The 115,343-nt window shown below is 73.2% G+C and carries 95 protein-coding genes, 1 pseudogene and 1 riboswitch (2 of these 97 only partly in view); of the genes and pseudogenes, 62 read left to right on the top strand and 34 right to left on the bottom strand.

Going from position 1 to position 115,343, the window contains the following annotated elements; genetic code table 11:
* The 20 genes from rho to OG335_RS14720 form a co-directional block, all read left to right on the top strand.
* Window positions 1–836, top strand: the 3' end of a protein-coding gene (gene rho, locus OG335_RS14815) for a transcription termination factor Rho (protein WP_405011572.1). It extends 1,333 nt beyond the left edge of the window; the window shows 836 of its 2,169 coding nt (coding positions 1,334–2,169); its start codon lies off the left edge, out of view; the stop codon is at window positions 834–836.
* A gap of 150 nt (window positions 837–986) precedes the next feature.
* Window positions 987–2,099 carry an LCP family protein gene (locus tag OG335_RS14810; protein WP_405011571.1) on the top strand — a complete coding sequence of 371 codons (1,113 nt, stop codon included), beginning with the start codon at window positions 987–989 and terminating at the stop codon, window positions 2,097–2,099.
* Window positions 2,100–2,220: 121 nt separating this feature from the next.
* Complete coding sequence (gene rpmE / locus OG335_RS14805) at window positions 2,221–2,445, top strand: 50S ribosomal protein L31 (protein WP_405011570.1); 225 nt, start codon at window positions 2,221–2,223, stop codon at window positions 2,443–2,445.
* A gap of 107 nt (window positions 2,446–2,552) precedes the next feature.
* The gene (gene prfA / locus OG335_RS14800) at window positions 2,553–3,629 is read left to right on the top strand and encodes a peptide chain release factor 1 (RefSeq protein WP_405011569.1); all 1,077 of its coding nucleotides are present in this window, start codon (window positions 2,553–2,555) and stop codon (window positions 3,627–3,629) included.
* Window positions 3,630–3,647: 18 nt separating this feature from the next.
* On the top strand, window positions 3,648–4,514 hold the full coding sequence (gene prmC, locus OG335_RS14795) for a peptide chain release factor N(5)-glutamine methyltransferase (protein ID WP_405011568.1): 867 nt from the start codon (window positions 3,648–3,650) through the stop codon (window positions 4,512–4,514).
* 92 nt (window positions 4,515–4,606) lie between these two features.
* Window positions 4,607–5,254, top strand: a complete 648-nt coding sequence (locus OG335_RS14790; RefSeq protein WP_405011567.1) for an L-threonylcarbamoyladenylate synthase — start codon at window positions 4,607–4,609, stop codon at window positions 5,252–5,254.
* 47 nt (window positions 5,255–5,301) lie between these two features.
* Window positions 5,302–5,925, top strand: coding sequence for a protein-tyrosine-phosphatase (locus OG335_RS14785; protein ID WP_405011566.1), 624 nt, complete (start codon window positions 5,302–5,304; stop codon window positions 5,923–5,925).
* Between the two features lie 308 nt (window positions 5,926–6,233).
* Entirely contained in the window at window positions 6,234–7,526 is a 1,293-nt protein-coding gene (gene glyA, locus OG335_RS14780; protein WP_405011565.1) for a serine hydroxymethyltransferase, read from the top strand.
* Window positions 7,527–7,853: 327 nt separating this feature from the next.
* Window positions 7,854–9,194 (top strand): MraY family glycosyltransferase, encoded by a 1,341-nt coding sequence (locus tag OG335_RS14775; protein ID WP_405011564.1) that lies wholly within the window; start codon window positions 7,854–7,856, stop codon window positions 9,192–9,194.
* A 287-nt stretch (window positions 9,195–9,481) separates the two neighbouring features.
* Window positions 9,482–9,913: a hypothetical protein gene (locus tag OG335_RS14770; RefSeq protein ID WP_405011563.1), complete on the top strand. Its 432-nt coding sequence runs from the start codon at window positions 9,482–9,484 to the stop codon at window positions 9,911–9,913.
* A 264-nt stretch (window positions 9,914–10,177) separates the two neighbouring features.
* A complete protein-coding gene (gene atpB, locus OG335_RS14765; RefSeq protein WP_405011562.1) occupies window positions 10,178–11,005 on the top strand; it encodes a F0F1 ATP synthase subunit A in 828 nt (275 codons plus the stop codon).
* 81 nt (window positions 11,006–11,086) lie between these two features.
* On the top strand, window positions 11,087–11,314 hold the full coding sequence (gene atpE, locus OG335_RS14760; RefSeq protein WP_355650837.1) for an ATP synthase F0 subunit C: 228 nt from the start codon (window positions 11,087–11,089) through the stop codon (window positions 11,312–11,314).
* A gap of 41 nt (window positions 11,315–11,355) precedes the next feature.
* On the top strand, window positions 11,356–11,910 hold the full coding sequence (locus OG335_RS14755; protein ID WP_405011561.1) for a F0F1 ATP synthase subunit B: 555 nt from the start codon (window positions 11,356–11,358) through the stop codon (window positions 11,908–11,910).
* Window positions 11,907–12,722 (top strand): F0F1 ATP synthase subunit delta, encoded by an 816-nt coding sequence (locus OG335_RS14750; protein WP_405011560.1) that lies wholly within the window; start codon window positions 11,907–11,909, stop codon window positions 12,720–12,722. The genes OG335_RS14755 and OG335_RS14750 overlap by 4 nt, the downstream gene beginning before the upstream one ends.
* Before the next feature lie 163 nt (window positions 12,723–12,885).
* Window positions 12,886–14,460 (top strand): F0F1 ATP synthase subunit alpha, encoded by a 1,575-nt coding sequence (atpA, locus tag OG335_RS14745; protein ID WP_405011559.1) that lies wholly within the window; start codon window positions 12,886–12,888, stop codon window positions 14,458–14,460.
* A gap of 32 nt (window positions 14,461–14,492) precedes the next feature.
* On the top strand, window positions 14,493–15,407 hold the full coding sequence (locus OG335_RS14740; protein ID WP_405011558.1) for a F0F1 ATP synthase subunit gamma: 915 nt from the start codon (window positions 14,493–14,495) through the stop codon (window positions 15,405–15,407).
* 2 nt (window positions 15,408–15,409) lie between these two features.
* A complete protein-coding gene (atpD, locus tag OG335_RS14735) occupies window positions 15,410–16,855 on the top strand; it encodes a F0F1 ATP synthase subunit beta (RefSeq protein ID WP_405011557.1) in 1,446 nt (481 codons plus the stop codon).
* 185 nt (window positions 16,856–17,040) lie between these two features.
* On the top strand, window positions 17,041–17,424 hold the full coding sequence (locus OG335_RS14730; protein ID WP_405011556.1) for a F0F1 ATP synthase subunit epsilon: 384 nt from the start codon (window positions 17,041–17,043) through the stop codon (window positions 17,422–17,424).
* Between the two features lie 142 nt (window positions 17,425–17,566).
* On the top strand, window positions 17,567–18,067 hold the full coding sequence (locus OG335_RS14725) for a DUF2550 domain-containing protein (protein WP_405011555.1): 501 nt from the start codon (window positions 17,567–17,569) through the stop codon (window positions 18,065–18,067).
* A 21-nt stretch (window positions 18,068–18,088) separates the two neighbouring features.
* Complete coding sequence (locus OG335_RS14720; RefSeq protein WP_405011554.1) at window positions 18,089–18,661, top strand: cob(I)yrinic acid a,c-diamide adenosyltransferase; 573 nt, start codon at window positions 18,089–18,091, stop codon at window positions 18,659–18,661.
* A 63-nt stretch (window positions 18,662–18,724) separates the two neighbouring features.
* On the opposite strand, the gene OG335_RS14715 is transcribed toward OG335_RS14720, so the two are convergent.
* Window positions 18,725–19,039 carry a hypothetical protein gene (locus OG335_RS14715; protein WP_405011553.1) on the bottom strand — a complete coding sequence of 105 codons (315 nt, stop codon included), beginning with the start codon at window positions 19,037–19,039 and terminating at the stop codon, window positions 18,725–18,727.
* Window positions 19,040–19,227: 188 nt separating this feature from the next.
* Here OG335_RS14715 and OG335_RS14710 point away from each other — a divergent pair, with 188 nt between their 5' ends.
* The 3 genes from OG335_RS14710 to OG335_RS14700 all read left to right on the top strand — a co-directional run bounded on the left by OG335_RS14710 (window position 19,228) and on the right by OG335_RS14700 (window position 23,194).
* Complete coding sequence (locus OG335_RS14710; RefSeq protein WP_405011552.1) at window positions 19,228–20,094, top strand: 3-hydroxyacyl-CoA dehydrogenase family protein; 867 nt, start codon at window positions 19,228–19,230, stop codon at window positions 20,092–20,094.
* A gap of 325 nt (window positions 20,095–20,419) precedes the next feature.
* Window positions 20,420–20,791: an STAS domain-containing protein gene (locus OG335_RS14705; protein WP_405011551.1), complete on the top strand. Its 372-nt coding sequence runs from the start codon at window positions 20,420–20,422 to the stop codon at window positions 20,789–20,791.
* A gap of 183 nt (window positions 20,792–20,974) precedes the next feature.
* The gene (locus OG335_RS14700; RefSeq protein WP_405011550.1) at window positions 20,975–23,194 is read left to right on the top strand and encodes an ATP-binding protein; all 2,220 of its coding nucleotides are present in this window, start codon (window positions 20,975–20,977) and stop codon (window positions 23,192–23,194) included.
* A gap of 66 nt (window positions 23,195–23,260) precedes the next feature.
* On the opposite strand, the gene nucS is transcribed toward OG335_RS14700, so the two are convergent.
* Window positions 23,261–23,920 (bottom strand): endonuclease NucS, encoded by a 660-nt coding sequence (gene nucS / locus OG335_RS14695; protein WP_405011549.1) that lies wholly within the window; start codon window positions 23,918–23,920, stop codon window positions 23,261–23,263.
* Window positions 23,921–24,475: 555 nt separating this feature from the next.
* Between nucS and OG335_RS14690 the strand changes: the two genes are divergently transcribed.
* The gene (locus tag OG335_RS14690; protein WP_405011548.1) at window positions 24,476–24,868 is read left to right on the top strand and encodes an SCO5389 family protein; all 393 of its coding nucleotides are present in this window, start codon (window positions 24,476–24,478) and stop codon (window positions 24,866–24,868) included.
* A gap of 58 nt (window positions 24,869–24,926) precedes the next feature.
* On the opposite strand, the gene OG335_RS14685 is transcribed toward OG335_RS14690, so the two are convergent.
* The gene (locus OG335_RS14685; RefSeq protein ID WP_405015404.1) at window positions 24,927–26,060 is read right to left on the bottom strand and encodes an LLM class flavin-dependent oxidoreductase; all 1,134 of its coding nucleotides are present in this window, start codon (window positions 26,058–26,060) and stop codon (window positions 24,927–24,929) included.
* A gap of 331 nt (window positions 26,061–26,391) precedes the next feature.
* Between OG335_RS14685 and OG335_RS14680 the strand changes: the two genes are divergently transcribed.
* Window positions 26,392–26,712 (top strand): ATP/GTP-binding protein, encoded by a 321-nt coding sequence (locus OG335_RS14680; RefSeq protein WP_405011547.1) that lies wholly within the window; start codon window positions 26,392–26,394, stop codon window positions 26,710–26,712.
* A gap of 50 nt (window positions 26,713–26,762) precedes the next feature.
* Here OG335_RS14680 and OG335_RS14675 read toward each other — a convergent pair whose 3' ends face one another.
* Both OG335_RS14675 and OG335_RS14670 read right to left on the bottom strand, forming a co-directional pair.
* Complete coding sequence (locus tag OG335_RS14675) at window positions 26,763–27,527, bottom strand: ABC transporter permease (protein WP_405011546.1); 765 nt, start codon at window positions 27,525–27,527, stop codon at window positions 26,763–26,765.
* Between the two features lie 2 nt (window positions 27,528–27,529).
* Window positions 27,530–28,543, bottom strand: a complete 1,014-nt coding sequence (locus OG335_RS14670) for an ATP-binding cassette domain-containing protein (RefSeq protein ID WP_405011545.1) — start codon at window positions 28,541–28,543, stop codon at window positions 27,530–27,532.
* Between the two features lie 91 nt (window positions 28,544–28,634).
* Between OG335_RS14670 and OG335_RS14665 the strand changes: the two genes are divergently transcribed.
* Window positions 28,635–29,429, top strand: coding sequence for an alpha/beta fold hydrolase (locus OG335_RS14665; RefSeq protein ID WP_405011544.1), 795 nt, complete (start codon window positions 28,635–28,637; stop codon window positions 29,427–29,429).
* Window positions 29,430–29,489: 60 nt separating this feature from the next.
* On the opposite strand, the gene OG335_RS14660 is transcribed toward OG335_RS14665, so the two are convergent.
* From OG335_RS14660 to mce, 4 genes are all read right to left on the bottom strand, one after another.
* Complete coding sequence (locus tag OG335_RS14660) at window positions 29,490–30,800, bottom strand: esterase-like activity of phytase family protein (protein ID WP_405011543.1); 1,311 nt, start codon at window positions 30,798–30,800, stop codon at window positions 29,490–29,492.
* Between the two features lie 131 nt (window positions 30,801–30,931).
* Window positions 30,932–31,861, bottom strand: coding sequence for a cellulose-binding protein (locus tag OG335_RS14655; protein WP_405011542.1), 930 nt, complete (start codon window positions 31,859–31,861; stop codon window positions 30,932–30,934).
* A 107-nt stretch (window positions 31,862–31,968) separates the two neighbouring features.
* On the bottom strand, window positions 31,969–36,330 hold the full coding sequence (locus OG335_RS14650; RefSeq protein WP_405015403.1) for a hypothetical protein: 4,362 nt from the start codon (window positions 36,328–36,330) through the stop codon (window positions 31,969–31,971).
* 539 nt (window positions 36,331–36,869) lie between these two features.
* Window positions 36,870–37,301: a methylmalonyl-CoA epimerase gene (gene mce, locus OG335_RS14645; RefSeq protein ID WP_405011541.1), complete on the bottom strand. Its 432-nt coding sequence runs from the start codon at window positions 37,299–37,301 to the stop codon at window positions 36,870–36,872.
* 303 nt (window positions 37,302–37,604) lie between these two features.
* Here mce and OG335_RS14640 point away from each other — a divergent pair, with 303 nt between their 5' ends.
* Together OG335_RS14640 and meaB are read left to right on the top strand one after the other, a co-directional pair.
* Window positions 37,605–38,795, top strand: coding sequence for an acetyl-CoA C-acetyltransferase (locus OG335_RS14640; protein ID WP_405011540.1), 1,191 nt, complete (start codon window positions 37,605–37,607; stop codon window positions 38,793–38,795).
* Between the two features lie 71 nt (window positions 38,796–38,866).
* Window positions 38,867–39,823, top strand: coding sequence for a methylmalonyl Co-A mutase-associated GTPase MeaB (meaB, locus tag OG335_RS14635; RefSeq protein WP_405011539.1), 957 nt, complete (start codon window positions 38,867–38,869; stop codon window positions 39,821–39,823).
* Window positions 39,824–39,881: 58 nt separating this feature from the next.
* On the opposite strand, the gene OG335_RS14630 is transcribed toward meaB, so the two are convergent.
* The 5 genes from OG335_RS14630 to OG335_RS14610 form a co-directional block, all read right to left on the bottom strand.
* Window positions 39,882–40,397: a MarR family winged helix-turn-helix transcriptional regulator gene (locus OG335_RS14630; RefSeq protein WP_405011538.1), complete on the bottom strand. Its 516-nt coding sequence runs from the start codon at window positions 40,395–40,397 to the stop codon at window positions 39,882–39,884.
* 87 nt (window positions 40,398–40,484) lie between these two features.
* A complete protein-coding gene (locus OG335_RS14625) occupies window positions 40,485–41,303 on the bottom strand; it encodes an AIM24 family protein (protein WP_405015402.1) in 819 nt (272 codons plus the stop codon).
* A 218-nt stretch (window positions 41,304–41,521) separates the two neighbouring features.
* A complete protein-coding gene (locus OG335_RS14620; protein WP_405011537.1) occupies window positions 41,522–42,172 on the bottom strand; it encodes an AIM24 family protein in 651 nt (216 codons plus the stop codon).
* Entirely contained in the window at window positions 42,172–42,810 is a 639-nt protein-coding gene (locus tag OG335_RS14615) for an AIM24 family protein (RefSeq protein ID WP_405011536.1), read from the bottom strand. Before OG335_RS14615 ends, OG335_RS14620 begins: the two co-directional genes overlap by 1 nt.
* A 105-nt stretch (window positions 42,811–42,915) precedes the next feature.
* Complete coding sequence (locus tag OG335_RS14610) at window positions 42,916–43,704, bottom strand: DUF2127 domain-containing protein (RefSeq protein ID WP_405011535.1); 789 nt, start codon at window positions 43,702–43,704, stop codon at window positions 42,916–42,918.
* Between the two features lie 116 nt (window positions 43,705–43,820).
* Here OG335_RS14610 and OG335_RS14605 point away from each other — a divergent pair, with 116 nt between their 5' ends.
* Window positions 43,821–44,204 carry a DUF3817 domain-containing protein gene (locus tag OG335_RS14605; RefSeq protein WP_405011534.1) on the top strand — a complete coding sequence of 128 codons (384 nt, stop codon included), beginning with the start codon at window positions 43,821–43,823 and terminating at the stop codon, window positions 44,202–44,204.
* Between the two features lie 74 nt (window positions 44,205–44,278).
* On the opposite strand, the gene OG335_RS14600 is transcribed toward OG335_RS14605, so the two are convergent.
* Window positions 44,279–45,919, bottom strand: a complete 1,641-nt coding sequence (locus tag OG335_RS14600) for a M4 family metallopeptidase (protein WP_405011533.1) — start codon at window positions 45,917–45,919, stop codon at window positions 44,279–44,281.
* A 482-nt stretch (window positions 45,920–46,401) separates the two neighbouring features.
* Here OG335_RS14600 and OG335_RS14595 point away from each other — a divergent pair, with 482 nt between their 5' ends.
* Entirely contained in the window at window positions 46,402–46,932 is a 531-nt protein-coding gene (locus OG335_RS14595; RefSeq protein ID WP_405011532.1) for a MarR family transcriptional regulator, read from the top strand.
* 83 nt (window positions 46,933–47,015) lie between these two features.
* Window positions 47,016–47,348: a DUF3817 domain-containing protein gene (locus OG335_RS14590; protein ID WP_405011531.1), complete on the top strand. Its 333-nt coding sequence runs from the start codon at window positions 47,016–47,018 to the stop codon at window positions 47,346–47,348.
* Between the two features lie 160 nt (window positions 47,349–47,508).
* On the opposite strand, the gene OG335_RS14585 is transcribed toward OG335_RS14590, so the two are convergent.
* Entirely contained in the window at window positions 47,509–48,102 is a 594-nt protein-coding gene (locus OG335_RS14585) for a TetR/AcrR family transcriptional regulator (protein ID WP_405011530.1), read from the bottom strand.
* A 212-nt stretch (window positions 48,103–48,314) separates the two neighbouring features.
* Here OG335_RS14585 and OG335_RS14580 point away from each other — a divergent pair, with 212 nt between their 5' ends.
* Window positions 48,315–50,252 carry a protein kinase domain-containing protein gene (locus tag OG335_RS14580; protein ID WP_405011529.1) on the top strand — a complete coding sequence of 646 codons (1,938 nt, stop codon included), beginning with the start codon at window positions 48,315–48,317 and terminating at the stop codon, window positions 50,250–50,252.
* Between the two features lie 167 nt (window positions 50,253–50,419).
* Complete coding sequence (locus tag OG335_RS14575) at window positions 50,420–52,105, top strand: methylmalonyl-CoA mutase (protein ID WP_405011528.1); 1,686 nt, start codon at window positions 50,420–50,422, stop codon at window positions 52,103–52,105.
* A gap of 128 nt (window positions 52,106–52,233) precedes the next feature.
* On the opposite strand, the gene OG335_RS14570 is transcribed toward OG335_RS14575, so the two are convergent.
* Window positions 52,234–52,905 carry a TetR/AcrR family transcriptional regulator gene (locus tag OG335_RS14570; protein ID WP_405011527.1) on the bottom strand — a complete coding sequence of 224 codons (672 nt, stop codon included), beginning with the start codon at window positions 52,903–52,905 and terminating at the stop codon, window positions 52,234–52,236.
* 364 nt (window positions 52,906–53,269) lie between these two features.
* On the opposite strand from OG335_RS14570, the gene trxA reads away from it, so the two are divergent.
* The 4 genes from trxA (at window position 53,270) to OG335_RS14550 (ending at window position 57,474) form a co-directional block, all read left to right on the top strand.
* Window positions 53,270–54,262, top strand: a complete 993-nt coding sequence (trxA, locus tag OG335_RS14565; protein ID WP_405011526.1) for a thioredoxin — start codon at window positions 53,270–53,272, stop codon at window positions 54,260–54,262.
* A gap of 576 nt (window positions 54,263–54,838) precedes the next feature.
* On the top strand, window positions 54,839–55,504 hold the full coding sequence (locus tag OG335_RS14560) for a DUF6230 family protein (RefSeq protein WP_405011525.1): 666 nt from the start codon (window positions 54,839–54,841) through the stop codon (window positions 55,502–55,504).
* 135 nt (window positions 55,505–55,639) lie between these two features.
* On the top strand, window positions 55,640–56,218 hold the full coding sequence (locus OG335_RS14555; RefSeq protein WP_405011524.1) for a DUF6114 domain-containing protein: 579 nt from the start codon (window positions 55,640–55,642) through the stop codon (window positions 56,216–56,218).
* Complete coding sequence (locus tag OG335_RS14550) at window positions 56,215–57,474, top strand: hypothetical protein (RefSeq protein WP_405011523.1); 1,260 nt, start codon at window positions 56,215–56,217, stop codon at window positions 57,472–57,474. Before OG335_RS14555 ends, OG335_RS14550 begins: the two co-directional genes overlap by 4 nt.
* Window positions 57,475–57,639: 165 nt before the next feature.
* Here OG335_RS14550 and pyk read toward each other — a convergent pair whose 3' ends face one another.
* The 7 genes from pyk to OG335_RS14515 form a co-directional block, all read right to left on the bottom strand.
* The gene (gene pyk / locus OG335_RS14545; protein WP_405011522.1) at window positions 57,640–59,070 is read right to left on the bottom strand and encodes a pyruvate kinase; all 1,431 of its coding nucleotides are present in this window, start codon (window positions 59,068–59,070) and stop codon (window positions 57,640–57,642) included.
* 102 nt (window positions 59,071–59,172) lie between these two features.
* Complete coding sequence (locus OG335_RS14540; protein WP_405011521.1) at window positions 59,173–60,381, bottom strand: acetate kinase; 1,209 nt, start codon at window positions 60,379–60,381, stop codon at window positions 59,173–59,175.
* Entirely contained in the window at window positions 60,378–62,510 is a 2,133-nt protein-coding gene (gene pta / locus OG335_RS14535; RefSeq protein WP_405011520.1) for a phosphate acetyltransferase, read from the bottom strand. The genes OG335_RS14540 and pta overlap by 4 nt, the downstream gene beginning before the upstream one ends.
* Window positions 62,511–62,673: 163 nt before the next feature.
* Complete coding sequence (gene glgB, locus OG335_RS14530; RefSeq protein WP_405015401.1) at window positions 62,674–65,061, bottom strand: 1,4-alpha-glucan branching enzyme; 2,388 nt, start codon at window positions 65,059–65,061, stop codon at window positions 62,674–62,676.
* The gene (locus tag OG335_RS14525) at window positions 65,058–66,548 is read right to left on the bottom strand and encodes a maltokinase N-terminal cap-like domain-containing protein (protein ID WP_405011519.1); all 1,491 of its coding nucleotides are present in this window, start codon (window positions 66,546–66,548) and stop codon (window positions 65,058–65,060) included. The genes glgB and OG335_RS14525 overlap by 4 nt, the downstream gene beginning before the upstream one ends.
* Before the next feature lie 260 nt (window positions 66,549–66,808).
* Window positions 66,809–68,512 carry a maltose alpha-D-glucosyltransferase gene (gene treS, locus OG335_RS14520; RefSeq protein ID WP_405011518.1) on the bottom strand — a complete coding sequence of 568 codons (1,704 nt, stop codon included), beginning with the start codon at window positions 68,510–68,512 and terminating at the stop codon, window positions 66,809–66,811.
* 160 nt (window positions 68,513–68,672) lie between these two features.
* Window positions 68,673–70,625 carry an alpha-1,4-glucan--maltose-1-phosphate maltosyltransferase gene (locus tag OG335_RS14515; protein ID WP_405015400.1) on the bottom strand — a complete coding sequence of 651 codons (1,953 nt, stop codon included), beginning with the start codon at window positions 70,623–70,625 and terminating at the stop codon, window positions 68,673–68,675.
* A 967-nt stretch (window positions 70,626–71,592) separates the two neighbouring features.
* Here OG335_RS14515 and glgP point away from each other — a divergent pair.
* Complete coding sequence (glgP, locus tag OG335_RS14510; protein WP_405011517.1) at window positions 71,593–74,277, top strand: alpha-glucan family phosphorylase; 2,685 nt, start codon at window positions 71,593–71,595, stop codon at window positions 74,275–74,277.
* 67 nt (window positions 74,278–74,344) lie between these two features.
* Here the strand turns inward: glgP and OG335_RS14505 are convergent, their stop codons facing one another.
* A complete protein-coding gene (locus OG335_RS14505; RefSeq protein WP_405015399.1) occupies window positions 74,345–75,454 on the bottom strand; it encodes a lactate 2-monooxygenase in 1,110 nt (369 codons plus the stop codon).
* Window positions 75,455–75,513: 59 nt separating this feature from the next.
* Complete coding sequence (locus OG335_RS14500; RefSeq protein WP_405011516.1) at window positions 75,514–76,521, bottom strand: NADP-dependent oxidoreductase; 1,008 nt, start codon at window positions 76,519–76,521, stop codon at window positions 75,514–75,516.
* Between the two features lie 149 nt (window positions 76,522–76,670).
* On the opposite strand from OG335_RS14500, the gene OG335_RS14495 reads away from it, so the two are divergent.
* Window positions 76,671–77,198 carry a hypothetical protein gene (locus OG335_RS14495; RefSeq protein ID WP_405011515.1) on the top strand — a complete coding sequence of 176 codons (528 nt, stop codon included), beginning with the start codon at window positions 76,671–76,673 and terminating at the stop codon, window positions 77,196–77,198.
* A 78-nt stretch (window positions 77,199–77,276) separates the two neighbouring features.
* Here OG335_RS14495 and OG335_RS14490 read toward each other — a convergent pair whose 3' ends face one another.
* The 3 genes from OG335_RS14490 to glgX are packed head-to-tail and all read right to left on the bottom strand — an operon-like array spanning window position 77,277 to window position 83,291.
* A complete protein-coding gene (locus tag OG335_RS14490; protein ID WP_405011514.1) occupies window positions 77,277–79,136 on the bottom strand; it encodes an ABC transporter ATP-binding protein in 1,860 nt (619 codons plus the stop codon).
* Window positions 79,133–80,929 carry an ABC transporter ATP-binding protein gene (locus OG335_RS14485; protein WP_405011513.1) on the bottom strand — a complete coding sequence of 599 codons (1,797 nt, stop codon included), beginning with the start codon at window positions 80,927–80,929 and terminating at the stop codon, window positions 79,133–79,135. The genes OG335_RS14490 and OG335_RS14485 overlap by 4 nt, the downstream gene beginning before the upstream one ends.
* A 43-nt stretch (window positions 80,930–80,972) precedes the next feature.
* Window positions 80,973–83,291: a glycogen debranching protein GlgX gene (gene glgX / locus OG335_RS14480; RefSeq protein WP_405011512.1), complete on the bottom strand. Its 2,319-nt coding sequence runs from the start codon at window positions 83,289–83,291 to the stop codon at window positions 80,973–80,975.
* 225 nt (window positions 83,292–83,516) lie between these two features.
* On the opposite strand from glgX, the gene OG335_RS14475 reads away from it, so the two are divergent.
* The 4 genes from OG335_RS14475 to OG335_RS14460 all read left to right on the top strand — a co-directional run bounded on the left by OG335_RS14475 (window position 83,517) and on the right by OG335_RS14460 (window position 88,296).
* On the top strand, window positions 83,517–84,734 hold the full coding sequence (locus OG335_RS14475) for an Ig-like domain-containing protein (RefSeq protein ID WP_405011511.1): 1,218 nt from the start codon (window positions 83,517–83,519) through the stop codon (window positions 84,732–84,734).
* A gap of 226 nt (window positions 84,735–84,960) precedes the next feature.
* Window positions 84,961–86,259 carry an Ig-like domain-containing protein gene (locus OG335_RS14470; protein ID WP_405011510.1) on the top strand — a complete coding sequence of 433 codons (1,299 nt, stop codon included), beginning with the start codon at window positions 84,961–84,963 and terminating at the stop codon, window positions 86,257–86,259.
* 177 nt (window positions 86,260–86,436) lie between these two features.
* Window positions 86,437–87,645: an Ig-like domain-containing protein gene (locus OG335_RS14465; protein WP_405011509.1), complete on the top strand. Its 1,209-nt coding sequence runs from the start codon at window positions 86,437–86,439 to the stop codon at window positions 87,643–87,645.
* A gap of 102 nt (window positions 87,646–87,747) precedes the next feature.
* The gene (locus OG335_RS14460; RefSeq protein ID WP_405011508.1) at window positions 87,748–88,296 is read left to right on the top strand and encodes an ATP-binding protein; all 549 of its coding nucleotides are present in this window, start codon (window positions 87,748–87,750) and stop codon (window positions 88,294–88,296) included.
* 311 nt (window positions 88,297–88,607) lie between these two features.
* Here OG335_RS14460 and OG335_RS14455 read toward each other — a convergent pair whose 3' ends face one another.
* From OG335_RS14455 to gcvT, 4 genes are all read right to left on the bottom strand, one after another.
* Window positions 88,608–89,975, bottom strand: coding sequence for an L-serine ammonia-lyase (locus OG335_RS14455; RefSeq protein ID WP_405011507.1), 1,368 nt, complete (start codon window positions 89,973–89,975; stop codon window positions 88,608–88,610).
* A gap of 141 nt (window positions 89,976–90,116) precedes the next feature.
* On the bottom strand, window positions 90,117–91,385 hold the full coding sequence (gene glyA, locus OG335_RS14450; RefSeq protein WP_405011506.1) for a serine hydroxymethyltransferase: 1,269 nt from the start codon (window positions 91,383–91,385) through the stop codon (window positions 90,117–90,119).
* Between the two features lie 87 nt (window positions 91,386–91,472).
* A complete protein-coding gene (gcvH, locus tag OG335_RS14445) occupies window positions 91,473–91,850 on the bottom strand; it encodes a glycine cleavage system protein GcvH (RefSeq protein ID WP_405011505.1) in 378 nt (125 codons plus the stop codon).
* 79 nt (window positions 91,851–91,929) lie between these two features.
* A complete protein-coding gene (gcvT, locus tag OG335_RS14440; protein ID WP_405011504.1) occupies window positions 91,930–93,048 on the bottom strand; it encodes a glycine cleavage system aminomethyltransferase GcvT in 1,119 nt (372 codons plus the stop codon).
* A 153-nt stretch (window positions 93,049–93,201) separates the two neighbouring features.
* Window positions 93,202–93,303, bottom strand: a riboswitch (glycine riboswitch).
* A gap of 118 nt (window positions 93,304–93,421) precedes the next feature.
* On the opposite strand from gcvT, the gene OG335_RS14435 reads away from it, so the two are divergent.
* The 11 genes from OG335_RS14435 to OG335_RS14385 all read left to right on the top strand — a co-directional run bounded on the left by OG335_RS14435 (window position 93,422) and on the right by OG335_RS14385 (window position 104,990).
* Window positions 93,422–94,216, top strand: coding sequence for an enhanced serine sensitivity protein SseB C-terminal domain-containing protein (locus OG335_RS14435; RefSeq protein ID WP_405011503.1), 795 nt, complete (start codon window positions 93,422–93,424; stop codon window positions 94,214–94,216).
* 148 nt (window positions 94,217–94,364) lie between these two features.
* The gene (locus OG335_RS14430) at window positions 94,365–95,252 is read left to right on the top strand and encodes an enhanced serine sensitivity protein SseB C-terminal domain-containing protein (protein ID WP_405011502.1); all 888 of its coding nucleotides are present in this window, start codon (window positions 94,365–94,367) and stop codon (window positions 95,250–95,252) included.
* A 590-nt stretch (window positions 95,253–95,842) separates the two neighbouring features.
* Window positions 95,843–96,826, top strand: coding sequence for an ABC transporter permease (locus OG335_RS14425; protein ID WP_405011501.1), 984 nt, complete (start codon window positions 95,843–95,845; stop codon window positions 96,824–96,826).
* 58 nt (window positions 96,827–96,884) lie between these two features.
* Complete coding sequence (locus OG335_RS14420; RefSeq protein ID WP_405011500.1) at window positions 96,885–98,654, top strand: ABC transporter substrate-binding protein; 1,770 nt, start codon at window positions 96,885–96,887, stop codon at window positions 98,652–98,654.
* A 96-nt stretch (window positions 98,655–98,750) separates the two neighbouring features.
* Entirely contained in the window at window positions 98,751–99,761 is a 1,011-nt protein-coding gene (locus OG335_RS14415) for an ABC transporter permease (protein ID WP_405011499.1), read from the top strand.
* Entirely contained in the window at window positions 99,758–100,804 is a 1,047-nt protein-coding gene (locus OG335_RS14410; protein ID WP_405011498.1) for an ABC transporter ATP-binding protein, read from the top strand. Before OG335_RS14415 ends, OG335_RS14410 begins: the two co-directional genes overlap by 4 nt.
* A gap of 34 nt (window positions 100,805–100,838) precedes the next feature.
* On the top strand, window positions 100,839–101,903 hold the full coding sequence (locus OG335_RS14405; RefSeq protein ID WP_405011497.1) for an ABC transporter ATP-binding protein: 1,065 nt from the start codon (window positions 100,839–100,841) through the stop codon (window positions 101,901–101,903).
* Between the two features lie 135 nt (window positions 101,904–102,038).
* On the top strand, window positions 102,039–102,488 hold the full coding sequence (locus OG335_RS14400) for a VOC family protein (RefSeq protein WP_405011496.1): 450 nt from the start codon (window positions 102,039–102,041) through the stop codon (window positions 102,486–102,488).
* 12 nt (window positions 102,489–102,500) lie between these two features.
* Window positions 102,501–103,292 carry a class I SAM-dependent methyltransferase gene (locus OG335_RS14395; protein ID WP_405011495.1) on the top strand — a complete coding sequence of 264 codons (792 nt, stop codon included), beginning with the start codon at window positions 102,501–102,503 and terminating at the stop codon, window positions 103,290–103,292.
* A 127-nt stretch (window positions 103,293–103,419) separates the two neighbouring features.
* On the top strand, window positions 103,420–104,199 hold the full coding sequence (locus OG335_RS14390) for a ferritin-like domain-containing protein (RefSeq protein ID WP_405011494.1): 780 nt from the start codon (window positions 103,420–103,422) through the stop codon (window positions 104,197–104,199).
* A gap of 131 nt (window positions 104,200–104,330) precedes the next feature.
* On the top strand, window positions 104,331–104,990 hold the full coding sequence (locus OG335_RS14385; protein WP_405011493.1) for a trimeric intracellular cation channel family protein: 660 nt from the start codon (window positions 104,331–104,333) through the stop codon (window positions 104,988–104,990).
* Here the strand turns inward: OG335_RS14385 and OG335_RS14380 are convergent.
* Window positions 104,926–105,756: an IclR family transcriptional regulator gene (locus tag OG335_RS14380; RefSeq protein ID WP_405011492.1), complete on the bottom strand. Its 831-nt coding sequence runs from the start codon at window positions 105,754–105,756 to the stop codon at window positions 104,926–104,928. The genes OG335_RS14385 and OG335_RS14380 overlap by 65 nt on opposite strands.
* A 134-nt stretch (window positions 105,757–105,890) precedes the next feature.
* Here OG335_RS14380 and OG335_RS14375 point away from each other — a divergent pair, with 134 nt between their 5' ends.
* From OG335_RS14375 to OG335_RS14340, 8 genes and pseudogenes are all read left to right on the top strand, one after another.
* Window positions 105,891–107,075 (top strand): cysteine desulfurase family protein, encoded by a 1,185-nt coding sequence (locus OG335_RS14375; protein WP_405011491.1) that lies wholly within the window; start codon window positions 105,891–105,893, stop codon window positions 107,073–107,075.
* Window positions 107,076–107,106: 31 nt separating this feature from the next.
* The gene (gene mnmA, locus OG335_RS14370) at window positions 107,107–108,246 is read left to right on the top strand and encodes a tRNA 2-thiouridine(34) synthase MnmA (RefSeq protein WP_405011490.1); all 1,140 of its coding nucleotides are present in this window, start codon (window positions 107,107–107,109) and stop codon (window positions 108,244–108,246) included.
* Between the two features lie 59 nt (window positions 108,247–108,305).
* Window positions 108,306–108,836 (top strand): TIGR00730 family Rossman fold protein, encoded by a 531-nt coding sequence (locus tag OG335_RS14365; protein WP_405011489.1) that lies wholly within the window; start codon window positions 108,306–108,308, stop codon window positions 108,834–108,836.
* 14 nt (window positions 108,837–108,850) lie between these two features.
* Window positions 108,851–109,540 carry an SDR family oxidoreductase gene (locus tag OG335_RS14360; RefSeq protein ID WP_405011488.1) on the top strand — a complete coding sequence of 230 codons (690 nt, stop codon included), beginning with the start codon at window positions 108,851–108,853 and terminating at the stop codon, window positions 109,538–109,540.
* Window positions 109,541–109,590: 50 nt separating this feature from the next.
* Window positions 109,591–110,601: a methionine synthase gene (locus OG335_RS14355; RefSeq protein ID WP_405011487.1), complete on the top strand. Its 1,011-nt coding sequence runs from the start codon at window positions 109,591–109,593 to the stop codon at window positions 110,599–110,601.
* Between the two features lie 18 nt (window positions 110,602–110,619).
* Entirely contained in the window at window positions 110,620–112,986 is a 2,367-nt protein-coding gene (gene ligA / locus OG335_RS14350) for an NAD-dependent DNA ligase LigA (RefSeq protein ID WP_405011486.1), read from the top strand.
* Window positions 112,987–113,347: 361 nt separating this feature from the next.
* Window positions 113,348–114,997, top strand: a pseudogene (locus OG335_RS14345) (EAL domain-containing protein); the annotation flags it as partial.
* 85 nt (window positions 114,998–115,082) lie between these two features.
* Window positions 115,083–115,343, top strand: partial view of a hypothetical protein gene (locus OG335_RS14340; protein WP_405011485.1) — the 5' portion only. The gene runs 702 nt beyond the window's last position; 261 of the gene's 963 nt are visible here — the first part of the coding sequence; the start codon lies at window positions 115,083–115,085; its stop codon lies beyond the right edge, outside the window.

Here is a 115,343-nt window from a genome sequence, read left to right as displayed (position 1 = left end):
TGCGCCTGGAGACGGACCCGGGCGTGCTGACGACCCGGATCATCGACCTGGTGTCGCCGATCGGCAAGGGCCAGCGCGGTCTGATCGTCGCCCCGCCGAAGACCGGCAAGACGATGATCATGCAGGCGATCGCCAACGCGATCACCCACAACAACCCCGAGTGCCACCTGATGGTCGTCCTGGTCGACGAGCGTCCGGAAGAGGTCACCGACATGCAGCGGTCGGTGAAGGGCGAGGTCATCTCCTCGACCTTCGACCGCCCGGCCGAGGACCACACCGTCGTCGCCGAGCTCGCCATCGAGCGTGCCAAGCGCCTCGTGGAGCTGGGCCACGACGTGGTGATCCTGCTCGACTCGATCACCCGCCTGGGCCGCGCCTACAACCTGGCCGCGCCCGCCTCCGGCCGCATCCTGTCCGGTGGTGTCGACTCGACCGCGCTCTACCCGCCGAAGAAGTTCTTCGGCGCCGCGCGCAACATCGAGAACGGCGGCTCGCTGACGATCCTCGCCACCGCCCTGGTGGAGACCGGCTCCCGCGCCGACGAGGTCGTCTTCGAGGAGTTCAAGGGCACCGGCAACATGGAGCTCAAGCTCGACCGCAAGCTCTCCGACAAGCGGATCTTCCCCGCGGTGGACGTCGACGCGTCGTCCACCCGCAAGGAGGAGATCCTGCTCGGCAAGGAGGAGCTGGCGGTCACCTGGAAGCTCCGCCGGGTGCTGCACGCGCTGGACTCGCAGCAGGCCATCGAGCTGCTCCTCGACAAGATGAAGCAGACCAAGAGCAACGCCGAGTTCCTGATGCAGATCGCCAAGACCACTCCCGGTTCCGGCGACTGACGGGCCTCGTCCCCGGGTGGGCCCCGGACCGCTTCGGCGGTCCGGGGCCCACCCGTTTTCCGGTGCCGCGGCGGGCGCCGGCCGTCCACCGGTCGGCGGACGGGGGATTCCCTTATGCTCGAATGACCCGTTCGAGAGAAATGGGATGAAATGACCGATGAGCCGAAGCCCCGCAGCAGGCGTCGCCGCGTCCTGCGGATCGCGGTGTTCTCGGCGGTCGGACTGCTGCTGATCGGCGCCGGCGCGGCCGGCTACGCCTACTGGAAGCTCAACGGCAACATCCGCAGCGTCGACATCGACAACCAGCTCGGCACCGGACGCCCGCCCGCCTCCGTCGGCGGCGCCTTCAACCTGCTGGTGCTCGGCTCGGACTCCCGGGCCGGCGCGAACGGCTCGCTGGCCGGCGGCGCGGTCGGCGACGGCGCCCGCTCGGACACCGCCATGGTCGTGCACGTCAACCGCGAGCACAGCGCCGCGTCGGTGGTCAGCATCCCGCGGGACACCCTGGTCGCCCGGCCGGCCTGCACGTCCCCCGAGGGGGACCCCGTGGCGGCCGCGCGCAGCGCGATGTTCAACTCGGCGTACGAGGTCGGCGGGCCCGCGTGCGCGGTGAAGACCGCCGAGAAGCTGACCGGCCTGCGGATGGACCACTTCGTCGAGATCGACTTCGCGGGGTTCGCCAAGCTGGTCGACGCGATCGGCGGGGTGGACGTCACCACCACCGTCGCCATCTCCGACCAGGACAGCGGCCTGCACCTGGCGCCCGGCCACCACCACCTGGCCGGGGCCGAGGCGCTGGCCTTCGTCCGCACCCGGCACGGCGTGGGCAACGGCAGCGACCTCGGCCGGATCGAGCTCCAGCAGCAGATGGTGCGGTCGATCATGGAGCAGGTGGGCACGGTCGGGGTCACCTCCAACCCGGCCCGGATGTGGTCGCTGGCCGACAAGCTCACCAGCGCGATGACGACCGACTCCGACCTCGCCTCGGTCAGTGCCCTGGTGGGCCTCGCGAACACGCTCAAGGGCATCGGCCCCGCCCAGCTGACGATGGTCACCCTGCCGGTCGTCACCGCCCCCGTGGACCCCAACCGGGTGGTTCCGCGCACGCCCCAGGCCGGGCTGCTGTGGGCCTCCCTGCAGGCCGACACGGGGGTGCCGGAGGCGGTCGTCAGCGTCCAGCCGTCCAACCCGGCCGACACCACCCCGAGCGCCCCGGCCGCGTCGGGCGTCCGGGCCCCGGCCGGGGGCGGCCCGCGGGAATAGCCGCACCCGTCTCCCGGTTTGGGAAGATGCGGCCGGTGCTGGCACACTGGTCCGTCGGTCCCGGTTCACGTGCGGCTGCCTGCTGCCGACCCGGGTCCCTCCCGATCACTAGGAGATTCCCTTGAAGGCCAACGTTCACCCCGAGTACGTCGTGACCAACGTGACCTGCACCTGCGGCAACCAGTTCACGACCCGCTCGACCGAGACCAGCGGCGAGATCCGCGCCGAGGTCTGCTCCGCCTGCCACCCGTTCTACACCGGCAAGCAGAAGATCATGGACACCGGCGGTCGCGTGGCCCGCTTCGAGGCCCGCTTCGGCAAGAAGCTCAGCGGCGGCAAGGCCTAGCGCTTCCACGGCGCCGGTCTCGGCGCTCCCGCATCACCGCGGGGGCGCCGGGCCGGCGCCGTTCGCATCTCCGTCCCAACCGCACCCCCGGGAAGTAGGCCCATCCGATGTTCGAGGCAGTCGAAGAGCTCCTCGTCGAGCACGCCGCCCTCGAGATGCGGCTCGCCGACCCGGCGGTCCACGCCGACCAGGCCAACGCCCGCAAGGCCGCGAAGCGCTACGCCGAGCTGACCCCGATCGTCACGGTCTACCGCGCCTGGCGCCTGGCGGGCGAGGACATCGAGACCGCCCGCGAGTTCGCCACCGAGGACCCGGACTTCTACGCCGAGGCGAAGACCGCCGAGGCGCGCCGTGACGAGCTCACGGAGGAGCTCCGGCTGCTGCTCGTGCCGCGCGACCCCAACGACGACAAGGACGTCATCCTGGAGGTCAAGGCGGGCGAGGGCGGCGAGGAGTCCGCGCTGTTCGCCGGCGACCTCCTGCGGATGTACCTGCGGTTCGCCGAGCGGGTGGGCTGGAAGACCGAGCTCATCGACGCCAACGAGTCCGACCTCGGCGGCTACAAGGACGTCTCCGTCGCCGTGAAGACCCGCGGCGGGGCCGAGCCCGGCCAGGGCGTCTGGGCCCGCCTCAAGTACGAGGGCGGCGTGCACCGCGTGCAGCGCGTGCCGGCCACCGAGTCGCAGGGCCGCATCCACACCTCCGCCGCGGGCGTGCTCGTCACCCCGGAGGCCGAGGAGGTCGAGGTCGAGGTCCACGCGAACGACCTGCGGATCGACGTCTACCGCTCGTCGGGCCCCGGCGGTCAGTCCGTGAACACCACAGACTCCGCCGTCCGGATCACCCATCTGCCGACCGGTATCGTGGCTTCCTGCCAGAACGAGAAGAGCCAGCTCCAGAACAAGGAGTCGGCCATGCGCATCCTGCGGTCGCGGCTGCTCGCCGCCGCCCAGGAGGAGGCCGAGCGGGAGGCCTCGGACGCGCGCCGCAGCCAGGTCCGCACCGTCGACCGCTCCGAGCGCATCCGCACGTACAACTACCCGGAGAACCGCATCTCCGACCACCGCACCGGCTTCAAGTCGTACAACCTGGACCAGGTCCTGGACGGCGACCTGACCCCGGTGATCCAGTCCTGCGTGGACGCCGACGCAGCGGCCAAGCTGGCCGCCGCCCAGGAGAACTGAGTACGAGGGGTCGGTCGGATGAACCTGCTGCTCGCCGAGGTGGCCCAGGCCACCCAGCGGCTGGCCGCCGCCGGGGTGCCGTCACCGCGCTTCGACGCGGAGGAACTCGCGGCGTACATCCACGACGTCAAGCGCAGCCAGCTGCACACCGTCGCGGACGCCGACTTCGACGCCCGGTACTGGGCGGCCGTCTCGCGGCGCGAGGCCCGTGAGCCGCTCCAGCACATCACCGGGCGGGCGTTCTTCCGCTACCTGGAGCTCGAGGTCGGCCCCGGCGTCTTCGTGCCCCGGCCCGAGACCGAGAGCGTCGTCGAGTGGGCCATAAACGCGGTCCGCGACATGGACGTCGCCGAGCCGCTCGTGGCCGACCTGTGCACCGGCTCCGGCGCGATCGCGCTCGCCCTCGCCCAGGAACTGCCGCGCTCCACCGTGCACGCCTTCGAGCTCGACGAGGGCGCGCTGGCCTACACCCGGCGCAACGTCGCGGCCAGCCCCGACCGGGCCCGCGTCTCCCTGCACGAGGGCGACGCCACCCGCGCGTTCGAGGGCGAGCCCGGCTGGGACGGCCGCTTCGACCTCGTGATCAGCAACCCGCCGTACATCCCGCTCACCGAGTGGGAGTACGTGGCGCCCGAGGCCCGCGACCACGACCCGCAGATGTCGCTGTTCTCCGGCGAGGACGGCCTCGACACCATCCGCGGCATCGAGCGCGTCGCCGCCCGGCTGCTGCGCCCGGGCGGTGCGGTGGTCATCGAGCACGCCGACACCCAGGGCGGCCAGGTGCCGTGGATCTTCAACGAGGAAGCCGGCTGGACGGACGCCGCCGACCACCGCGACCTCAACAACCGCCCGCGCTTCACCACCGCCCGGAAGGCGACGCTGTGAGGCCCCGGCCGGAGCCGGCGGTGCGCAGCACCGCCCCGTGGATTTCGTGAGTTCACCGTGTTCGCTGTGATGTTCGGAAGGGGACCGCACCGATGAGCCGCCGCTACGACTGTGCCGATACCGGGGACCGCGCCACCGGACTGCGCGAGGCCGCCTCGGCGATCCGCCGCGGCGAGCTCGTCGTGATGCCGACCGACACGCTGTACGGCGTCGGTGCCGACGCGTTCTCCCCGGAGGCCGTCGCCGCCCTGCTGGACGCCAAGGGCCGCGGCCGGTCCATGCCGTCCCCGGTGCTCGTCGGCTCGCCGACCACCCTGCACGGCCTGGTCACCGACTTCTCCGAGCAGGCCTGGGAGCTCGTCGACGCCTTCTGGCCCGGCGGCCTGACCCTCGTCGCCCGGCACCAGCCCTCGCTGCGCTGGGACCTCGGCGAGACCCGCGGCACCGTCGCGGTGCGGATGCCGCTGCACCCCGTCGCCCTGGAACTGCTCAACACCACCGGCCCGCTCGCCGTCTCCAGCGCGAACAAGACCGGCGGCCCGTCGCCGGCCACCTGCGACGAGGCCCAGGAACAGCTCGGCGACACCATCTCGGTGTACCTCGACGGCGGCCGGGCCGACCACGCGACGGCCTCCACCATCGTCGACGTCACCGGCAAGATCCCCGTCGTGCTGCGGGCCGGCGCGATCAGCGTCGAGCAGCTGAGGGAGGTCGTCCCGGACCTGGAGGCCGGCAGTTGACCGCTGCGTCGCTGTACGCCGCGGGTCCCGGAATATCCCCGTACGCGGTGGTTTCCCCCCGCCCGGTGGACGGCTTCCGGATCCTCTTCGTCTGCACCGGCAACGTGTGCCGCTCGCCCATCGCGGAACGGCTCACCCGCCACGAGCTCGACGCCCGGCTCGGCGACGCCTCCGGGCGGTTCGTGGTGGAGAGCGCCGGCACCTGGGGCCACGAGGGCGCACCGATGGAGGTGCACGCCGCCACCGTGCTCGGCGAGTACGGGGTGGACAGCGCCGGCTTCGCCGGCCGTGAGCTGCTCGACGAGCACGTCATCGACGCCGACCTGGTGCTCACCGCGACGCTCGACCACCGGGCGCAGGTCATCTCCATGGGCCACTCGGCCGGGCTGCGGACCTTCACGCTGAAGGAGTTCACCCGGCTCGTCCGCCGGATCGACCCCAGCACGCTGCCCGACCCGCGCGGCGGCGCGCAGCTGCCCGAGCGCGCCCGCGCCCTCGTGCGGGCCGCCGCCGCGCTCCGCGGCTGGCTGCTCGCGGCCTCGCCCGAGTCGGACGAGGTGGACGACCCGTACGGTGCGCCGATCGGCATGTTCCGCAACTGCGGCGAGGAGATATTCGGCGCGCTCGACCCGGTGGTCACCGCGCTCACGGGCGTGCACGGGCGCGTCTGAACCCCCGCGGCCGTCCCGCGGCCGCCCGGGCGTCCCGCCGGCCCCCGCCCGGGGTGCGGCGGGCGGTGCTGCCGGGGCGTGCGCGTACCCGGCGGGCGCGCGGGACGGCCGCAGGCCCCGATCGAGGTCCGGTACGCGTGGGGGAGTACAGGGGATCGCGTGAAGGAAGCGTGATCGAACAGTGCCTTTCCCGCGAGGCCCGACCCGCCCGACCCTGACGGCGGTACGCCGTGCCGCGTGGGCGGGCCCGCCCGGAGGCCCCGACCTACGCTGGAAGGATCCACCCGCCGCTGCCCGGGAGCTGCGCCATGTCCGTCATCCACGCCGAGCAGGGCCCCACCGACACCCGCGCCGCCGGCGGAGCGCCCTGGCAGCCCTCCGAGGCCCTCCGGACGGCGGACCCGCTCCTCGCCGACCTGCTCTCCGCCGAGGCCGAGCGGCGCACCGAGAGCCTGCAACTGCTCGCCGGCGAGAACGTCACCAGCCCCGCCGTGCTCGCCGCCCTCGGCGGACCGCTGATCGACAAGTACGCCGAGGGCTACCCGGGCCACCGCCACCACACCGGATGCGCGCTCGCCGACACCGCGGAACTGCTCGCCGTCGACCGGGCCCGCGAGCTGTTCGCCGCCCCGCACGCCAACGTCCAGCCCCGGTCAGCGACTTCGGCGATGCTGGCGGCCTACGCGGCACTGCTGCGGCCCGGCGACGTCGTCCTCGCGATGTCCCTGGAGCACGGCGGCCACCTCAGCTGCGGCTCCCGCGCCAACTTCTCCGGCCGCTGGTTCGACTTCGTCGGCTACGGCGTCCGCGAGCACGACGGCCTCGTCGACCTCGACCAGGTGCGCGAGCTCGCCCACCGCCACCGCCCCAAGGCGATCATCGCCGGCGGCATCTCCTACCCCCGGCACATCGACTGGGCCGGCTTCCGCGCCGTCGCCGACGAGGTCGACGCCTACCTCGTCGCCTCGGCCGCCCAGACCACCGGCCTCGTCGCCGCCGGCCTCGCCCCCTCCCCGGTGCCCTACGCCGACGTCACCGTGGCCGCCACCCACAAGCTGCTCCGCGGCCCCCGCGGCGGGATGCTGCTCTGCACCGCCGAACTGGCCGACCGGGTCGACCGCGCCGTCTTCCCGTTCACCCAGGGCGGCGCGGCCATGAACGAGGTGGCCGGCAAGGCCGTCGCCCTCGCCGAGGCGGGCACGCAGGAGTTCGCCGCCTACCTCCGGCGGGCCGTCGACGGCGCGCGGGCCCTCGCCGCGGCCCTCGCCGGGCACGGTGTGCCGCCGACGACCGGCGGCACCGACACCCACCTGGTCACGGCGGACGTCAGCCCGCTCGGGCTCAGCGGCGTCGAGGCGGAGCGCCGCTGCGCCGCGGCCGGGCTCATGCTCGGCAAGTGCGCCCTCCCGTACGACCCGGCGCCGGCCGCCGAGGCCTCCGGCATCCGGCTCGGCACCGGCGCCGCGGCCGCCCAGGGCATGGGGCCCGTCGAGCTCGCCGAGGTCGGCGCCCTGATCGGGGAGCTGCTGAGCGGCGGACCGCAGCCCCGGATCACGGACCGGGTGCGCGCGCTCGCCCGGTCGTTCGCGGTCCGGTACTGACACCGGCCGGGGTCGGCCGGCCGACGCGGCCGGGCCAGTCCGCTGGGCCAACCCGCTGGGCCAACCCGCTGGGCCAACCCGGCCGGCCCGGCCCGGGCGGGCCCCGGACGGAAGCCCGGCGGAGGGCCCGGGGAGGGCCGGCGGCCGCGGTCGGGACCCCCGCCGGGGGTGGCGTCCGCCACTGTTCGGGCCGCAGGGAGAACCGCGGTGCACATCCCGCCCGTCCCACTCAATAAGGTGTGAGGGTGGCGACGCACCTCGAACCCCGAACTCTCCCGGGAGTACCCTGCGTACTCATCCGTCGGACCGCGCTGCAGGAGGCCAGTGGTGCGTGAGTATCTCCTGGTGCTGTTCGTCACCGCAGCCGTGACGTACCTGCTGGTCAGCCCGGTGCGGAAGTTCGCCATCGTCGCCGGGGCCATGCCGCCGGTGCGCGCGCGCGACGTGCACCGCGAGCCCACCCCGCGGCTCGGCGGCATCGCGATGTTCGGCGGCCTGTGCGCGGGCCTGCTGGTCGCCTCGCAGCTCACCACCATCGGCCGGCTGTTCATCCAGAGCGCGGACGTCCGTGCGCTGCTGTCGGGCGCCGGGATCATGTGGATCCTCGGCGTGCTGGACGACAAGTGGGGCGTCGACGCCCTGGTGAAGCTGGGCGGTCAGATGATCGCCGCGGGCGTCATGGTCTGGCAGGGCGTGACGGTCATCTCGATCCCCGTGCCCGGCGTCGGCCCGGTCGCCGTCACCCCCACCCAGGGCATGATCATCTCGGTGGCGCTGGTCGTCGTCATGGTCAACGCGGTCAACTTCATCGACGGCCTCGACGGCCTCGCCGCCGGCATGGTCTGCATCGCCGCGATCGCGTTCTTCCTCTACTCCTACCGGCTGTGGATCGGCTACGGCGTCAACGACGCCGCGCCCGCGGTGCTCTTCAGCGCCGTGCTGATCGGCATGTGCCTCGGCTTCCTGCCGCACAACCTGCACCCCGCCCGGATCTTCATGGGCGACTCCGGCTCGATGATGCTCGGCCTGATGCTGGCCGTCGCCGCCATCTCGATCACCGGCCGCGTCGACCCCGACCTGGTCACCGCCGTCACCGGATCGCAGACCGCCACCGTGCACGCCCTCGTGCCGATCTACATCCCGCTGCTGCTGCCGCTGACCGTCATCGCGCTGCCGCTCGCCGACCTGCTGCTCGCCGTGGTCCGCCGCACCTGGGCCGGGAAGTCGCCGTTCGCGGCCGACAAGCAGCACCTGCACCACCGCCTGCTGCAGGTCGGGCACTCGCACAGCCGCGCCGTCCTGATCATGTACTTCTGGGCCGCGCTCATCGCCTTCGGCACCGTCGCGTTCTCCATCGCCAACACCGGCCGCACGGTCGTCCTCGCGTTCGCCGGACTCTGCCTGATCGGCCTCGTGGTGCTGCTGATGCCGCGCTTCCGGCCGCACGCGCCACGGGCCGTGCAGGCGATCGTCCCGCCGCGCTACCGCAAGGCCCGGCGGTCCGCCGAGGACGACGCGGTGGAGACCGCCGGGGAGGCGCCCGAAGCCGGCGAGGAGCCCGCCGGCGCCCCGGCGATGGCCGAGCTCTCGGCCAAGGACAAGGCCCTGCTGAGCAGGGTCGGCAGCGGCGCCACCGCGGTCGGCGCCCGGGGCCGCACGAAGAGCTGACGGCCGCTCAACAAGGCTCACCCGCACGGCGGCACCCTTGGACCAACGGTGTGACAGGTACCACACGTTCATGGTAAAGCTCTCATCAAATAGTTTGTGATACCGTTCACGAGTACCGAGAACACGCCGAAAAGAACCGACAGGTGGAGTGCTTCCGCCCCCGGTCGGTCTTCCTCGTCCGGCTCGCTGTCGAGCGGCCGGCCTGCGGCTGTGGACCTCGGTGCGGTGTCACCACCGCACACATGCGCCCGTCCCCCCGTCACCGACATGCCGCCGGAGCTGCCGACATGCCGTCCCCCGACGCCCGGATCATCCGCGGCGCCGCAATCCCCACTGCGGTCGCCGGCGTGATCGCCGCTGCGATCTCCACCGCCGTCGTGGGGACGAAGGGGTTGATCGGCGCCGTCTTCGCCACACTCCTGGTGATGGCGTTCTTCACCTTCGGCCAGGTCGCACTCGACCGGCTGACCCGGAACAATCCGCAGATCCTCATGGCAGCGGCGCTGTTGGTGTACACCACGCAGATCCTGCTGATCGCGATCGTTCTCGCCGTGTTCAAACACACGACACTCTTCGACACCAAGGTCTTCGGCTTCACGCTGCTGGGCTGCGCCCTGGTCTGGACGGCTTTCCAGGTGCGCGCCGCCATGAAGGCGAAGATCTACTACGTCGACCCCGAATCCCGCGACGACAAACCGAAATCGGGGCGTCAACCGTGAAGGGGGCAGGCTGTCCCCCTCGCACGGGGGGCGGTGTTTATGCCCTCCTGACGGACTGCTATCGTCCGTCCCAACAACGGAGTACGGGATGCGGCCAGGTCCCTCCGATCATCGGACGGATCGCCCCCCGACTCCACGAAGTCTTCGAAGATCCCGCGGCAGGGATACGCGCCGTGCAGGGTCCGCGAGACATCCATCAAGTTCCAGTGCCGCTCCGTGGCCCAAGGCCGCGCCGACACACCGAGGTTGCCGTAACCATGCGTCATGACGAAGGAGTCTGTGGTGGGTGCTGACGTACAGCTCGCCTCTGAGGCCGGGTGCCACCTGTTCTCCGGTTGCGGCTTCCCGGCACCGGGCCTGAACGAGTTCGACTTCGAGCCGATCTTCACGGTCGGAGGCATCGAGTTCAACAAGCCGATGCTGCTCTCGATCATCGTCGCGATGCTCGTGGTCGTGTTCTTCTGGGCCTCCTTCGCGAAGCCGAAGCTCGTCCCCGGCAAGCTCCAGCTCGTCGGTGAGATCGGCTACGACTTCGTGAAGCGAAGCATCGTGCTGGAGACGATCGGCAAGAAGGGCGAGAAGTACGTCCCGATGCTCGTCTCGATGTTCTTCTTCATCTGGCTGATGAACATCATGTCGATCATCCCGTTCGCCCAGTTCCCGGTGACGGCCGCGATCGCCTTCCCCGCCGGCCTCGCAGCCGTCGTGTGGGTCACCTACATGAGCCTGACCTTCAAGAAGCACGGCTTCGTGGGCGGCCTGAAGAACCTCTGCTGGCCGTCGGGCATCCCCGGCTGGGTCATGTTCATCCTGGTGCCGATCGAGTTCTTCTCGAACATCTTCGTGCGCCCCTTCACGCTCGCGGTCCGAGCCTTCGCGAACATGTTCGCCGGCCACCTGCTGATCGTGATGTTCTCCATCGCCTCCTGGTACCTGCTCAGCCCGAGCCTCGGCGCGCTCTACGGCACGGCGTCCTTCGTGGTCACCATCGGCCTCACCGCCTTCGAGCTGCTGGTCCAGTTCCTGCAGGCCTACATCTTCGTGATGCTGGCCAGCAGCTACATCGCCGGTGCCCTCGAAGAGGCGCACTGAGCACCGCAGCCCCGAGGCTGCGTCCCGAACTCCCGGTGGCCAACACCCACCGGTACCCCATCCCGCAAAGGATTAGCTGAGATGTCCGCTCTCGCTGAGGTTTCCGGTTCCGTCGCGTCCATCGGCTACGGTCTCGCCGCGATCGGCCCCGGCATCGGTGTCGGCCTGATCTTCGGCAACGGTGTCCAGGCGATGGCCCGTCAGCCCGAGGCTGCCGGCCTGATCCGCTCCAACATGTTCATCGGCTTCGCGCTGACCGAGGCGCTGGCGCTCATCGGCATCGTCATGCCGTTCGTGTTCGGTGTCTGATTCCGGCACACCGGTAGCCCTTTTCGACGAAAGGTTCTGATATGAACCCCGTGGTCTTCCTCGCGGAAGAGGAGAAGATGAACCCTCTTCTCCCCGCGTGGCCCGAGGTCATCATCGGCCTGATCTGCTTCTTCATCGTCTTCGGCATCCTCGGCAAGAAGCTCCTCCCCAGCATCGAGAAGGTGCTGTCGGAGCGTCGGGACGCCATCGAGGGCGGCATGGAGCGTGCGGAGGCCGCTCAGGCCGAGGCTCAGGCCCTGCTGGAGCAGTACCGTGCCGAGCTCGCCGAGGCACGTCACGAGGCCGCTCGGATCACCGAGCACGCCCGTGAGCAGGGTGCTGCCCTGGTCGCCGAGATGCGCGAGGAGGGCCAGCGTCAGCGCGAGGCCATCGTCGCCGCCGGCCATGCCCAGATCGACGCGGACAAGAAGCAGGCGACCGCCGCCCTGCGCCAGGACGTGGGCTCGCTGGCCTCCCAGCTGGCCTCCCGCATCGTGGGTGAGTCCCTTGAGGACCACGCCCGCCAGAGCGGCGTCATCGACCGGTTCCTCGGCGAGCTCGAGGCCAAGGCCGCTGCATCGGCGGGCGCCAAGTGATCGGCGCCAGCCGCGAGGCGCTGGCCGCCGGCCGCGAGAACCTCGAGAGCCTGACCGACAACACTTCGGTGGACGCGGCCAAGCTCGCCGAGGACCTCACCGCCGTCACCACCCTGCTGGACCGCGAGGTCTCGCTGCGCCGCGTGCTGACCGACCCCTCGCGGTCGGGCCAGGACAAGGCCGGCTTCGTCACCACGCTGCTGTCCGGCCAGGTCTCCGGCGAGACGGTCGACCTGGTCTCCGGACTGGTGCGTTCGCGCTGGTCCGGCGGCCGCGACCTGGTCGACGCGGTGGAGGAGCTCTCGGCGTACGCCGAGATCATCGCCGCCGACCGCGCCGGCACGCTGGACGACGTCGAGGACGAGCTGTTCCGCTTCGGGCGGATCGCCTCGGGCTCGCACGACCTGCGGTCCGCACTCACCGAGCCCAAGGCAGGCAAGGCCGCCAAGGCCGCGCTGGTCGCCAAGCTGCTCGGTGGCCGGGCCAACGCGGGCACCGTCCGCCTGGTCGTCTCCCTCGTGGCGGCCCCCCGTGGCCGTAGCCTGGAGCAGGGCCTGGAGTCCTACGCCAAGCTCGCCGCGGCCCGCCGCGGCCGTGTGGTGGCCCTGGTCACCACGGCCGTCCCGCTGTCGGACGCCCAGAAGGAGCGGCTCGCCGCCGCCCTGGCCGGGCTGTACGGCAAGCAGGTCCACCTGAACATCGACGTCGACCCCCAGGTCGTCGGCGGCATCCGGGTCGAGATCGGCGACGAGGTCATCGACGGCACGGTGTCGAGCCGCCTTGAAGGCGCTCGTCAGGGCCTCGAGGGCTGACCAACCCCCCCCAGAGCATCATCCGACCCTCGGTCGGGCGTCGGTTCACACCAGGTGAGCCGGCAAATCGTACGGCCGGTTCACCCGACCCGGCCGAGAGTCGAGTACTTGCGGCCCTCAATGGCGGGCCGAGGATCGCAAACTAGGAGAGCAGGGAAGCCTGATGGCGGAGCTTACGATCCGTCCGGAGGAGATCCGGGACGCGCTGGCCGACTTTGTCCAGTCGTACCAGCCGGACGCGGCCTCGCGTGAAGAGGTCGGCACGGTCACCGAGGCCATGGACGGCATCGCCAAGGTCGAGGGCCTGCCCTCGGTCATGGCCAACGAGCTGCTGAAGTTCGAGGACGGCACCCTCGGCCTCGCACTGAACCTCGACACCCGTGAGATCGGTGTCGTCGTCCTCGGTGAGTTCTCGGGCATCGAGGAGGGCCAGCGGGTGCAGCGCACCGGCGAGGTCCTCTCCGTCCCGGTCGGCGAGGGCTACCTCGGCCGCGTCGTGGACCCGCTGGGCAACCCGATCGACGGCCTGGGCGACATCGCCTCGACCGGTCGTCGTGCCCTGGAGCTGCAGGCCCCCGGCGTCATGGTCCGCAAGTCGGTCCACGAGCCGATGCAGACCGGCATCAAGGCCATCGACGCGATGACCCCGATCGGCCGCGGCCAGCGCCAGCTGATCATCGGCGACCGCCAGACCGGCAAGACCGCGGTGGCGATCGACACGATCATCAACCAGCGCGACAACTGGCGCTCCGGCGACCCGAAGAAGCAGGTCCGCTGCATCTACGTCGCCATCGGCCAGAAGGGCTCGACCATCGCGTCGGTCCGTGGCGCCCTGGAGGAGGCCGGCGCGCTGGAGTACACCACGATCGTGGCTGCTCCCGCCTCCGACCCGGCCGGCTTCAAGTACCTCGCCCCGTACACCGGCTCGGCCATCGGCCAGGAGTGGATGTACGACGGCAAGCACGTCCTCATCATCTTCGACGACCTGTCGAAGCAGGCCGAGGCCTACCGCTCCGTCTCCCTGCTGCTCCGCCGCCCGCCGGGCCGCGAGGCGTACCCGGGTGACGTCTTCTACCTGCACTCCCGCCTGCTGGAGCGCTGCGCGAAGCTCTCCGACGCGCTGGGCGCGGGCTCGATGACCGGTCTGCCGATCATCGAGACCAAGGCCAACGACGTGTCGGCGTACATCCCGACCAACGTCATCTCCATCACCGACGGCCAGTGCTTCCTGGAGTCCGACCTGTTCAACGCCGGCGTCCGCCCGGCCGTGAACGTCGGCATCTCGGTCTCCCGCGTCGGTGGCTCCGCCCAGATCAAGGCCATGAAGTCGGTCGCCGGCCGTCTGCGCCTGGACCTGGCCCAGTACCGCGAGCTGGAGGCGTTCGCCGCCTTCGGTTCCGACCTGGACCCGGCCTCCAAGGCCCAGCTGGAGCGCGGCGCGCGCATGGTCGAGCTGCTCAAGCAGGGCCAGTACCAGCCGTTCCCCGTCGAGGAGCAGGTCGTCTCCATCTGGGCCGGTACCACCGGCAAGCTGGACGACGTCCCGGTCGCCGAGATCCGCCGCTTCGAGCGCGAGTTCCTCGACCACCTGCGCCTGGAGCACAAGGGCATCCTCGCCGGCATCGTCGAGACCCAGAAGCTGGAGGACGGCGCCATCGAGGCGCTGACCACCGCGATCCAGGGCTTCAAGCAGGGCTTCACGACGGCCGACGGCAAGCTCCTGTCCGAGCAGGCCTGAGTCCGGTAACGAGGGAAAGGACGTAACGACCCATGGGAGCACAGCTTCGGGTCTACAAGCGCCGGATCCGCTCTGTCACCGCGACGAAGAAGATCACCAAGGCGATGGAGATGATCTCCGCGTCGCGCATCGTCAAGGCGCAGCGCGCGGTGGCCGCCTCCACTCCGTACGCCGACGAGCTCACCCGGGCGGTGACGGCGGTGGCCACCCGGTCCAACGCCAAGCACCCGCTCACCACGGAGAACCCGCAGGCCACCACGGCCGCAGTCCTGCTGATCACGGCGGACCGCGGCCTGGCCGGCGGCTACTCGACCAACGCCATCAAGCAGGCGATCGCGCTCACCGCGCGGCTGCGTGCCGAGGGCAAGGACGTGGTGACGTACGTCGTCGGCCGCAAGGGTGTCTCGTACTACAACTTCCGCAACCTGACCGTTGCGGGGTCGTGGACGGGCTTCTCCGACAAGCCGTCGTACGGTGACGCCAAGATCGTGGCGAGCGACCTCATCGAGGCGGTCACCGCGGAGACCGGCGGCGTGGACGAGCTGCACCTGGTCTCCACCAAGTTCGAGTCGATGCTGACGCAGACGGCGGTCGACGCCAGACTGCTGCCGCTCCGGCTGGACGAGGTCGAGCTCAGCGACGCGTCGAAGGCCACGAGCCAGATCTTCCCGCTGTACGACTTCGAGCCGTCGGCGGAGGGCGTCCTCGACGCCCTGCTGCCGCGGTACGTCGAGAGCCGGATCTACAACGCGCTGCTGCAGTCGGCCGCCTCGGAGCACGCCGCTCGCCGGCGCGCGATGAAGAGCGCGACCGACAACGCGGGAGAGCTCATCAAGTCGCTCACGCGGCTTGCCAACTCGGCCCGTCAGGCCGAGATCACCCAGGAAATCAGCGAGATCGTCGGTGGCGCCAACGCGCTTGCCGACGCTAGCCGCGGGAGCGAATGAGTATGACCACCACAGTTGAGCCGACCACGGCGACGGGCCGCGTCGCGCGGGTCATCGGCCCGGTCGTCGACGTGGAGTTCCCCGTCGACGCGATTCCGAACATGTTCAACGCCCTGCACGTCGAGGTGGACAGCCCCGACGGCACGGGCAAGAAGGTCCTCACCCTGGAGGTCGCGCAGCACCTCGGCGACGGCATGGTCCGCGGCATCTCGATGCAGCCGACCGACGGCCTCGTCCGTGGCGCGCAGGTCTCCGACACCGGTTCGGCCATCTCCGTGCCGGTCGGCCAGATCACCAAGGGCAAGGTCTTCAACGCCCTCGGTGAGGTGCTGAACGTCGACAAGGACGAGTTCGAGTCCCAGGTCGAGGTCCGCTGGCCGATCCACCGCAAGGCTCCGGAGTTCAAGGACCTCGAGTCCAAGACGGAGATGTTCGAGACCGGCATCAAGGTCATCGACCTTCTCACCCCGTACGTCCAGGGTGGCAAGATCGGTCTGTTCGGTGGTGCCGGTGTCGGCAAGACCGTTCTGATCCAGGAGATGATCTACCGCGTCGCCGAGAACTTCGGTGGTGTGTCGGTGTTCGCCGGTGTCGGCGAGCGCACCCGTGAGGGCAACGACCTCATCCACGAGATGGTCGACTCGGGCGTTCTGGACAAGACCGCGCTGGTCTTCGGCCAGATGGACGAGCCGCCGGGCACCCGCCTGCGCGTCGCGCTCTCCGCGCTGACCATGGCGGAGTACTTCCGTGACGTGGAGCAGCAGGACGTCCTGCTCTTCATCGACAACATCTTCCGGTTCACCCAGGCCGGTTCCGAGGTGTCGACCCTGCTCGGCCGCATGCCCTCCGCGGTGGGCTACCAGCCGAACCTGGCCGACGAGATGGGCCTCCTCCAGGAGCGCATCACCTCGACCCGCGGTCACTCGATCACCTCGATGCAGGCGATCTACGTCCCCGCGGACGACCTGACCGACCCGGCGCCGGCCACCACCTTCGCCCACCTCGACGCGACGACGGTTCTCTCCCGTCCGATCTCCGAGAAGGGCATCTACCCGGCCGTCGACCCGCTGGACTCCACGTCCCGCATCCTGGACCCGCGGTACATCGCGCTGGACCACTACGACACGGCCATCCGTATCAAGGGGATCCTGCAGAAGTACAAGGACCTCCAGGACATCATCGCGATCCTCGGCATCGACGAGCTGTCCGAGGAAGACAAGATCACGGTGCAGCGTGCCCGCCGCATCGAGCGCTTCCTCTCGCAGAACACCTACGTGGCGAAGCAGTTCACCGGTGTCGAGGGCTCGACCGTGCCGCTGTCGGAGACCATCGAGGCCTTCAACGCGATCGCGGACGGCAAGTACGACCACGTCCCGGAGCAGGCGTTCTTCATGTGCGGTGGCATCGATGACCTCGAGCGCAACGCTGCCGAGCTGCTGAAGAAGTGATCGGACCGGCCGACGGCTGAGTGACGTGAGGGGTGGACCCCGGCTTTCGGGGGCCACCCCTCACGGCGCAACCGGCTGTGATCCCGGTCATCTCCGTGTCCCTGGTTTCATGTCGGGGGTGCGGGCCCGTTATTCTTACCGAAACCGCCGAGTAATCGACGGTTTCAAGAGCTTAGGAGCCCACGTTGGCTGAGCTGCACGTCGAGCTGGTCGCAGCCGACCGCAAGGTGTGGTCCGGTGCGGCCACCATCGTCGTCGCCCGCACGGCTTCCGGTGACACCGGCATCATGCCCGGTCACACCCCGGTGCTGAGCGTGCTGGAGACCGGTCCGGTCACCATCCGCACCACCGACGGCGGCACCGTCGTCGCCGCGGTCCACGGCGGTTTCATCTCCTTCGCCGACAACAAGCTGTCGATCCTCGCGGAGATCGCCGAGCTGGCGGACGAGATCGACGTCGCCCGGGCCGAGCGCGCGCTGGAGTCGGCACGGTCCGAGATCGACGCGCACGCCGAGCGCCGCGCGGAGGTCCGCCTGGCGGCGACGCGCGGTCTCAAGGCGCACGTCTGAGCACCGGACCCTGACTACGGGGTCGACCGACGGTCCCGGGGACGCGGAAGCGTGACCCCGGGACTGTCGTATCAGTTGGTAGGACAGGGCGGCCGGTGACACGGCCGTCACGGGGACGCGGGTAGCGAGGAGGTCGGTGAGCATGGTCCTCGCCCTTGTGGTGTGCGCGGCCGTCGTGGCCGTCGCGGTGGTGGGCCTGGTGGCGTTCGCAGTACGCCGCCGCGTCATCCAGCGCGTCGGAGGGACGTTCGACTGCAGTTACCGGCTCAAAATGCCCGCCGACGCCTCGACGAAGCCCGACCTCGACGAGAACGGCCAACCCACCTCGGCCCCGGTCCCCACGACCGACGGCAAGGGGTGGGTTTTCGGTATCGGCCGGTACAGCGGCGACTCCATCGAGTGGTTCCGGGTGTTCTCGTACGCGCCCCGCCCGCGCCGGACGCTGCCGCGCACCGAGATCGAGGTGCTCGGCCGGCGCTACCCCGAGGGCCAGGAGGAGCTCGCCCTGCTCTCCGGCTCCGTGGTGCTGCGCTGTCTGCACAACGGCTCCCCGCTGGAGCTGGCGATGAGCGACGACGCGCTCACCGGCTTCCTCGCCTGGCTGGAGGCGGCCCCTCCGGGGCAGCGCGTTAACGTCGCCTAACCGGCAGGCTAGGCTGCGGCCATGGTGAACCTGACGCGCATCTACACCCGCACCGGCGACGACGGCACGACGGCCCTCGGCGACATGAGCCGCACCACCAAGACCGACCCGCGGCTGATCGCGTACGCCGACACCAACGAGGCCAACGCCGCGATCGGCGTGGCCGTCGCGGCCGGTGCCCTGCCGGACGACGTGTCGGCGGTGCTGACCCGGGTCCAGAACGACCTCTTCGACGTCGGCGCCGACCTCGCCACGCCGGTGGCCGAGAACCCCGAGTACCCGCCGCTGCGGGTCGAGCAGGGGTACATCGACCGGCTGGAGGCCGACTGCGACCACTACCTGGAGTCGCTGGAGAAGCTGCGGAGCTTCATCCTCCCCGGCGGCACCCCCGGCGCCGCCCACCTCCACCTGGCCTGCACGGTCGTGCGGCGCGCGGAGCGTTCCACCTGGGCGGCGATCGACCTGCACGGCGACACCGTCAACCCGCTGACCGCGAAGTACCTCAACCGGCTCTCCGACCTCCTGTTCATCCTGGCCCGGACGGCCAACAAGGAGGTCGGCGACGTGCTGTGGGTGCCCGGCGAGAACCGCTGATCCGCCGGCCGCGGGGGTGGCCGGGTGCACCTTCCGGCGGACCGGGTGCGCGCAGGCGGGCCGTCAGCGGCGGTCCAGCACCCGGCGGGCCCTGGCCGAGTCGTCCGGCCACACCATCAGCCGCGGCCCCGCGCTGGTGTCGACCAGGGTGTTCCGCACGCCCTCGACGGTCAGCAGGGCGGACATCCGGGAGGCCTCGGCGGCGTCCGGCGGGGCGGCGACGCTGACCAGCAGACCGTACTCGTCCGGGTTGCCCGCGCTGGGCCGTCCGGGCACCGGCGACCGGCCGCGCCCGTACGTCCGGCGCAGCAGCAGCACGAGCACGCCGACGAGCGCCAGGCCCACCACCAGGCCCACCAGCGGATGCACCCCGGTCATCGCCCGCAACCCCTCAGCTCGGGTACAGATCACACATCCCATTCTCACCACGGAGCGCCCGCGGGCATTAGAGTCCGGGCCGTGAGCGGCGCGGCTCCGGCGGGTGACCCCTGCCCGTGGCCGCCCCCAGCGAGCGCCCCGAGCCCCAGGCCGGCGGAGGGCCAGGACCAGGACTCGGGAGACCAGCCATGAGCAACGCACCCACCCAGCGGATCGCCGTGATCGGCGCGGGCCTGATGGGCGCCGGCATCGCCCAGGTGTCCGCGCAGGCCGGGTACCCGGTGGTGCTGCGGGACGTCACCGAGGCCGCGCTGCAGCGCGGCCTGGACGGCATCCGGGCGTCGTACGCGAAGTTCGTCGGCAAGGGCCGGATGACCGCGGACGAGGCCGAGGCGGCCCTCGGGCTGATCACCACCACCACCGACCTCGGGGCGGTCGCCGACGCCGACATCGTCGTCGAGGCGGTCTTCGAGCAGCTCGACGTCAAGGAAGGCGTCTTCCGCGAGCTCGACAAGGTCGCGAAGGAGGGCGCGGTGCTGGCGTCCAACACCTCCGCCATCCCGATCACCCGGATCGCGGCCGCCACCGGGCGCCCCGAGAGCGTCGTCGGCGTGCACTTCTTCTCCCCGGTGCCGCTGATGCGCCTCGTCGAGCTCGTGCGCGGCTACAAGACCTCCGACGCGACGCTGGCCGCGGCCCGCGCCTTCGCCGAGGGCGTCGGCAAGGAGGTCGTCGTCGTCAACCGGGACGTCGCCGGCTTCATCACGACCCGCCTGATCACGGCGCTCGTCGTCGAGGCCGCGAAGCTCTACGAGTCGGGCGTGGCCAGCGCGGAGGACATCGACACCGCCTGCCGCCTCGGCTTCGGCCACCCGATGGGCCCGCTGCAGACCGCCGACCTCACGGGCGTCGACATCCTGCTGCACGCCGCGCGGAACATCTACACCGAGACCCAGGACGAGAAGTTCGCCCCGCCGGAGATCATGGCGCGCATGGTCACCGCGGGCGATCTCGGCCGCAAGAGCGGCCGCGGCTTCTACCCGTACGAGGCCTGACGGACCCGCTGCGGGCTGTGCGCCGACCGGCGTACGGCCCGCCGTGTGACCCGCCCCTCACAGGGGCGCACCCGTGCGGGTGAGTTTGCTCACGATGCTGCCGCGGACGGGTGATTTGGGCGGTAATCGAGCGTAGGTATGGGGAGTTCCTGCGTATATTCCCTCGGACGGGTGAAGTTCCGGAGACTCCGCCGAAGGGGAGAAACCTGCGGAGTTGGTTGACCGTCAGATGAGGGGGACACCGGCACGGCACCGGCGCGCGGAGCACCACGCCCCGGCCGGCCAGGGCCCCGGACCACCCGAACGGCGAGCGGAGGAGGAGAGCGTGCGCATCACCGGCGACCACACCGGTCTGGCCATCGAGGGCCGGCTCGACGTCCGCAGCGCCGCCGACGCCCGGGCCCTCCTGCACTCGGCCGTCGACGGCGGTCAGGGCGACCTCGTGCTCGACCTCGGCCGGCTGGAGTTCTGGGACGCCACCGGTCTCGGCGTCATCATGGGCACCCACCGCCGCGCCGGCCGCATCGGCCGCAGGCTCGTCCTGCGCAACGTGCCCGCCCAGCTTCAGCGCCTGCTGGTCGCCACCCGGCTGCACCGCATCCTCGCCGTCGAGGGCACCGTCCCCGACGCGTACGGCACCACCCTCCCCGCCCTGGGGGCCCTGCCGACCGGCCCGCTGGCCTTGCCCACCCTCTGACGGCACCGCCGTCCCCGCCCCCCCGCGGCGTCACTTCGGGGTACCGGTCTGTGCTCCGGCTCACGAGTGTGGAAAAGTCTGCGCTCAGAAGCACGGCTGCGCGGGCCCGACGGCCCCGGTGCGCGGCCATTCCACAGCGCCGCCGGCTCTCGCCGGGCGGCCGGACCCTGGGTGGAGCACAACGTGGGACAGCCGACCGGTGACTTCGCGCAGGAAGGCGTGCGCCCCCGCACCGGCGAGGTCGTCTCCGGCGACCTCCTGCTGGCCATCGGAGGCCCGGACGGCTCGGAGGCGCGCCCCTGCCCGGACGGCTGGCGCCCCGAACCGCGCCGCATCCGGGGCCGCCGCCAGGACCGCCCCGAACTCGGCCCCAGCCCGGCCGTCGGCCCGCTCGCCCTCGGCGGCGCCCCCGAGGACCTCCCGCTGCTCGACCGGGCGGAGGACGTCTCCCAGGTCCTCGCCCTGCTCGCCGAGGGCCGGTCCGTCCGCCTCGTCGGCCAGGCCGGATCCGGCCGCAGCACGCTGCTGGCGGCGGTCGCCGACGCCGCCGACGGCATCGCCCCGGACGGCGTGGTCCGCCTCAGCGGGCACCACCGCACCGGCCCGGACCTCCAGCAGGACCTCTTCGCCGCCACCCACCACGCGCCCGGCTTCCGGCCGGACCCGCGGACCCTCGCCGGCCTGCTCGCCCGGGTCGGTGCCGTCGTCGTCATCGACGACCTCGACGTCGACGACCGCGAACTCGACGAACTTCTCGCCGCCGCACCGGAATGCGCCTTCCTGGTCAGCGCCCCGCCCGGCAGCCCCGCCATGCCGCCCGGCGCCCGGCTGGAGGACCACCTCGTCGCCGGCCTCTCCCGCAGCGCCTGCCTCTCCCTCGTCGGCCGCCTGGCGGGTCGTCAGCTCGACGACTCCGAACGGGCCTGGGCCGTCGACCTCTGGTTCGAGTCCGAGGGGCTGCCGCTGCGCTTCGTCCAGGCCGCCGCGCTGCTGCGCCAGCGCGACCTCGCGGTCGACACGCTCGTCGCCGCACAGGAGGACCGGCACCACGTGTTCGGCCTCGTCAAGGAGATAGCGGAGCCGGACGACCCGGCGGTGCTGGAGGGCGAACTCCGCCGGACCGTGCCGCTGCCGACCGTGGCGGAGAGCGCCGCACCCGCCGTCCGGCTGGCGGAGGGGCTCAGCGAGCCGGCCCAGGCCGTCCTGCGGCTGTCCCTCGCCTTCGGCGGCGAGTGCCCCACCGCCCCGCACCTCCCGGCGCTCATCGACGTCGGCCTCGGCGAGAGCGCGCTGCGCGAACTCGTCGACGTCGGGCTGGCGGTGTCCATCGGCGGCCACCACCGGCTCACCACCGGCGCCACCGAGATGCTCGCCCCCCGCTTCGACCTCGGCACGGTCGCGTACGGCGCCGCCGAGCACTTCTCCTGGTGGGTCGGGCACGCGTCCGTGACGACCGAGCAGATCGCCGCCGAGGCCGAGGTCGTCGTCGGCGCGCTCGTCGCCGACCGCGAGGCGGGCCGCCCGGAGGCCGTCCTGCGGCTCGCCAGGGCGGCCGCCCCGGCGCTGGCGCTGTCCCTGCGCTGGGGCGCCTGGGAGCGGGTCCTCAAGCTCGGCCTGGAGGCCGCGAGGGTCCTGCGGGCGGCCGTCGAGGAGGCGTGGTTCCACCACGAGCTCGGCGTGCTGGCGCTGTGCACCGGGGCCGACCAGCGGGCGCTGGCCGAGCTGGAGTCGGCGGTCGCGCTGCGGGCCGCGTTCGGCGACCCGCGGACCGGCGCCGCCGGGCGCCGGATGCTCGACCTCCTCCAGGCCGGCACGCGGCAGCTGACCGCGGGCGAGCAGGAGCTGCCCCCGGTCGGCCGACGGCCCGTCATCCGGGTCATCGCGCGGGTTCCGCAGCGGTTCCGCAGCATCCGCAGGAGCGGCGACACCCGGCGCACGGTGATCGCCGCGGCGGCGGCCGTGGTCGCCCTCGGCGTGCTCGGCACCGCGGTGGGCCTCACCGTGGGCGGCGGGGATCCGGCCGGCCCCGGCACCATCGGGCCCGGCAGCAGCTCGGCCGACTCCGGGTCGACCACCGGCGGCGACGGTGCCGGCACCCTTCCCGTGGCCACCACGTCCGCCGACCCGTCCGCGCCGTCCGACAGCCCGGCCGCGAGCCCGACCGGCACGGCGACCGGTACGGCCACCGGCGAGGCCCCGCCCGAGCCGGGCGCCACGGGGACGAAGAAGCCCACCCCGACGAAGCCGGGCAGCACGGCGACGACGCGGACCACCCCGCCGACCGGCACGACGTCCAGTTCGACCAAGCCCGGTTCGTCTTCGGCGCCGCCGTCGAGCAGCAGCCCGACCCCCACGGAAAGCTCTTCGGCGAGCCCGAGCCCCAGCGACTCGGTCTCGCCGTAGGCAGGCGGTCCGGGCGGGCACCGCCCCGCCCGGGTCACCGCCGTGGTGCCCGGGCCGGAGCAGGGGTCAGAAGAGCTTCAGCTTGTCGCCGTCGATGCCGCGCAGCTCGTCGTAGTCGAGCACGACGCAGCCGATGCCGCGGTCGGTGGCGAGGACGCGGGCCTGGGGCTTGATCTCCTGGGCCGCGAACACGCCCCTGACCGGGGCCAGCAGCGGGTCGCGGTTGAGGAGTTCGAGGTAGCGGGTGAGCTGCTCGACGCCGTCGATCTCGCCGCGTCGCTTGATCTCGACGGCGATCGTCGTGCCGTCGGAGTCGCGGCACAGGATGTCGACGGGGCCGATCGCCGTCGGGTACTCGCGGCGGATCAGCGACCAGCCGCTGCCGAGCACCTCCATGCGGTCGGCGAGCAGTTCCTGGAGGTGGGCCTCCACGCCGTCCTTCACGAGACCGGGATCGACCCCGAGCTCGTGCGAGGAGTCGTGCAGCACCTCCTCCAGGGAGATGATCAGCTTCTCACCGGCCTTGTTGACGACCGTCCAGGTGTCGCCCGCCTCCTTGAGCGTGCAGGGCGGCGACATCCAGTTGAGCGGCTTGTAGGCGCGGTCGTCGGCATGGATGCTGACGCTCCCGTCGGCCTTCACCAGGATGAGCCGGGTGGCGGACGGGAGATGGGCGGAGAGCCGACCGGCATAGTCGACCGAGCAGCGGGCAATTACGAGACGCACGGTCGACCACGCTAGCCCACCGGGGCCAGTTGATGCGATTCCGCGACGACGGGGTGAAGAATCCGCGCGAACGGCGAACCATGGTGTTCGCGCGGTCACACGCCGTGCACGCGAACTCCGCCTGCCCACGGCGGCCGGTAGCCGCCCGACGGGGGCGAGGACGCGGGACGAACACTCCGACACGATCCGGCCAATCTGGGTCGGTCGGGGCCGAACCTGATGATATTCGACGGATTCTGCCGTCGCACTGAGCAATCGCCTGTCACTCTGGTGTGAGCGTCCGTCGCCCTGCGCGACCACGTGTTCCGGCGTCGACGCCTGCCCGGGTGCCGGTCGTGCGCCCGAGCGCCACCCGCCCATGCTGTCGACGCACCCGCGGAGTCCAGGACAGGGCGCCCCGGGTGCGCCCCGGTCCACTGCCGAGCCGACCGGCCGTCAGGTCGGTCGCCCGCGCCAGGAGTCCGCGGACGCGTCCTGTCCGCACCACGCACCACCGGCACCAACGCACGACCACCCCGGCGGGCCGCGCCGTGGTGGACCGCGAGAGGAGAACCCATGTCGCTCGACGTCTCACCGGCCCTGCTCGAGATGGCCGAGAGAGGCGAGGTCGACGAGAGGGAGTTCGTCGACTGCGTCCGCACCTCCCTCCCGTACGCCTGGGAGCTGATCAGCTCGCTGGTTGCCCAGACCAAGGTCGACGGCACCGACTTCGCCGACAACCACGTCCCGCCGCCGAGTGAGCAGGCCCGCGGTCAGCTCCTCCGCGCGATGGCCAGCGACGCGATCCGGGGGGCCCTGCAGCGGCACTTCGGGGTGCAGCTGGCGTTCCAGAACTGCCACCGGGTGGCGGTGTTCGCACCGTCCGAGAAGAACGGGGAGCGGTACAGGCGCTTCACGTCCGTCCGCGCGCAGCTGCTCAACCAGTCTCCCGAGCTGCGGGACTGCTGAGGCCGTCCGCGGGGCCGTCCGGCACTCCGGTGCCGGGCGGCCCCGCGGCGTGCGGGCGTCAGCCCAGCCGGGGGAGGACCTCCCGGCCGAGCCGGGCGATGTTGTCCAGGGTCGCCGCCCGGTCGCCGGAGCCCTCCGCGAGCAGGGCGAACCGGCGGATGCCGGTCCGCTCGGCGGTGGCGAGCAGCCGGTCCGCGCACTGCTGCGGCGTGCCCACCGCGTGCAGGTCGCAGAGGAGTTCGGTGTACGCGTGCGGGTCGCGCATCCGGCGCTCGCGGCCGTCGACGGTGCGGTGCGCGCCGAGCCCGTACTCGAACCAGCCGGGCATCGCCCGGAGCAGACTGGCGCGGGCCGCGGACGTCCGGTCGTCGACCTGGGCCACGCCCGCCGCGACGTGCTCCCGCTCGACCGCGGCCAGCTGCTCCTCGCCGCGCCCGCAGGCCCGCCAGGCGTCCCGGTAGGCGGCGAGCATCTGCTGCTTGTCGTCGTCGCCGGAGTGCATGCCGAGGAGCATCGGCAGACCGCGCTCGGCGGCCGTGCGGACGCCGCCCGGCGAGGTGCACGCGACGACCACCGGCGGGCCGGCCGCGGGGAGGGCGCCGACCTCCTGCCGCTGCCGCGGGAAGTGCCGCAGCGGCCCGCCCTCGCGGTCCTCGACCCCCAGCCCCAGCCAGTCGGCGAGGTCCGGCAGCCGGGCCGGCTCGCTCGCGCGGGGCACCACCGCGACCTCCGGGAAGCTGAACTGCGGGCCGTCCGCGCCCACTCTGGAGCCGCGCAGCCACCGCAGCAGCAGGTCGAGCCGCTCCGGGAAGCCCGACTCGAACGCGGCCACGCCGGTGCCGAAGACGTCCAGGTCGATCCACGGCCCGCCACGGCCCACCCCGAGGGTGAACCGCCCGCCCGAGGTGAGGTGCAGCAGCGCCGCCCGCTCGCCGAGCGCCACCGGGTGCACCGTCGACAGCACGCTGACCGCGGTGCCGATCCCGATCCGCCGGGTGCGCCCGAGGAGCATCGCGGCGAGGGTCGCCGCGTCCGGGCAGACGCCGTACGGCACGAAGTGGTGCTCGGCGAGCCAGACCGCGTCCAGTCCGGCCCGCTCCGCGGCGACCGCCGCGTCGACCGTGCGCTGCAGCACCTCGCCGTGGCCCTGCCCGGGGAACTGCGCCGAGAGCAGGAACGCCCCGACCCGGATCCGGTCGGTGTCCGCGGGATGGCCGCCGCCGGCCGCGGGTACGGTTTCGGGCGCGGCGGCGGTGCCGGCCGGTCCGTCGGCGGGGCGCTGGGTGGTCTGGGTCATCGGGGGCCTCCTCGGGAGTGCGCAGTGGCTGCGAACTCCGCTGTCTCACCTTGTGAGTAGCCGATGTCATGTGCCAACGGCACGTCGTTTCACCAATTTCCCAGGAGATCGGGTGGATCTCGGGAGAAACACCGGAGTGCCCTTCGATGTCGTGATAGTGGCACCCCGGCGGCCGCCCGGGCCCGTACCCTGGAGGTGTTCCGTGCCCGGCCGAGAGGTGGTTGTCGTGTCGCCCCGTCGCAATCGAGTCAGCAGTGCCGACGACGGCGGGCAGCCGCCCGCGGCCCCGTTCGGCGGCTCGCTGCGCCGTACCGAGAGCTACCGGGGCGAGGAGTGGGTCGTGCAGACCGTGGCCGGGTCGCCGGGACGGTTCTACCGCTGCCCGGGCTGCGACCAGGAGATCCCGCCGGGCGTCGGCCACGTCGTCGCCTGGCCGGACCTCGGTGCGGGGGTCGAGGACCGGCGGCACTGGCACCGGGCCTGCTGGGGGGCCAGGGAGCGCCGCGGGGCGGGCCTGCTGCGCGGCCGCGGGGCGCCGAAGTACTGATCCGCCGCCGGGCACCGCCCGGGGCGGCGCCGACGGCGCGGACGGCCCGCTCAGGCGTCGCGGCCGCGGAGCACCAGCGCGCCGCCGGCGAGTGCGGCGAGCGTCCAGGCCAGGCAGACGGCGAAGCCCGTGCCCGGGCCGTACGGCTGGCCGGACTCCTGGTAGACGAGGAACATCCGCTGGCCCGCGTAGTCGGGGAAGTAGTGCGCCACCGACTTCACCTTCGGCACGGCGCTCAGGATCGGCGACAGCAGGAAGAAGAACGGCACCAGCACGCCGAGCGCCAGCGTCTGGTTGTGCAGCATGGCCGTCACGCCCGCCGAGAACAGGCAGATCATCGTCAGGTACCCGGCCGCGCCGAACACCGCGCGCAGCACGTGCGGGTCGCCGATGCCGACGCTGTGGCCGCCGAGCAGGGCCTGCCCGAGGAAGAAGGCGGTGAAGACCGTCACGAGCGACACGGCCAGCGCCAGCGCGCAGACCACCACGGCCTTTCCGGCGAGCAGCGTGATGCGCTGCGGCACGGCCGCCAGCGACACCCTGATCATGCCGCTGCTGTACTCGTTGCCGATCGCCAGGACCCCGAAGACCACCATCGCGATCTCGCCGAGGATGATGCCGGCGAAGGCCGTGCCGGTGGCGTCGAAGGGCGAGTTGTCCGGGGCGAAGTCGTCGAAGTTGTTGTTGGCCAGGGTGGTGATGAGGGCGCCGAGGCCGACGGTCGCGACGAAGGCGGGGGCGAGCGTCCACGCCGTCGAGCGGACGGTGCGGAGCTTCGTCCACTCGGACTGCAGGACGGCGGGGAATGCGGCCATGCTCAGTTCTCCTTCTTCGTGCCGCGGGCCTGCCAGTCGGAGCCCCAGGCGGGGGCCGGGCCGGGCGCGACCGCGGGTGCGGGGCCGGCGGGAAGGCCGGCCGGCCGCCCGCCCGCACCGGCGTGGTACTGCACCGACTCCGCGGTCATCTGCATGAAGGCCTCCTCCAGCGAGGCCTGCTGCGGGCTGAGTTCGTGCAGGGTGATGCGGTGCTCGGTGGCGAGGTCGCCGAGGAAGACGAGGTCGCCGTCGGGCACCTCGTACGCGCCGTCGGGGCCCGGTTCGGCGCCGAGACCGGCCCGGTGCAGGACGTCCAGCAGGAGTTCGGGCTGCGGGGTGCGGATGCGCACCGCGGAGCGGGAGTTCTGCTTGATGAAGTCGGCCATCGGCAGGTCGGCGAGGAGCCGGCCGCGGCCGATGACGACGAGGTGATCGGCGGTCAGGGCCATCTCGCTCATCAGGTGCGACGAGACGAAGACCGTGCGGCCCTCGGTGGCGAGGCCCTTCATGAGGGTGCGGATCCACAGGATGCCCTCCGGGTCGAGCCCGTTGACCGGCTCGTCGAACATGAGGATCTCCGGGTCGCCCAGCAGCGCGGAGGCGATGCCGAGCCGCTGGCTCATGCCGAGGGAGAAGCCCTTGGCGCGCTTGCGGGCGACCGCGGTGAGGCCGACCATCTCCAGCACCGCGTCGACCCGGGCGGCCGGCAGCCGGTTGCTCTGCGCCATCCACAGCAGGTGGTCGCGGGCGGTGCGGCCCGGGTGCACGGCCTTGGCCTCCAGCAGGGCTCCGATGTAGCGGAGGGGGTCGTTCACCTGCCCGTACCGGCGGCCGTCCAGGGTGACCTGTCCGGCGGTGGGCCGGTCCAGGCCGAGGATCATGCGCATCGTGGTGGATTTGCCGGCGCCGTTCGGGCCCAGGAACCCGGTGACGACACCGCGGGGGACCTGGAAGCTCAGGCGGTCGACGGCCAGGGTGTCGCCGTAACGTTTCGTCAGCTCGTGCAGCTCGATCATGTCCGCTCCCTCGTCCCCGTCAGGCTATGACAAAGGGGACAAATGCTCGCGATGGCTGCACCGGCTCGGCGAGCCGCAATACGGTGGCGGTATGACCCTCCCCAACGCGCCGGCCGCGCCCGAGAACGGCACCGGCACCCCGCTCGTCCTGCTGCACGCCTTCCCGCTCTCCGCCCGGATGTGGGCCTGCCAGCTGGACAGGCTGCCCGGCCCGGCCGGCGAGGCGGCCCGCGTGATCGTGCCCGACCAGCGGGGCTTCGGCAGCACGCCGCTCGGCGACGACGAGCCCTCCCTCGACGCGGTCGCCGACGACGTTGCCCGCCTGCTGGACGGCCTCGGGATCGAGCGCGCCGTCCTCGGCGGCCTCTCCATGGGCGGCTACGCGGCGATGGCCTTCGCCCGCCGCCACGGCGACCGCCTCGCCGGCCTCGTGCTCGCCGACACCAAGGCCACCCCCGACACCGAGCAGGCCCGCGCCAACCGCGAGCGCATCGCCGGCGCCGTCGAGGCCCGCCGCAGCGTGAGCATCCTCGCCGAGGAGAAGATCGAGGAGGGGCTGCTCGGCCCGGCCACCGACCCCGACCTCGTCGCCCACGTCCGCGCGATGATCGCCGAGGCGCCGCCGGCCGCCGTCGCCTGGGCACAGCGGGCGATGGCCGCCCGCGGCGACTCGCTGGAGGTGCTCGCCGGGGTCCGGGTGCCGGCCGCGGTGATCGTCGGCGAGGCGGACACCGTCACCCCGCTCGCCGAGGCCCGGCTGATGACCGCGGCCCTGCCGGACGCCGAGCTGACCGTCATCCCCGCCGTCGGCCACCTGAGCTCCCTGGAGGCCCCGGAGACGTTCAACGCGGCCGTCCGGGCGCTGCTCAAGCGCGTCCGCGGCTGACCCGGCCCCCGGGGGCCGTGCCGGGGCGGGCGCGCACAGGACGCCCGCCCCGGCCCCGCCTCAGCGGCGGTCCAGGACGACCGCGCCGGCCGGCAGGGTGTACCGGTCGACCCGGCTCACCGCGCCGTTCGGCACGACCACGCCGTTCTCGACCGCGCCCACGCCGAAGTCGTCGTCGCCGACGAGGAAGAGTTCGACGGTGCCCCGGCGGCCCGGCAGCACCGAGATGCCCTCGATCTTGCCGTTCGTCAGACCCGCCGCCGCGGCGTCGAACACCGGACGCTTCGCACCCAGCACCACCGAGGAGGCGTCCAGCTCCAGCGCGGGCACGGTCGCCGGGTCGTCCCAGCGGCTGCCGAGCAGGTCGGTGGCCCCGCCGAAGTCGACCTCGGAGAGCCGCGTCCAGACCGTCGGCCGCAGGCCGTCCCGCTCCTCGATCAGCAGCCGGTCCGGGCCGAGCCAGCTGATCGCCGAGGTCGACCAGCCGCCGTCCGTCGCGCTGTCCGCCTCGCGGGCGAACGCGAACTCGCCGGTGAGCCTCGGGGTGCTCCGCGAGACGTCGATCCGGAAGACCCGCTGCACCCGCGACTTCTTCGCGGCCTTCGAGTCCGGGTTGGAGAGCTGCGTCTGCTGCGCGGCGTACAGCGTCCGGCCGTCCGCGGAGACCGTCAGGCCCTCCAGGCCCTTGTTGTTCTTCTGCTTGGCCTCGACGGCCGGCAGGATCGCCAGCACCCGCACGCCCGGCGCGGTGTAGGCCGACCCGGCGGGCACCAGCACGGTGTCGAGCACACCGGAGGCGGAGAAGTGCAGCAGGCTGGAGCCGTACTCGCTGCTGATCCAGAACGAGCCGTCGTGCAGCCGCACCAGGCCCTCGCTGTCGAGCCCGTACGGGTCGTCGGGCAGGACCTCGCCCGCGAGGCCGACCGGGCGCTCGGCGGTCAGCGCGGCGGGCGGCAGCCCGGTCAGGAAGCGCGTGCCGGTGACCGGGTCGGTCCGTCCCGCCGGGACGCGCAGCGGGATGCGGCGGACGATCTCGATGCCGCCGTCGCGGCCGAGCCGGATGCGGAGGATCTGCGGCGTGTAGTCGGGCTTGAGGAAGATCTTGTCGGTGTCCACCGCGGCGTCGGCGTTCGGGCCGCGGTCGGTGACCGTCCAGAACTCCCGGCCGGAGGAGTCGGCCGGGACGAGGTCGCTGAAGCCGCCCAGGCCCAGCCCCGCACCGATCGGAGCGGGGGAGCGGTACGTCCAGCTGCCGTCGTGCCGAGGGGCCGGCAGGTCGGTGGGCAGCCGGCGGCAGATGCTGTCGCAGGGGCGGTCAGGGCCAGCACGGCCGCAGCGAGCGGGGCGATACGGGAGAGTCGCATGGCGCACCAGCCTGCGGCCCGCGGCCCGTCCGGCGCGCGGATTCGGACGGAAGGGCCGGTGACGGTCCGGTGAACGCCCGAGCGGCCCCCGCCGTGAGGCGGGGGCCGCTCGGGTGATGCCGCGTCAGCGGTACGGCGTCAGCGCGACTGCTGCGCCGGGACGCCCAGGCCGTCGTCGGACGGCAGGGTGGCCGCGGCCACCGCCGCACCGGTCAGCGTGGCCAGCATCTCGCGCACGTTGGTGAGCTGCGCGTTGATCGAGTCGCGGCGGTTGGTGAGCGCCGCCAGCTCGCGCTCGGACTCGCTGCGCACCCGGTCGGCCTTCGCGTTCGCGTCGGCGACGATGTCCTCGGCCTGGCGCTGCGCGGTCTCCACCGTCTGGCGGGCCCGGCGCTCGGCGTCCGTGCGGAGCTTCTCGGCCTCCAGACGGAGCTGCTCGGCGCGGTGCTCGATCTCGGCGAGGCGCTTCTCGGCCTTCGCCTGACGGGCCGCCAGGTCGCGCTCGGACTGCTCGCGGCGCTTCGCCAGGTTGGTCTCGAACTCCAGCGCGGCCTGCGCGGCCTTGGTGCGGGTCTCCTCGAAGAGGGCGTCCGCCTCCTCGCGCTTGTTCTGCGCGTCCTTGTTGGCCTCGGCACGCAGCTGCGCGGAGTCGCTCTTGGCCTTGTCGACGATCCGCAGACCCTCGTCCTCGGCCTTGGCCTTGCGGTCCTTGGCGTAGTTCTCCGCCTCGGAACGGACCTGCTGCGCGGCGGCCTCGGCCAGCTCGCGGTGCTGCTCGGCGGCGCGGTGCGCCTCGTCGCGCAGGTCCTTCGCCTCCTCCTCCGCGAGGCGGAGGATCTTCTCCACGCGGGCTCCGAGACCGGCGTAGGACGGCTCGGACTCCGTCACCGCGGCCTGCGCGGTCTGCGTCTCCAGGTGCAGTTCCTCGATGCGCTTCTCCAGCGCACCGATGCGGGACAGCGCGCTGTCCCGGTCGGCCACCAGCTTGGTGATCCGCTCGTCGACCTGGGCGCGCTCGTACCCACGGCGCACCAGGTCGAAGCCGTGGGGGGAGTGACTGTCGCTCATGGGGTTCTGGGCTTCCTGTCGTCAGACCGCTGGGTTGGTTGAGGGAATCCTGACACGTTATCGGAGTGTCAACGTCGAAATGTCGAGGCTTCGCGGACAATGTCCGCTCAATCGGGTGGCGGGCTCCCGGGACGATTGCCCGCCGACCGCTGGGCGCCCACGCCCGCTCCCGCCCTGGGCGCCGCGTCCTTCCTTGCCGTACTTCCCCCGTTGGCCTGCTGCACCGGTGACGGTGCCTCGAAAGCCTCCAGTGCGGACAGCACGTCCTGCACCCTGGAGATCTCGGTGTTGATGTCCTTGCGGCGGCGCACCAGCTCGTCCAGCTCGTGCCGGCCCTCGTCGGTGACGCGCTTCGCCTCGGCCTTCGCCTCGCCCAGCAGGCGCTCGGCCTCCTCCTCGGCGAGCCGCAGCTGCTCCGCGGCCGAGTCGTCGGCCCGCTGCAGGCGCTTCTCCGCCTCCGCGGCGGCGGCCTCGATCTTCTCGTCGGCCTCCTCCTCGGCACCGCGGAGCTTCGCCTCGGCCTTCGCGATCAGCGTCTCCGCCCGGTCGGCCGAGTCCGCGAGCTTCTGCTCGGCGCCCTTGAGCAGGCCCTCCGCCTTGCGGACGGCCGCGATGCGCACCTTGCTGGCCTCCGCCGAGGCCTCCGAGGTGAGTTCGGCGGCCCGCTCCTCGGCGGCCGCGACGAGCTTCGCCGCCCGCTCCTCCGCCTCGGCGACGGCCGCCACCGCCTGGTCCTCGGCCTCGGTCAGCTGCTCCTGCGCCGCGGTCACCAGCGTGTCGACCCGCTCGCCGGCCGACTTCATGGCCTGCGCGTTCTCGCTGCGGGCCCGCTCGTGCAGCGCCTCGATCTCGGCGTCGGTGCGCTCGCGCAGCTCCTCGGCCCGCTCGCGGATCGCCGTCGAGTCACGACGGGCCTCGGAGAGCAGGGCGTCCGCGTCGGCGCGGGCCCGCTCCACCTCGGCCTGGCCGGCGGCCTCGCCGGCCGCGACGAGCCGGTCGGCCTCCTTGCGGGCGGCCGCCACCATCGCGTCGGCCTGCTCCTCGGCGGCGGCGGTCGTCGCCAGCGCCGTGGTGTGGGCCTCCTCGCCGAGCTGCTCGGCGTCGCCGAAGGCCTTCTCCAGCAGCGAGGTGGCCCGCTCCCGGGTGGTGCGGTCGAACGTCTCGGCCGCGGCCCGGGTCTCCATCTCGAACGTCTCGGCCCGGCGCCGGGTCGAGGAGTCGAAGTCCTCCGCGAGCGTCCGGGTCGCCAGTGCGTACTCCTCGGCCTCCGCCCTCAGGGCGGCGGAGAACTCCTCCGCCTCCTGGAGCGACGCGGCCGAGCGCTCCTCGGCCTCCCGGACCACCCGGCGGGCCTCGGCCTCGGCCTCGGCACGCTGCCGCTCCACGGCCTCCGCGGCCGTGCGGCGCTCCGCCTCGGCGTCCTCGCGCAGCGCGGCGTCGTAGGCCCGGGCCTCCTCGCGCACCCGCTCGGCCTCCGCGACGGCGGCGTCGCGCTCGGCGGACAGCTCGGCGGCGGTGCGCTCGCGCAGTTCGGCGGTCTCGCGTTCGGCGGCGGCACGCAGTTCGGCGGTCTCCCGTTCGGCGGCGGCACGCAGTTCGGCGGTCTCCCGTTCGGCGGCGGCACGCAGTTCGGCGATCTGCTGCGAGGCGGACTCGTGCAGCCCCGCCACCGACTGGCGGATACCGGCGGCCTCGTCCTCGGCCTCGGCGGTGAGCGCGGACGCGTCGGAACGCGCCCGGCCGACCGTGTCCTCGGCCTCGGCGCGGGCCTGCTCCAGCGTCTCGGCGGCCTCGGCGGCGAGGGCGTCGGCCTGCTCGCGCGCCCGGCCGACGGCCTCCTCGGCCTCGGCGCGGGCCTGCTCCAGCGTCTCGGCCGCCTCCACGGCCAGGGCGTCGGCCTGCTCGCACGCCAGCCGGACGGTCTCCTCGGCCTCGGCGCGGGCCTGCTCCAGCGCCTCGGCGGCCTCCACGGCGAGCGTCCCGGCCTGCTCGCGCGCGCCGGCCAGGATCTCCGCCGCCTCGGAGCGCAACTGCTCCGACTCGGTCTCGGCGGCCTGCCGCACGGCGGCGGTCTCGGCGGCGGTGCGCACGGTCAGCTCGGCGGCCTCCCGCTCCGCCGCCTCCCGGGCGCTGCGAGCGGCGGCCAGCTGCTCCGCCGTCTCCTCCTGCTCGCGGCGCAGCCCCTCGGCGGCGGCCTCCCGGGCGCGGCGGCTCTCCTCCCGCAGGGCCGCGGCGTCGGCCTCGGCCTCGGTGCGGACCCGGGCGACCCACGTGTCGGTCTCGGCACGCAGCGTGTCGGCGGCCTCGCCGGCCTCGGTGCGGACGGTCTCCGCGTGGGCACCGGCCTCGGTGCGGACGGTCTCGGCGGCGTCCTCGGCCTCCGTACGGAGTGCCTCCGCGGACTCCTCGGCGCGCTCGCGCAGCTGCTGCGCGGCGGTGGCGGCGGCCTCGCGGACGGCCTCGGCGGCCTCCTCGGCGCGGGCCTGCAGGGACGCGGCGTCGTCCGCGGCCTGGGTGCGCACCTGCTGGGCGTGGTCGGCGGCCTCGCGGCGCAGCTCCGCGGTCTCGCGTTCGGCGGCGGCGCGGTTGTCGGCGGCCGCGGCGCGGGCCGCGGCGAGCGCCTCCTGGCTCTGCTGCTGTGCGGTGGCGGTGAGCTTCTGCGCCTCCGTACGGGCCCGGGCGAGGGTCTGCTCGGCCCGGCCCTGGGTGGCGAGGGCGTGCTCCTTGGCCTCGGCGCGCAGCCGCTCGGTCTCGGCGGTGGCGCCGGCCCGCAGCTCGTCGGCGTCGGCCTTGGCGCGGGTGAGGAGCTCCTCGGCGCTCTTCGCGGACTCCTCGATCTGGACGACGGCCTGGCGGCGGGCGTCGCCGCGCACCCGGTCGGCCTCGGCGGCGGCCTGGGCGCGCAGCTCCTCGGCCTCGGCGCGCAGACGGGCGGCGTCCTCGTGCATCCGCTCCATCTGCTCGCGGATGGAGGCGGCGTCGTCGAGGGCGGCGTTCTGCGCCTCCTCGACGGCGGCCATGGCCTGCTCGCGCAGGCGCTCGGCCTCGGCGGAGGCCACGGTGCGCAGCCGGTCGGCCTCGGCGGCGGCCTCCTCGCGGGTGGTGCCGGCGTCGCGGGTGGCGCGGGCGAGCACCTCCTCGGCCTGGCGGGCGGCCTTGGCGAGGTGGACGGCGGCGTCCTTGGCCCCGTCGGCGCGGCCGCGCTCCTCCGCGTCGGCACGCAGCGCCTGGGCGGCGGCCTCGGCCTCGGCGCGGATCGCGGCGGCCTCGCCCTCGGCCTCGGCGCGCAGGTCGGCGATGGCGGCCTCGGCGTCGGCGCGCAGTTCGGCGGCGACGGACTCGGCGGCGCCGCGCAGCCGCTCGCTCTCCTCGGAGGCGGCGGCCCGGGCGGCGTCGGCCTCGGCCTTGGCGGTGGCGGCGGACGACTTGATGAGGTCGGCCTCGCGGGTGGCGGCGGCCACCATCTTGGCGATCTCGGCCTTGGCGGTGAGGGAGCGCTGCTCGCTGGCGGCCTCGCCGTCGGCGACGCGCTGCTCGGCGGTGGCGGTGGCGTCGGCGTGGAGCCGTTCGGCGGCGGCGCGGGCGGCGGCGAGCTGGTCGGCGGCCTCCTGGCGGGACCGCTCGGCCTCGGCGTGGGCCTCGGCGCGGAGCCGTTCTATCTCGGCCTGGGCACGGGCGAGGGCGGCCTCGGCGCGCTCCTGGTCGTACAGGGCCTGGCGCTTGAGGCTGGCGATCTCGGCCTGGGCGGCGCCGAGGCGGTCCTCGGCGGCGGCGTGGGCCTCGGCGATCTGCTGCTGGGCTGCGTTGGCGGCGGTGCCACGCAGCTCCGCGGCCTGGGCGTTGGCCTGCTGGGCCTGCTCGGAGGCGGCGCGCAGGAGGCGTTCGGCGTCGGTCTGGGCGCGGTGGAGGGCGGCCTCGGCGGCGGCCTGGGCCTCGCCGCGGGCGGCGTCGACGTCGGCGGCGGTCTGCGCACGGGCCTGGTCGGCGAGCGCGGTGGCCTCGGCGCGGGCGGCGGCCATCATGCGCTCGGCCTCGGCGCGGGCCTCCTGGAGGAGGCGCTTGGCCTCCTGCTCGGTGCCGGCGCGGGTCTGCTCGGCCCAGTTGACGTTCTCGTGGACGTGCTGCTCGGCGTTGCGGCGCAGTTCGGCGAGTTCGTCGTCGAGGTGGCGGCGGCGGGCGGAGAGTTCGGCCTCCAGCCGGGCGGTGCGCTCGGCGGCCTCGGCCATCAGCCGCTGGGTGGCGGCCTGCGACTCCCGCAGCTGGCGTTCGGCGTCGGCGCGCAGGGCCTCGGCCTGCATCTCCGCGGTCCGCAGGAGCTGCTCGGCCTGACCGGAGACGGAGTCGAAGGCGCGCGGCTGCGCGAGCTGCCGCCGGGCCTCGTGCAGCTTGGCCCTGAGCACCTCCACCTGGTAGGCGAGGTCCTCGGCATGCTCGACGGTCTTGTCCCGCTCCTTGCGAGTCCGATCCATCTCGGCCTCGAACTTGGAGAGGTGATCCTCAACCTCGTAGCGGTCGTAGCCCCGCACTCCGCGGTCCCATCCATCTCCTGGTCGCGTCCTCGACCGGGCCTTACCGGCGCCCCGTGATGCTGTTGCCGGGGGCCGGACCGGCTGGTCCTTGCAGCCGCGGATCGTGCCGCGGTCGGAGGCCGTCGGCCGGGGGCGCACGGGTGTACCGCGTTCCCTCGTCCGGGTGGACTCCTGGGCGAACTCCTGCCTCGTGGAGAATGGTGACAGATCCGGGCTGCGACCGTTCGGTCGTGCCCGGCCGATGGACTCTCCTGCGGCGTGAACCGGCCGGTTTCCTGCCCGTCCGGTCCTGCCTCGGCGGTGCCCGTCGGTCCGGATCCTGCCCGGAGCTCTGGCGCACCTGGGCATTGTAGTGTGCGCAGCTTGCAGCGGAATGGCCGAGTGGGGGTTTTCCGAGGTTACCGACGGGTTGCCGAGGAGGCCGCCTGCGGTGCGGCCCCCTCCGCGCGACGCCGGGCCGGACCCGGTGACGGGCCCGCTCAGTGCGCGCCGGCCGCCGAGGTGACGAGTTCGGTGAGGACGCCGCCGCAGTCCTTCGGGTGCAGGAAGGTGATCCGCGAGCCCATCGAGCCGGTGCGCGGCTCGTCGTAGAGCACCCGGACGCCCTTGGAGCGGATGTCCGCGGCGTCGGCGTCGACGTCGGCGGTGCCGAAGGCGATGTGGTGCACGCCCTCGCCGTTCTTGGCGAGCCACTTGGCGACCGTCGAGTCCTCGCGGGTGGGCTCCAGCAGCTGGAGGTAGGAGGCGCCGCCGTCGCCGGTCTCGTTGATCCGGAGCATGGCCTCGCGGACGCCCTGCTCCTCGTTGACCTCGCTGTGGAAGACCTCGAAGCCGTAGGTCGACCGGTAGAACTCGACCGTGCGGTCGAGGTCGAAGCAGGCGATGCCGATGTGGTCGATACGGGTCAGCACGGGTGGCCTCCGGGGTGAGGGTGGGAGGGGGACGGCACCAGTGCAGCGCATCGGGCGGAGGGTTGGCCACAGGGGCCGGTGCGAGCCTGCTCACACCGGGGCGGGCGGGTCGGCGCCGCGTCCCGACCCGACGCACCGGGGCGGGGTGCGAGGATATTCACCCCGTGCGCGCTGACACGGTGTTGACTCGGGAGTGCCAGTGCCGCTGATCACACCGTCGCGGCGGTGACGCACGGGTTACGGGTCAGTACATTGAGCCGCATCCCTCCACCCTCATGCCTGACGCGCGAAGGGGCTCGTCTCATGACTACTTCAGTGATCGTCGCGGGTGCACGCACTCCGATGGGCCGCCTCCTGGGCTCGCTCAAGGGCTTCTCCGGCGCGGAGCTCGGCGGTGTCGCCATCAAGGCGGCGCTGGAGCGCGCGGGCATCACCGGTGACCAGGTCCAGTACGTGATCATGGGCCAGGTGCTGCAGGCCGGTGCCGGCCAGATCCCGGCCCGCCAGGCCGCCGTGAAGGCGGGCATCCCGATGAACGTCCCCGCGCTGACCGTCAACAAGGTCTGTCTCTCGGGTCTGGACGCCATCGCGCTGGCCGACCAGCTGATCCGCGCGGGCGAGTTCGAGGTCGTCGTCGCCGGCGGCCAGGAGTCCATGACCAACGCCCCGCACCTGCTGCCGAAGTCCCGCGAGGGCTTCAAGTACGGCGCGATCGGGATGCTCGACGCCATGGCGTACGACGGCCTCACCGACGCCTTCGAGAACATCCCGATGGGCGAGTCGACCGAGAAGCACAACACCCGGCTCGGCATCGGCCGCGAGATCCAGGACGCCATCGCCGCGCAGTCCCACCAGCGCGCCGCCAAGGCCCAGCAGAACGGCGTCTTCGACGCCGAGATCGTGCCGGTGCCGATCCCGCAGCGCAAGGGCGAGCCGGTGCTGTTCAGCCAGGACGAGGGCATCCGGGCCGACACCACCGCCGAGGGCCTGGGCCGGCTGCGCCCGGCGTTCGCCAAGGACGGCACCATCACGGCCGGTTCCGCCTCGCAGATCTCCGACGGTGCCGCCGCCGTGGTCGTGATGAGCAGGGCGAAGGCGGAGGAGCTGGGCCTGAGCTGGATCGCCGAGATCGGCGCCCACGGCAACGTGGCCGGCCCGGACAACTCGCTGCAGTCGCAGCCGTCGAACGCGATCGACCACGCCCTCGCCAAGGAGGGCCTGACCGTCGCCGACCTCGACCTGATCGAGATCAACGAGGCGTTCGCGGCGGTCGCGCACCAGTCGATGAAGGACCTCGGCGTCACCGACGAGAAGGTCAACGTCAACGGCGGCGCCATCGCGCTGGGCCACCCGATCGGCATGTCCGGCGCCCGCCTGGTGCTGCACCTGGCGCTGGAGCTGCAGCGCCGCGGCGGCGGTGTCGGTGCTGCCGCGCTGTGCGGTGGCGGCGGCCAGGGCGACGCCCTGATCATCCGGGTCCCCGCGCAGGGCTGACCGGTCGACGTACCGTCGGGGGCGCACACAGAGTCGTGTGCGCCCCCGTTCCGGATCGAGGAGCACTTCTGATGGTCGATGTGGCGACCCTGGTCGAGCAGGCCCGAGCGGGCCGGCCGCGGGCCGTGGCCCGGCTGATCTCGCTGGTCGAGAACGCCGCCCCGCAGCTGCGCGAGGCGATGGCCGCACTGGCCCCGTACACGGGCCGCGCCTACACCGTGGGCCTCACCGGCTCACCCGGTGTCGGCAAGTCGACCTCCACCTCGGCGCTGGTCTCCGCCTACCGCCGGCTCGGCAAGCGGGTCGGGGTGCTCGCCGTCGACCCGTCGTCGCCGTTCTCCGGCGGCGCGCTGCTCGGCGACCGGGTGCGGATGCAGGACCACGCCACCGACCCGGAGGTGTTCATCCGCTCGATGGCCACCCGCGGCCACCTCGGCGGGCTCTCCTGGACGGCCCCGCAGGCGCTGCGCGTGCTGGACGGCGCCGGCTGCGACGTGATCCTCGTGGAGACCGTCGGCGTCGGGCAGTCCGAGGTGGAGGTCGCCGCGCAGGCGGACACCACGGTGGTGCTGCTCGCCCCCGGCATGGGCGACGGCATCCAGGCCGCGAAGGCGGGCATCCTGGAGATCGGCGACGTCTTCGTCGTCAACAAGGCGGACCGGGACGGCGCCGACGCGACCGTCCGCGAGCTCAACCACATGCTCGGCCTCGGCGGGGCACGGGAGCCGGGTGCCTGGCGGCCCCCCGTCGTCAGGACGGTCGCCGCCCGCGGCGAGGGCCTCGACGAACTGGTCGAGGCGCTGGAGAAGCACCGCGCCTGGCTGGAGGAGTCCGGCGCCCTGGCGGAGCGCCGCCGCCGCCGGGCCGCGGACGAGATCGAGGCCATCGCGCTGGCCGCGCTGCGCGCGCGGATCGGCGACCTGCACGGCGACCGCCACCTCGCGGGTCTGGCCGAGCGGGTCGTGGCCGGCGAGCTCGACCCCTACGGCGCCGCGGACCAGCTCGTCGCCGACCTCACCGCGGGCTGACGCGCGCGGCCCCGGCCGATCCGGGACCGCCCGGCCCCGGATCGGCCGGGCGGCCGGCTCAGGCCCGGCCGCGCAGGGTGCGCAGGTGTTCGGCGACCGGGGCCAGGGCCTCGTACAGCGCGTCGAGCTGGTCGGGGCTGAAGCGGTCGATGAAGTGGGAGCGGACGCTGCGGACGTGGTCCGGGGCGACGCGCTGCAGGGTGTTCCAGCCCTCGTCGGTGAGGTGGGCGAACAGGCCGCGGCGGTCGCCCGGACACTCCTGGCGGAGTACCAGCCCGGCGCTCTCCATGCGGGTGATCTGGTGCGAGAGCCGGCTCTTGGACTGCAGCGTGGCGGTGGCCAGGTCGGTCATCCGCATGCGGCGCTCGGGCTGCTCGGAGAGGACGACGAGGATCTCGTAGTCGTTGATGGCCAGGTTGTGCGGCTGGAGCTCCCGGCTGAGCTGGTACTCCAGCAGCTTGCTCACTTCGAGGTGGGCGCGCCAGAACTGCTGCTCGCGGGTGCTGAGCCAGGGCGTCTCCTCCGCGGTGGCCGAGGAGGACGCGGCGGGGGCGTCGGTGACGTGCGTGTCCATGACCCCAGCATAGCCCGGCTAGTTAAATGTTGTACAAGTTTACGAATCCGCCGGGCCCGCCGTGTCGGCCGGGCCCGGCGTCCGTCGTCAGAGGCCGAACCGTCGGCCCAGGTCGCCGAGGTTGCCCAGGCCGGGGATGTTCACGTTCGGCAGCTGCTGCTGCCCGCCGCCGTGCGCACCCGGCTGGTGCGGCACGCCGCTGCCGGGCACACCGGCCTCGGCGTGCACCACGCCCACCGAGCGCTCCGCCATCAGCGTCTCCGTCGACTGCAGGAGCACCTGGCCGGCCCCGATGAACTCGAACTGGTGCTCCTCGCCGGAGGCGCCGCCCAGTCCGGTCAGGTGCCGCAGGCCGCCGATCAGCCCGTGCATGTAGCCGTGATCGTAGTGGTGGCACGGCGCCGGGCAGTCCGCCCAGCCGACCAGCGCCTGGGGGTCCACCCGGATGGGCGGCTCAACGAAGTGCACCGGTCCGTTGGAGGCCGCCACGAACTTGCCGGTGCCGATCAGCGTCAGGAAGCCCGGGATGATCGACTGCTTCAGCTGCAGCGTCGGCTCGAACGCCAGCAGGTTGCCGGAGCGGACGGTCAGGTTGCCGTTCTCCAGGTCGTACGAGTTCAGGTCGAAGGCCCGGTCGGCGAGCAGCAGCTTGCCGCGGCCCTCGGCGACCACCCAGTCCGAGGCGTGCAGCGGGGAGTTGAAGTTCCGCTCCAGCATCTGGTCGATCGCACCGCGGCCGATGCCCGAGAAGCGCATCTCGCCGTAGTAGGCGATCATCTTGCCCTTCTGCAGGTAGTACGCGCCGTTGAGGTCCACCGAGAAGGCGTACGGGTTGACGTTGTCGTTGACCGGCAGGCTCGTCACGTCGTGCACGACCGGGCCCGCGCCGCCGGGCGTCTGCGGCAGCGGAGCGCCGTACGCGCCCTGCGGCGGCGCCGGGTAGCCCGGCTGCTGCGGCGGGTAGGGCTGGCCGGCCTGGGTCGGCTGGTACGCCTGCTGGTAGCCCGGCTGCTGCGGCGGGTACGGCTGCCCGGGCGGCGGGTAGCCGGGCTGCTGGTAGGGCTGGCCGGGCTGGGGCTGGCCGTACGGCTGCTGCCCGTAGGGCGGCTGCGGCGGGTAGGACATCAGAGCTTCTCCTCGCTCGCCTGCACGTACACCACTCCGTGGCCGGACAGCTCCAGCTGGAACGCCTCGCCCGAGCCGCGGCCGACCATGTCGCGCCAGCCCAGCGCGGTGGAGAGCTTGTTGGTCACCTGGCCGCGGTGCGCGACGTACGCCTGCGGGTCGACGTGCACCGGCTGGCCGGGGCCGATCGGCACCTCGAAGACGCCGCCGTGCGCCATCACGGCGACCGAGCCGTGGCCGTCGAGCTTGGTGGTGAACAGGCCCTGGCCGGTGACCTGGCCGCGCACCATGCCCATCACGCCGCCCTGCTGGCCCATGAACATCGTCGACTGCTGCAGCGTGCCGTCGAACGCGAGCAGCCGGTCGGCCTCCACGTAGAGGGTGTCGCCGGTCAGGTCGATGACGTGGATGTTGTGGCCGCCGTGGCCGAACATCACGCTGCCCTGGCCCTCGACGGTCATCAGCGGGGTGTCCTCGTTGGCCACCCGGCGCCCGATCATCGACATGACGCCGCCCTGGCCGCCCATCGCGTTGGGCGTGAAGCTGACCTCGCCGGTGTAGGCGAGCATCGAGCCGCGCTGGCTGAAGACCCGCTGGCCGGGCATGACCTTCGCCTCGACCATCTTGTTGTTGATCTTGGTGAACGGCATCAGACGTCGCCCCCGAAGGTCATCTTCTCGGACGGCTGCACGTACACCAGGCCCTCGCCGGCGAACTCCACCTGCATGGCCTCGCCGCCGCCCTCGCCGATGATCGTCGTCCAGCCCGCGCCCGACTTCAGGCTGCGGTTGAGGTTGCCGGTGTGCGCGACGTACGCCCCCGGGTCGACCCGCAGCGGCATGCCCTGCGAGACCCGCAGGATTATCGCCGGGCCCTTGGACGTGAGCGCGGCCCAGCCGTGGCCCTCCACCTTGGTGGTGAAGAGGCCGTTGCCGGACGCCATGCCGTTCAGGCCGGTGAAGCTCGTGCCGGTGTTCAGCGAGGCCTCGGTGCAGAGCAGGTTCTCCGACTCGACGTAGAGCGTCTCGCCGTTCAGCCGCACCAGGTTGACCTCGGTGGCCCGGTCGGCGAAGTAGCAGGTGCCCTGCCCCTTCACCTCCATGACCTCCATCTGCTCACCCGTCAGCCGACGCGTGACCATGCCGCGCAGGCCGTCACCGCCGCCGGACATCTTCTTGAAATTCATCTGCCCTGTGTAGGCGACCATGGTGCCGTTGCGGGCCTTGACCGAGTCGCCCGCCATGTCGACGGCGAGCACCTTGGAACCCTGAAGTCGAAACTGTGCCACCGGGCGAATGTAGCGGCACCGGCCCGTCCCCCGGGAGGGGGCACGGGCCTCTGGTACCGACTCGGGACAAATCACGCCGCGTCAGGGGCGTCCCGTCCCGGCGTGTCAGGCCGGGGCGGCGAGCCGTCCCGGGGCGGTGCCCGCGGCCTGCTCCACCTCCAGCAGCGAGGCGGAGTGCCGCTCCGCCTCGAAGGCCGCCAGGCCGCCGCGCAGTCCGAACAGCCGCTTCGACAGCATGATCCACAGCACCGCGAGGACGTTCAGCACCAGCGTGCCGATCTTCAGCACGCTGACGTGCTCGGTGAGCTCGTAGACCTCCAGCGGCAGGAAGGCCGCGGTCGCCACCACCGTCAGGTACTCCGCCCAGCGGGCGCCCACCCACAGGCCGCCCGCCTCCACGATCTCGATCACCGCGTAGAGGATCAGCGCAAGGGCGACGACCAGCAGCGTCGAGTGCTTGTACTCGAAGGTCCTGCGGATGGTGTCGACGATCGGCGAGTGCTCCAGGTCCCAGTGGAAGTGCTCGGTCACCGGCTTGAACACCGAGAGGTTCTCGTCGAAGATCCGGCGCACCGCGTCCTGGCTGTTGGAGAACTTCCACACCCCCCAGGCCACCACCAGGATCAGCAGCCCGCGCAGCGCCCGCTCGACGGCGAGGAACCGCAGGATGAACAGGTCGCGCAGCGCCCGGCCGCGCGGCACCAGGGGCGCGTCCCCGGCCGGCCCGGCGCCGTGCGGCTCGCCGAGGGCGAAGTCGCCGCAGCGCAGGCAGCGCCAGGCGTCGCCGAGCGAGGTCCGCGCGTGCAGCCGGTCGCGGAGTTCGGCCTCGTCCGGCGCGTAGGTGATGTGGCCCTTGCGCGAGCAGGTGCGCCGGTTCCAGTCGATGCGGAGCATGCCGTCGTTCCCCCGTGGTCCGTCGGCCCGGTCGTCGGGCCGTGCCGCAGCAGGATATGACCGGGCGGCGACGGCGCCCCCACCCCGGCACCGGGCGCGGTGTGCGGTCGGTGATAATGGACGCGGCTTGTGATCGCGTTCACGAGCTCACCCGCCGACCGCCCCCGAGGTGCCCCGTGAAGACCAGTCCCGCCGTCCACCGCCTCCGCCTCGTCTCCGGGCCGGAGGGCCTCTCCTTCCTGCTCCTGCTGGTCTGTTCGGTGCTCAAGCGGACCACCGACTTCAACGCGGTGCCGGTGATGGGCATGGTGCACGGCGTGCTCTTCGTGCTCTACGTGGTCTTCCTCGCGCTGGCCTGGCAGCAGCAGCGCTGGGACGCCAGGCGCGGCGCCCTGCTCTTCGTGCTCTCCGTGCTGCCGACCGGCGGCTTCTTCGCCGAGCGGATGCTCGCCCGCGAGGAGCGCGGCGAGGTGCCCGGCGCCGCGGCCGCCACGGCCTGACCCCTGCGCGCACGTGACGGCAGCCGGGCCCCCTGTGCGGGGGCCCGGCTGCCGTGTGCGGGGGCGGTGGTGCGTCAGCTGACGTTGACCGCGGTCCAGGCGGCGGCGACCGTGTTGTACTCGGTGGAGCCGGAGCCGTACAGGTCCTTCGCCGCGTTCAGGGTCGCCGTGCGGGCGGCCTTGTAGTTCGTGGTGGAGGTCATGTAGACGGACAGCGCGCGGTACCAGACCTGGAGCGCCTTGGCGCGGCCTATGCCGGTGACGGCGGCGCCGTTGTAGGTGGGGCTGTTGTAGCTGACCCCGTTGATGGTCCGGGCGCCGCTGCCCTCGGCGAGCAGGAAGAAGAAGTGGTTGGCGACGCCCGAGGAGTAGTGGACGTCCTTGCTGCCGACCGAGGACGACCAGTAGTCGGCGGACCCGCCGTCCTTGGAGGGCTTGTCCATGTAGCGCAGCGGCGTGCCGTTGCCGTTGATGTTGATGAGCTCGCCGATGAGGTAGTCGGGCTTGTCGCTGGCGAGGTTGGCGTACCACTCGACGCCGGTGCCGAAGATGTCGGAGGTGGCCTCGTTGAGGCCGCCGGACTCGCCCGAGTAGTTCAGGCCCGCGGTGTTGGCGGTGACGCCGTGGCTCATCTCGTGGCCCGCGACGTCGATCTCGGTGAGCGGGTGGGTGTTGGACGCGCCGTCGCCGTACGTCATGCAGAAGCAGGAGTCGTCCCAGAACGCGTTCACGTAGTTGTTGCCGTAGTGGACGCGGCTGTAGGCACCGACGCCGTTGTTCTTGATGCCGTTGCGGCCGAAGGTGTTCTTGTAGAAGTCCCAGGTCGCGGCCACGCCGTACTGCGCGTCCACCGCGGCGGACTGCCCGCTGGAGACCAGGCCGGTGCCCCACACGTTGTCGGCGTCGGTGTAGAGGGTGCCCGTGCCGGAGGTCTTGTGGGCGAGGTCCGTCGTGTACTGGTTGCCGCGCGAGGCGTCCTTCAGCTGGTACGTCGAGCCGGAGAGCGTGGTGGTGAGCGTCACGCTGCCGACGAAGACGCCCTTGCCGCTGCCCGTCGCGGTCTGGATCTCCTCGTGCGTGGAGAGGACGGCGCCGGTCGTGGCGTCGGTGACGAGGATCTGGCGGCTCGGCGTGCCGTCGGCGCGCAGGCCCTCGACGGTGGAGCGGTAGGCCAGGCGCGGGGCGCCGGAGGCGGCCCAGACGACGAGCTGCGCGCCGCCGGCCGGGGCGACCGAGGCGAGCGCCGACTCGTCGGCGTCGTGTGCGGCGCCGACGGTGGCCTGCACCGCACCGTGTGCCTTCGCCGCGGCCTGGGCGGCCGTCAGCTTCGGGGTGAGGGAGGCCGGGGCGACGGTGCCGGGCACCGCGCGGTCGACGGAGGTGACCGCGCCCTTGGCGCTGCGGTGGACGACGAGGTCGCCGCCGAGCACGGGCAGGCCGGCGAAGGTGCGCTCGTAGCGCACGTGCCGGCTGCCGTCGGCGTCGACGACGGCGTCGGTGGCGACCAGGGACTCCTGGCTGCCGAGCCCGAGGGTACGGGCGGCGGACGGGGCGTCCGCACCGGCCTGCGCGATCAGCGCGGCACGCTGCTGGACGGTCCCGGCCGGGCCGACCGGGGCGGGGGCGGCCTGCGCGATCCCGGCGCTGACCTGGATGGCGCCGGCGAGGACTGCCGACGCCGAGAGAACGGCTCCGAAGGCAAGCTTTCGCTTCACGTACGGATTCCTTCCGGATCAACCGCGTGTGCGCGGTCGCACCTCGTCCCGGGGCACCGGGGTTAGTGCCTGCTGGGGCGGGACGGGCGCTGACGTGCTGCTCCGTGCGGTCAACGACTTCGGCCGGAGGGTGGGGGCCGGCGAGTCGAACGGGGCTGGGCAGAAGCATGACAATCGAAAAGTTGAAACGACAGGCCTGCGAAGGGAGTTGGCCACGTCTCGCCAGGTGGACAGGGGGCGAGGGGGTGCACACATGGGTGCATATCGCCCGTCCGTACGGTCGGTTGTGTGCGAATGAGGCCGGGAGTGACGGTCAATCAGCGACAACTTCGGTCTGTGGCATGCGTGTTGCTGTCATATTTCATTCGCAGGAGTGCTGGTTCCGGCCGGAGCGCACTTGGCGTGAACCCGCCATTCCGCTCACTTGTCCACCATCGTGGACGCCTGCTACCCCGCCCCCCGCCCGCCGGTACGGTGGAAGGGTGGCCAAGCCCCTCGCACTCGACTTCGACCCGATCGCCCGCGCCGACGAACTCTGGACGCGCCGCTGGGGCGGCGTGCCGTCCATGGCGGCGATCACCTCCGTGATGCGCGCCCACCAGATCCTGCTGTCCCGGGTGGACGCGGTGGTGAAGCCCTACGGGCTGACCTTCGCCCGCTACGAGGCGCTCGTGCTCCTCACCTTCAGCCGGACCGGACGCCTGCCGCTCTCCAAGATCGGCGAGCGCCTCATGGTGCACCCGACGAGCGTCACCAACACCGTCGACCGCCTGGAGCGGGACGGCCTCGTCGCCCGCCGCCCCAACCCGGCGGACGGCCGCGGCGTGCTCGCCGCGATCACCGACCGCGGCCGGGACGTCGTCGAGCAGGCCACCCGCGAACTCATGGCCGTCGACTTCGGCATGGAGGGCTACGACGCCGACCGGTGCCACCAGGTCTTCGAACTGCTCCGCCCGCTCCGGGTGGCGGCCGGCGACTTCTCCCCGGCCCCCGAGACGCCCGCCGGCGACTGAGCCCGGCCCGGTGCTCCCGGCCCGGACGCGCGGCGGGCGGGGTGCGGCAGGAGCGCCCGGCGGCGGCGGTTACCCTCGACGGTATGAAGCAGAGCGTGCTGACCCGATACCGGGCGCTGGCGTACATCACCGGCGTCCTGCTGATCCTGCTGACCCTCGGCGTGATCGCCAAGTACGTGCTGGACATCTCGGGCGCGAGCGGCTTCACCAGTGCCGTCGGCATCGCGCACGGCTGGCTGTACGTCGTCTACCTGGTGCTCGCCTTCGACCTCGGCACCAAGGCGAAGTGGCCGCTGGGCAAGCTGGCCTGGGTGCTGCTCGCCGGCACCGTGCCGACCGCCGTCTTCTTCGTGGAGCGCAGGGTCAGCCGCGAGGTCGCCCCGCTGATCGCCGCCGGCGAGCCGGTCAACGCCTGACCGGCCCCCGCCCCCCACGTCCGTGGAGCCCCTCCCCCCGGGAGGGGCTTCTCGCGTTCCCCGGCCCGTCGCCCCGGCCGTCCGCTGCCGGTCCCGGCGGTCCCCGCGGCGCCCCGCCGGCCGGTCCGCCCGTCGTCGCCTCGTCGTCGCCCCGGTGGCGTCACGGGGCGACCGACCGCCAGATCCGGTCGGGCAGGACGCGGGACGCCTCCTCCAGGTCCACGTCGTCGATGCCGGACAGCGCCCGGCGGACCACGGCCACGACCGGCCCCATCACCAGCGACTCGACGAGGGCGGGGTGCAGCGGTGCGAGGCCGCCGGCCGCGACGTGCTGCCCGATCCAGGCGGCGAACGGCGACAACCGGGCCTCCTGGGCGTCCCGCAGCTCCCGGCCCCGCGCCATGGTGCCCCGGTCGGCGGCCGCGGAGTGCAGCAGCAGCGCGGCCTCCGGGTGGTCGCGGACGAAGGCCAGGTAGGCCCGGACCAGCGCCTCCACCCCCGTGCGCGCGGTGCGGGTGTGCGCCAGCGCCCCGGCCATCTCCTGCAGCAGGCGGCCCAGCCAGCGCGCCGTCAGTGCCGACACCAGGCCGTCGATGCTGCCGAAGTGGTGGTAGAGGCTGCCGGCGCTCACCCCGCTGGCCCGGGTCACCGCCTGCACCGTGAGCCCGGCCTCGCCCGAGGCGGCGAACAGGCGCAGCGCCTCGTCCAGGACGAGTTCGACGGTGGCCTCGCCGCGCTGCTGCTTGGGGCTCATGGGCGACCGTCCTCGCTGTCGTGCTGCCGGTTTCTCCATGGTCACCGTGGCGGACAGCGTAGAGCAGAGTTTTCCAGAATTCTTTTCTAGAAAAAACTTCCACATCGAGGTGACTCTCCCTCAGACTGGCTCCGTGCCGGACCCGGGACCGCCCCTGCCGTGGAGCGCCGGTCACGGGACCGGAGCCTGACCGTACGGGGAACGGGGAGCACGTGGACGGGGCAGCACGGTTCGATCCGAGGCGCGGGGGCGCCGAGCCCCTCGGGGCGGGTGACCCGGACCGCATCGGTCCCATCCCGCTGCTCGGCCTCCTGGGGGCGGGCGGCATGGGCCGCGTCTTCCTCGGCGTGCTCGACGGGCGCTACGTCGCCGTCAAGCAGATCCTGCCGTCCGTCTTCGCCGAGGACAGCGGCTTCGCCCGCCGCTTCGGACAGGAGCTGGACAACCTCGCCCGCCTGCCGGCCGAGGTCACGGCCGCACTGCTCGCCTGCGACCGCGGTGCCACCCCGCCCTGGTGCGCCACCGCGTACGTGCCCGGCCTCACCCTCGCCGAGGCGGTCGGACCGGGCCTGGAGCCGCTGCCCGCGGACGCCCTGTGGCTGCTGCTGGGGGAGGCCGCCCGGGCGCTCGCCGCGGTGCACGCGCTGGGCGTCGTCCACCGCGACCTCAAGCCCTCGAACGTCATGCTCACCCTCGGCGGCGCCACCCTCATCGACTTCGGCATCGCCCGGGCCGTCGGACAGACGGCCCTCACCCGGACCGGCGTGGTCGTGGGCACCCCGTCCTACATGGCGCCGGAACAGGCGTCCGGGGCGCGGCGCCTGACCGGCGCCACCGACGTCTTCGCGCTGGGCTCCGTCCTCGCGTACGCGGCGGGCGGCCGGGCGCCGTTCGGGGACGGCGGAGGCGTCGAACTGCTCTACCGCGTGGTGCACGACGAGCCGGACCTCGACGCCCTGCACGCCGTCGACCCGGAGCTGGCCGCCCTCGTCGCCTCCTGTCTCGACAAGGCCCCCGAGCGCCGCCCGTCCGCCGCCGGACTCGCCGAACGGGCCGCGGCCAGAGGCCCGTCACGGCAGCCCCCGTGGCCGGCGGGCCTCGCCGCCCGGCTCGCCGAGCGCGCCGCCTTCGCCGCGACGGCGCCGGACCCGGCCGACCTGGTCCGGCCTCCGCAGGCGCCGGAGGCCGCCGACGGCACCGGGACCGCTGCCGGGGTCACGGGCGGGACCGAGGACGGCAGGGGGGAGCGTGCTCGGCGCGCGGAGGAGCCCGGCCGGCGGCGGCGTACCCGGGTGCTCCTCGCCGTCCTCCCGGTGGCGGTCGTCGCGACCGGCACCACGGTCGCCCTCCAGCTCCTGCCGTACGCCGGGTCGCCGGCGGACGGGGCGCGGTCCACCCTGCCGGGCTCCGTCGCGGTCTCCACCGGCTCTCCGTCCGCGGGCCGGTCCGTCGCGGCGTCGGCCGCCCAGGGTGCGGCGTCCGTACCGCCGTCGGGCGGGGCCTCCGCGACGCCCGGCGGGGTCGGCGCGGTGGGCGGGACCGCGGCGGGTGGGACCGCGGCGGGCGGTGGCGGTGCGGCGGGGTCGTCGGGCTCGGCCGGCTCCGGGGGAGCCTCGGGTTCAGGTTCCTCGGGCGGGGGAGCCCCGGGTGCGGGCTCGGGGGCCGCCGGTTCGACGGGCGGGTCGTCCGCCGGGTCGACCCCGGGCTCCACGACGGGCTCCACGGCCGGGTCCGCATCAGGTTCCACGACAGGGTCCGCATCAGGTTCCACGACCGGGTCCGGCACCGGGACGGGCTCCGCGGCCGCCGGCTACCGCAACGCCTCCACCGGCTCCTGCCTGACGCAGGTGTTCGGCGCGGCGGGGCTCGGCGCGTGCGGCTCCTCCGCCGCCTCCTGGACGGTCCGCGCGGCCCCCGGGGGCGCCTACCAGCTCGTCAACGCGAGCGGCCGGTGCCTCAGCGCGAACCTGCTCGGCCAGGCCACCTTCGTCGGCTCCTGCGACGGCGCCGGGCCGCGCCTGTGGCGCTCCGGTTCGGGCTCCACCCTGGTCAGCGTCTACAACGGGGGCTGCCTGCAGGCCGGGTACGCCGACGTGTCCACGCCGTCCTGCGCCTCGGGGAGCGCGGTGCAGCGCTGGTCGCGCGTGTAGGCGGTCCGCCCCGGACCGGCGGTGGGCGTCCTGCCCGCGGCCGGTCCTTCCGTGTTCCCCGGCCTGTCCCGTCGACAGTGCGCGGGGGACCCGGGTAAATTACTAGGACGTCCTAGTAATTTCCGCCGGTCCCACCCCGGCGGCCGCACGGAACGGAGTCGTCGCCGATGGACGCCCAGGAGATCGAGGCCGGACGCCTGCGCTGGCAGCAGCGCCACGACAGGGCCCGCACGCGGGACGCCGACTTCACCACCCTGTCCGGGGACACGGTCGAGCCGGTCTACGGCCCGCCCGCCGGTCAGCCGTACGAGGGCTTCGAGCGGATCGGCTGGCCGGGGGAGTACCCGTACACCCGCGGGCTGCACGCCACCGGCTACCGCGGCCGCACGTGGACGATCCGGCAGTTCGCCGGCTTCGGCAACGCCCGGCAGACCAACGAGCGCTACCGCATGATCCTCGACTCCGGCGGCGGCGGCCTCTCCGTCGCCTTCGACATGCCGACCCTCATGGGCTACGACTCCGACGACGCCAAGTCGCTCGGCGAGGTCGGCCACTGCGGCGTCGCCATCGACTCCGCCGCCGACATGGACGTCCTCTTCGAGGGCATCCCGCTCGGCGAGGTCACCACCTCCATGACGATCAGCGGCCCCGCCGTGCCGATCTTCTGCATGTACCTCGTCGCCGCCGAACGCCAGGGCGTCGACCCGGGCCTGCTCAACGGCACCCTGCAGACCGACATCTTCAAGGAGTACATCGCCCAGAAGGAGTGGCTCTTCGCCCCCGAGCCGCACCTGCGCCTCATCGGCGACCTCATGGAGCACTGCGCCGCGAACATCCCGGCGTACAAGCCGCTCTCGGTCTCCGGCTACCACATCCGCGAGGCCGGGTCGACGGCCGCGCAGGAGCTCGCCTACACCCTCGCCGACGGCTTCGCCTACGTCGAGCTCGGCCTCTCGCGCGGGCTCGACGTCGACGTCTTCGCCCCCGGCCTGTCGTTCTTCTTCGACGCCCACCTCGACTTCTTCGAGGAGATCGCGAAGTTCCGTGCCGCCCGCCGCATCTGGGCCCGCTGGATGCGCGAGCGGTACGGCGCGCAGACCGACAAGGCGCAGTGGCTGCGCTTCCACACCCAGACCGCCGGCGTCTCGCTCACCGCCCAGCAGCCCTACAACAACGTGGTGCGCACCGCCGTGGAGGCGCTCTCCGCGGTGCTCGGCGGCACCAACTCGCTGCACACCAACGCGCTCGACGAGACCCTCGCGCTGCCCTCCGAGCAGGCCGCCGAGATCGCCCTGCGCACGCAGCAGGTGCTGATGGAGGAGACCGGCGTCGCGAACGTCGCCGACCCGCTCGGCGGTTCCTGGTACGTCGAGGCGCTCACCGACCGCATCGAGGCGCAGGCCGAGGAGATCTTCCGCCGCATCCTCGACAAGGGCTCCGACGGCCACGCGATCGGCCCGATGACCTCCGGCATCCTGCGCGGCATCGAGGAGGGCTGGTTCACCGGCGAGATCGCCGAGGCGGCCTTCCGCTTCCAGCAGTCGCTGGAGAAGGGCGAGAAGCGGGTCGTCGGCGTCAACTGCCACCCGCGCTCGGTCACCCCGGAGCTGGAGATCCTGCGGGTCGGCCACGAGGTCGAGCGCGACCAGGTGCGGCTGCTCGGCGAGCGCCGGGCCGCCCGCGACGAGGCCGGGGTGAAGGCCGGGCTCGACGCCATGCTGGCCGCCGCCCGCTCCGGCGCCAACATGATCCCGCCGATGCTGCAGGCCGTACGGGCCGAGGCGACGCTCGGCGAGATCTGCAACGTCCTGCGCGCGGAGTGGGGTGTCTACCGGGAGCCCGCGTCCTTCTGACGGACCGCAGGACCCACGCGCCGAGGGGCCGCCCGGGAGGTTCGGGCGGCCCCTCGGCGTCCGTGCGCGCGCACCCTCCCGGCCGCCTCCGGGCCCGTGCGCAGCCCTGCGCGGCCCCGGCGGGCCCGTCAGGGCGCGGGCGGCTGCGCGTCCTCGGCGAGGCCCGTCAGGGCGCCGAGCATCAGCGTGGTGAACCGGTCGAGCCAGCGCGGGGTGACCGGTTCGCCGGCGACCAGCAGCCGGTGCTCGACGGCGCCCGCGATCATGTCGAAGACGAGGTCGATCTCCTCGCAGGCGATCCGGGGGTCGACGTCCGAGCGGATCTCGCCGCGGGCCTGGGCGTGGGCCCGGCCGGTGCGCACCAGGTGCTTCTGCGGGTCGACGATGCGCTCGCGGATCCGCCGGCGCAGGTCGGGGTCCCGGCTGCCCTCGGCGAACAGCGCGAGCAGTGCGGCCTGGGACTCCGGGCGGGCCAGCAGGTCGGCGAACTGCGTGACGGTCGCGCCGATGTCGGCGCGCAGGCTGCCGAGGTCGGCCATCTCCAGGTCGTCGAAGAGGCTCGCGACGGCGTCCACGACGAGGTCGTTCTTGGACGGCCAGCGGCGGTACAGCGTGGTCTTGGCGACTCCGGCGCGGGTGGCGACGTCGCCCATGGTGAGGCCGCCCCAGCCGAGTTCGGCGAGGGCTTCGCGGGTGGCGTCGAGGATCGCCCGGTCGGCGGCGGCGCTGCGGGGTCGGCCCTTGCCGCGCGGGGGCGCGGCGCCGTCCTCGGGAGCCGGCTGCCTGGTGGTGGGGGCCACCGAGCCTCCTAGCTGTTCTACCGGTGGGTAACTTGGTCGGACCGGGCCACGGTAGCGACCGGCGGCCCCGGTCACCACCCGGCCGCCCCCCGAAAGTGGGGCAGCTCACGTCCTCCCGGGCCGAGGGGGTCTTGCGGGACCGGCCCCGGATGCAGATACGCTACGACTCGTAGCGAAAGAGCGGCAACCACGCGCCGGACCCACGGGATCGGGCCGGTGCGGGGCGCGGATGGGGATCCGCGCCGGGAGCGGCCGCACCGGAGAACGCCACCGTCGCGCGGGCGGGCGGCGCAGGCACCACGGCACGGCGACGTTTCCGGCCGGATGGTGCCCGTCACCCGCGCGAACGGGGGAGGATGGTGCCATGCAGTCACGGAATTCGCGTCCCAACAGCGCCGCCCTGCGCGGAGCGGTCGACCTCGCCGCGGTCAAGGCGGCCGGCGAGGCCGCCCAGAAGGCCGAGCAGGCCCGGGCCGAGCGGGCCCGCCAGGCGGCGGCCGGCGAGGAGCCGGCACCCGCCCCCTACGAGCTTGTCCTCGACGTCACCGAGGAGACCTTCGAGGCCGAGGTCGTCCAGCGCTCGGCCGAGGTCCCGGTGGTCGTGGACTTCTGGGCCGAGTGGTGCGGCCCGTGCAAGCAGCTCAGTCCGATCCTGGAGCGCCTCGCCGAGGAGTACGCCGGCCGGATCGTCCTCGCCAAGATCGACGTCGACGCCAACCAGCTGATCGCCCAGCAGTTCGGCATCCAGGGCATTCCCGCGGTCATGGCCGTCGTCGCCGGCCAGCTCGTCCCGCTCTTCCAGGGCGCCGAGAACGAGGCCAACGTCCGCAAGATCCTCGACCAGCTGATCGCCGTCGCCGAGCAGCGCTTCGGCATCACCGGCCTGCAGGGCGGCGCCCCGGGCGCCCCGGGCGAGGCGGCCCCGACCGCTCCGCGGGTGCCGACGGACCCGGCGCTGGAGGCCGCGCACGACGCCCTGGACCGCGGTGACCTGGGCGGCGCCGTCCAGGCCTACCGCAACGTCCTGGCCGACCGGCCCGCCAGCACCGAGGCGAAGCTCGGCCTGGCCCAGGCCGAGCTGCTGCAGCGGGTGGAGTCGATCGACCCGCAGCAGGTGCGTGCGGACGCGGCGGCCGACCCGAAGGACGTCGCCGCCCAGCTCCGCGCCGCGGACCTCGACCTCGTCGGCGGCCACGTGGAGGACGCCTTCGGGCGTCTGGTCTCCACGGTCGGCCGGACGGCCGGCGCGGACCGCGACACCGCCAGGCTGCGCCTGCTGGAGCTCTTCGAGGTCATCGGCCCGGAGGACCCGCGGGTGACCGCGGCGCGCGGCGCGCTGGCACGGGTGCTGTTCTGACGGGGTGCCGGTGGCACGGCAGGTGACCTGCGGTGTCGTCGGAGATTTGGCGACAATCCGGAAGATTTTGTAGAGCTTAATCAAATCTTGACAACACCCCCGGTTGGTCACGTCCTGTGACCGGCCGGGGGTGTTTCGCGCGTGTTTCCAGTGGGTTGCCGTGGGTCCGCCACCGGTCAATGTCACGCAGCGTAATCACGCCTTCGATTCCATGATCAACAGGATCTGTTGTTGGATTACCCGTCAGTAATGGACCCCTTGTGCTTCGCCCGGGATTCAAGCACGATCGGCGACGCCCGGTCCCCTCAGGGGAATCCCCATCGGGTAACCGCCGGCCCCGGTCGGCGGTTGGAGGGCAGGGGGGTAGCCGCAGATCCCACTCGCGGTTCCTGTCCTTCCTGCGGCCGCGCGCCCCGCGCGGTCGCCGGTTGTCGCTCGGGGGTGATCGCCGCGGCCGTCGGCTCACGACGCCATGGCGCTCTCCGCTACCGAGGACGTAGCTCTCTCCCATCCCAGGCCGGGATCCGCGCACCGCGCGGCCAGGCCGGAGATGTACGTCCTAGAAGGAGGACTCGCATGTCCCAGGATTTCGGCAAGACCCGCTGGAAGCGCTTCGGCCTCGTGATGGTGCCCGGCATCGCCGCCACCGCCGCGATCGGCGTGGGTCTCGCCAACAACGCCCTCGCCGCCTCGTTCAGCGTCTCCGGCCAGAAGTTCAAGGTCAGCGCCCAGGACCTGCAGGGTGAGAACTTCGCCCAGTTCGGCTCCTTCGACGTCGAGACCAACGGCACCCCGCACGCGGTCGCGATCTCCGCGTTCGACTCGGCCACCATCAAGGGCATGTGCCAGTCCGTGGTCAGCGAGCCGGCCCTGCTCGGCCTCAAGCTGCCCAAGGTCACGCTGCGCCTGGAGGCCGGCAACAGCGACGACGTCAACAAGCAGGTCATCGCCAAGAACCTGCTGATCGACCTCGACCAGCTGTCGGCCGACGCCGAGTTCACCGACATCAACATCGGCCAGGACGCCTCCACCCTCAAGGGTTCGGCGACCTCGAACTGGGCCGACATCCAGGGCCACGGCAAGCCCAGCGGCCCGCTCGGCTTCTCGCAGACCGCCCCGAAGGCCCACCTGACCAACGTGAAGCAGACGGCGTGGGCCACCTCGGCCGGCACCTTCAAGCTGAACGGCCTGGACCTGAAGCTGTACGTCGGCGACCAGGGCAACGGCAAGGAGTGCTACTGATCCTCGTCTGACGGCGCGCCGCCCGGCGCGCCGCGACGACGGATCCCGGCGGCCGGGGGCGGGCGCGTCCCGCACCCGGCCGCACCTCAGGGGGTCCTCCCCCCACCTCGCAGCGAAACATCGAGGAGTTGCATCGTGTCCAGCGCAACTACCCAGGCGTGGCCCGAGAACAACGGCGGTATCAACCTGCGGCTGCGGTTCCGCAACTGGCGCCGCTCTCGTCCCTTCTGGGGCGGCCTGCTGGCCATGATCGCCGGCGTGCCCATCCTGTACTTCCCGTACGCCAAGCTCAACCTCAGCGGCATGACCGTCACCATGGCGACCACCGCCGGCGCCGGCTCCATGATCATCGGCCTGCTGATGATCGCACTCGGCGTCACCGCCTGGTTCCAGCCGCTGGTGCGGATCTTCTGCGGCGTGGCCACCACGCTGCTCGCCCTGATCTCCATCCCGGTCTCCAACCTCGGTGGCTTCGGCGTGGGCCTCGTCACCGGCCTGCTCGCCGGCGGCCTGCTCATGGCCTGGGCCCCGAACCCGCCGGCCCCCGCGGCCGACGCGGTGCCCGTCGGCCACGCCCACCGTGCGGCCGACCACGGCGAGGCCGCGGCCGCCCACACGGCCGAGCAGCCTGCGGTGGAGACCATCCACCCGCTCCTGCCCGCGCAGCACCACCCCGCCGACGCCCCGGTGGCCGACTCCGGGGAGCCGCGGTGACCGACCGCGACGACTCCCTGCCCGGCCCCCGCCACGCCGCACCGCGCGTGAGCGTCCGCAGCCGCATCCGCGGCCGCGCGATGGCCATGGCCGCCGTGCCGACCGCGCTGATCGTGGGCGCCGCCTACACGCCGACCACGCCCGCCGTGGCCGAGACCCAGGCGGGCAAGGCCTGCGCCAGCGCCCCGGACACCGTGCTCGACGAGACGCCCGTCCCCAAGAGCGAGATCGCCGTGCAGCCGACGCGCCCGGCGTCCGCGACCTCCGTGCCGACGACCGTGCCGACCGCGACGAAGGGCCCGACGGCCACGCCGTCGCCCACCTCCTCGGCCACGGTGAAGCTGCCGGTGCCGACGTCCACGGCCACCGCGGCGAAGCCGAACGCGGTGGCGGCCCCGGCCGCGGCGTCCCCGTCCGCGACGGCGGACACGCAGGCGCACGGGCTGATCGGCGACATCCTGGACGGCATCCTCCACCCGGGCGGCCAGAGCCCCGCGCCGACCGCCACCCCGTCGACCGCGACCCCCACCAAGGCCCCGGCGGCGGAGACCACCACGCCGGCCGCGGCCCCGAAGCCCACCGCGACGCAGGCCGTCGCACCGCGGGCCGCTGCGTCCTCGGCGGCGCCGACGGTCTCCGCCTCCGCCTCCGCCTCGAAGGCGGCGTCGGCCGCACCGACCGCGTCGGCCACCCCGTCGCCCTCGGCGACCGGCCCGAACTGCCTGGTCGACACCAGCGGGGCGAAGGCCGCGGCGGCGCCCGGCGGCGACGTCGTGCCGGACCAGAACTGGACGCTGCGCTCCAGCAAGCTCGCCCTGCACGGCTCGGTCTTCAACGGCGTCTACGACGTGAGGACCCCGACCGGCACCAAGCGGGTGCTGAAGTTCACCACCGCCTCGGTCGACATCGGTGATCTCGACATGTCGACGATCGAGGTGAAGGGCAAGACCTTCCACGTGCAGGCCGCGCCCGGCACCACCTCGACGATGCGCAACGGCCCGATCACCATGTACGTGGAGAGCCTCTCCGGTCACCTCTCGGCGGTCTACGGCCTGCCGATCCCGATCGACCTGGGCGAGATCACCCTCACCCCGGACACCCTGCCCAAGTGGCTGTGGGACCTGATCGGCACCGTCCCGATCCCGCTGGACCTGACGCTGGACGACGCCAAGGCCGTCCAGGCCGGCCAGTTCGGCGGCACGCTGAAGATCCCGGGCATGCACCTCTTCAACGACGACGCGCCGTACGAGGACTGAACCCGAGGCCGCGCGGCACGCGGACGGCCCGGCCGGAGCATCTCCGGCCGGGCCGTCCTGCGTGTCCGGCGCCGGTTGCCCGCCGCCGTCCGCACACGCCGCGGGGCGGCCCCCTCCTGGCCGGAGGGGGCCGCCCCGCGAGCGTCGGGCGTGGTGCGCCGGCGGTCAGTTGCCGTCGCGGCTGCCCAGGTGGTGGACCTGGACCATGTTGGTGTTGCCGGGGACGCCGGGGGGCGAACCGGCGGTGACGATCACGGTGTCACCCTCGGCGAGGCGGTTCAGGCGCAGCAGCTCGCGGTCGACCTGGTGGACCATCTCGTCGGTGGTCTCGACCTGCTCGGTGACGTACGCCTCGACGCCCCAGCTCAGCGAGAGCTGGTTGCGGGTGGCGGCGTCCGGGGTGAACGCGATCACCGGGATCGGCGAGCGGTAGCGGGAGAGGCGGCGCGCGGTGTCACCGGACTTGGTGAACGCGACGAGCGCCTTGCCGTTCAGGAAGTCGCCGAGCTCGCACGCGGCGCGGGCGATGGAGCCGCTCTGGGTGCGCGGCTTGCGGCCCGGGTTGAGCGGCTGGAGGCCCTGCGAGAGCAGCTCCTCCTCGGCCTTCTCGGCGATCCGGCTCATGGTGCGGACGGTCTCGACGGCGTACTTGCCGACGCTGGACTCGGCCGACAGCATGACCGCGTCGGTGCCGTCCAGGATGGCGTTGGCGACGTCCGAGACCTCGGCGCGGGTGGGCCGCGAGGCGTGGATCATCGACTCCATCATCTGGGTGGCGACGATGACCGGCTTCGCGTTGCGGCGGGCCAGGGTGATCAGGCGCTTCTGCACCAGCGGCACCCGCTCCAGCGGGTACTCCACGGCGAGGTCGCCGCGGGCCACCATGATCGCGTCGAAGGCGAGGACGATCTCCTCCATCGCCTCGACGGCCTGCGGCTTCTCGATCTTGGCGATGACCGGCACGCGGATGCCGACCTCGTCCATGACCTTGTGCACGTCGTCGATGTCCGCGGCGTTGCGGACGAAGGACAGCGCGACCATGTCGACGCCCAGCTGCAGGGCGAAGCGGAGGTCGTCCTTGTCCTTCTCGGACAGCGCGGGCACGTTCACGGCCGCGCCGGGCAGGTTGATGCCCTTGTTGTTCGAGAGCACGCCGCCCTCGACGACCACGGTCTTCACCCGCGGGCCGTCGACGCTGACGACCTCCAGGGCGATGACGCCGTCGTTGATCAGGATCGGGTCGCCCGGCTTCACGTCGCCCGGCAGGCCCTTGTAGGTGGTGCCGCAGATGTGCTGGTCGCCCGGCACGTCCTCGGTGGTGATGGTGAAGGTGTCACCGTTGTCGACGGTGACCGGTCCGTTGGCGAAGGTGGCCAGACGGATCTTGGGGCCCTGGAGGTCGGCCAGCACACCGATCGTGCGGCCGGTGTCCTCGGACACCTGGCGGACCTTGTGGTACCGCTCCTCGTGCTCCCGGTGGGAGCCGTGGCTCATGTTCAGTCGGGCGACGTTCATGCCCGCTTCGACGATGGCCTTCAGCTGTTCGTAGGAGTCCGTCGCCGGACCCAGGGTGCAGACAATTTTCGCTCGGCGCATATCCGTCAGTCTATCCGTTCGTGTTATCGGTGCATTCCGCCCGGTTCGGGAGGTATCGCCAACGAACCATCCCGAAGGGTGGGACGCTGACCCACCGTCATCTCAATTCCGGCCGTGCACGAGGGCGAACGCCTGCTGCGCGATCTCCAGCTCCTCGTCGGTCGGCACCACGGCGACCGCCACTCGGGCGTATCCGGGGGAGATCAACCGGGCGGCACCTGAGCGGACGGAGTTCAGCTCCGGATCCACCGCGATCCCCAGCGCCTCCAGCCCCGCGCACGCCGCCTCCCGGACGGGCGCCGCGTTCTCGCCGACCCCGGCGGTGAACGCGACCACGTCCACCCGCCCGAGCACCGCGTAGTACGCCCCGACGTACTTGCGCAGCCGGTGCACGTACGCGTCGAAGGCCAGCCGGGCCTCCTCGTCGCCCTCGCCGGCGCGGCGCAGCACCTCGCGCATGTCGTTGTCCCCGCAGAGCCCGAGCAGGCCGCTGCGGCGGTTCAGCAGGTCGTCGATCTCATCGACCGTCAGCCCGCCGACCCGGTGCAGGTGGAAGACCAGGCCCGGGTCGACGTCGCCGGAGCGGGTGCCCATGACGAGCCCTTCCAGCGGCGTCAGGCCCATCGACGTCTCCACGCAGACCCCGCCGGCGACCGCCGACGCGGACGCGCCGTTGCCCAGGTGCAGCACGATCACGTTCACCTCGGCCGGGTCGCGGCCGAGCAGCCGGGCCGCGGCCCGCGACACGTACTGGTGGGAGGTGCCGTGGAAGCCGTAGCGGCGCACCCGGTGCTCGTCCGCGGTCTTCCGGTCGATCGCGTAGCGCGCGGCGGCCTCCGGCAGCGTCGTGTGGAAGGCCGTGTCGAAGACGGCGACCTGCGGCAGGTCCGGGCGCAGCGTCCGGGCCACCTCGATGCCGGTGATGTTCGCCGGGTTGTGGAGCGGGGCGACGGGGATCAGCCGGCGGATCTCGGCGACCACCTCGTCGGTGACCAGGGTCGGCGCGGTGAACCGCTGCCCGCCGTGCACCACCCGGTGGCCGATGGCGGCGAGCCGGGGCGAGTCCAGGCCGAGGCCGTCCGCGGCGAGCTCCCCGGCGACCGCGCCGAGCGCCGCCGGGTGGTCCGCGAAGACCTCCGCCCGCTCGCGCTTCGTGCCGTCCGCTGCGGTGTGCACGAGCCGCCCGTCGGCCTCGCCGATCCGCTCGACCAGCCCGGCGGCCGGGCGCGAGCCGTCCACCATGTCGATCAGCTGGTACTTCACGGAGGACGATCCGGCGTTCAGGACGAGGACGCGGGTGCCGTCGGTCACTGCTCTGCTCCTTCGGCGGGACGCTGCGACTGGATGGCGGTGATCGCCACGGTGTTGACGATGTCCTCGACGAGGGCGCCGCGCGAGAGGTCGTTGACCGGCTTGCGCAGGCCCTGCAGCACCGGGCCGACCGCCACGGCGCCGGCGGAGCGCTGCACCGCCTTGTAGGTGTTGTTGCCGGTGTTCAGGTCGGGGAAGACCAGCACCGTCGCCCGCCCGGCCACCGCCGAGCCGGGCAGCTTGGTCGCGGCGACGTGCGCGTCCACCGCCGCGTCGTACTGGATCGGGCCCTCGACGAGGATGTCGGGCCGCTCCCGCCGGACGATCCCGGTCGCCTCGCGCACCTTGTCGACGTCGGCGCCCGAGCCGGAGGTCCCGGTCGAGTAGCTCAGCATGGCCACCCGCGGCTCGACGCCGAACTGCGCGGCCGTCGCGGCGGCCTGGATCGCGATGTCGGCGAGCTGCTGGGCGTCCGGGTCGGGGTTGACCGCGCAGTCGCCGTAGACCAGCACCCGGTCGGCGAGGCACATGAAGAAGACCGAGGAGACGATGGCCGCCCCGGGCGAGGTCTTGATCACCTCGAACGCCGGGCGGATCGTCGCCGCCGTCGAGTGCACGGCGCCCGACACCATGCCGTCCGCGATGCCCTCCTGCACCATCAGCGTGCCGAAGTACGAGACGTCGGTGACGACGTCCAGCGCCCGCTCGACCGTCATGCCCTTGTGCGCGCGGAGCCGGGCGTACAGCGCCGCGAACCCCTCGCGCAGCGGGCTCGTCGCCGGGTCGACCACCTGCACGCGGGCCCGGTCGGCGCTGTCGTCGGCGAGCGGCAGCACGATGCCCAGCGAAGCGGCCCGGCGATGCACCGCCTCCGGCTCGCCGAGCAGGGTGAGGTCGCAGATGTTGCGGCGCAGCAGCACCTCCGCCGCGCGCAGCACCCGCTCCTCGGTGCCCTCCGGCAGCACGATGTGCCGGCGCTGGGCGCGGGCCCGCTCCAGCAGGGCGTGCTCGAACATCATCGGGGTGACCCGTTCGGACCGGCCGAGCTCGATGCGCTCCGTCAACTCGGCGGTGTCCACGTGTAGTTCGAACAGGCCGAGGGCGATCTCGGCCTTCCGCAGGCTGGCCGGGCCGATCCGCCCCTCCAGGTGGGTGAGCGCCGCCGCGGTCGGCCAGCTGCCCTCCGGCACCACCGCCACCGGCGTGCCCGGGGCCAGCCGCGCCGCCAGCGCCATGACGTTCGGCCCGGGGTGCTGGCCGAGGGTGAGCAGCACTCCGGCGATCGGCGGCGCCCCGGCCGCGTGCGCGGCGAGCGAGCCGATCACCAGGTCCGCCCGGTCGCCGGGGGTGACCACCAGCGCGCCCTCGGTCAGCGCGGTGAGGAAGGTCGGCAGCATCGCGCCGCCGAAGACGAACGAGCGCACGTCCCGGGCCAGGCCCGCCGCGTCGCCCAGCAGCACCTCCGCGCCGGTCGCCTCGACCAGCTGGGCCACGGTCGGCGCCGAGAGCGCCGGCTCCTCCGGGATGACGTACACCGGCACCGGCAGCTTCTCGGCGAGGGTCTGCTCGATCTGCTGCTTCGCCGGGGCGGCCACCCGGTTCGCGATCATCGCGAGCGTCGAGCAGCCGAGGTCGGAGTACGCGCGGTGCGCGTTGCGGACCTCGGCGATCACCGCGTGCGGGTCCTCGTCCTGGCCGCCGACCACCGGCAGCACCCAGGCGCCGAACTCGTTGGCGAGCCGGGCGTTGAACGCCAGCTCGTCCGGGATGTTGGTGCCGGCGAAGTCCGTGCCCAGCACCAGCACGGCCTGGCACCGCCGCTCCACCGCCCGGAACCGGTCCACCAGGGTCGAGACCAGCTCGTCCTGCCCCTGGGCGGCCTGCAGCGCGGCGGCGTCCTCGTAGGTCAGGCCGTACAGGTCGGCCGCCGGCAGGTCGAGCCGGTAGCGGGCCCGCAGCAGCTCGACGACGTGGTCGGAGCCGCGCTCACCGGGGTCGTCGGCGTGCACCAGCGGGCGGAACACCCCGACGGTGTCCACCTGGCGGGTGAGCAGTTCCATGACCCCGAGTTCGACGGCCTGCCGGCCGTCCCCCCGGTCGATCCCGGTCACGTACACGCTGCGCGCCACGCGTCATCTCCGTCCGGTGCTTCGGGCAGTCCCTCTCCCGACCCTACCGTCGGAGGGACCGCGACGGCCCGGCGGAGGCCTGCCGCGGCCGGGGCGCGCGACAGGCCCCGGGAGGGCCGCTCCCGGGGCCTGTCGGCGGTGCTCGGCGGGTGCCGGTGCGGCCTCAGGCCGGGCGGAGCCAGACGGTGGCCAGCGGCGGCAGCACGAGCTCGGCGCTGCGCTCCTGGCCGTTCCACGGGCTCGTCTCGGCCTTGACCGGGTGCGAGTTGCCGGTGCCGCTGCCGCCGTACGCCTCGGCGTCGGTGTTCAGCGCCTCCTCCCACAGCTGGTCGGTGCCGGTCAGCGGCGGCAGGCCGACCCGGAAGCCGTGCCGGACGACGGGGGAGAAGTTGCAGACCGCGACGAGCGGCGAGCCGTCGGCGGCGTACCGCACGAAGGAGAGCACGTTGTCGTCGGCCGCGCCGCCGTCGAGCCAGCGGAAGCCGTCGGGGGTGGTGTCCTGCTCCCAGAGGGCGGGGGTGGCGCGGTAGGTGTGGTTGAGGTCGGCGACCAACTGCCGCACCCCCCGGTGACCGGAGGCCCCGGGCCAGTCGTCGGCGAGCACCCACCACTGCGGCCCGCTCTCGTGGTCCCATTCCGCACCCTGTGCGAACTCCTGCCCCATGAAGAGGAGTTGCTTGCCGGGGTGGGCCCACATGAAGCCGAGGTAGGCGCGGTGGTTGGCGCGCTGCTGCCACCAGTCGCCGGGCATCTTGGAGACGAGCGACTGCTTGCCGTGCACGACCTCGTCGTGCGAGATCGGCAGCACGTAGTTCTCGGAGTACGCGTAGACCATCGAGAACGTCATGTCGTTGTGGTGGTAACGCCGGTGCACCGGCTCCTTGGACATGTAGACCAGCGAGTCGTGCATCCAGCCCATGTTCCACTTCAGGCCGAAGCCGAGGCCCCCGGTGTCGGTGGGGCGGGTGACGCCGTCCCAGGCGGTGGACTCCTCGGCGATCGTGATCACGCCGGGGCAGCGCCGGTAGACCGTCGCGTTCATCTCCTGAAGGAAGGAGGCCGCGTCGAGGTTCTCCCGCCCGCCGTGCTGGTTCGGCGTCCACGCGCCGCCCTCGCGCGAGTAGTCGAGGTAGAGCATGGAGGCGACGGCGTCGACGCGCAGGCCGTCGACGTGGAACTCCTCGCACCAGTAGACGGCGTTGGCGACGAGGAAGTTGCGGACCTCGGTGCGGCCGTAGTCGAACTCCAGGGTGCCCCAGTCGGGGTGTTCGGCGCGCAGCGGGTCGGCGGGCTCGTAGAGGGGTTCGCCGTCGAAGCGGGCGAGGGCGAAGTCGTCCTTGGGGAAGTGGGCGGGGACCCAGTCGACGATGACGCCGATGCCTGCGGTGTGGAGGGTGTCGACGAGGTGCCGGAAGTCGTCGGGGGTGCCGAGGCGGGCGGTGGGGGCGTAGAAGCCGCTGACCTGGTAGCCCCAGGAGCCGCCGAAGGGGTGTTCCATGACGGGCATGAACTCGACGTGGGTGAAGCCGAGGCCGTCGAGGTAGCCGGGCAGCACGTCGGCGATCTCGCGGTAGGTGGTCAGGTCGGGGCGCCAGGAGGCGAGGTGGAGTTCGTAGACGGACATCGGGGCGCGGTGGTGGACGGTGCGGGCCCGCTCGGCCATCCACGCGCTGTCGTTCCAGGTGAAGTCCGAGGTGTGGACGACGGAGGCGGTGCCGGGCGGGCACTGCGCGGCGCGGGCGAGCGGGTCGGCCTTCTGCCGCACCCCGCCGTCCCGGCCGCGGATCTCGTACTTGTAGAGCGCGCCCTCCGCCAGGCCCGGCACGAACAGCTCCCACACGCCCGAGGAACCCAGGGAGCGCATCGGGTGCCCGGTGCCGTCCCAGTGGTTGAAGTCGCCGGCCAGCCGCACCCCCACCGCGTTCGGCGCCCACACCGCGAACGCCGTCCCCGCCACCCCGTCGACCGTGCGGACATGACTGCCCAGCGCCCGCCACAACTGCTCGTGCCGGCCCTCCGCGATCAGGTGCAGATCCAGCTCACCCAGCGTCGGCCCCATCCGGTACCCGTCGTCCTGCAGCAGCGGCTCGCCGCCCGGGTACGTCACCCGCAGCCGGTACGCCGGGAACTCCCGGCCCGCCAGCAGGCCGGTGAAGAGACCGGACTGCTGGTGGGTGAGCTCGGCCGGTCCGTGGTCGGTCTCCACCACGACCCGCTCCGCGAACGGGCGCAGCACCCGGATCGCGGTGCCCTCCAGGGTCGCGTGCGCCCCGAGGAGGGCGTGCGGGTCGTGGTGCATGCCGGAGACCAGCCGGTCGACCTCGGCCGGCGGCAGCGGTGCCTCCGGCAGCCGCAGTACGGCGGACGCGGCCTGCCCGGCCCGGCGCGGCGCCGCAGGCTCGCGCCGCCGGGCCACCCGGGTCCTCGCGCCCGGCGCGGGCGCGCCGGTGCCCGACCGGAAGGTGTCGGGCAGGGCGGTGGTGGAGCGGTCGGGCTTGGGGCCGAGCGGTGTCACGTCGGGTCCTCCTGCTAGCGGATGGGGTCGGGTCAGACGGTCAGGGCCAGACGGTTGATCGCGGCCAGCGGGATGGGCAGCCAGCTCGGCCGGTGCCGCGCCTCGTAGACGACCTCGTACACCGCCTTGTCGATCTCCAGGGCGCGCAGCAGCTCCGGCGCGGTGGCCGGGTCCATCCCCCCGCCCGCGGTGTAGCCGGCGCAGTACGCGGTCCGGTTGCGTGCCGCCCACGCGGCGGCCAGGTGGGCGAGTTCCGGGTCGGGGCCTGGGGCGCCGGCGAGCAGGTGGGCGGCCGCGTAGTCGAAGGAGCGGAGCATCGCGGCGACGTCGCGCAGCGCGGGCTGCGGCAGCCGGCGCTCGGCCAGCGGCTTCGCGGGTTCGCCCTCGAAGTCCAGCAGCACCCAGCCGTGCGGGGTGCGCATCGCCTGGCCCAGGTGCAGGTCGCCGTGGATCCGCTGGACGGGCAGCCCCTCCAGGTGGTCGGCGGTCAGCTGCTGGAAGGCGCCGCGCAGCGCGGAGCGGTAGCGCAGCAGTCCGGGCACGGCGGCGACGGCGCTGTCGAGCCGGTCGGCCATGGCGGAGGCGAGCCGGCCGGTCTCGGTGTGGTCGAGCCGGGCCGTGGGCATCGTGCGCGCGAGCACCCGGTGCACCTCGGCGGTGGCCCGGCCGAGCCGGTGCGCCTCGATGGCGAAGTTGCCCGGCGACGGGTCGCCCTTGAGCCGGGCGACCTGGTCGAGCGCCAGCTCCCAGCCGTCCTCGGCGTCCGGGAGGTAGCGCTGGAGCAGTCCGAGGGTGGCGGGCTCGGAGCGCTCCAGCCGGGACTCGAACCAGGCGGCGACCCGCGGGATCCGGGTGGACCCGGCCCGGGAGAGCGCGAGCGAGAGCTCCAGGTCCGGATTGGTGCCGGGGCTGATCCGCCGGAACAGCTTGAGGATGAACGACGTCCCGTAGATCACCGAACTGTTCGACTGCTCGGCGGTGGACGCCCGGCCCAGCAGGTTGCCGGGCAGCCCCGGGCCCGGGGTGCGGCGGAAGGAGAGCGCGCCGAAGCGGTCGCCGGTGGCGAGGTGCTCCAGCAGGCGGCCGGTCAGCTCCGGGTCGTGCACCGCGTCGTACAGCACCGCGCCGTCGTGCGGGCCGCCGCCGGCCAGCCGTCCGAGGACGGCCGCCGGTCCGATCCCGGAGGGGTCCTGGGAGCGGATGCCGAGCAGCAGCTGGTAGATGTCGCCCTGCGCTCCCGCGCCGGTGCCGTGCTCCACCCGCAGCAGCAGGTGGAGCAGGGTCGGGTCGCCGACCTGCAGCGGGGTGCCGACCACGGGGGTGAGGCCGGTGATCGGCCGCCCCTTCCCGGCGTACCAGCGCTGGGTGGGCAGCCAGTCGGCGATCAGCGGCAGGGCGGCGCCCACGAGTTCGCTGATTCCCGCTGTGGTTCTCCGCCCGGTGCCGCGCGTTCCGACCGGCCCGGGGGCGCTGTCGGGTGCGTCGCGGTGCACATGGGCTTGAGAACGGGAGGTTTCGGACATGACTCCCTTTCCCCGGAAGCGGGCGGACTGCCCGACGGGTCGTGGCCGGGCCCGTCAGTCTTCCGGATTTCGGCGGCGCGGCGGCGACGGCACGCGAGCGGGGCTCGGGTGTCACGCCATAGTGTGGGTGGCCGTTGGGCTGTTCTCCGTACGCGGTGGTGCGAAGAACCTCCGGGGCACGGACGGGTGTCGTCCGCGCCCCGGAGGGCGGATGGCCCGGCGACCTGGTGGATCGTTACTTCGGGACGGGCGTGCCGCCGCTACTTGATTCCGGGCTTCCGGAGCTGGAACCAGTAGAAGCCGTGCCCGGCGAGGGTGAGCAGATAGGGCCACTCACCGATGGACGGGAAGCGGACGCCGCCGATCAGCTCGACCGGGTACCGCCCGCCGTACCGCCGCAGGTCCAGTTCGGTCGGCTGCGCGAACCGCGAGAAGTTGTTCACGCACATGACCAGGTCTCCCTCGTACTCACGTACGAAGGCCAGCACCGCGGGGTTGCTGGAGGGCAGCTCGGTGTAGCTGCCGAGGCCGAACGCAGGATTGAGCTTGCGGATTTCGATCATGCGACGCGTCCAGTGCAGCAGCGAGCTCGAACTGCTCTGCTGTGCCTCGACGTTGGTCACCTGATAGCCGTACACCGGATCCATGATGGGCGGCAGACTGAGCCTGCCCGGGTCGGCGGAGGAGAAACCCGCGTTGCGGTCCGGGGTCCACTGCATCGGGGTCCGGACGCCGTCCCGGTCGCCCAGCCAGATGTTGTCGCCCATGCCGATCTCGTCGCCGTAGTACAGCACCGGCGAGCCCGGCAGGGAGAGCAGCAGGGCGGTGAACAGCTCGATCTGGTTGCGGTCGTTCTCCAGGAGCGGGGCGAGCCGCCGGCGGATGCCCACGTTGGCCCGCATCCGCGGGTCCTTCGCGTACTCCGCGTACATGTAGTCGCGCTCCTCGTCGGTGACCATCTCCAGGGTCAGCTCGTCGTGGTTGCGCAGGAAGATGCCCCACTGGCAGCCGCTGGGGATCTCCGGGGTCTTCGCGAGGATCTCGGAGACCGGGTAGCGCGACTCCCGCCGCACCGCCATGAAGATCCGCGGCATCACCGGGAAGTGGAACGCCATGTGGCACTCGTCGCCGCCGGAGGCGAAGTCGCCGAAGTAGTCGACGACGTCCTCGGGCCACTGGTTGGCCTCGGCCAGCAGCACGGTGTCCGGGTAGTCGGCGTCGATCTCCTTGCGGAGCCTGCGGAGGAACTCGTGGGTCTCCGGGAGGTTCTCGCAGTTGGTGCCCTCCCGCGCGTACAGGTACGGCACCGCGTCCAGCCGGAAGCCGTCGATGCCGAGGTCCAGCCAGAACCGCAGGGCCGCGATGACCTCCTCGTGCACCCGCGGGTTGTCGAAGTTGAGGTCGGGCTGGTGGGAGAAGAACCGGTGCCAGAAGTACTGCTTGCGCACCGGGTCGTACGTCCAGTTGGAGCTCTCGGTGTCGACGAAGATGACCCGGGCGTCCGGGTACTGCTTGTCGTCGTCGGCCCACATGTAGAAGTCGCCGTACGGCCCGTCGGGGTCGTTGCGGGACGCCTGGAACCACGGGTGCTGGTCGCTGGTGTGGTTGACCACGAAGTCGATGATCACCCGCATGCCGCGCAGGTGGGCGGCGTCGACGAACTCCACGAAATCGGCGAGGTCGCCGAACTCCGGGAGCACCGACTTGTAGTCGGCCACGTCGTACCCGCCGTCCCGCAGCGGCGAGGCGAAGAAGGGCGGCAGCCAGAGGCAGTCCACCCCCAGCCACTGCAGGTAGTCGAGCTTCGAGGTGAGCCCCTTGAGGTCACCGACGCCGTCGCCGTTGCTGTCCTGGAACGAGCGGACCAGGACCTCGTAGAAGACCGCCCGTTTGAACCACTCCGGGTCACGGTCCCGGGCGGGGGTCTCGGCGAAGGTGTCGGGAACGGGCTCGTTGACTGTCACAGAGAGCCTCCGGCGTGTGCGGGGTGGGAAGAGGAGCGGGTCGAGAGCCGAGTCCGGCGAAGCGGCTGAGGGGGCCGGTGCGGGGCACCGGCGACTGGCGTCGGCACGGTGCGGGCGGGAGCCGTCGGCACGCGGCACCGCTCCCCGGCCGCAGGACGCCCTATGGGTGCCTCCGGACGGTGAGGAGGTGGGCGGGGCCGGTGGCGGGGTCGAGGCGGACGTAGTTGTGGCGGGTCCAGTGGTAGGTGGCGCCGGTGAGTTCGTCGTGGACCTGGAGGGGGAGGTCGGTGTCGAGGGTGACGGTGGCTTCCTGGGCGTGGTGGGGGTCGAGGTTGACGACGGTGATGACGTGGTCCTCGATGCCGTCCTCGGTGGCGGCGCGCTTGGAGTAGGCGATGACGTGGTCGTTGTCGGTGGGGTGGAAGCGCAGGTCGCGCAGTTGCTGGAGGGCGGGGTGGCGGCGGCGGAGCCGGTTGAGCGCGGTGAGCAGGGGGGCGAGGGTGTCCTGGCGGGTCCAGTCGCGGGGGCGGAGCTCGAACTTCTCGGAGCGGGCGTACTCCTCGGAGCCGGGGTGGGTGGCCTGGTTCTCGTAGTGCTCGTAGCCGGCGTAGATGCCGTAGGAGGGGGAGAGGGTGGCGGCGAGGACGGCGCGGGCGGCGAACGCGGCGGGGCCGCCGTCCTGGAGGTAGCCGTGGAGGATGTCGGGGGTGTTGGCGAAGAAGTTGGGGCGCATCCAGGCGGCGGTGTCGCCGGCGAGGTCGGTGAGGTATTCGGTGAGTTCCTGCTTGGTGGTGCGCCAGGTGAAGTAGGTGTACGACTGGTGGAAGCCGATCTTTCCGAGGGTGTGCATCATCGCGGGGCGGGTGAAGGCCTCGGCGAGGAAGATCACGTCGGGGTCGGTGCGGGCGATGTCGGCGAGGACCTTCTCCCAGAACACCACGGGCTTGGTGTGGGGATTGTCGACGCGGAAGATCCGCACGCCGTGGGCCATCCAGAAGCGCAGGATGCGGAGGGTCTCCTTGACCAGGCCGTCGAAGTCCTGGTCGAAGTTGATCGGGTGGATGTCCTGGTACTTCTTGGGGGGGTTCTCGGCGTAGGCGATGGTGCCGTCGGGGCGGTGGGTGAACCATTCGGGGTGCTTGTTGACCCAGGGGTGGTCGGGGGAGCACTGGAGGGCGAAGTCGAGGGCGATCTCCAGGCCCAGGGCGCCGGCCTCGGTGACGAAGTGGTCGAAGTCCTCGATGGTGCCCAGGTCGGGGTGGACGGTGTCGTGGCCGCCCTCGGGCGAGCCGATCGCCCAGGGGGAGCCGACGTCGTGGGGGCCGGCGGTGAGGGTGTTGTCGGGGCCCTTGCGCCAGGCGCGTCCGATCGGGTGGACGGGGGGGAGGTAGACGACGTCGAAGCCCATCGCGGCGACCGCCGGCAGCCGTTCCGCGGCGGTGCGCAGGGTGCCGGAGACCGGCGGCTGTACCCCGGACGGGTCGACGACCGCGCCCTCCGACCGCGGGAAGAACTCGTACCAGGCCCCGTACAGCGCCCGCTTGCGGTCCACCTGCAACGGCATCGGCCGCGACGCACTCACCAACTCCCGCAACGGATAGCGCTCCAGCAGGGTGAGCACCTCGGGGGCGAGCGCGGCGGCGTACCGGCTGAGCGGCGGCAGGCCGGGATCGCGCAGCGCGTCGACGGCGGCGAGCACGTGCGCCCGGCCGTCCTTCTTCGGCACCCCGCCGGAGGCCCGCTCCAGCAGCTGGGCGCCCTCCTCCAGGACCAGCGCGGTGTCGATGCCGGCCGGCAGCTTCACGGAGGCGGTGCTGCGCCAGGTGGCGATCGGGTCGCCCCAGGCCTCCACCAGGTAGGACCAGCGGCCGGGGGTCGTCGGGGTGACGTGGGCGCCCCACCGGTCGGTGCCGGGGGCGAGCTCGCGCATCGGCGTCCAGGGCCCGCTGCGGCCGCGCGGGTCGCGCAGCACCACGTTGGCGCCGACCGCGTCGTGGCCCTCGCGGAAGACGGTGGCGGTCACCGGGAAACTCTCGCCCTCGACGGCCTTGGCCGGGCGGCGGCCCGAGTCGACGAGGGGGCTGACGTCCAGGACGGGGATGCGGCCGATCACGGTGTCGCTCTCTGTGCTCCTGCGGGCGGTGCTCCTGCGCGCAGTGGTCTTCTTGGCGGTGGTCTTCTTGGCGGTGGTCTTCTGTGCGGTGGCCTTCTTGGCCGGGGCCCCGGTGGCCGCGGCGGTGCCGGTGGTCGTCGTGGTGGTGGTCCGGGCGGTGGTCTTCCGTGCCGGGGCCTTCGCCGCGGTCTTCCTGGCCGTCGTCACCCCGGAGGCGGGCGCGGCCGTGCGGGCGGCGCGCGGAGCCGGCAACGGCGGCTCCGCCGTCGACGGCGTCTCAGGGCCGTCGGTCGTTTCGGTGGGCTGATCCCGCGTCTCGCCGTGCATGCCAAACTCCTGCCCGAATCGGCGGCGGCTCCCGACGGCCGGCGCGACGCCGGGGGAGTGCCGGGAGGACTGTGGGTGGGAAGGCCGAACGACCGGAACGCGGTCCGTGCCGGCGGGCCCGGAGACCCGACCGCCGGACCGCGTGCCGCGGCCGGCCCCACGGGGCGCGCGCGTCCCGGCGCGCGCCTCGTGGGGCGCGCCCCGGAGCGACCCAACCCACCCGAAAAACGACGGGGTGAGCTGTGAGGACACGCCAGCGGGCAACGGCAGCGGCCGAATGGGCGATGGAGGGTGAGGGCACGTCAGCGGGACAGGATCCGGCCATGGGGCAGCAAGGGGCGCCAACCGGCTCACACTCCCTGCCGCACCAACGACCTTTCTGCATCCTCGCACCACCGGCAAGACCTACGGGGTAGTAATCGCGCGATTTCGGACGGTATGCAGAGGCATATAGGCCAATGGAAACGCAGTCGTAGCGGGATATTCACGCGCCAGGGGCGCGCCTTTCCGGCCGGGTGCGCCCCGTGCGCCCCTCGTTCGCCGCACTGCGCCGATTGCGATCTCAACAATGGTCCGAACGGGTGTGGAATACGACAGTTGACGCACATTCGAGGCGCCGTCAGGCTCTAGGCTTCACGACGTGAAGGCAATCCGCAGATTCACCGTCCGCACCGTCCTGCCCGAACAACTCCAGCCACTGCACGAGCTCGCGCTCAACCTCCGGTGGTCCTGGCATCCCGAGACGAGGGAGCTCTTCCGCTCCGTCGATCCGGAGGTCTGGGCCGCCGTGGGGGAGGACCCGGTCCGGCTGCTCGGAGAGGTGCCGGCCGCGACGCTCGCCGCCCTGGCCGCCGACCGCCGGTTCCTGCGCAGGCTCGGCGACCTCCACGACGACCTGAGGGACTACCTCGCCGGCCCGCGCTGGTACCAGTCGGCGCCGCCCGTCGGCGACGGCGGCAGCCCGCTTCCGGAGGCCGTCGCCTACTTCTCGCCCGAGTACGGGATCGCGGCCGCGCTGCCCCAGTACTCCGGCGGGCTCGGCATCCTCGCCGGCGACCACCTCAAGGCCGCCAGCGACCTCGGCGTGCCCATCATCGGCGTGGGGCTGTTCTACCGGCACGGATACTTCCGGCAGTCCCTCGACCGCGAGGGCTGGCAACAGGAGCGCTACCCGCTCCTCGACCCCGACGAACTGGCCGTCAGCCTGCTCCGCGAGGACGACGGCACCCCCTGCCGCGTCGACCTCGCCCTGCCCGGCGGCCGCACCCTCGCCGCGCACGTGTGGCGGGCCCAGGTGGGCCGCGTCCCGCTGCTGCTCCTCGACTCCGACATCGAGTCCAACACCCCCGCCGACCGGGACGTGACGGACCGCCTGTACGGCGGCGGCAGCGAGCACCGGCTGCTGCAGGAGATGCTGCTCGGCATCGGCGGCGTCCGGGCCGTCCGGACGTACTGCCGGCTCACCGGCCACGCCGCGCCGGAGGTCTTCCACACCAACGAGGGCCACGCCGGCTTCCTCGGCGTCGAGCGGATCCGCGAGCTGGTCGCGCCCGCCGCGCAGGGCGGCCGCGAGCTGGACTTCGCCGCCGCACTGGAGGCCGTCCGGGCCGGCACCGTCTTCACCACCCACACGCCCGTGCCGGCCGGCATCGACCGGTTCGACCGCGACCTGGTCGCGCGTCACTTCAGCGGCGACGCGGCGATGCAGGGCGTGCCGGCCGACCGGGTGCTGGCACTCGGCGCGGAGAGCTGGCACGGCGGCGACCCCACGCTCTTCAACATGGCCGCCATGGGCCTGCGGCTCGCCCAGCGCGCCAACGGCGTCTCCACCCTGCACGGCGAGGTCAGCCGGTCGATGTTCAACGGCCTCTGGCCGGGCTTCGACGCCGCCGAGGTGCCGATCACCTCGATCACCAACGGCGTCCACGCACCGACCTGGATCGACCCGGCGGTCGTCCGGCTCGGCGCCGGCCAGATCGGTGCCGAGCGCGCCGAGGAGGCCATCACCACCGGCGACGCCAAGCGCTGGACCGGGGTCGAGCGGATCGGCGACGAGGAGATCTGGGAGGTCCGCCGCCTCCTGCGCTCGCAGCTGGTCGACGAGGCCCGCCGCCGACTGCGCGTCTCCTGGGGCCAGCGCGGCGCCGGCGAGGCCGAGCTCGGCTGGGTGAACTCCGTGCTCGACCCGGACGTCCTCACCATCGGCTTCGCCCGCCGGGTGCCGTCGTACAAGCGGCTCACCCTGATGCTCCGCGACAGGGACCGGCTGCGCTCGCTGCTGCTCGACCCGGAGCGCCCGGTGCAGATCGTCGTCGCGGGCAAGGCGCACCCCGCCGACCACGGCGGCAAGCGGCTCATCCAGCAGCTGGTCGCGTTCGCGGACGATCCGGCCGTACGGCACCGGATCGTCTTCCTGCCCGACTACGACATGGCGATGGCCAAGCACCTCTACCCCGGCTGCGACGTCTGGCTGAACAACCCGCTCCGCCCGCTGGAGGCCTGCGGCACCTCCGGGATGAAGGCCGCCCTCAACGGCTGCCTCAACCTGTCCATCCTGGACGGCTGGTGGGACGAGTGGTACGACGGCCGCAACGGCTGGGCGATCCCCACCGCCGACGGCTCCGGCCCCGAGCGGCTCGACCCGGACAGCCCGGAGGCCGAGCGGCGCGACGACCTGGAGGCCACCGCGCTGTACGACCTGATCGAGCACCAGGTCGCCGCCCGGTTCTACGACCGCGGCTCGGACGGCCTGCCGCACCGCTGGATCGCGATGGTCCGCCACACGCTGGTGACCCTCGGCCCGAAGGTGCTGGCCGGCCGGATGGTGCGCGACTACGTCGAGAAGCTGTACGCCCCCGCCGCGAGCGCCCAGCGGTCGCTGGCCGCCACCGGCCACGCCGGGGCCCGTGAGCTCGCCGACTGGAAGGCGCGGGTCCGGGAGGCCTGGCCGGCCGTCCGGGTCGAGCACGCCGACGCCGAGGGCTGCCGCGAGGCCCAGGAGCTCGGCTCGGCCCTGGAGCTCCGGGTGCAGGTCTCACTCGGCACCCTGGAACCGGCCGACGTGGAGGTGCAGGTCGTCTCCGGCCGCGTCGACGAGTCCGACGGCATCTCCGACGCCGCCGTGCTCGCCCTCAAGCCGGCCGGCGGGCCGGACCTCGAAGGCCGGTACCGCTACGAGGGCTCGCTGGAGCTCGGCCGCACCGGGCCGTTCGGCTACACCGTCCGGGTGCTGCCGGCCCACCACCTGCTGGCCTCGACGGCTGAGCTGGGTCTGGTGGCGCTGCCGCCGGAGTCGGCCGGGATGGACGCCGGCGTGCTGCGCTGACGGCACGTGGAACGGCGGAGGGGCGGCACCGGCCACCGGTGCCGCCCCTCCGCCGTGCGCGGCGCCGTCAGGCGAGCGCGGACGCGTCCAGCCCCGCCGGGGTGCGGTGCCCGGAGAGCGCCATCGTCAGGTCGAACTCCGCGAGCAGCGACCGGATCACATGGGTGACCCCGGCCTGCCCGTCCAGCCCCAGCCCGTAGGCGTACGGGCGGCCGAGCAGGACGGCGCGGGCGCCCAGGGCGAGCGCCTTGAAGACGTCGTCGCCCGTGCGGACACCGCTGTCGAACAGCACCGCCAGCCGGTCGCCGACGGCGGCCGCGACGCCCGGCAGCGCCTCGGCCGCACCGATCGCGCCGTTCACCTGGCGGCCGCCGTGGTTGGAGACCACGACGCCGTCCATGCCGGCGTCGGCGGCCCGCCGGGCGTCGTCCGGGTGCTGGACGCCCTTCAGCACGATCGGGCCGTCCCAGTGCTCCCGCAGGAACGCCAGGTCGGGCCAGGTCTTGCCGGGGTCGGCGAACATCGACACGAAGTGCAGCACGGCCGCGTTCGGGTCCTCGTGCACCGGCTTCGCCAGCCCGGCGAGGAACGCCGGGTCGGTGAAGTAGTTGGCGGTGCCGACCCCGTGCAGGAACGGCAGGTACGCCTGGTCGAGGTCGCGCGGGCGCCAGGCCAGCAGCGGCGTGTCCAGGGTGACGAACAGCGCGGTGAAGCCCGCCGCCCTCGCCCGGTCCAGGAACGAGCGGGTCACCTCGCGGTCCTTGGCCCAGTACAGCTGGAACCAGCGCTCGCCGTCCCCCATCGCCTCCGCGACCTGCTCCATCGGCGTGCTCGACGCGGACGACAGGACGAACGGCACGCCCTCCGCGGCGGCCGCCCGCGCGGCGCCCGGTTCGGCGTCCGGGTGCAGGATCGACAGCACCCCGACGGGGGCCAGCGCCAGCGGCGCCGGGAGGGTCCGGCCGAACAGCTCGGTGCGCAGGTCGCGGCTGCTGACGTCGCGCAGCATCCGCGGCACGATCCGGTGGGCGTCCAGCGCCGCCCGGTTGGCCCGCGCGGTGGCGCCGCTGCCGGCGCTCCCCGCGACGTAGCCGAACGGGCCCGGGCCGAGCCGCTGCTCGGCGAGCCGCTCCAGCCGGCTCAGGTCGGCGGGCAGCCGGGGCACGGCGCCCGTCATGCCGTTCAGGTAGATCTCGAACTGGAAGGACGCCCAGTCGCGCGGGGGCGGCGGGGTGGTCACACGAGCTCCAGGACCAGCTTGCCGACGTTCTCGCCGCGGAAGAGCATCTGCAGGGTCGCCGGGAAGTCGTCGACGGTGCCGCGCACCACGTGCTCCTTCACGGTGATCCGGCCCTCGCCGATCCAGCCGGCCAGCTCGGCCGCGGCCTCCTTGTAGCGGGGGGCGTAGTCGAACACGACGAAGCCCTCCATCCGGGCCCGGCGCACCAGCAGCGACAGGTAGTTGGACGGGCCCGCGACCTTCGAGTCGGCGTTGTACTGGCTGATGGCGCCGCAGACCACCACCCGGGCGTGCATCGCCAGGCGGGCCAGCGCGGCGTCCAGGATGTCGCCGCCGACGTTGTCGAAGTAGACGTCGATGCCGTCCGGGCAGTGCGTCCGCAGGGCCTTGCGGACGTCCTCGCCGCGGTAGTCGATCGCCGCGTCGAAGCCGAGCTCCCCGGTGAGCAGGGCGCACTTCTCGGGCCCGCCGGCGATGCCGACGACCCGGCAGCCCTTCACCCTGGCGATCTGGCCGACCAGGCTGCCGACCGCACCGGCGGCGCCGGAGACCACCACCGTCTCGCCCTCCTTGAGGGCGCCGACGTCGAGCAGGCCGAAGTAGGCGGTCATGCCGGGCATGCCGAGCGCGCCGAGGTACGTCGACGGGGACGCCAGGGACGGGTCGACCCGCACGGTGCCGCGGCCGTCGGAGACGACGTGCTCCTGGACGCCGAAGGTGCCGACCACCAGGTCGCCGACCCGGTAGCGCGGGTGGCGGGAGGCCGTCACCTCGACCACCGAGCCGGCCCGCATGACCTCGCCGATGCCGACCGGCGGGAGGTAGGAGGGCCGGTCGTCCAGCCAGCCGCGCATCGCCGGGTCGAGCGAGACGAAGCGGGTGCGGCCGGCGAACTCGCCCTCGCCGGGTTCGGCGGCCTCGCCCTCGGCGTGCTCCCAGTCGGTCGGGGCGACCTCGCCGACGGGCCGGGCGGCGAGGCGGATCTGGCGGTTCGGGGTGGGCATGGCGGCCTCCTGGTGCGGGCGGCCGTGCCGCGCCGATGCGGCACAGGGCTCGGGACGAGAGTCTAAGCAAGCGCTTAGTCAGAGTCGAGGCCCCGGCATCCGCCTCCGCATCCCCGTCACCCGCCCGGCCGCGCGCTACCCTCCGGGCCATGACCGCCAGGCCGCCCCTGCTCTTCCTCGACGTCGACGGACCGCTCCTGCCCTTCGGCGCCGACCCCCGTGACCTCCCGGACGGCTACCCCACCTGGCCCGTCCCCCCGGGCTCCGCCGGCGCGGCGAACCCGCTGCTCGCCCGCCTCGACCCCGGCCTCGGCCCCCGGCTCGCCGCCCTGCCCTGCGAACCGGTCTGGGCCACGACCTGGACGGACGAGGCCAACACCTGCCTCGCCCCGCTGCTCGGGCTGCCGCCCCTCCCCGTCGTCCACCGGCCGGATCCCGAGGACGAGGACGACCACCCGGCCGGCCTCCACTGGAAGACCCGCCCGCTCGTCGACCGTGCGGCCGGACGCGCCTTCGCCTGGGTCGACGACGAGATCACCGCCGCCGACCGCGCCTGGGTCGCCGCCCACCACCCCGGCGCGGCGCTGCTGCACCGCGTCGACGCCCGGCGCGGGCTCACCGACGAGGACTTCACGGCCCTCGGCGCCTGGCTGCGGGCCCCCGCGCCCCGGGCCTGAGCCGGGAACGCGCCGGGCCCGGGACCAGCTGGTCCCGGGCCCGGCGCACGGGTGGCGTGGCCGCGGAGGCCGACGGGGTCAGACCAGGCTGTCCCGCCAGGCCCGGTGCAGGTCGGCGAAGCGGCCGCGGCCGCCGGTCAGCTCGGCCGGGGTGCCGTCCTCGACGATCCGTCCCTGCTCCATCACCAGCACCCGGTCGGCGATCTCCACGGTGGAGAGCCGGTGGGCGATGACGATCGCGGTGCGCCCCGCCAGCACGGTGCGCATCGCCCGCTGCACGGCCTGCTCGCCGGGCACGTCCAGCGAGCTGGTCGCCTCGTCGAGGACGAGGACCGCCGGGTCGGCCAGCAGGGCCCGGGCGAAGGCCACCAGCTGGCGCTGGCCGGCCGAGATCCGGCCGCCGCGCTTGCGGACGTCCGTGTCGAAGCCGTCCGGCAGCGCGGCGACGAAGTCGTACGCGCCGATGTCCCGGGCCGCCTGCTCGACCTCCTCGCGGGTGGCGCCGGGGCGGCCGATCGCGATGTTCTCCGCGACGGTGCCGGAGAAGAGGAACGACTCCTGCGTCACCATGACGACGTTGCGCCGCAGCTCGGCGGTGGAGACCTCCCGCAGGTCGACGCCGTCGAGCGCGATCCGGCCGTCCGTCGGGTCGTAGAACCGGGCGAGCAGCTTCGCCAGCGTCGACTTGCCCGCGCCGGTCGCCCCGACCACGGCGGTCGTCCGCCCGGCCGGCAGCACCAGGTCGAAGGAGGGCAGCACCTCGCGGCCCGTCCGGTAGGCGAAGCGCACGCCGTCGAAGGAGACCGTGCGGCCCTTCACCGCGTGCTCGGGCAGCGCGGCCGGTGCGGCGGGCTCGGGCACCGAGGGCTCGTGCGCGAGCAGCCCGGCGATCTTCTCCAGCGCGGCGGCCGCCGACTGGTAGCTGTTGAGGAACATCGCCAGCTGGTCGATCGGGTCGAAGAGGCGCCGCAGGTAGAGCACGAAGGCGGTGAGCACGCCGACCTGCAGCGAGCCGCCGCCGACGAGCAGCGCGCCCGCCACCACGACGGCGGTGATCCACACGTTGGCGACGGCCCGGGAGGTCGCCACGTAGCGGGCCATCTCCAGCAGGCCGTCGGCCGTGGCGCCCGCGTACTGCCGGTTGACGGTGTCGAAGGCCTGCTCGTTCGCCCGCTCGCGGCGGAACGCCTGCACGGGGCGGATGCCGTTCATCGTCTCGGTGAAGCGGACGATCACCGAGGCCACCGCCGTGCGGGAGCGCCGGTAGACGCGCTGCGAGCGGCGGCGGAACGACCGGACGGCGAGGTACATGGGCAGGAACGACAGCAGCGACAGCAGGCCGAGCCGCCAGTCCATGACCAGCAGCACCAGCGAGATGTAGAACACCGACAGCGCCACCGAGAGCAGCTCCTGGAGGCCCTCGGAGAGCAGCTCGCGCAGCGCGTCGACGTCGCTGGTGGCGCGGGAGATGATCCGGCCGGAGGTGTAGCGCTCGTGGAAGTCCAGGCTGAGCTGCTGGGCGTGCCGGAAGATCCGGCCGCGCAGGTCGAGCAGCACGTCCTGGTTGATCCGGGCGCTGAACCGGATGAACGCGCGCTGCAGCACGGTCGACAGGACCGCGCAGCCCAGGTAGGCGACGGTGACCGCGACGAGTGGGCCGCCGTCGTGGTCGCGCAGGGCCGGGATGCCGCGGTCCATCGCGACGGCCACCAGCAGCGGCCCGGACTGCAGGGCCGCCTGCTGCACGAGGATGAGCAGCATCGCGAGGGCGATCCGGCCGCGGTGCGGGCCGAGCAGCTCGCCCAGCAGTCGCCGGGCGGCGCCCGCCGGGACGGGGATGTCCTCGTCGTCCGAGGGCTCCGGCGGTTCCCCGTCCGTCCTGCCGTCGGGTTCGCCGGCCGGGTCGGCGGTCGTGGCGGTCGTCGTGGCGCTGCTCATCGGGCGCTGATCCCTTCGGCTACGGGGGCGGTCTCGCCCGTCATCAGCTCGCGGTAGACGGCGGAGCTCTGCAGGAGTTCGTGGTGGGTGCCGACGGCGCGGATCCGGCCGCCGTCGAGCACGGCGACCCGGTCGGCGAGCAGCACGGTGCTCGGGCGGTGGGCGACCACCAGCGCCGTGGTGCCCTCCAGGACGCGCCGCAGGGCCTGCTCGACGAGCGCCTCGGTGTGCACGTCGAGCGCCGACAGCGGGTCGTCCAGCACGAGGAAGCGGGGGTCTCCGACGACCGCGCGGGCCAGGGCGAGCCGCTGCCGCTGCCCGCCGGACAGGCTGAGGCCCTGCTCGCCGACCTGGGTCGCGGCACCGGCGGGCAGGGCCTCGACGAAGCCGGCCTGGGCGGTGGCGAGGGCCGACGCGAGCCGGTCGGGCCCGGCGTCGGGTGCGCCCATGAGCACGTTCTCGCTCACCGAGGCGGAGAACAGCGTGGGCTCCTCGAACGCGACGGCGACCAGCTCGCGCAGGTGCGGCCGCGGGATGTCGCGGATGTCCCGGCCGTCGAGGGTGATCGTGCCGCCGGTGGCCTCGTACAGCCGGGGCAGCAGCGCGGTGAGGGTGGTCTTGCCACTGCCGGTGGCGCCGACCAGGGCCATCGTCTCGCCGCTGCGGATGTGCAGGTCGACGCCGCGCAGCAGGTCGGGGGTGTCGGCGGGGGCGTCGGGGTAGCGGTAGCGGACGCCGGTGAGCCGGATGCCGTCGCCGGCGGTGCCGGTGGAGGCCGGGGCGGCGGCGGGCTCCTCGGCCTCCGGCTCGTCCATCACCTCGTAGAAGCGGTCGGTGGCGGTGGCCGCCTCGTTGGCGTACGCGACGAGCCAGCCGAGTGACTCGACCGGCCAGCGCAGGGCGAGCGCGGTGGAGAGGAAGGCGACGAGGGTGCCCGTCGACAGGTCGCCGTCGGCGACCCGGACGGCGCCGAAGGCGAGCGCCGCGCCGAGTGCCAGCTCGGGCAGCCCGACGATGACGGCCCACAGGTTGGCGAGCATCCCGGCCTTGCCGAGCTCCGTGGTGCGCAGGTCGCGCGCGTGCCCGGCGAAGCGCTCGGCCATGGTGCGGTGCCGGCCGAACGCCTTGAGGATGCGGATGCCGAGGACGGACTCCTCGACGACGGTCGCGAGGTCGCCGTTCTGGTCCTGGGCCTGCCGGGCGGCACCGGAGTAGCCGCGCTCGAAGTGGTGGGTGAGCCAGGTCAGCGGTGCCATCGGCAGCAGCACCACGACGGCGAGCCGCCAGTCGAGGGTGAACATCAGGCCGGTGCCGATCAGGAAGACCGTCGTGTTGACGATCAGGAAGACCAGCGGGAAGGCCAGGAAGAGCCGCATGGTGAACATGTCGGAGGTCGCCCGCGACAGCAGCTGGCCCGACGGCCAGCGGTCGTGGAAGGAGACCGGCAGGCGCTGCAGCTTGGCGTACAGGTCGCCGCGCATGGCGGCCTCGACCCTGGCGAGCGGCCGGGCGACGATCACCCGGCGGACGCCGAACAGGGCGGCCTCGGCCAGGCCGAGCAGCAGGAGGACGCCGGCGAGCGGCCAGAGCGCCCCGGTGTCGTGGTGGGCGATCGGGCCGTCGACGATCCGGCGGAGCACGACCGGCACCGCCAGGACGCTTCCGGAGGCCAGCAGGGCGGCGGTGACGGAGCCGGCGATCCGCCAGCGGGCGGTCCGTGCGTACGGCCACAGGCGCAGCAGGGACCGCACGGTGGAGCGCCGCGGGGCAGTGGGGGCGTGGTTCGTGGACATCGCGCCCGAGGGTAGGCGCTCGCCCGTCATTTCTCATCCGGTTTTACGCACCTGACGGCGTATCCCGGCCATGATCCGGGTCCGGGCCCGGGCGGTCCTCCGCCTCCTCGGTGACCTGCAACAACCGGCAGGACCGCCCGCCGAGCGTCACGGCGGCCCCGGCGGGGTGCCGCTGCCCGTCGGTGGCGTCCGCGGTGTCGACCAGGGTGCGGTACCCGGCGGCCCAGGGTGCGCCCGGCAGGGTGAAGGCGACGGGTTCGGAGCCGGCGTTCAGCAGCAGCAGGAAGCTGTCGTCACGCAGTGCGCGGCCGTGCTCGTCGCGCTCCGCCATGGCGGAGCCGGAGAGCAGCATGCCGAGGACGGCGGTCGGCGCGAACCAGTCCGCCTCCGTCATCTGCCGCCCGCGGGGGGTGAACCAGGCGAGGTCGCGCTGGCCGCCGGGCACGGTCTCGCGCCCGGAGAAGAACGCGCGCTGCCGCAGCACCGGGTGGGCGCGGCGGAGCCGGACGAGCCGGCCGACGAGTGCGGTGAGCTCCTGCCAGCGGGGGTCGTCGAGGAGCGACCAGTCGAGCCAGCCGTTCTCGTTGTCCTGGCAGTAGGCGTTGTTGTTGCCGTGCTGGGTGCGGCCCATCTCGTCGCCGGAGGTGAGCATCGGCACCCCGGTGGAGAGCAGCAGGGTGGTGAGCAGGTTGCGCAACTGGCGGTGGCGCAGGGCGAGCACGGCCGGGTCGTCGGTCTCGCCCTCGGCGCCGTGGTTCCACGCACGGTTGTCGTCGGTGCCGTCGCGGTTGTGCTCGCCGTTGGCCTCGTTGTGCTTGCGGTTGTACGAGACGAGGTCGCGCAGGGTGAAGCCGTCGTGCGCGGTGACGAAGTTGACGGAGGCGTGCGGCCGGCGGCCGCCGCGCTGGTAGAGGTCGGAGGAGCCGGAGAGCCGGTAGCCGAGTTCGCGCACGTCGGGGCGGCTGCCGCGCCAGAAGTCGCGCACGGTGTCGCGGTACTTGTCGTTCCACTCCGCCCACAGCGGGGGGAAGCCGCCGACCTGGTAGCCGCCGGGGCCGACGTCCCACGGTTCGGCGATGAGCTTCACCCGGCTGAGCACCGGGTCCTGCGAGACGGCGGCCAGGAACGGGTGGTGCATCTCGACGCCGTCACTGCCGCGGGCCAGGGCCGCCGCCAGGTCGAAGCGGAAGCCGTCCACGCCCATCTCGGTGACCCAGTAGCGCAGGGAGTCGGTGACCAGGCGCACCACGTGCGGCTGTCTGGTGTCGAGGGTGTTGCCGCAGCCGGTGTAGTCGGCGTAGCCGCGGCGGTTGCGGTCGAGCCGGTAGTAGCCGCCGTTGTCGATGCCGCGCAGGGAGAGCGCCGGGCCCATGGCGCCGGCCTCGGCGGTGTGGTTGTAGACGACGTCGAGGATCACCTCGATGCCGGCCGCGTGCAGCGCGCGGACCATCCGCTTGAACTCGCCGACCTGCCCGCCGCGGCTGCCGGAGGCGGAGTACCCGGCGTGCGGGGCGAAGAAGCCGAGCGTGTTGTAGCCCCAGTAGTTGGTCAGGCCGCGGGCCTGCAGGTGGTCCTCGCTGACGTGGTGGTGGACGGGCAGCAGCTCGACGGCGGTGACGCCGAGCCGGGTGAGGTGCTCGATCGCCGCGGGGTGCGCGAGGCCCGCGTACGTGCCGCGCAGGTCGGCCGGCACGCCGGGGTGGCGCATGGTGAAGCCGCGCACGTGCAGCTCGTAGAGCACCGTCTCGGCCCACGGCGTCTTGGGCCGCTGGTCGTCGTACCAGTCGTCGTCGTCGTGGACGACCACGGACCGCGGCACGTACGCGGCGGAGTCGCGGTTGTCGCGGACGGTGTCGGCGACCTCCGGCTCGGGCCAGTTGCGGACCGCGCTGCAGACGGAGTCGTGGCTGGTGTAGTGGCCGTCGATGGCGCGCGCGTACGGGTCGACGAGGAGCTTGGCGGGGTTCCAGCGGGCGCCCGTCCACGGGTCCCAGCGGCCCTGCACCCGGTAGCCGTAGCGGGTGCCGGGCCCGACGCCGGGCAGGTAGCCGTGCCAGACCTGGAAGGTCTGCTCGGTGAGGCGGTGCCGGGTCTCCGTACCGTCCTCGTCGAAGAGGCACAGGTCGACCGCCTCGGCACCGGCCGCCCAGAGGGCGAAGTTCGTGCCGCTGCCGCCGTCCGGTGCGATGCGGTAGCGGGCGCCGAGCGGCTGCCAGCTGCCCGGCCACGGGTCCGGTCGCGCCGTGCCCGGCAGCGCGCCGGGCACCGTTCCCGGCGCCGGCGCGCCGAGGGCCGCCGCGGCCGCCGGTGGGCGGCCGTTCCCGTGGAGCATGCTCCGTCCCAGCTCCTGCCACGCCGTCATGGCCGCACCCTCCCGACGCGGGGATCCCGAGCCCGCCCTCCAGTTCTTCCCTGTTCCCGTGCAGGTGTCACGTGGCCGATCGTGTTGTGACGCAGGGTGAACGCGGAGGGGGACGCCGGGTGGCGCGGACGCTCGTGTCCGGGCGGCCGCGCGGTCGTTGCACCAGGTGGCGGCGCGGCCTCGCGCCGGTGCGGCGGCGCACGCCGGTGGCGGACGGGGGACGGCATGCATCCGGTGGTTCGGCGCTGGGCGCTGCGGGCGGCGGGCGCGGGGGTCGCGCTGGCCGCGGCCTGCTCCGGTGGTCCGGTGCCGGGCGCCGACGACGGTCACGGGGCCGGACGGGCGGCCCCGCCGGTCTCCCGGGCGGCGATCGCCACGGTGCCCGCCGACGGAGCCCAGGACGTGTCGGTCGAGGCGGAGGTGACCGCCACGGTCGCCGAGGGCCGGCTGCTGTCCGTCCGGCTGGCCGACGACCGCGGCGTCGAGGTGCCCGGGCGCACGGGCACCGACGGCACCCGCTGGGCGCCGCTGGAGCCGCTGACCCCGGCCACGCCGTACACGATCGACGTGGTCGCCCAGGACGCGGGCGGGCTGCACGCCGCCCACCACGCGGCGTTCGCCACCGCGGGCCCGGCGCACACCGTGGCGGCGTTCCCGACGCCCGAGGACGGGGCGACGGTCGGCGTCGGCATGCCGGTGTCGCTGCGTTTCACCCGGCCGGTCGCCGACCGGTCGGCGGCGGAGCGCGCGGTGACGGTGACCGCGGACCCGCCGGTGCCGGTGGCCGCGCACTGGTTCGGCGACCGGCGGCTGGACGTCCGGCCGGAGCACTACTGGGCGCCGGACACCGAGGTGACCGTCGCGGTGCGGCTGCAGGGCGTCGAGCTGGCGCCGGGGGAGTACGGCACGCAGACGCGGGACGTCCGCTTCACCGTCGGCCGCTCCCGGGTCTCCACCGTCGACCTGGACGCCGCCACGATGACCGTCCGTGAGGACGGCGTGCCGGTGCGCACCCTGAAGGTCTCCGCGGGCGGCCCGGAGCACCAGACCTACCGCGGAGTCATGGTGGTCGCGGAGAAGTACGCCGAGACGCGGATGAACTCCCGCACGGTCGGCCTCGGCGACGAGTACGACATCAAGGACGTGCCGCACGCGATGCGGCTGACGGCGTCCGGCACCTTCCTGCACGGCAACTACTGGGCCGACGAGGAGGTCTTCGGCACCGAGAACACCAGCCACGGCTGCATCGGGCTGGCCGACGGAAAGGGCGGTGACGCGGACTCCCCGGCCGGCTGGTTCTTCGCGCACACGCTCGTCGGCGACGTCGTCGAGGTGCGCGGCGGCACCGGCGAGGAGGTGCAGCCGGCGAACGGCCTCAACGGCTGGAACCTCCCGTGGGCGGCCTGGCGGGCCGGTGGCGCGAGCGGCGCGACGCGGCCGTAGACGTTCACCGCGGGCACACGGCCCTCCCTCTGAAGATTCACTCATTCGGGCCAGTTATCCTGTCCTCCCGCGCCGCCCCCGGCCCGTCCGGCGAAGCCTGCCCGGCGGGATCTCCCCGGCGGAGCCGGCGCGGACGAAGAGCGGCACACATTCTGCGGCCCCGGCGAAACCGTTCCATGCCGTGGCGCGTGTATGGACCGGGGATACCGGGAGGGGAGCACACCGAGTGAAGCCGGTTCAGGCGGCCGAGGCCGCAGCAGTCAGGGGGGCGGCCGGTCACGGCCGCCGGGGTGCCGCGGCCCGACACGCGATGGTCGCACTGGCGATGGGCGGCGTCCTGCTGCTCACCGCGGCGTGCAACAGCGACACCGGATCGGGCGGCTCGGGCGGCTCGGGCGGGACGGCGGCCGCCGGAGGCGCGTCCGCCGGTGCCGAGGACGGCGGCTCGACCACGCAGGCCGCGCCCAAGACCTCGGCCGCGGTGATCACCGTGACGCCGAAGGACGGCGCCACCGACGTCCAGCCGAACGGCGGGCTGACCGTGGCGGTGGCGAGCGGCACGCTCACCTCCGTCCAGGTGACCGACAAGAACGACAAGGCGGTCGCCGGCGCGATATCCGCCGACGGACTCAGCTGGAAGCCGTCCGGCGCGCTCGCGGTCGGCATGGCGTACACGGTGAACGCGCAGGCCAAGGACGCCGCGGGGCTGCCCGCGGCGGTCACGTCAGGCTTCACCACGCTGACCCCGGCGAAGAAGGTCGCGACCAACGACAACATCGCCGACAACGGCACCTACGGCGTCGGCATGATCGTCTCCGTGGTGTTCAGCAAGCCGGTCAAGAACAAGGACGCGGTGCTCAAGGGCATCACCTTCGCCACGAGCAACGACACCGTGGTGAAGGGCCACTGGTTCGGCAGCCAGCGCCTGGACTTCCGCCCGGCGGAGTACTGGAAGCCGGGCACCAAGGTGACCGTCAAGTACCGCCTGAAGAACGTCGAGGTCTCCTCCGGCGTCTACGGCGACGTCGAGCGCGACGAGCCGTTCACCATCGGCCGCTACCAGGTGAGCACCGTCGACGCCGGCACCCACCAGATGACGGTCGACAACGGCGGCGGAAAGACCCAGACGATCCCGATCACCGCGGGCACCAACCTGAACCCGTCCTGGAACGGCACCATGGTCGTCTCCAGCAAGGAGAAGGTGACCCACATGAGCTCGGCCAACGTGGCCAACCTCAAGGGCGACGAGTACGACGTGCCGGACGTCCCGCACGCCATGCGCCTCACCACCTCGGGCACCTTCATCCACGGCAACTACTGGGGCAGCGCCTTCGGCAAGTCCAACGCCAGTCACGGCTGCGTCGGCCTGCGCGACACCCGGGGCGGCAGCGAGTCCTCCACGGCGGGCAAGTTCTTCAACAGCTCGCTCATCGGCGACGTCGTGAAGATCCAGCACTCCGTGGGCAGGACGGTCTCCCCGGACAACGGCCTCAGCGGCTGGACGCTCGCCTGGAGCGCGTGGTAACCACCCCGCAGCGCCCTGCACCACCGACGGCCCGGCCACGCGATGCGCGCGGCCGGGCCGTTGCCGCTTCGTGACCGGATCGTCGCAGGCCGGGCCGCAACCCGGTGCCGTCCCGGCGCGTGTCTCCGGGGGAAGGCCGCGGCAGGGGGCCGCGGCCGGGCACGGAGGGAGACCGGCATGGCCTCGGCGCGCAGGAGTCTGACGGTGGGTGCGCTCGGCGGAGTGCTGGTGCTGGCGGTGACCGCCTGCGGTGCGGCCGACGGGCCGGGGGCCCGGACGGCGACGGGCACGGCCGGCACGACGGCGGCCAGGCCGCGGGCCACCGCCCCGGCGGCCACCGTGCACGTCGAGCCCGCCGACGGCGCGTCCGACGTGAAGCCGTCCGGCACCCTGAAGGTCACGGCGGCGGGCGGCCGGCTGACCACGGTGAAGGTGACCGGCCGGGACGGCCGCGAGGTGCCCGGCAAGGTCACCGCGGACGGCCTCTCCTGGGCGCCCGACGGCGCCCTCGCGGTCTCCGAGCAGTACCGGGTCAGCGCGCAGGCCACCGACGCCGAGGGGCTGGTGACGACCGTCGGCAGCTCCTTCTCGACGCTCACCCCGAGCCGCCGGACGGGCGCCTACGACAACGTCACCGACAACGCCACGTACGGCGTCGGCATGATCGTCTCGCTGCGCTTCAGGAAGCCGGTGAAGAACCGGGCCGAGATCGAGAAGGGCGTCGTCTTCGAGACCTCCGACGGCACGGTCGTCGAGCCGCACTGGTTCGACGACGGCCGGGTCGACTTCCGGCCGCAGGCGTTCTGGACGCCGCGGACGACGGTGACCGTGCACTACCGGCTGAAGAGCGTCGAGGTCGCCGCCGGCACGTACGGCGACCTGGACGAGGACGTGCACTTCACCGTCGGCCGCTCCCGGGTCACCACCGCCGACGTCGCCACCCACCGGATGACCGTCGTGGAGAACGGGCAGACCGTCGACACCGTGAAGTTCACCGCGGGCAAGCCCGGCTTCGACAGCTGGAACGGCACGATGGTGATCGAGGCGATGGAGCGCACCACCCGGATGTCCTCCGACGGCGTCAGCGGCATCCGGGCCGGCGACGAGTACGACCTCGACGACGTCCCGCACGCGATGCGGCTCACCGACACCGGCACGTACGTGCACGGCAACAGCTGGGCCCCGTCGGCGATCGGCCGCTCCAACGCGAGCCACGGCTGCCTCGGCATCTCCGACACCCGCTACGGCAGCAGCGGCACCGACGCCGGCCGCTTCTACGGTGCGTCGATGATCGGCGACGTCGTCACCGTCGTGAACTCCAGGGGCCCGAAGGTCGGCGCGAGCAACGGCCTCAGCGGGTGGAACACCGACTGGAGCGCCTGGTAGTCCGGCGGCCCGTGCGCCGTGCCAACGTCATATGTCCCGACGCGCTGTGATCGTTTGCTCATTGTCCGTACGCGGCCGCATGCGTTCCGCAATGATGGCCCCATGGCGGGATGGCGTGAGGCGGACCAGGCGTCGGATCGGTTGCCGGGCACAGCCGGTGACGACCCGTCGGCCGGTCCGGTGCTCGCGCTGGCGGAGCTGGAACGCCTCACCGGACGCGAGCTGGAGCGGGTCTTCTTCGACCTGCTGCGCGACCCCGCGGCGCAGGACGAGGTGCGGCTGCCGTCCCGCCCCGACTCGGCGCGGGTCGCCCGCCGGCTGGTCCTCGCGGTGCTGCGCGCCTGGGAGCTGCCGCACCAGTCGGAGGCCGGGGAACTGCTGGCCGCCGAGCTGGTGGCGAACGCCGTCCGGCACGCGGGCGGGCGGACGGTCGGCCTGAAGCTCGCGCGCCGGCCCGGGTGGGTGCGGATCGAGGTGCGGGACTCCTCGCGGGCGCTGCCCTGCATGATCGTGGCGGCCGAGCGGGGCGTCGCGGAGAACGGCCACGGGCTGGTGCTCGTCGACGCCGTGTCCGACCGCTGGGGCGCCGACCTGATGCCGCGCGGCAAGGCCGTCTGGTGCGAGCTGCGGGTGCGCGAGCGCGCGGTCTGACCGCGGGCCGGGAACGCCGCGGGCGAGGGCGCGCCGCGGGCCGGGAACGAAGCAGGGCCCCCGTTCCGCCGTGTGTGCGGAGTGGGGGCCCAGCGCGTCACCGCGCGGCCAGGGGGGTGCGTGCTGCGCGGTGGAGACGGCCGAACCGGGTCGGGGAAGGCCGTGGTCTGCCTCTACCTTCGCACGGTCTCACCAGGTGGGCAAAATCGATCTCAAGGTATTTAGCTCACAAATCCTCGACTCTGCTGGCAAACCGGACAGTTGCGCCTCCGATTCTGCGAGCGCCCGGCGGTGTCGGTGAGGTCGCCCCGTCAGCACTCGATGACGTTGACCGCGAGGCCGCCGCGCGAGGTCTCCTTGTACTTGACCTTCATGTCGGCGCCGGTCTCCTTCATCGTCTTGATCGCCTTGTCGAGCGAGACGTGGTGCCGGCCGTCGCCGCGCAGCGCCATCCGGGCGGCCGTGACGGCCTTCACGGAGGCCATGCCGTTCCGCTCGATGCACGGGATCTGCACGAGGCCGCCGACCGGGTCGCAGGTGAGGCCGAGGTTGTGCTCGATGCCGATCTCCGCGGCGTTCTCCACCTGCTCGGGGGAGCCGCCCAGCACCTCGGCGAGGCCGCCCGCCGCCATCGAGCAGGCCGAGCCGACCTCGCCCTGGCAGCCCACCTCGGCGCCGGAGATCGAGGCGTTCTCCTTGAAGAGCATGCCGATCGCGCCGGCCGCCAGCAGGAAGCGGACGATGCCGTCGTCGTCGGCGCCGGGGATGAAGTTGAGGTAGTAGTGCAGGACGGCCGGCACGATGCCGGCGGCGCCGTTGGTCGGCGCGGTGACGACGCGGCGGCCGGAGGCGTTCTCCTCGTTCACGGCCATCGCGTAGAGGGTCACCCACTCCATCGCGTTGGCCGGGCCGATGCCCTCGGCGCGCAGGGCGCGGGCCCCGGCGGCGGCCCGGCGGCGGACCTTCAGCCCGCCGGGCAGGATGCCCTCGCGGCCCATGCCCGCGGCCACGCACTCCTGCATGACGTGCCAGATCTCCAGCAGGCCGGTGCGGATCTCGGCCTCGGTGCGCCAGGCCTTCTCGTTCTCCAGCATGAGGCCGGAGATCGACAGGCCGGTCTCGCGGGTCAGCCGCAGCAGCTCCTCGCCGGTGCGGAAGGGGTGGCGCAGCACGGTGTCGTCGGGTTTGACGCGGTCGGCTCCGATGGCGTCCTCGTCGACGACGAAGCCGCCGCCGACCGAGTAGTACGTCTTCTCCAGCAGCAGCTCGCCGGCGGCGTCGCGGGCGGCCAGCGTCATGCCGTTGGCGTGGTACGGCAGCGACCGGCGGCGGTGCAGCACCAGCTGCGTGGCGGGGTCGAAGGCGATCTCGTGGTCGCCCAGCAGCCGCAGCCGTCCGGTGCTGCGGATCCGCTCGGCGTCGGTGTCGGCGAGCTCCACGTCGACGGTGCGCGGGCTGTTGCCCTCCAGGCCGAGGAGGACGGCCTTCGGGGTGCCGTGGCCGTGGCCGGTGGCGCCGAGCGAGCCGAACAGCTCGGCCTTGACGGCGGCGGTCTGCGCGAGCAGCCCCTCCGACTTGAGGCGGCGGGCGAACATCCGCGCCGCACGCATCGGGCCGACGGTGTGCGAGCTGGACGGCCCGATGCCGATGGAGAAGAGGTCGAACACGCTGATGGCCACGGGGGGACGTCCTTGTCTGGGTCTCGTGGAAGGACTGCGGGTGACACGGGACGGGGCACCGCGCGCACTGTCCAGTGTGCGCGGTGCCCCGGGGGTTCCGGGTGGCCGACGGGGGTGGTGCCGGTCACCGGAGGGGTGCTGCTAGAGGTCCGGGTAGAGCGGGTACTTCGCGGCCAGCGCGGTGACGCGGTCCTTGAGGGCGGCGGCCTTGGCCTCGTCGAAGCCCGGCAGCAGGGTCTCGGCGATGATGTCGGCGACCTCGCGGAAGTCGTCGGCCCCGAAGCCGCGGGTGGCGAGCGCCGGGGTGCCGACGCGCAGGCCGGAGGTGACCATCGGCGGGCGCGGGTCGTTCGGGACGGCGTTGCGGTTGACCGTGATGCCGACCTCGTGGAGGCGGTCCTCGGCGTCCTGGCCGTTGAGCTCGCTGTTGCGCAGGTCGACGAGGACGAGGTGCACGTCGGTGCCGCCGGAGAGCACGGAGACGCCCGCGTCGACGGTGTCCTGCTGCAGGAGGCGCTCGGCGAGGATCTTCGCGCCCTCCAGGGTGCGCTGCTGGCGCTCCTTGAACTCCTCGGACGCGGCGACCTTGAAGGCCACGGCCTTCGCGGCGATCACGTGCTCCAGCGGGCCGCCCTGCTGGCCGGGGAAGACCGCGGAGTTGATCTTCTTCGCCCACTCGGCCTTGGAGAGGATGACGCCGCCGCGCGGGCCGCCCAGGGTCTTGTGGGTGGTGGTGGTGACCACGTCCGCGTACGGCACCGGCGAGGGGTGCAGGCCCGCGGCGACGAGGCCGGCGAAGTGCGCCATGTCGACCATGAGGAGGGCGCCGACCTCGTCCGCGATGCGGCGGAACTCGGCGAAGTCCAGCTGGCGCGGGTAGGCGGACCAGCCGGCGATGATCAGCTTGGGCTGGTGCTCCTTGGCGAGGCGCTCGACCTCGGCCATGTCGACCAGGCCGGACTTCTCGTCGACGTGGTACGCGGCCACGTTGTAGAGCTTGCCGGAGAAGTTGATCTTCATGCCGTGGGTGAGGTGGCCGCCGTGCGCCAGGCTCAGGCCCAGGATGGTGTCACCCGGCTGGATCAGCGCGAACATCGCGGCGGCGTTGGCCTGCGCGCCGGAGTGCGGCTGCACGTTGGCGTGCTCGGCGCCGAACAGCGCCTTCACCCGGTCGATCGCGATCTGCTCGGCGACGTCGACGTGCTCGCAGCCGCCGTAGTAGCGCTTGCCGGGGTAGCCCTCGGCGTACTTGTTGGTCAGGACCGAGCCCTGGGCCTCCATGACCGCCACTGGGGCGAAGTTCTCGGAGGCGATCATTTCGAGGGTGGTCTGCTGGCGGTGCAGCTCGGCGTCGACCGCGGCCGCGATCTCCGGGTCGAGCGCGTGCAGGGACTGGTTGAGAACCGTCATGAGGTGGGGTCTCCCCGTGGGCGGAGCGGGCTGGGGCCAGGGTGGGGCGGCTGCTGCGCTGCGGCCGCCCCCGGGGTGGAGCGGCGGTCAGACGCCGGTGGTGAAGGCGGTGTACGCGTCGGCGTCGAGCAGTTCGTCGGTCGCCTCGACGCGGACCTTGAACAGCCACGCCTCGCCGAACGGGTCGCCGTTGACCAGCGCCGGGTCGTCGACGACGCCCTCGTTGATCTCGGTGACCTCGCCGGTGGCGGGCGAGTACAGGTCGCTGACCGACTTGGTGGACTCGAGCTCGCCACAGGTCTCGCCCGCGGTCACCGTGTCGCCGACGGCGGGGAGCTGGACGTAGACGATGTCACCGAGGGCGTCGGCGGCGTGCTTGGTGATGCCGACCGTCGAGACACCGTCCTCGGCGGCCGTCAGCCACTCGTGCTCCTTGGTGTACTGCAGGTGCGTGGGGTTGCTCATGGCGTCATTCTCCAGGATCGCAAGAGGGTAGGGCGGAGCCGTCCGCTGAGCGGACCGGGCTGTGGGGCGGGGAACGGGCTCAGCGGGCGCGCTTGTAGAACGGCAGCGCCACGACCTCGACCGGCTCGGGCCGGCCGCGGACGTCCACCGCCACGGCCGAGCCGGGCTCGGCGTGCGCGGCGTCCACGTACGCGATCGCGATCGGCTTCCCGAGGGTGGGGGAGGGCGCGCCGGAGGTGATCCGGCCGATCACGGCGCCGTCCGCGTCGACCACCGCGTACTCGGCGCGCGGCACCCGCCTGCCCTCGGAGACCAGGCCGACGAGCCTGCGCGGCGGGGCGGACTCCGCCTCGGCGGCGGCCTGCTCCAGCGCCTTGCGGCCGACGAACGCGCCGTCGTTGGTGGTCTTGTCGAAGCGCACCACCCGGCCCAGGCCCGCGTCGAACGGCGTCAGGTCGGTCGACAGCTCGTGCCCGTACAGCGGCATGCCGGCCTCCAGGCGCAGCGTGTCGCGGCAGGACAGGCCGCACGGCACCAGGCCCTTGTCCGTGCCGGCGCCGGTGAGGGCCTGCCACAGGTGCTCGGCGTCGGCGGGGGCGCAGAAGACCTCGAAGCCGTCCTCGCCGGTGTAGCCGGTGCGGGCCAGCCACACCTCGCGGCCGGCGACGGTGGCGGGCAGCAGCGCGTAGTACTTGAGGCCCGGCAGGTCGGCGTCGGTGACGGAGCCCAGGATGCCGTTCGCCTCCGGGCCCTGCACGGCGATCAGCGCGTACGCGTCGCGGTCGTCGCGGACGGTCGCGTCGAAGCCCGCGGCGCGCTCGGTCAGGGCGTCGAGCACGACCTGCGCGTTGGAGGCGTTGGCGACCACCAGGTACGCGTCCTCGGCGGTGCGGTAGACGATCAGGTCGTCGAGGATGCCGCCGTCCTCGCGGCAGATCATGGTGTAGCGGGCGCGCAGCACGCCGAGGGCGGAGATGAAGCCGACCAGCGCGTGGTCGAGCAGCTCGCCGGCCTGCGGGCCGCTGACGGTGATCTCGCCCATGTGCGACAGGTCGAACAGGCCGGCCTTCGTGCGGACCGCGAGGTGCTCCTCGCGCTCGCTGCCGTAGCGCAGCGGCATGTCCCAGCCCGCGAAGTCGGTCATGGTCGCGCCGAGCGAACGGTGCAGCGCGTCGAGGGCGGTGTGGCGGAGGGACATGACGGCAGGACTCCTAGGCTGCTGAAGGGCATGCTGGGGTGGAGTCTCCCCGTCTGTCGTCAACAACCTGAGAGCTTCACCGCCTCCTTACAGGATGGCGGCTTGCACCGTGGGTGGGCGCACGGCGCGGCCGTGTCCACTTTCCAGATGTGCCTCGCCCGTGCGGTATCTGTGCCTGAGAGATTCCGGGGAGGACTTGCTCCTTCGGCGCCGGCCACACCCCAGGGGCGTTCCGGACTCTCCCGCGCGGGTTCGAGCGGCCTGTATGAAGTTGGTGGTGTCGAGCGCGCTCATCATGGCATGCCGCCGGGCCTGATGGGAGAGGGGGGCGGCCCGCTAGGCTCTGTGCAGGGGTCGATCGAAGGGGCGGTTCATGGGGTATCCGGCGGGCGAGGCACAGGCGTGGGCCGCACCCGGCACGGCGCCGGAGGGCGGCAGCTGGCCGTCCAACGAACTGGAGCAGGTGCTCACCGCGGCGCTCGGCGACCCCGGCGCGACCCCCCGCGTGGTGGAGGTGCTCGCCCGCAGCCAGGTGTGGATCCCGCTGCCGGCCGGTGCCGACCCGCAGGGCGCCTCGCTCGACCTGCCGACGATCGAGCTGGCCGGCACGCCGTACGTGCCGGTGTTCTCCTCGCAGGAGCAGTTCCTCCGGCACGCGCCCGGCATGGCGTTCGCGATCGCCCCGGTGTGGGAGTTCGCCCGCGGCCTGCCGCCGGGCATCGGCATCGCGGTCAACCCCGAGGCGCCGGTCGGCATCCCGGTGCCGCCGGAGGGCGTCGGCGAGCTGCGCCGCGGCCCGCGCGACGAGCGCTGGGCCGCCGAGCCGCTCTCCGAGGGCGCCGCCGTCGCGCTGCGCGAGCCCGAGCCGCACCAGGAGCCGTACGCGTTCCTGGCCGCCGCGACCACCGAACTCGCCTCGCTGCGCGGGGTGCTGACGGCCCGGCGGACCCTCGCCCGGGTCGAGGCCGACCCCGTGCAGCTCTACGTCGGCGTGCAGCTCGACCCCGCCGGGCCGGCCGATCCGGGAGCCGTCAACGAGGCGCTGGGCCGTGCGCTCGCAACCGCGCCGCCCGCCTGGGGCGTCCACCTGGTGCTGCTGGACATGGTCGACGACCCGGTGGTCGAGTGGCTGCTCACCCGGGTCGCCCCCTTCTACGTGCGCGGGTGAGCGACCCGGCCGGGAGACCGTGCAGGGGTGTGCGGCATGACGCGTGTCCGCCCCGCGCAATAGGGTGCTCCCCGGGAGTCCGGACGAACGGCGGAACACGCGACAAGACGGGGCACGGCGACGTGAGCGAGCGGAGCGAGGCGGGCGCATGAGCGCGGGAGCGGCAGACGGCGGGCCGGGCCGGTGGGGCCAGGCACCCGTGGCGCGCCCCGGCGGCGACCCGGGCGGCATCGAACGTGCCCTCGGCGCGGTGGCCCCGGAGCGCTACGACGCGTACGAGGACCTGCTGCGGGCGCTCGCCCGGGGGCAGGTCTGGATGCTGCTCTGGCACGGCACCCCCGGCAGCCCCGACGCGCAGTACGGCAACATGGACATCGGCGGGCACGGCTACGCCCCCGCCGCCACCTCCCCCGAGCAGCTCGCCGCCAGCGGCTGGGCCCGGGCGCACGAGGTGGTCTCCGGCGCGGAGATCGCCGGCGCGCTGTTCCGCACCCGCTGGGGCCTGTGGCTCAACCCGCACGTCCCCGGCGGCGGGGTCGGCATCCCGTGGGCCGACCTGAGACGGGTCGCGCTCGGCCTGGACCGGCTGCCGGCCGGGCCGCTGCGCATCTCCGAGCCCCGGCTCGACGCCCCGCGGTTCTGGGCGGTGCTGGAGCAGCAGGCGGCCGAGATCCGTCCGCTGCGCTCGCTGCGGCGCGCGTGGGTGCAGCCGGCGCTCGGCGAGCCGTACGTCGCGATCGGGCTCGACCTGTACGACAACTCGCCGCCGTCGGTGGAGGCGGCGCGGGCGCTGGTGCAGCGGGCCGCGGCCCTCGTCCCGGACGGGACGGCGGTCTCCACGGTGGCGATGGCCGACGAGTTCGACCCGGTGGCGATGTGGATGCGCGCCAACGCCCGCCCCTTCTTCGACCGCGACGCCCGGTACGGGCACCCGCAGCAGGCGGCCCCCTACCCGCCCTACGGTTACTCTCCGCAGCCGGCGCCGGGTCCGCAGGGATGGCCGCAGCAGCCGTGGCCGGGCTACCCGGGCCGCTGACCCGCAGCACCCGGCGACCCGCTCCGCCCCGCCTCGCCACCACCTCCGCGCGATCCCCTCGCGCAGCGTCATGCCCAGGTGGTGGCGGGTTTCCGCCGTTGGCGGGCTTTGGTCAGTGGGCGTCTTGACCGTAATGTTTCAACCGTGTGAAGACGCCTATTCGGGCTCGACACGGGTGCATGCCGACAGATCACAGTTGGGCATCCTTCGGTTGCCTCCTCTGGCGGAACGACACTCCGATGACAGAGAGTGCTGCCCAACGCAGTGCGCGTGTCGACCCCCACAAGGGTGAGCGCGTCCTCGGCCGACCACGCGCGATGTGCATGCCGCGCCCGGCGCCCGCACCAACCGCACCACCTGCAACGCCGTCAGACCGCCCCGTCCGGACCCCGGACGACCGAGCGGCGGTCCGCGGCACCCCGATAACGAAACCTGCACCGCCGCACCGGCGTACGGAACCACCGCACCGCTCTGCACCGCACTGTCGCGCACTCCGGACCGACCGAGGTCCGGGCCCGGACCGGGCCCGGGGCGCCTCGCCGGCCGGAGCCGTGGGCCGGCCACCGTCGGCGAGGGGAACGAACTGACTCATGACCACACCCACCGAGACCACCGGCACCACGGTCGGTCCCGCCACCGCACCGGCGACGCGCATCGAGGGCCGCTCCCTCGGCCGGATCGCCTGGACGCGCTTCAAGCGCGACCGGCTGGCCGTCGCAGGCGGCGTCGTGGTGATCCTCCTGATCCTGCTGGCCGTCCTGGCCAAGCCGATCGAGGCGGTGTTCGGACTCGACCCCAACGCCCTCCACCAGGACCAGCTGGACGCCAACCTCGGCGGCATCCCGCTCGGTGACTGGGGCGGCATGAGCTGGGACCACCCGCTCGGTGTCGACGTCCAGTACGGACGCGACATCATGACCCGCATCATCGAGGGCTCCTGGGTCTCGCTGCTGGTCGCCTTCGGCGCCACCGCCCTGTCCAACGTCATCGGCACCGTGCTCGGCATCGTCGCCGGCTACTACGGCGGCTGGGCCGACACCGTCATCAGCCGGATGATGGACATGTTCCTGGCCTTCCCCCTGCTGCTCTTCGCGATCGCCATCTCCGCCTCGCTGCAGGACGGCGCGTTCGGCCTGCACGGCACGCCGCTCCACCTCGCCGTGCTCATCTTCGTGATCGGCTTCTTCAACTGGCCCTACATGGGCCGGATCGTGCGCGGGCAGACGCTGTCGCTCCGTGAGCGGGAGTTCGTCGACGCGGCCCGCAGCCTCGGTGCGCGGGGGCCGTTCATCCTCTTCCGCGAGCTGCTGCCCAACCTGGTCGGCCCGATCCTCGTCTACTCGACGCTGCTGATCCCGACCAACATCCTCTTCGAGGCCGGCCTGAGCTTCCTCGGTGTCGGCGTCGCCCCGCCGCAGGCCTCCTGGGGCGGCATGCTCAGCGACGCGATCACCTACTACCAGGTCGACCCGCAGTTCGTGATGGTGCCCGGCCTGGCGATCTTCGCCACCGTGCTCGCCTTCAACCTGCTCGGCGACGGGCTGCGCGACGCCCTCGACCCCAAGAACAACTGACCCCCGGTCAGGTAGTCCCCACCGTCAGTCACCGTCCCCCAAGGGGTTGATCACGCCCATGCGCAGGACCCGTATCACCGCACTGACCGCGCTCGCCGCAGCCACGGCGATCGCCCTGACCGGCTGCACCAGCAGCAAGGGCTCCACCGGCAGCGACAGCGGCGCGGGCTCCGGCTCCGCCGGCGCCAACGCGGCCACCACGAAGATCGTCAACGTGTCGGACAAGAAGGGGGGCACGGTCGTCTACGAGCACTCCGACGTGCCGGACTCCTTCGACCCCGGCAACACGTACTACGCGTACATGTACAACTTCTCGCGTCTGTACGGCCGCCCGCTGACGACCTTCCAGCCGGCCGCCGGCGACGCGGGCAACACCGTCGTCCCGGACCTCGCCGAGGGCCTCGGCAAGGTCAGCGCCGACGGCCTGACCTGGACGTACAAGCTGCGTGCGGGCCTGAAGTACGACGACGGCACCGCGATCACCTCCAAGGACGTGAAGTACGCGGTCGAGCGCTCCAACTTCGCGCCGGACGTGCTCTCCAACGGCCCGACGTACTTCCACGAGCTGCTCAAGGACAACGACACCCCGTACCAGGGCCCCTACAAGGACAAGAGCCCCGAGGGCCTCAAGTCCATCGAGACCCCGGACGACCTGACGATCGTCTTCCACCTGAAGCAGGCCTTCGCGGACTTCGACTACCTGGTCTCCGCCCCGCAGACCGTCCCGGTGCCGCAGGCCAAGGACACCGGCGCCGACTACGTGAAGCACATCGTGTCGTCCGGCAGCTACAAGTTCGAGAGCTACGAGGACGGCAAGGAGGTCGTGCTCGTCCCGAACACCAACTGGGACGCCAAGACCGACCCGATCCGCAAGCAGCTCGCCGACAAGATCCAGGTCAAGCTGAAGATCGCGCAGGCGACCATCGACCAGGACCTGCTGGCCGGCAACGCCCAGGTCGACCTGGCCGGCAAGGGCGTCGACCCGCAGACCCAGGCCAAGCTGCTGCTCGACCCGAAGCTCAAGGCGCAGACCGACAACGCCTACGGCGGCCGCCTCGTCTACACCGCGATCAACTCCAAGGTCGCGCCGTTCGACAAGATCGAGTGCCGCCAGGCCGTCCAGTACGCCATCGACAAGGTCTCCGTGCAGACCGCGATCGGCGGCCCGATCCGCGGCGACATCGCCTCCACGGTGATGCCCCCCGACATCGCGGGCCACCAGGACTTCGACCTGTACAAGACCGAGGGCAACAAGGGCGACGAGGCCAAGGCCAAGGACGCCCTGAAGGCCTGCGGCAAGCCCGAGGGCTTCACGACCAACATCATGGCCCGTCAGGACCGCTCCACCGAGGTGGCCGCGGCCACCGCGATCCAGGCGGCCCTGAAGAAGGTCGGCATCACGGTCGAGATCCAGCAGTTCCCGCAGGGCAAGTACTTCTCCGACTTCGCGGGCGTGCCGGCCTACACCGACAGCCACAACACCGGCCTGATCATGATGCAGTGGGGCGCCGACTGGCCGACCGGCTACGGCTTCCTGCAGCAGGTCGTCGACGGCCGCGCGATCAAGAAGTCGGGCAACACCAACCTGTCGCAGCTGAACGACCCGGCGATCAACAAGCTCCTCGACGACGCGATCGCCAACCCCGACCGCGCCGCCCGCGAGAAGATCTACGCCGACATCGACAAGAAGACCATGGAGGCCGCGGTCATCGTGCCGCTCACCTACTACAAGGTCTTCCTCTACCGTCCGGTGAGCGGCAGCAACTACGGCTCCACCCCCGCCTTCTCCGGCGAGTACGACTACCTCAACATCGGTCTCTCCAAGTAAGACCTGGCTCCACACCCTGAAGGCAGGTGAAGGCAGCGGCGCCCGCCTCCGGCCCGGACACCCCGGGCGGAGGCGGGCGGCCGCCGCCGACCGACTATGTTCGCCTACATCATCCGAAGGACGGCCGCGGCGGTCCTGCTGCTCCTGGTGGTCAGTGCCGTCACGTTCGGCATCTTCTTCCTCCTGCCGGCCCTGGCGGGGGAGACCACCGACCAGCTCGCCGCCCAGTACGTCGGCAAGAACCCGAGCCCCGAGGCCATCGCCGCGGTCAAGCAGAACCTCGGCTTCGACCAGCCGCTGTACGTCCAGTACGGCCGCTTCCTGAAGGGCCTCGTCACCGGCGCCGAGTACAAGTTCGGCCCCGACCCGGTCAGCTGCCACGTGCCGTGCTTCGGGTACTCGTTCAAGAACCACGTCGAGGTGTGGCCGGAGATCGTCACCCGCATCCCCGTCACGTTCTCGCTGGCCGTCGGCGCCTCCGTCCTCTGGCTCGTCTTCGGCGTCTCCGCCGGCGCGGTCTCCGCGCTCAAGCCGAAGTCGCTCTTCGACCGCCTCTCGATGGGCGTCGCCCTCGCGGGCGTCTCCAGCCCGGTGTTCTTCACCGGCGCGCTGCTGCTCTTCCTCTTCCACTTCACGTGGCCGGTCTTCGGCAGCGTCGAGTACGTCGACTTCACCGCCGACCCGATCGCCTGGGCCACCCACCTGGTGCTGCCCTGGATCTCGCTGGCGTTCCTGTACTCGGCGCTCTACGCCCGGCTCACCCGCGCGGGCATGCTCGACACGATGAGCGAGGACTACATCCGCACCGCGCGGGCCAAGGGCCTGCCGGAGCGGCAGGTCGTGGTGCGCCACGGACTGCGGGCCGCACTCACGCCGATCATCACGATCTTCGGCATGGACCTCGGCCTGCTGCTCGGCGGCGCGCTGATCACCGAACAGGTCTTCTCGCTCAAGGGCATCGGCGCCTACGCCGTCGCCGCCATCGGCGAGAACGACCTGCCGAAGGTGCTCGGCGTGACGCTGGTCGCCGCCTTCTTCATCGTCCTGTGCAACCTGCTGGTGGACCTGCTCTACGCCGCCGTCGACCCCCGCGTGAGGCTCTCGTGACCGACCTTGTGAAGCCTTCCGCGGACGCCTTCCTCTCCGTGCGCGACCTGCGCATCCACTTCGACACCGACGACGGCCTCGTCCGCTCGGTCGACGGGGTGAGCTTCGACCTGGAGCGCGGGAAGACCCTCGGGATCGTCGGCGAGTCCGGCTCCGGGAAGTCCGTCACCTCGCTCGGCATCATGGGCCTGCACCGCTCCAAGCGGGCCCGGATCTCCGGCGAGATCCACCTGGACGGCGAGGAGCTCGTCGCGGCCGACCCGGACCGCGTCCGGCGGCTCCGCGGCCGCAAGATGGCGATGATCTTCCAGGACCCGCTGACCGCGATGCACCCGTACTACACGGTCGGGCAGCAGATCGCCGAGGCCTACCGGGTGCACCACCCGAAGGAGGGCCGCAAGGCGGCCCGCAAGCGGGCCGTCGAGATGCTCGACCGGGTGGGCATCCCCCAGCCCGACCGCCGGGTCGACTCCTACCCGCACGAGTTCTCCGGCGGCATGCGCCAGCGCGCGATGATCGCCATGGCCCTGGTCAACGACCCCTCGCTGCTCATCGCCGACGAGCCGACGACCGCCCTCGACGTCACCGTCCAGGCGCAGATCCTCGACCTCATCCGCGACCTCCAGCAGGAGTTCGGCTCGGCCGTCGTCATCATCACGCACGACCTCGGCGTGGTCGCCGAACTCGCCGACGACATCCTCGTGATGTACGGCGGCAAGCCGGTCGAGCACGGCCCCGCCGCGCGCCTCTTCGAGGCGCCCGAGCACCCGTACACCTGGGGCCTGCTCGGCTCGATGCCCCGGCTCGACCGGGAGATCCAGGACCGGCTGATCCCGGTCAAGGGCACCCCGCCGAGCCTGATCAACGTGCCGTCCGGCTGCGCCTTCCACCCGCGCTGCCCGTACGCCGGGCAGACCGGCGGCCGCTCCTCCACCGAGGTGCCCGTGCTGCAGGAGTCCGCCCCCCGGCACCTCGCGGCCTGCCACCTGCCGATCGCCGACCGGCAGCGGATCTTCGCCGACGAGATCGCGCCGCGGCTGTGACCCGGCCGCCAGTACCAACCTCAGGAGACAACCGATGACGGACTCGTCGACGGCGGCGATCCCCGCGCCCGCACCCGCGCCCGCACCGGACCGCGAGCCGCTGCTCAGGGTGACCGGCCTGACCAGGCACTTCCCGATCGCCAAGGGGCTGCTGCGCCGTGGCGGCGGCGCCGTCCGCGCGGTGGACGGCCTGGACTTCGAGATCCGGGCCGGCGAGACCCTCGGCGTGGTCGGCGAGTCCGGCTGCGGCAAGTCCACCATGGGCCGGCTGGTGACCCGGCTGGACGAGCCGACCGGCGGGAAGATCGAGTTCGAGGGCACCGACATCACGCACCTCGGGGTCTCGGCGATGCGCCCGCTGCGCCGCGACATCCAGATGATCTTCCAGGACCCGTACTCCTCGCTGAACCCGCGGCACACCGTCGGCACCATCGTCGGCGCGCCGTTCCGGCTGCAGAAGGTGGCCACCGAGGGCGGCGTGAAGAAGGCCGTCCAGGACCTGCTGGAGTTGTGCGGCCTCAACCCGGAGCACTACAACCGCTACCCGCACGAGTTCTCCGGCGGCCAGCGGCAGCGCATCGGCATCGCCCGCGCCCTCGCGCTCAAGCCGAAGATGATCGTCGCCGACGAGCCGGTCTCCGCGCTCGACGTCTCGATCCAGGCGCAGGTGGTCAACCTCCTCGACGACCTGCAGAACGAGCTCGGCCTGACCTACCTGATCATCGCGCACGACCTCTCGGTGGTCCGGCACGTCTCGGACCGGGTCGCCGTGATGTACCTCGGCAAGATCGTCGAGATCGCCGACCGCGACGCCCTGTACGGCGCGCCGATGCACCCCTACACGACCGCGCTGATGTCCGCGGTGCCGGTGCCGGACCCGCGCCGCAAGGAGCGCGGCCAGCGCGACCGCATCCTGCTGACCGGCGACGTGCCGTCGCCGCTCAACCCGCCGTCCGGCTGCCGGTTCCGCACCCGCTGCTGGAAGGCGCAGGACGTCTGCGCCACCCAGGAACCGCCGCTCACCGCGGCCCGCGCGGGCCATCAGGTGGCCTGCCACTTCCCGGAGAACACCGGCGGGGCGGTCCCGGGCCCGGCCTGACGCCGCCCGCCCCGCGGCCCGCACGGCCCGGACGCCCGACCAGGGCGCCCGGGCCGCGTGCTGCCGGGACACCCGGCCGGGGGGCGTCGCCCGTGCGGTTGCCGCCCGCGCCGCGCACCCACTACAACCGGTGGTATGACCCTTGACTGGAAAGTCGTCGTCGACTGCGCCGATCCGCACCGTCAGGCCGCCTTCTGGGCCGAGGCGCTCGGCTACCTCGTCGAGGACCACACCGCCCTGATCGAGCACCTCCTCGCCGCCGGGGCGATCACCCCCGCCCTGGTCACCGAGAGCGGCGGACGGCCCGCCTGGCGCACCCTCGCCGCCGTGCGGCACCCCGACGACCCGGTCGACCCGGCGAACGGCGTCGGCCTCGGCCGCCGCCTCCTCTTCCAGCAGGTGCCCGAACCCAAACGGACCAAGAACCGCCTCCACCTCGACCTGCACGCCGGCCCCGACCGCCGCGAGGCCGAGGTCGACCGGCTGCTCGCCCTCGGCGCCACCGTGCTCGCCCGGATCGACGAGCCCGGCACCCGGCACGTCACGCTCGCCGACCCCGAGGGCAACGAGTTCTGCGTGCAGTGATCCCCTGGGCGGATGGAAAGCTTCGCGGAGTTCGAACGGCGCGGCTGGGCGCGCCGCAGCGGCACCTACGGTGACGGCTTCGGCGCGATGACCGCCGGCGTGCACGGCACCCTGCTGGACGCCGTCGCCGCCAGCCCCGGCACCCGGCTGCTGGAGGTCGGATGCGGCACCGGACGCCTCGCCGCCCTGGCGTGCGGCCGCGGCGCCGAGACCGTCGCCACCGACGCCGTGCCGGAGATGGTCGCGCTCGCCGCCGCGGCCGTGCCCGCGGCCCGGGTGGAGCAGGCCGTGCTGCCCGGGCTGCCCCACCCCGACGGCTCCTTCGACGCCGCGGTCGGCGCCTTCGTGCTCAACCACGTGTCGGACCCGCCGGCCGCCGCGGCCGACCTGCACCGGGTGCTCGCCCCCGGCGGCCGCACCGCCCTCGCCTGCTGGGACACCCTGGCGCGCAACCGGGCCCAGGGCCTCGTGTTCGACGCCGTCCGGGCCGTCGGCGGCACCCCGCCGGTGCTCCCCGGCCCGCCGCCGTTCGCCCGGTACGCCTCTCCGGAGGGCCTCACCGGACTGCTCGAAGGGGCCGGCTTCCGCCGCGTCCGGATCGACCGCGCCCGCTGGACGCACCGCGCCGACCCCGACGGCTGGTGGCGCGACGTGCTGGCCGGCACCGTGCTCACCGCCGCGCTGGTCGAGGGCCGCCCGCCGGAGGAGACCGAGCGCATCCGGCAGGAGTACCTCCGGCTCGCCGCCCCGTACGCCGCCGGCGGCTTCCCGGTCGCCGCGCTCGTCGTGACCGGCACCCGCTGAACGGGGTCATTCGTCCGGACCAGCCACCGGGGCCTGCTGTTGCACACCGCCCGCCGCCTGCGTTCACTGACGGTGTCCGGACCCGATCGACGCACGGCCCCGCCCGGTGGCCGGGGGAGTAGGGCAGATGCTCTCGGCACGCAGCCTGTTCCAGGAGATCCACGACGACGACGACGCGTTCCGCCTGTTCTGCAGCATCGCGGCCAAGGGCGAGGACCAGGGCGGCTGGGAGAACGGGCGCATCTCCGCGCTCGTCGCCGACCAGGTCCTCGCCCCGAAGGTCGCCCGGCACGGCGCCGACGAGGACAAGCACGGGCGCATCTTCAAGGCCCTGCTGCACAAGCGCGGGCTCGCCCCCGTCGACGTCCCCGACGACACCGACTACACGATGCGCCTCGAACGCCAGGGCATCGGCCTCGCCCACAGCCGGCTGCGCCGTGACGAACCGCTCTCCGAGGAGGACGTCATCGTCTACCTCGCCCACAGCCGCGTCACCGAGCAGCGCGCCTCCGAGCAGATGCGGCTCCTCACGAAGGTGTTCGGCGGCCACCCGGACATCGGCCGCGCCGTCCGGATGATCTCGAACGACGAGGACAACCACCTCGCCTTCTGCCACGAGGAACTGCTCCGCCTCGCCGCCGCCGGGCACGGCCGCACGATCCTGCGGCACCTCCAGGAGACCGCCCGGGCCGAGATCCGCACCTACCGCGACGTCAGCCTCGCCGTCATGGCCCACATGGGGGTCGTCCTCGACTGGCCGCGCGCCAAGTCCGCGGCCCTCGCGGCGGGTGTCCGCTCCGTGTACGCGTGGGAGTGCGCCGCGGGCTGGCACCGCATGACGAGCCTCACCATGCCCGAACGGCTGAACGCCCTCGGCGGCCCCGTCCCGCAGGAGACCTTCGCCTGACGCACCGCGCTCCCGGCCGCAGGGGCCGCTCCGGGCCGTCCCGCCGGAGCGGCCCCCTGCGCCGTGCCGGGCCGCCCGCCGTCCCGCCGGCCGGTGCACAACCGGACAATCCGACCAGGGAGGATGGGGCGGTGAGCTCGCAAATCTTCCCTCCGGCGCTGCAGCAGACCGTGGACCTGGTCGGCATCTTCGTCTTCGCCCTGTCCGGCGGCCTGCTCGCCGTCCGCAAGAACATGGACATCTTCGGTATCTGCGTGCTCGCCGAGGCGACCGCGCTCGGCGGCGGCGTGATGCGCGACCTCGTCATCGGGGCGACCCCGGTCGCCGCCTTCAGCAACCTCGGCTACTTCTCCACCCCGCTCGCCGCCGGGCTCGTCGTCTTCTTCCTCCACCCCGAGGTCGAGCGGATCAACCGCGCCGTGCAGACCCTCGACGCGGCCGGCCTGGGACTCTTCTGCGTCACCGGCACCATCAAGGCCCACGACTTCGGCCTGGGCTTCGTCGCCAGCGTCGCCCTCGGCATGCTCACCGCCGCCGGCGGCGGCGTCATCCGCGACCTGCTCGCCATGGACCCGCCCGCCCTGCTGCGCTGGGACCGCGAGATCTACGCGGTGCCCGCCCTGGTCGGCGCCACGCTGGTCGCCCTGCTCATCGCCGCCGGCCGGCTCACCCCGCTCAACGCCTGCGCCGCCGCCCTCACGGCCTTCGTCATCCGGATGCTCGCCCTCAGGTACGGCTGGCGCGCACCACGTGCTTGGCACCGCAACGGTTCTCGCACCAGCGAGGAGTAGGCGCGCCGCCGTACGCCAGCGAGATCGCCTCGGCCGTGCACAGCAGCTCCGGCAGCAGCCGGCCCAGCTCGGCCTCCGCGGCCAGCCGGCCCGGCGCCGAGATCGAGCACACGGCGATCGACCGGCCCTCGGCGCCCACGATCGGCGCGGCCACGCACGACACGGTCTCCCGGCGGCCCTGCGGCTCCTGGTCGACGGCCCAGCCCTGCCGGCGGACGTCCGCCAGCTCGGTGCGCAACCGGTCCGCGGCCACCGCCGCGCCCGGCCCGGTCGGCGCCCCGGCACCCAGGTCGTCCAGATAGGCCGTCAGCTGATCCTCCGGCAGGTCGGCCAGCAGCACCTTGCCGACCGCGGTGGCCGCCGCCGGCACGCGGGCGCCGATCCGGCCGGCAGGGGCGGGGGAGCCGCCGGGCGGCGCCGGGTAGCGGCCCTCCACGCGGTCCAGGCACAGCACCACGCCGTCCTCCAGCACGGCGAGCTGCACGGTGTGCCCGTACCGCTCGTTCAGCGAGGCCAGGTAGGGGGCGGCGACCTGCCGGATGTCGATGCTCTCCAGCGCCTGCTGGGCCAGGCCGAACAGCCGGCCGCCGAGGCGGTAGCGGTGGTCGGGCTGCCGGTGCACGAAGCCGTGCTCCTGGAGCGTGCGCAACAGCCGCAGGGCGGTGGACTTGTGCACACCGATCCGTGCGGCGGCCTGGTCGAGCGAGGCGGGACCCTCCCCCAGGGAGGCCAGGATCGTCAGCGCCCGGTCCACCGTCTGCGACATCCGTCCACCCTCCGCGGCACGCCAGTGAGCCAGGAGGCTAACGGCGCGTTGCACGGGCTGCAATGGCCAAATCGTGACCCCCGCCACCCCGTGGCCCGGCCCACCCGGTGACGGCCCCTACACTGGGAGCCGCCATGCCATATCTCGACCACGCCGCCACCACGCCGATGCTGCCCGAGGCCATCGCCGCGATGCACGCGCACCTCGGGACGGTCGGCAACGCCTCCTCGCTGCACACGGCCGGCCGGCGCGCCCGCCGGGTCGTCGAGGAGTCCCGCGAGTCGCTGGCCGAGGCGCTCGGCGCCCGCCCCAGCGAGATCGTCCTCACCGGCGGCGGCACCGAGTCCGACAACCTCGCCGTGAAGGGCCTCTACTGGGCCCGCCGGGACGCCGACCCGCGCCGCCGGCGGGTGCTGTGCAGCCCGGTCGAGCACCACGCGGTGCTGGACGCCGTGCACTGGCTCGCCGAGCACGAGGGCGCCGAGGTCGAGTACCTGCCGGTCGACGCGCACGGCCGGGTGCACCCGGCGGCGCTCCGCGAGGCCGTCGAACGCGACCCGGACGGCGTCGCCCTGATCACCGTCATGTGGGCCAACAACGAGGTCGGCACGATCCAGCCGGTCGTCGAACTCGCCTCCGTCGCCCGCGAGTTCGACATTCCGATGCACGCCGACGCGGTGCAGGCGCTCGGTCAGGTGCCGGTCTCCTTCGCCGACTCCGGGCTCACCGCGCTCACCGTCACCGGCCACAAGATCGGCGGCCCGTACGGCGTCGGCGCCCTGCTGCTGGCCCGCAGCGCCGCGCCCGTCCCGCTGCTGCACGGCGGCGGCCAGGAGCGCGACGTCCGCTCCGGCACCCTCGACGTGCCCGGTGCCGCCGGCTTCGCGGCCGCCGCCGCCCTCGCCGTCGAACGCCGCGCCGCCCACGCCTCCGCCGTCGCCGCCCTCCGCGACGACCTCGTCGCCCGGGTGCGGAAGGCCGTGCCCGACGCCGTGCTCAACGGCGACCCGGACCCGGCCGGCCGGCTGCCCGCCAACGCCCACTTCTCGTTCCCCGGCTGCGAGGGCGACGCCCTGCTCATGCTGCTCGACGCCCAGGGCGTCGAGTGCTCCACCGGCTCCGCCTGCTCCGCCGGCGTGCCCCAGCCCAGCCACGTGCTGCTCGCCATGGGCGCCGACCCGCTGCTCGCCCGCGCCAGCCTGCGGTTCTCCCTCGGCCACACCTCGGTGCCCGCGGACGTCGAGGCGCTCGTCCGCGCGATCACCCCCGCCGTCGAACGCGCCCGCAACGCCGGCCTCGCCGCCGCCGCCCGCCGCTGACCGCGGCCGACCCCGTACCCTGGTGGGCATCATGAGTGACTTCCCCGGCGCCCCGACCACCCCCTCCGACGGCCGCCGCCTGCGCGTGCTCGCCGCGATGTCCGGCGGGGTCGACTCCGCCGTCGCCGCCGCCCGCGCCGCCGAGGCCGGACACGAGGTGACCGGCGTGCACCTGGCGCTCGCGTCCAACCCTCAGTCCTTCCGCACCGGCGCCCGCGGCTGCTGCACCCTGGAGGACTCCCGGGACGCCCGCCGAGCCGCCGACGTCATCGGCATCCCGTTCTACGTGTGGGACCTCGCCGAGCGCTTCCGCGAGGACGTCATCGACGACTTCGTCGCCGAGTACGCCGCCGGGCGCACCCCCAACCCGTGCCTGCGCTGCAACGAGAAGATCAAGTTCGCCGCGCTGCTCGACAAGGCCGTCGCCCTCGGCTTCGACGCCGTCTGCACCGGCCACTACGCCCGCATCGTCGAACTCCCCGGCGGCGCCCGCGAGCTGCACCGCGCCGTCGACGCCGCCAAGGACCAGTCGTACGTCCTCGGCGTGCTCGACGCCGACCAGCTCGCCCACTCGCTCTTCCCCCTCGGCGACACCACCAAGGACGAGATCCGGCTGGAGGCCGAGCGCCGCGGACTCGCCGTCGCCAAGAAGCCCGACAGCCACGACATCTGCTTCATCGCCGACGGCGACACCCAGGGCTTCCTCGCCCGCCACCTCGGCACCGCCACCGGCGACATCGTCGACGCCGACGGCACCAAGCTCGGCGAGCACGACGGCGCGTACGGCTTCACCATCGGCCAGCGCAAGGGCCTGCGGATCGGCCGCCCCGCCGCCGACGGCAAGCCCCGCTACGTGCTCGACATCTCACCCGTCACCAACACCGTCACCGTCGGCCCCGCCGAGGGCCTCGACGTGCACGCGCTCACCGCGATCAGACCGCGCTGGTGCGGGACCCCCGCCGAGGGCGAGGGCCGCTACACCGCCCAGCTCCGCGCCCACGGCGAGGAGGTGCCCGTCACCGCCGCCGTCGACGGCGGCGAGCTGCGGGTGCGCCTCGACGCCCCCGCCCGCGGCATCGCGCCCGGCCAGGCCGTCGTGCTGTACGACGGCACCCGCGTCGTCGGCTCCGCCACCATCGCCACCACCGAGCGGCACGCCCTCACCCCCTGACCCGACGGGCCGGAAACCCGGTGAGCGGCTCCGGCGCGCCGTGGTAGACCTGAGGGCCTATGAACATCACCGTCTTCTGCTCCGCGTACTCGCTCGACGACCGCTACACCGCCCCCGCCGCGGAATTCGCCCGGCTCCTCGGCGAGGGCGGCCACACCCTCGTCTGGGGCGGCTCGCACGCCGGCCTCATGGGCCGGCTCGCCGACGGCGTCAAGGAGGCCGGCGGCCGGCTCGTCGGCATCTCCGTCGACCTGCTCGCGCACAAGGCGTACGAGGGCGCCGACGAGCTCGTCTCCGCCCCCGACCTCGCCGCCCGCAAGGCCCTGCTGCTGGAGCGGGCCGACGCCCTCGTGGTGCTGGTGGGCGGCCTCGGCACCCTCGACGAGGTCACCGAGGTGCTGGAGCTGAAGAAGCACGCCCTGCACGCCAAGCCGGTCGTCGTCCTCGACACCGAAGGCTTCTACACGGGCCTGCGCACCCAGCTGGAGCGCATGGACACCGAGGGCTTCCTGCCCCGCCCGCTCGCCGAGCTGGTCATCTTCGCCACCACTCCCGCCGAGGCCCTCGCGGCGCTCGGCCGGGCCGCCTGAGAGGACGCCCCCGCATGGGCACCCACCTGATCACCGGCGCGGGCTCCGGCATCGGCGCCGCCGTCGCGACCCGCCTCCTCGCCCGCGGCGAGGAGGTCCTGCTGCTCGCCCGCGACGCCCGCCGCGCCACCCAGCTGCGCGAGCGGTTCCCCGGGGCCGCCACCCTCGTCGGCGACCTCGCCGACCCCGCCAAGCTCTCCTGGGCCTTCGGCCACCAGCACCTGCCCGTCGAGATCGACTCCCTGCTGCACGTCGCCGGGGTGGTCGAGCTCGGCCACGTCGGCGACCTGCCCGTCAAGGCCTGGCAGGAGCAGCTGAACGTCAACGCCGTCGCACCCGCCGAGATCACCCGGCTCCTGCTGCCCTCGCTGCGCCAGGCCCGCGGCCACGTCGTCTTCGTCAACTCCGGTGCCGGGCTGGCCGCCCACGCCAACTGGAGCGCGTACGCCGCGAGCAAGTTCGCCGTCCGCGCGCTCGCCGACGCGCTGCGCGCCGAGGAGCACGCCAACGGCGTCCGCGTCACCACCGTCTACCCCGGCCGCACCGCCACCCCCATGCAGGAGAAGGTGCACCGCCAGGAGGGCCGCGACTACGACCCCGCGCAGTGGATCGACCCGGAGTCCGTCGCCACCGCCGTCGTCACCGCCCTCGACCTCCCGCGGGACGCCGAGATCACCGAGATCACCGTCCGGCCCGGGCGCTAGGTCCCGTCCGGCGCCCGCCCGCCCGGCCCCCGCCCGTTAGGCTCGTGCCCGTGAGCACTGAGCACCCCTTCCCCGAGCTGTACGGCGCCGCGACGGGCGTCGGGTCGATGCCCGGCACCGACGCCCGCGAGGCGGCCAGGACGGCCGTCGGCGCCCTGGAGCAGCTGCCCCACCTGCCGGAGCTGCCCGCCCGCGGCCCCGGCGCCGACATGATCGGGCGTGGTGCCGGGCTGCTCGTCGAGCTCTTCGCCCAGACCGAGCCGAGCGGCTGGCGGTTCACCGACCGGCCCGGTCGCGACACCCGCCGCGCGCGCTCCTGGCTCGGCGAGGACCTCGACGCCCTGGAGGAGTTCACCCAGGGCTGGGAGGGCGCGGTCAAGGTGCAGGCCGTCGGCCCGTGGACGCTCGCCGCCTCGATCGAGCTCAAGCACGGCGAGAAGGCCCTCGCCGACCCCGGCGCCTGCCGCGACATCACCGGCTCCCTCACCGAGGGCCTGCGCCGCCACCTCGCCGACGTCCGCCGCCGCATCCCCGGCGCCCGGGTCGTGCTGCAGCTCGACGAGCCGTCGCTGCCCGCCGTGCTCGAAGGATCCGTGCGGACCGCCAGCGGCTTCCAGCGGCTGCGCTCCGTCGACCGGCAGGTCGCCGAGGAGGCGCTGCGCTCCGTCGTCCGCGCCCTCGACGTGCCCGTCGTGGTGCACAGTTGCGCCTCCGGCGTGCCGCTGCCGCTGCTGCGCCGTGCCGGGGTCGCCGGGATCTCCCTGGACTTCGGGCTCCTGACGGAACGTGACGACGACGAGCTCGGCGAGGCGGTCGAGGCCGGCACCGTGATCCTGGCCGGTGTGGTGCCCTCCGCCGGTGACGGATTGTCCGACCCGGCCGGTAGTGTCCAGGGTGTCAGGAGGTTGTGGCGCAGGCTCGGGCTCGGCCCGGAGCTGCTGGGCCGCCGGGTGCTGGTGACGCCCACCTGCGGGCTGTCGGGGGCGTCCCCCGCGTACGCCCGGCAGGCGCTGTCACACAGCGTGAAGGCGGCGCGGAGCCTGGTGGACAACCCGGAGTGAGACGGTAGGAGGAGCACGGTGGCGGCTGTCGAGGGCTGGGACCAGGTCCCGGCGGAGGCACGGGAGCGGCACGCCGCGCTGGCGGCCGAGATCGAGGACCACCGGTTCAAGTACTACCAGCTCGACACCCCCGTGGTCAGCGACGCCGAGTTCGACCGGCTGATGCGCGAGCTGGAGGCCGTCGAGGCCGAGCACCCGGTGCTGCGCACCCCCGACTCGCCCACCCAGAAGGTCGGCGGCGCCGTCACCGGGCTGTTCGCCGCCGTCGAGCACCGCGAACGCCTCCTCAGCCTCGACAACGCCATGGACGGCGACGAACTCGCCGCCTGGGCCGACCGGGTCGCCACCGAGCTCACCGGCATCGACTACCACTACCTGTGCGAGCTCAAGGTCGACGGACTCGCCGTCAACCTCACCTACGAGAACGGCCGCCTGGTGCAGGCCGCCACCCGCGGCGACGGCCGGGTCGGCGAGGACATCACCGCCAACGTCCGCACCATCAGGGAGATCCCGCACCGGCTCCACGGCGACGACGTGCCCGCGCTGGTCGAGATCCGCGGCGAGGTGTACTTCCCCACCGAGGCCTTCGACGCGCTCAACGCCTCCTTCGCCGCGGAGAACGAGCGCCGCACCGCGGAGAACGAGCAGCGCGCCAAGGAGGGCAGGCGTCCGCAGGCGCTCGTCCGGCTCTTCATGAACCCGCGCAACGCCGCCGCCGGCTCGCTGCGCCAGAAGGACCCGCACGTCACCGCGGCCCGCCCGCTGCGCATGGTCGTGCACGGCATCGGGGCGCGCACCGGCTTCGACATCGACTGCCAGTCGCACGCCTACGAGCTGCTGCGCGCCTGGGGCCTGCCCACCGCCCGCCACAACCGCGTCGTCGGCACCCTCGACGAGGTCCGCGCCTTCATCCGGCAGTACGGCGAGCAGCGGCACTCCGTCGAGCACGAGATCGACGGCGTCGTGGTCAAGGTCGACGAGATCGCCCTGCAGGGCCGGCTCGGCGCCACCTCCAAGTCGCCGCGCTGGGCGATCGCCTGGAAGTACCCGCCGGAGGAGGTCACCGGGAAGCTGGCCGCCATCGAGGTCGGCATCGGCCGCACCGGCCGGGCCACCCCGTACGCGGTGCTCGCCGAGCCGGTGAAGGTGGCGGGCTCGATGGTGCAGTACGCCACGCTGCACAACCAGCAGGTGGTCAAGGCCAAGGACGTGCTGCTGGGCGACACCGTGGTGCTCCGCAAGGCGGGCGACGTCATCCCCGAGATCCTCGGCCCGGTGTACGACCTGCGCGACGGCAGCGAGCGGGAGTTCGTCATGCCCGCCGCGTGCCCCGAGTGCGGCACCGCGCTGCGGGCGATGGCCGAGGGCGACATCGACCTGCGCTGCCCGAACGCCCGGCACTGCCCGGCCCAGATCCGCGAGCGGATCGCCTTCCTCGGCGGACGCTCCTCGCTCGACGTCGAGGGGCTGGGCTACGTCGCCGCCACCGCGCTGACGCAGCCGCTGGACCCGGCCGACGCGCCTGTCAAGGACGAGGGGGACATCTTCGGCCTCTCCGCGGAGCAGCTGCTCCCGATCCGGGTGCTCGTCCGCGACCCGAGGACCGGCATGCCCAAGCTCGACGACACCACCGGCGAGGAGAAGGAGGTGTTCTTCTTCGCCACCACCGCGGGCGAGCCGAAGAAGACCACCGGGCTGCTCCTGGACAACCTGGAGAAGGCCAGGGAGCGGCCGCTCTGGCGGTTCCTCAACGGCCTGTCGATCCGGCACGTCGGGCCGGTCGCCGCGCAGGCGCTGGCCAGGGAGTTCCGCGACCTCGACGCGGTCTTCGCGGCCGACGAGGAGCGGCTCGCCGCCACCGAGGGCGTCGGTCCGGGCACCGCCCGCGCCGTCCGCGAGTGGTACGCCGAGGACTGGCACCGCGAGATCCTGGAGAAGTGGCGGGCCGCCGGGGTGCGGTTCACCGAGGAGGGCGTCGAGGAGCAGGGCGAGCGCCCGCTGGAGGGCCTCACCGTCGTCGTCACCGGCACCCTCGCCGGCCACACCCGGGACGGCGCCAAGGAGGCGCTGACCTCCCGCGGGGCGAAGGTGACCGGCTCGGTGTCGAAGAAGACGCACTTCGTGGTGGCCGGCGACAACCCCGGCTCCAAGTTCGACAAGGCCGTCCAGCTCGGCCTGCCGGTGCTCGACGACGCCGGCTTCGCCGTCCTGCTCGCCGACGGGCCCGACGCCGCCCGCGCCCACCTGGGCCTCGACACCGGCGAGGCCGGGGACACCCCCGGCGCCGCCCCCGCCGACGCCCCCGCGGACGGGACCGCCGACGCCCCCGCGGACACCGCCGGAGCCGCCGCGGACGGGACCGGCGACGAGGCCGCCGGAGCCTGACCGCCGCATCCTGTTATCGTCCTGACACCGCGTCACGGGGTGCGCCGGCCGGAAAGTCGGGCATTCTGTCACTGTCCGGCAGCGGTCTGCCGGTGACGCGCCCAGGGTTGTCCGAAACTCCGCCCTGCCGGCGGACACCGGCTTACCCTTGGCGCAACAGCGAGTCAGGCGGGTGAACGGCGGCGGCCTGGGCCGCTGCCCGTGGGGATCACCGGAACCTGACGTCCACCGGCACCGGATGCGGTGCCTCACCGTAAGGCGGCCCGGCGGGGGCGGGGCCCGACGGAGGACTGGGCATATGGATCGTACGACCGGCGGCGCGCCCACACGCCCGCCGCAGGGGGTGGCAGGGGCGGTCCTGCTGCTCGGCGTGCTGCTGGCCGGGGCCGCGCCGCTCATCCCGCTGGCCGTCCTGGTCTACCGGTACGAACCCGAACTGCTGCCGCTGTTCGCCGTCCCGCTGGCCGTCCTGGTCGCCGCCTGGCGGATCGCCCGGGACCGCGCCAGGGACCAGCTCACCGACCACCTCACCGACCTGCCGAACCGTCAGGCGCTGCTCCTCGCGGCCCAGGAGGCCATCGCCCGGCACGACGGCGAGGACGACTACAGCGTCGGCGTCATCCTGCTCGACCTCGACCGCTTCCGGTCGCTCAACGACGCCCTCGGCCACACCGCCGGCGACCGCCTGCTGGTGCACATCGCCCGCCGGCTGCACCGGGCGCTGCGGGCCGGCCACGCCCGGCCCTCCGGCGTCACCTCCCGCTCCGCCCCGGTCGAGGTCGCCGCCGCCCTGTCGGCGCCCGGCCACCGCGGCGCCCGGCCGGTGGTGGCCCGGATGGGCGGCGACGAGTTCGCGGTGCTGCTGCCCGGCCTCGGCGACCCCGGGACGCTGGAGCGGCTCGCCCGCGCCCTCATCGCCGAACTCGCCGCACCGATCCGCCTGGACGGCCTGCTGCTCGTCCTGGAGGCCAGCGCCGGCGTCTGCGTCTACCCCACCCACGCCCAGGACGCCGAGGCGCTGCTGCGCCGCGCGGACGTCGCGATGGGCCACGCCCAGCGCGGCCGCAGCGGCGTCGAGGTCTACCACGAGGCCCAGGACATCGACACGCCCTTCCGCATCGGCCTGCTCGGCGACCTGCGGCGCGCCCTGGAGACCGGCGAGGTGCAGCTCCACTACCAGCCGAAGGTCGCCTTCGACGGCCGGGTGGTCGGCCTGGAGGCCCTGCTGCGCTGGGACCGCCCCGGGCAGGGCCGGGTGCCGCCCGACGAGTTCATCGGCCTCGCGGAGTCCAGCGGCCTCATGCCGCGGCTCACCGACTACGTGCTGGAGGCGGCCGTCGGCCAGCTCGCCGCCTGGCGCGACCAGGGCCTCCTGGTGCCGGTGGCGGTCAACGTCTCCCCGCGGGACGTCCTCAACCCCGGCTTCGCCGCCCGGGTGGCCGGCCACCTCACCCGGCACCAGGTGCCCGCCCACGCGCTCCAGCTGGAGATCACCGAGCGGCTGCTGCTCGACGACTCCCGCCGCGCCGCCGAGACCCTCGCCGAGCTCCGCCGCTACGGGGTCGGCATGTCGCTGGACGACTTCGGCACCGGCCACTCCTCGATGGCCCGGCTGCGCAGCCTGCCGGTCGGCGAGCTGAAGATCGACCGCTCGTTCGTCTCCCGGATGGTCGCCGACGACCACGACGCCGCGGTGGTGCGCTGCTCGGTCGAGCTCGCGCACTCGCTGGGCCTGACCGTGGTCGCGGAGGGCGTCGAGGACGACGAGACCTGGGAGCGGCTGCAGGGCATGGGCGTGGACGCCGTGCAGGGCTGGCTCGTCTCGGCCGCGCTCCCCGCCGACCAGGCCACCGCCTGGCTGATGGTGCGGCAGGCCGGCACCCCCCGGGTCGAGCGGCTCGCGCCGCAGCCGTCCGCCCCGCACGTGCCGCCCGTGCCGCAGCCGCGGTCGCTGCCGGTGGTGCCCGCCCAGGCCGAACTGCCCGCGCCCGCGCCGACCACCCAGACCTGACCCGGGCCCGTCCTTGTTGCGGATGCGGTGACTCCGGTGGAGTGTGACCCTCTGAGCACACACCGGACGCGTCGAAGGAGACCCCGTGAGCGAGCAGCGCACGGTCGCAGTGCTGGCCGGCCTCGCCCTGCTGGCGGGTGCCGCCGCGTGCGGCCAGGCCGGGAACGGCCCCGCGGCCGGCGGCACGGGCCCGGCCGCGGCGGCGGCCACGGGCTCCGCCGGCGGCGGTACGGCCTCCGCGGGCCCGTCCGGCGCGTCCTCCCCGGCGGCCCCGGCCGCCTCGGCCGCTCCCGCGAACGGCGTGGAGGCGCTCCCCGCGGGCGAGATCGTCGACCGCTCCGTGGCC

Origin of the sequence: Kitasatospora sp. NBC_01539 (assembly GCF_045040525.1) — a bacterium.
Taxonomy (GTDB): domain Bacteria; phylum Actinomycetota; class Actinomycetes; order Streptomycetales; family Streptomycetaceae; genus Kitasatospora.
Note: the sequence above shows the minus strand (reverse complement) of the source record. Positions and strands in the feature narration are given on the sequence as shown.

Bases quoted from the DNA above. Each gene is read 5' to 3' on its own strand.
- OG335_RS14770 (WP_405011563.1), top strand. From the start codon at position 9,482: ATGCCGTCCCCCGACGCCCGGATCATCCGCGGCGCCGCAATCCCCACT.
- OG335_RS14690 (WP_405011548.1), top strand. From the start codon at position 24,476: ATGTCGCTCGACGTCTCACCGGCCCTGCTCGAGATGGCCGAGAGAGGC.
- OG335_RS14415 (WP_405011499.1), top strand. From the start codon at position 98,751: ATGTTCGCCTACATCATCCGAAGGACGGCCGCGGCGGTCCTGCTGCTC.
- OG335_RS14755 (WP_405011561.1), top strand. From the start codon at position 11,356: ATGAACCCCGTGGTCTTCCTCGCGGAAGAGGAGAAGATGAACCCTCTT.
- OG335_RS14725 (WP_405011555.1), top strand. From the start codon at position 17,567: ATGGTCCTCGCCCTTGTGGTGTGCGCGGCCGTCGTGGCCGTCGCGGTG.
- OG335_RS14505 (WP_405015399.1), bottom strand. From the start codon at position 75,454: ATGACGGGCGCCGTGCCCCGGCTGCCCGCCGACCTGAGCCGGCTGGAG.
- OG335_RS14485 (WP_405011513.1), bottom strand. From the start codon at position 80,929: ATGTCCACGAACCACGCCCCCACTGCCCCGCGGCGCTCCACCGTGCGG.
- OG335_RS14610 (WP_405011535.1), bottom strand. From the start codon at position 43,704: ATGCTCCGCATCGACTGGAACCGGCGCACCTGCTCGCGCAAGGGCCAC.
- OG335_RS14380 (WP_405011492.1), bottom strand. From the start codon at position 105,756: ATGTCGCAGACGGTGGACCGGGCGCTGACGATCCTGGCCTCCCTGGGG.
- OG335_RS14375 (WP_405011491.1), top strand. From the start codon at position 105,891: ATGCCATATCTCGACCACGCCGCCACCACGCCGATGCTGCCCGAGGCC.
- glyA (WP_405011565.1), top strand. From the start codon at position 6,234: ATGTCCGTCATCCACGCCGAGCAGGGCCCCACCGACACCCGCGCCGCC.
- atpB (WP_405011562.1), top strand. From the start codon at position 10,178: ATGACGAAGGAGTCTGTGGTGGGTGCTGACGTACAGCTCGCCTCTGAG.
- OG335_RS14460 (WP_405011508.1), top strand. From the start codon at position 87,748: ATGGCGGGATGGCGTGAGGCGGACCAGGCGTCGGATCGGTTGCCGGGC.
- OG335_RS14525 (WP_405011519.1), bottom strand. From the start codon at position 66,548: ATGTCCGAAACCTCCCGTTCTCAAGCCCATGTGCACCGCGACGCACCC.
- OG335_RS14650 (WP_405015403.1), bottom strand. From the start codon at position 36,330: ATGGATCGGACTCGCAAGGAGCGGGACAAGACCGTCGAGCATGCCGAG.
- OG335_RS14715 (WP_405011553.1), bottom strand. From the start codon at position 19,039: ATGACCGGGGTGCATCCGCTGGTGGGCCTGGTGGTGGGCCTGGCGCTC.
- glyA (WP_405011506.1), bottom strand. From the start codon at position 91,385: ATGACGGTTCTCAACCAGTCCCTGCACGCGCTCGACCCGGAGATCGCG.
- trxA (WP_405011526.1), top strand. From the start codon at position 53,270: ATGCAGTCACGGAATTCGCGTCCCAACAGCGCCGCCCTGCGCGGAGCG.
- OG335_RS14810 (WP_405011571.1), top strand. From the start codon at position 987: ATGACCGATGAGCCGAAGCCCCGCAGCAGGCGTCGCCGCGTCCTGCGG.
- OG335_RS14575 (WP_405011528.1), top strand. From the start codon at position 50,420: ATGGACGCCCAGGAGATCGAGGCCGGACGCCTGCGCTGGCAGCAGCGC.
- OG335_RS14405 (WP_405011497.1), top strand. From the start codon at position 100,839: ATGACGGACTCGTCGACGGCGGCGATCCCCGCGCCCGCACCCGCGCCC.
- OG335_RS14400 (WP_405011496.1), top strand. From the start codon at position 102,039: ATGACCCTTGACTGGAAAGTCGTCGTCGACTGCGCCGATCCGCACCGT.
- pyk (WP_405011522.1), bottom strand. From the start codon at position 59,070: ATGCGCCGAGCGAAAATTGTCTGCACCCTGGGTCCGGCGACGGACTCC.
- OG335_RS14720 (WP_405011554.1), top strand. From the start codon at position 18,089: ATGGTGAACCTGACGCGCATCTACACCCGCACCGGCGACGACGGCACG.
- OG335_RS14500 (WP_405011516.1), bottom strand. From the start codon at position 76,521: ATGCCCACCCCGAACCGCCAGATCCGCCTCGCCGCCCGGCCCGTCGGC.
- OG335_RS14790 (WP_405011567.1), top strand. From the start codon at position 4,607: ATGAGCCGCCGCTACGACTGTGCCGATACCGGGGACCGCGCCACCGGA.
- OG335_RS14360 (WP_405011488.1), top strand. From the start codon at position 108,851: ATGGGCACCCACCTGATCACCGGCGCGGGCTCCGGCATCGGCGCCGCC.
- OG335_RS14490 (WP_405011514.1), bottom strand. From the start codon at position 79,136: ATGAGCAGCGCCACGACGACCGCCACGACCGCCGACCCGGCCGGCGAA.
- OG335_RS14420 (WP_405011500.1), top strand. From the start codon at position 96,885: ATGCGCAGGACCCGTATCACCGCACTGACCGCGCTCGCCGCAGCCACG.
- atpA (WP_405011559.1), top strand. From the start codon at position 12,886: ATGGCGGAGCTTACGATCCGTCCGGAGGAGATCCGGGACGCGCTGGCC.
- OG335_RS14495 (WP_405011515.1), top strand. From the start codon at position 76,671: ATGACCGCCAGGCCGCCCCTGCTCTTCCTCGACGTCGACGGACCGCTC.
- OG335_RS14655 (WP_405011542.1), bottom strand. From the start codon at position 31,861: ATGAGCGACAGTCACTCCCCCCACGGCTTCGACCTGGTGCGCCGTGGG.
- meaB (WP_405011539.1), top strand. From the start codon at position 38,867: ATGGTCGATGTGGCGACCCTGGTCGAGCAGGCCCGAGCGGGCCGGCCG.
- glgX (WP_405011512.1), bottom strand. From the start codon at position 83,291: ATGACGGCGTGGCAGGAGCTGGGACGGAGCATGCTCCACGGGAACGGC.
- OG335_RS14560 (WP_405011525.1), top strand. From the start codon at position 54,839: ATGTCCCAGGATTTCGGCAAGACCCGCTGGAAGCGCTTCGGCCTCGTG.
- OG335_RS14430 (WP_405011502.1), top strand. From the start codon at position 94,365: ATGAGCGCGGGAGCGGCAGACGGCGGGCCGGGCCGGTGGGGCCAGGCA.
- atpE (WP_355650837.1), top strand. From the start codon at position 11,087: ATGTCCGCTCTCGCTGAGGTTTCCGGTTCCGTCGCGTCCATCGGCTAC.
- atpD (WP_405011557.1), top strand. From the start codon at position 15,410: ATGACCACCACAGTTGAGCCGACCACGGCGACGGGCCGCGTCGCGCGG.
- OG335_RS14620 (WP_405011537.1), bottom strand. From the start codon at position 42,172: ATGCCGTTCACCAAGATCAACAACAAGATGGTCGAGGCGAAGGTCATG.
- prmC (WP_405011568.1), top strand. From the start codon at position 3,648: ATGAACCTGCTGCTCGCCGAGGTGGCCCAGGCCACCCAGCGGCTGGCC.
- OG335_RS14465 (WP_405011509.1), top strand. From the start codon at position 86,437: ATGGCCTCGGCGCGCAGGAGTCTGACGGTGGGTGCGCTCGGCGGAGTG.
- OG335_RS14740 (WP_405011558.1), top strand. From the start codon at position 14,493: ATGGGAGCACAGCTTCGGGTCTACAAGCGCCGGATCCGCTCTGTCACC.
- gcvT (WP_405011504.1), bottom strand. From the start codon at position 93,048: ATGTCCCTCCGCCACACCGCCCTCGACGCGCTGCACCGTTCGCTCGGC.
- OG335_RS14435 (WP_405011503.1), top strand. From the start codon at position 93,422: ATGGGGTATCCGGCGGGCGAGGCACAGGCGTGGGCCGCACCCGGCACG.
- OG335_RS14605 (WP_405011534.1), top strand. From the start codon at position 43,821: ATGGACGCGGCTTGTGATCGCGTTCACGAGCTCACCCGCCGACCGCCC.
- OG335_RS14590 (WP_405011531.1), top strand. From the start codon at position 47,016: ATGAAGCAGAGCGTGCTGACCCGATACCGGGCGCTGGCGTACATCACC.
- gcvH (WP_405011505.1), bottom strand. From the start codon at position 91,850: ATGAGCAACCCCACGCACCTGCAGTACACCAAGGAGCACGAGTGGCTG.
- prfA (WP_405011569.1), top strand. From the start codon at position 2,553: ATGTTCGAGGCAGTCGAAGAGCTCCTCGTCGAGCACGCCGCCCTCGAG.
- OG335_RS14710 (WP_405011552.1), top strand. From the start codon at position 19,228: ATGAGCAACGCACCCACCCAGCGGATCGCCGTGATCGGCGCGGGCCTG.
- OG335_RS14475 (WP_405011511.1), top strand. From the start codon at position 83,517: ATGCATCCGGTGGTTCGGCGCTGGGCGCTGCGGGCGGCGGGCGCGGGG.
- mnmA (WP_405011490.1), top strand. From the start codon at position 107,107: ATGAGTGACTTCCCCGGCGCCCCGACCACCCCCTCCGACGGCCGCCGC.
- OG335_RS14630 (WP_405011538.1), bottom strand. From the start codon at position 40,397: ATGGACACGCACGTCACCGACGCCCCCGCCGCGTCCTCCTCGGCCACC.
- OG335_RS14670 (WP_405011545.1), bottom strand. From the start codon at position 28,543: ATGATCGAGCTGCACGAGCTGACGAAACGTTACGGCGACACCCTGGCC.
- OG335_RS14390 (WP_405011494.1), top strand. From the start codon at position 103,420: ATGCTCTCGGCACGCAGCCTGTTCCAGGAGATCCACGACGACGACGAC.
- OG335_RS14425 (WP_405011501.1), top strand. From the start codon at position 95,843: ATGACCACACCCACCGAGACCACCGGCACCACGGTCGGTCCCGCCACC.
- OG335_RS14640 (WP_405011540.1), top strand. From the start codon at position 37,605: ATGACTACTTCAGTGATCGTCGCGGGTGCACGCACTCCGATGGGCCGC.
- OG335_RS14395 (WP_405011495.1), top strand. From the start codon at position 102,501: ATGGAAAGCTTCGCGGAGTTCGAACGGCGCGGCTGGGCGCGCCGCAGC.
- OG335_RS14675 (WP_405011546.1), bottom strand. From the start codon at position 27,527: ATGGCCGCATTCCCCGCCGTCCTGCAGTCCGAGTGGACGAAGCTCCGC.
- OG335_RS14665 (WP_405011544.1), top strand. From the start codon at position 28,635: ATGACCCTCCCCAACGCGCCGGCCGCGCCCGAGAACGGCACCGGCACC.
- OG335_RS14365 (WP_405011489.1), top strand. From the start codon at position 108,306: ATGAACATCACCGTCTTCTGCTCCGCGTACTCGCTCGACGACCGCTAC.
- OG335_RS14585 (WP_405011530.1), bottom strand. From the start codon at position 48,102: ATGAGCCCCAAGCAGCAGCGCGGCGAGGCCACCGTCGAACTCGTCCTG.